116 protein-coding genes and 1 riboswitch (2 of these 117 cut by a window edge) are annotated in these 115,343 nt (G+C 42.6%); of the genes, 69 read left to right on the top strand and 47 right to left on the bottom strand.

Going from position 1 to position 115,343, the window contains the following annotated elements; all coding sequences use genetic code 11:
* From E0H82_RS08785 to dnaJ, 3 genes are all read left to right on the top strand, one after another.
* A protein-coding gene (locus tag E0H82_RS08785; protein WP_131264281.1) for an efflux RND transporter permease subunit crosses the window boundary here: on the top strand, positions 1 to 575 show its end. It extends 2,548 nt beyond the left edge of the window; only the last 575 of its 3,123 coding nucleotides appear in the window; the start codon falls outside the window, past its left edge; the stop codon is at positions 573 to 575.
* A 141-nt stretch (positions 576 to 716) separates the two neighbouring features.
* Entirely contained in the window at positions 717 to 1,091 is a 375-nt protein-coding gene (locus E0H82_RS08780; RefSeq protein WP_131264280.1) for a hypothetical protein, read from the top strand.
* Positions 1,092 to 1,197: 106 nt separating this feature from the next.
* A complete protein-coding gene (dnaJ, locus tag E0H82_RS08775; RefSeq protein ID WP_131264279.1) occupies positions 1,198 to 2,313 on the top strand; it encodes a molecular chaperone DnaJ in 1,116 nt (371 codons plus the stop codon).
* Between the two features lie 54 nt (positions 2,314 to 2,367).
* Here the strand turns inward: dnaJ and E0H82_RS08770 are convergent, their stop codons facing one another.
* The gene (locus E0H82_RS08770; protein ID WP_131264278.1) at positions 2,368 to 2,622 is read right to left on the bottom strand and encodes a hypothetical protein; all 255 of its coding nucleotides are present in this window, start codon (positions 2,620 to 2,622) and stop codon (positions 2,368 to 2,370) included.
* A 296-nt stretch (positions 2,623 to 2,918) separates the two neighbouring features.
* On the opposite strand from E0H82_RS08770, the gene dapB reads away from it, so the two are divergent.
* Both dapB and E0H82_RS08760 read left to right on the top strand, forming a co-directional pair.
* Positions 2,919 to 3,740 carry a 4-hydroxy-tetrahydrodipicolinate reductase gene (gene dapB, locus E0H82_RS08765; RefSeq protein WP_116762210.1) on the top strand — a complete coding sequence of 274 codons (822 nt, stop codon included), beginning with the start codon at positions 2,919 to 2,921 and terminating at the stop codon, positions 3,738 to 3,740.
* Between the two features lie 58 nt (positions 3,741 to 3,798).
* Positions 3,799 to 4,443 (top strand): START domain-containing protein, encoded by a 645-nt coding sequence (locus tag E0H82_RS08760; protein ID WP_131264277.1) that lies wholly within the window; start codon positions 3,799 to 3,801, stop codon positions 4,441 to 4,443.
* Between the two features lie 28 nt (positions 4,444 to 4,471).
* Here the strand turns inward: E0H82_RS08760 and E0H82_RS08755 are convergent, their stop codons facing one another.
* Both E0H82_RS08755 and dkgB read right to left on the bottom strand, forming a co-directional pair.
* Positions 4,472 to 5,671, bottom strand: a complete 1,200-nt coding sequence (locus E0H82_RS08755) for an MFS transporter (RefSeq protein ID WP_131264276.1) — start codon at positions 5,669 to 5,671, stop codon at positions 4,472 to 4,474.
* Positions 5,672 to 5,680: 9 nt separating this feature from the next.
* Positions 5,681 to 6,484: a 2,5-didehydrogluconate reductase DkgB gene (dkgB, locus tag E0H82_RS08750; RefSeq protein WP_131264275.1), complete on the bottom strand. Its 804-nt coding sequence runs from the start codon at positions 6,482 to 6,484 to the stop codon at positions 5,681 to 5,683.
* Between the two features lie 111 nt (positions 6,485 to 6,595).
* Between dkgB and E0H82_RS08745 the strand changes: the two genes are divergently transcribed.
* Complete coding sequence (locus E0H82_RS08745) at positions 6,596 to 7,486, top strand: LysR family transcriptional regulator (RefSeq protein ID WP_131264274.1); 891 nt, start codon at positions 6,596 to 6,598, stop codon at positions 7,484 to 7,486.
* Here the strand turns inward: E0H82_RS08745 and E0H82_RS08740 are convergent.
* Entirely contained in the window at positions 7,446 to 7,847 is a 402-nt protein-coding gene (locus E0H82_RS08740) for a hypothetical protein (RefSeq protein ID WP_131264273.1), read from the bottom strand. The two genes, E0H82_RS08745 and E0H82_RS08740, sit on opposite strands and share 41 nt — an antisense overlap.
* 97 nt (positions 7,848 to 7,944) lie before the next feature.
* Here E0H82_RS08740 and E0H82_RS08735 point away from each other — a divergent pair, with 97 nt between their 5' ends.
* Positions 7,945 to 9,387 (top strand): PLP-dependent aminotransferase family protein, encoded by a 1,443-nt coding sequence (locus E0H82_RS08735; RefSeq protein ID WP_131264272.1) that lies wholly within the window; start codon positions 7,945 to 7,947, stop codon positions 9,385 to 9,387.
* On the opposite strand, the gene ahr is transcribed toward E0H82_RS08735, so the two are convergent.
* The 8 genes from ahr to E0H82_RS08695 form a co-directional block, all read right to left on the bottom strand.
* Positions 9,357 to 10,394 (bottom strand): NADPH-dependent aldehyde reductase Ahr, encoded by a 1,038-nt coding sequence (gene ahr / locus E0H82_RS08730; protein ID WP_131264271.1) that lies wholly within the window; start codon positions 10,392 to 10,394, stop codon positions 9,357 to 9,359. The genes E0H82_RS08735 and ahr overlap by 31 nt on opposite strands.
* 26 nt (positions 10,395 to 10,420) lie before the next feature.
* Positions 10,421 to 10,984, bottom strand: a complete 564-nt coding sequence (locus E0H82_RS08725; protein ID WP_131264270.1) for a DNA-3-methyladenine glycosylase I — start codon at positions 10,982 to 10,984, stop codon at positions 10,421 to 10,423.
* A 25-nt stretch (positions 10,985 to 11,009) separates the two neighbouring features.
* Positions 11,010 to 11,255: a hypothetical protein gene (locus tag E0H82_RS08720; RefSeq protein WP_131264269.1), complete on the bottom strand. Its 246-nt coding sequence runs from the start codon at positions 11,253 to 11,255 to the stop codon at positions 11,010 to 11,012.
* A 17-nt stretch (positions 11,256 to 11,272) separates the two neighbouring features.
* Positions 11,273 to 11,812 (bottom strand): M23 family metallopeptidase, encoded by a 540-nt coding sequence (locus tag E0H82_RS08715; protein WP_131264268.1) that lies wholly within the window; start codon positions 11,810 to 11,812, stop codon positions 11,273 to 11,275.
* A gap of 65 nt (positions 11,813 to 11,877) precedes the next feature.
* Positions 11,878 to 12,906 carry an A/G-specific adenine glycosylase gene (gene mutY, locus E0H82_RS08710; RefSeq protein WP_131264267.1) on the bottom strand — a complete coding sequence of 343 codons (1,029 nt, stop codon included), beginning with the start codon at positions 12,904 to 12,906 and terminating at the stop codon, positions 11,878 to 11,880.
* Between the two features lie 123 nt (positions 12,907 to 13,029).
* Positions 13,030 to 13,395: an HIT family protein gene (locus E0H82_RS08705; protein ID WP_116762188.1), complete on the bottom strand. Its 366-nt coding sequence runs from the start codon at positions 13,393 to 13,395 to the stop codon at positions 13,030 to 13,032.
* A 75-nt stretch (positions 13,396 to 13,470) separates the two neighbouring features.
* Positions 13,471 to 14,211 (bottom strand): dienelactone hydrolase family protein, encoded by a 741-nt coding sequence (locus E0H82_RS08700; RefSeq protein WP_131264266.1) that lies wholly within the window; start codon positions 14,209 to 14,211, stop codon positions 13,471 to 13,473.
* A 291-nt stretch (positions 14,212 to 14,502) separates the two neighbouring features.
* Positions 14,503 to 14,661 carry a DUF1328 domain-containing protein gene (locus E0H82_RS08695; protein WP_016168908.1) on the bottom strand — a complete coding sequence of 53 codons (159 nt, stop codon included), beginning with the start codon at positions 14,659 to 14,661 and terminating at the stop codon, positions 14,503 to 14,505.
* Positions 14,662 to 14,849: 188 nt separating this feature from the next.
* Between E0H82_RS08695 and E0H82_RS08690 the strand changes: the two genes are divergently transcribed.
* The 3 genes from E0H82_RS08690 to E0H82_RS08680 all read left to right on the top strand — a co-directional run bounded on the left by E0H82_RS08690 (position 14,850) and on the right by E0H82_RS08680 (position 17,648).
* Complete coding sequence (locus E0H82_RS08690) at positions 14,850 to 15,302, top strand: YcgN family cysteine cluster protein (RefSeq protein ID WP_131264265.1); 453 nt, start codon at positions 14,850 to 14,852, stop codon at positions 15,300 to 15,302.
* Between the two features lie 89 nt (positions 15,303 to 15,391).
* Positions 15,392 to 16,291: an alpha/beta hydrolase gene (locus E0H82_RS08685; RefSeq protein ID WP_131264264.1), complete on the top strand. Its 900-nt coding sequence runs from the start codon at positions 15,392 to 15,394 to the stop codon at positions 16,289 to 16,291.
* 82 nt (positions 16,292 to 16,373) lie between these two features.
* Complete coding sequence (locus tag E0H82_RS08680; RefSeq protein ID WP_131264263.1) at positions 16,374 to 17,648, top strand: replication-associated recombination protein A; 1,275 nt, start codon at positions 16,374 to 16,376, stop codon at positions 17,646 to 17,648.
* A 224-nt stretch (positions 17,649 to 17,872) separates the two neighbouring features.
* Here E0H82_RS08680 and E0H82_RS08675 read toward each other — a convergent pair whose 3' ends face one another.
* The 7 genes from E0H82_RS08675 to dapA form a co-directional block, all read right to left on the bottom strand.
* Positions 17,873 to 18,649 (bottom strand): ABC transporter ATP-binding protein, encoded by a 777-nt coding sequence (locus tag E0H82_RS08675; RefSeq protein ID WP_131264262.1) that lies wholly within the window; start codon positions 18,647 to 18,649, stop codon positions 17,873 to 17,875.
* 11 nt (positions 18,650 to 18,660) lie between these two features.
* Entirely contained in the window at positions 18,661 to 19,374 is a 714-nt protein-coding gene (locus E0H82_RS08670; protein WP_131264261.1) for an ABC transporter permease, read from the bottom strand.
* Positions 19,371 to 20,060: an ABC transporter permease gene (locus tag E0H82_RS08665; protein ID WP_131264328.1), complete on the bottom strand. Its 690-nt coding sequence runs from the start codon at positions 20,058 to 20,060 to the stop codon at positions 19,371 to 19,373. The genes E0H82_RS08670 and E0H82_RS08665 overlap by 4 nt, the downstream gene beginning before the upstream one ends.
* A gap of 92 nt (positions 20,061 to 20,152) precedes the next feature.
* Positions 20,153 to 20,938 (bottom strand): ABC transporter substrate-binding protein, encoded by a 786-nt coding sequence (locus E0H82_RS08660; protein ID WP_131264260.1) that lies wholly within the window; start codon positions 20,936 to 20,938, stop codon positions 20,153 to 20,155.
* A gap of 865 nt (positions 20,939 to 21,803) precedes the next feature.
* Positions 21,804 to 22,523, bottom strand: a complete 720-nt coding sequence (purC, locus tag E0H82_RS08655; RefSeq protein WP_131264259.1) for a phosphoribosylaminoimidazolesuccinocarboxamide synthase — start codon at positions 22,521 to 22,523, stop codon at positions 21,804 to 21,806.
* Between the two features lie 37 nt (positions 22,524 to 22,560).
* Entirely contained in the window at positions 22,561 to 23,166 is a 606-nt protein-coding gene (locus tag E0H82_RS08650) for a lipoprotein-34 precursor (NlpB) (RefSeq protein ID WP_131264258.1), read from the bottom strand.
* 13 nt (positions 23,167 to 23,179) lie between these two features.
* The gene (gene dapA / locus E0H82_RS08645; protein ID WP_131264257.1) at positions 23,180 to 24,079 is read right to left on the bottom strand and encodes a 4-hydroxy-tetrahydrodipicolinate synthase; all 900 of its coding nucleotides are present in this window, start codon (positions 24,077 to 24,079) and stop codon (positions 23,180 to 23,182) included.
* 638 nt (positions 24,080 to 24,717) lie between these two features.
* On the opposite strand from dapA, the gene mhpT reads away from it, so the two are divergent.
* The 5 genes from mhpT (at position 24,718) to ppk1 (ending at position 30,014) form a co-directional block, all read left to right on the top strand.
* Complete coding sequence (gene mhpT, locus E0H82_RS08640) at positions 24,718 to 25,932, top strand: 3-(3-hydroxy-phenyl)propionate transporter MhpT (RefSeq protein ID WP_131264256.1); 1,215 nt, start codon at positions 24,718 to 24,720, stop codon at positions 25,930 to 25,932.
* 14 nt (positions 25,933 to 25,946) lie between these two features.
* Positions 25,947 to 26,087: a hypothetical protein gene (locus E0H82_RS16540; protein ID WP_165492937.1), complete on the top strand. Its 141-nt coding sequence runs from the start codon at positions 25,947 to 25,949 to the stop codon at positions 26,085 to 26,087.
* A gap of 29 nt (positions 26,088 to 26,116) precedes the next feature.
* Positions 26,117 to 26,752 carry a bifunctional nicotinamidase/pyrazinamidase gene (gene pncA, locus E0H82_RS08635; protein WP_131264327.1) on the top strand — a complete coding sequence of 212 codons (636 nt, stop codon included), beginning with the start codon at positions 26,117 to 26,119 and terminating at the stop codon, positions 26,750 to 26,752.
* Between the two features lie 54 nt (positions 26,753 to 26,806).
* A complete protein-coding gene (locus E0H82_RS08630; protein ID WP_131264255.1) occupies positions 26,807 to 27,781 on the top strand; it encodes a bile acid:sodium symporter family protein in 975 nt (324 codons plus the stop codon).
* 169 nt (positions 27,782 to 27,950) lie between these two features.
* Positions 27,951 to 30,014, top strand: coding sequence for a polyphosphate kinase 1 (gene ppk1, locus E0H82_RS08625; RefSeq protein WP_131264254.1), 2,064 nt, complete (start codon positions 27,951 to 27,953; stop codon positions 30,012 to 30,014).
* A gap of 59 nt (positions 30,015 to 30,073) precedes the next feature.
* On the opposite strand, the gene E0H82_RS08620 is transcribed toward ppk1, so the two are convergent.
* A complete protein-coding gene (locus tag E0H82_RS08620; RefSeq protein ID WP_131264253.1) occupies positions 30,074 to 31,327 on the bottom strand; it encodes a hypothetical protein in 1,254 nt (417 codons plus the stop codon).
* Between the two features lie 77 nt (positions 31,328 to 31,404).
* Here E0H82_RS08620 and serB point away from each other — a divergent pair, with 77 nt between their 5' ends.
* The 3 genes from serB to E0H82_RS08605 all read left to right on the top strand — a co-directional run bounded on the left by serB (position 31,405) and on the right by E0H82_RS08605 (position 34,221).
* Entirely contained in the window at positions 31,405 to 32,625 is a 1,221-nt protein-coding gene (gene serB, locus E0H82_RS08615; RefSeq protein WP_131264252.1) for a phosphoserine phosphatase SerB, read from the top strand.
* A gap of 411 nt (positions 32,626 to 33,036) precedes the next feature.
* The gene (aciT, locus tag E0H82_RS08610) at positions 33,037 to 33,369 is read left to right on the top strand and encodes a ciprofloxacin tolerance protein AciT (protein WP_116762157.1); all 333 of its coding nucleotides are present in this window, start codon (positions 33,037 to 33,039) and stop codon (positions 33,367 to 33,369) included.
* Between the two features lie 372 nt (positions 33,370 to 33,741).
* Complete coding sequence (locus E0H82_RS08605; protein ID WP_116762155.1) at positions 33,742 to 34,221, top strand: SCP-2 sterol transfer family protein; 480 nt, start codon at positions 33,742 to 33,744, stop codon at positions 34,219 to 34,221.
* Between the two features lie 69 nt (positions 34,222 to 34,290).
* On the opposite strand, the gene dtd is transcribed toward E0H82_RS08605, so the two are convergent.
* Entirely contained in the window at positions 34,291 to 34,731 is a 441-nt protein-coding gene (gene dtd / locus E0H82_RS08600) for a D-aminoacyl-tRNA deacylase (RefSeq protein WP_131264251.1), read from the bottom strand.
* Positions 34,732 to 34,984: 253 nt separating this feature from the next.
* Here dtd and E0H82_RS08595 point away from each other — a divergent pair, with 253 nt between their 5' ends.
* Positions 34,985 to 35,179: a CopG family transcriptional regulator gene (locus E0H82_RS08595; RefSeq protein WP_131264250.1), complete on the top strand. Its 195-nt coding sequence runs from the start codon at positions 34,985 to 34,987 to the stop codon at positions 35,177 to 35,179.
* Between the two features lie 52 nt (positions 35,180 to 35,231).
* Here E0H82_RS08595 and E0H82_RS08590 read toward each other — a convergent pair whose 3' ends face one another.
* On the bottom strand, positions 35,232 to 35,588 hold the full coding sequence (locus tag E0H82_RS08590) for a hypothetical protein (protein WP_044738844.1): 357 nt from the start codon (positions 35,586 to 35,588) through the stop codon (positions 35,232 to 35,234).
* A gap of 326 nt (positions 35,589 to 35,914) precedes the next feature.
* Here E0H82_RS08590 and pncB point away from each other — a divergent pair, with 326 nt between their 5' ends.
* The 3 genes from pncB to asd all read left to right on the top strand — a co-directional run bounded on the left by pncB (position 35,915) and on the right by asd (position 38,926).
* Positions 35,915 to 37,120, top strand: coding sequence for a nicotinate phosphoribosyltransferase (pncB, locus tag E0H82_RS08585; protein ID WP_131264249.1), 1,206 nt, complete (start codon positions 35,915 to 35,917; stop codon positions 37,118 to 37,120).
* A 109-nt stretch (positions 37,121 to 37,229) separates the two neighbouring features.
* On the top strand, positions 37,230 to 38,078 hold the full coding sequence (locus E0H82_RS08580; RefSeq protein ID WP_131264326.1) for a sulfurtransferase: 849 nt from the start codon (positions 37,230 to 37,232) through the stop codon (positions 38,076 to 38,078).
* Positions 38,075 to 38,926 (top strand): archaetidylserine decarboxylase, encoded by an 852-nt coding sequence (asd, locus tag E0H82_RS08575; RefSeq protein WP_131264248.1) that lies wholly within the window; start codon positions 38,075 to 38,077, stop codon positions 38,924 to 38,926. The genes E0H82_RS08580 and asd overlap by 4 nt, the downstream gene beginning before the upstream one ends.
* A 73-nt stretch (positions 38,927 to 38,999) precedes the next feature.
* On the opposite strand, the gene phoR is transcribed toward asd, so the two are convergent.
* From phoR to E0H82_RS08560, 3 genes are all read right to left on the bottom strand, one after another.
* Complete coding sequence (phoR, locus tag E0H82_RS08570; RefSeq protein ID WP_131264247.1) at positions 39,000 to 40,358, bottom strand: phosphate regulon sensor histidine kinase PhoR; 1,359 nt, start codon at positions 40,356 to 40,358, stop codon at positions 39,000 to 39,002.
* A 10-nt stretch (positions 40,359 to 40,368) separates the two neighbouring features.
* Positions 40,369 to 41,079 (bottom strand): phosphate regulon transcriptional regulator PhoB, encoded by a 711-nt coding sequence (phoB, locus tag E0H82_RS08565; RefSeq protein WP_116762143.1) that lies wholly within the window; start codon positions 41,077 to 41,079, stop codon positions 40,369 to 40,371.
* A 220-nt stretch (positions 41,080 to 41,299) separates the two neighbouring features.
* A complete protein-coding gene (locus E0H82_RS08560; RefSeq protein WP_131264246.1) occupies positions 41,300 to 41,986 on the bottom strand; it encodes a TetR/AcrR family transcriptional regulator in 687 nt (228 codons plus the stop codon).
* Between the two features lie 210 nt (positions 41,987 to 42,196).
* On the opposite strand from E0H82_RS08560, the gene E0H82_RS08555 reads away from it, so the two are divergent.
* On the top strand, positions 42,197 to 43,036 hold the full coding sequence (locus tag E0H82_RS08555) for an SDR family NAD(P)-dependent oxidoreductase (RefSeq protein ID WP_131264245.1): 840 nt from the start codon (positions 42,197 to 42,199) through the stop codon (positions 43,034 to 43,036).
* Positions 43,037 to 43,089: 53 nt separating this feature from the next.
* Here the strand turns inward: E0H82_RS08555 and E0H82_RS08550 are convergent, their stop codons facing one another.
* The 5 genes from E0H82_RS08550 to E0H82_RS08530 form a co-directional block, all read right to left on the bottom strand.
* On the bottom strand, positions 43,090 to 44,457 hold the full coding sequence (locus tag E0H82_RS08550) for an MATE family efflux transporter (RefSeq protein WP_131264244.1): 1,368 nt from the start codon (positions 44,455 to 44,457) through the stop codon (positions 43,090 to 43,092).
* A 130-nt stretch (positions 44,458 to 44,587) separates the two neighbouring features.
* The gene (locus E0H82_RS08545) at positions 44,588 to 45,742 is read right to left on the bottom strand and encodes a methionine aminotransferase (protein ID WP_131264243.1); all 1,155 of its coding nucleotides are present in this window, start codon (positions 45,740 to 45,742) and stop codon (positions 44,588 to 44,590) included.
* A 101-nt stretch (positions 45,743 to 45,843) separates the two neighbouring features.
* A complete protein-coding gene (locus tag E0H82_RS08540) occupies positions 45,844 to 47,148 on the bottom strand; it encodes a DUF445 domain-containing protein (protein WP_131264242.1) in 1,305 nt (434 codons plus the stop codon).
* Positions 47,149 to 47,163: 15 nt separating this feature from the next.
* Complete coding sequence (locus E0H82_RS08535) at positions 47,164 to 47,742, bottom strand: CC0125/CC1285 family lipoprotein (protein WP_131264241.1); 579 nt, start codon at positions 47,740 to 47,742, stop codon at positions 47,164 to 47,166.
* A gap of 60 nt (positions 47,743 to 47,802) precedes the next feature.
* Positions 47,803 to 48,342 (bottom strand): DUF924 family protein, encoded by a 540-nt coding sequence (locus E0H82_RS08530; protein WP_131264240.1) that lies wholly within the window; start codon positions 48,340 to 48,342, stop codon positions 47,803 to 47,805.
* A 316-nt stretch (positions 48,343 to 48,658) separates the two neighbouring features.
* On the opposite strand from E0H82_RS08530, the gene gshA reads away from it, so the two are divergent.
* Both gshA and E0H82_RS08520 read left to right on the top strand, forming a co-directional pair.
* Positions 48,659 to 50,236, top strand: a complete 1,578-nt coding sequence (gene gshA / locus E0H82_RS08525) for a glutamate--cysteine ligase (protein WP_131264239.1) — start codon at positions 48,659 to 48,661, stop codon at positions 50,234 to 50,236.
* An 18-nt stretch (positions 50,237 to 50,254) separates the two neighbouring features.
* Positions 50,255 to 50,770 carry a disulfide bond formation protein B gene (locus E0H82_RS08520; RefSeq protein WP_131264238.1) on the top strand — a complete coding sequence of 172 codons (516 nt, stop codon included), beginning with the start codon at positions 50,255 to 50,257 and terminating at the stop codon, positions 50,768 to 50,770.
* Positions 50,771 to 50,831: 61 nt separating this feature from the next.
* Here E0H82_RS08520 and E0H82_RS08515 read toward each other — a convergent pair whose 3' ends face one another.
* Entirely contained in the window at positions 50,832 to 52,163 is a 1,332-nt protein-coding gene (locus tag E0H82_RS08515; protein ID WP_131264237.1) for a hypothetical protein, read from the bottom strand.
* A 243-nt stretch (positions 52,164 to 52,406) separates the two neighbouring features.
* Here E0H82_RS08515 and E0H82_RS08510 point away from each other — a divergent pair, with 243 nt between their 5' ends.
* The 8 genes from E0H82_RS08510 to urtE all read left to right on the top strand — a co-directional run bounded on the left by E0H82_RS08510 (position 52,407) and on the right by urtE (position 61,288).
* Positions 52,407 to 52,991 carry a YqiA/YcfP family alpha/beta fold hydrolase gene (locus E0H82_RS08510; protein ID WP_131264236.1) on the top strand — a complete coding sequence of 195 codons (585 nt, stop codon included), beginning with the start codon at positions 52,407 to 52,409 and terminating at the stop codon, positions 52,989 to 52,991.
* Positions 52,992 to 53,005: 14 nt separating this feature from the next.
* The gene (gene parE / locus E0H82_RS08505; RefSeq protein WP_131264235.1) at positions 53,006 to 54,886 is read left to right on the top strand and encodes a DNA topoisomerase IV subunit B; all 1,881 of its coding nucleotides are present in this window, start codon (positions 53,006 to 53,008) and stop codon (positions 54,884 to 54,886) included.
* Positions 54,886 to 55,443 (top strand): DUF6714 family protein, encoded by a 558-nt coding sequence (locus E0H82_RS08500; protein ID WP_131264234.1) that lies wholly within the window; start codon positions 54,886 to 54,888, stop codon positions 55,441 to 55,443. The genes parE and E0H82_RS08500 overlap by 1 nt, the downstream gene beginning before the upstream one ends.
* Positions 55,444 to 55,686: 243 nt before the next feature.
* Positions 55,687 to 56,970: an urea ABC transporter substrate-binding protein gene (urtA, locus tag E0H82_RS08495; RefSeq protein WP_131264233.1), complete on the top strand. Its 1,284-nt coding sequence runs from the start codon at positions 55,687 to 55,689 to the stop codon at positions 56,968 to 56,970.
* A gap of 89 nt (positions 56,971 to 57,059) precedes the next feature.
* Positions 57,060 to 58,685 (top strand): urea ABC transporter permease subunit UrtB, encoded by a 1,626-nt coding sequence (gene urtB / locus E0H82_RS08490; protein ID WP_131264232.1) that lies wholly within the window; start codon positions 57,060 to 57,062, stop codon positions 58,683 to 58,685.
* Between the two features lie 5 nt (positions 58,686 to 58,690).
* On the top strand, positions 58,691 to 59,764 hold the full coding sequence (gene urtC / locus E0H82_RS08485) for an urea ABC transporter permease subunit UrtC (protein ID WP_131264231.1): 1,074 nt from the start codon (positions 58,691 to 58,693) through the stop codon (positions 59,762 to 59,764).
* Positions 59,761 to 60,579, top strand: coding sequence for an urea ABC transporter ATP-binding protein UrtD (gene urtD / locus E0H82_RS08480; protein WP_131264230.1), 819 nt, complete (start codon positions 59,761 to 59,763; stop codon positions 60,577 to 60,579). The genes urtC and urtD overlap by 4 nt, the downstream gene beginning before the upstream one ends.
* Positions 60,580 to 60,589: 10 nt before the next feature.
* On the top strand, positions 60,590 to 61,288 hold the full coding sequence (gene urtE, locus E0H82_RS08475; RefSeq protein WP_131264229.1) for an urea ABC transporter ATP-binding subunit UrtE: 699 nt from the start codon (positions 60,590 to 60,592) through the stop codon (positions 61,286 to 61,288).
* A gap of 49 nt (positions 61,289 to 61,337) precedes the next feature.
* On the opposite strand, the gene E0H82_RS08470 is transcribed toward urtE, so the two are convergent.
* Both E0H82_RS08470 and E0H82_RS08465 read right to left on the bottom strand, forming a co-directional pair.
* Positions 61,338 to 62,039, bottom strand: a complete 702-nt coding sequence (locus E0H82_RS08470) for a phospholipase D family protein (protein ID WP_131264228.1) — start codon at positions 62,037 to 62,039, stop codon at positions 61,338 to 61,340.
* 40 nt (positions 62,040 to 62,079) lie between these two features.
* The gene (locus E0H82_RS08465) at positions 62,080 to 62,823 is read right to left on the bottom strand and encodes a hypothetical protein (RefSeq protein WP_416224496.1); all 744 of its coding nucleotides are present in this window, start codon (positions 62,821 to 62,823) and stop codon (positions 62,080 to 62,082) included.
* Between the two features lie 247 nt (positions 62,824 to 63,070).
* Between E0H82_RS08465 and E0H82_RS08460 the strand changes: the two genes are divergently transcribed.
* Positions 63,071 to 63,571 carry a DUF1877 family protein gene (locus E0H82_RS08460; RefSeq protein ID WP_131264226.1) on the top strand — a complete coding sequence of 167 codons (501 nt, stop codon included), beginning with the start codon at positions 63,071 to 63,073 and terminating at the stop codon, positions 63,569 to 63,571.
* Positions 63,572 to 63,642: 71 nt separating this feature from the next.
* Here E0H82_RS08460 and E0H82_RS08455 read toward each other — a convergent pair whose 3' ends face one another.
* A complete protein-coding gene (locus E0H82_RS08455) occupies positions 63,643 to 64,383 on the bottom strand; it encodes an outer membrane protein OmpK (RefSeq protein ID WP_131264225.1) in 741 nt (246 codons plus the stop codon).
* A 508-nt stretch (positions 64,384 to 64,891) separates the two neighbouring features.
* Positions 64,892 to 65,860 (bottom strand): allantoinase PuuE, encoded by a 969-nt coding sequence (gene puuE / locus E0H82_RS08450; protein ID WP_131264224.1) that lies wholly within the window; start codon positions 65,858 to 65,860, stop codon positions 64,892 to 64,894.
* 241 nt (positions 65,861 to 66,101) lie between these two features.
* Between puuE and E0H82_RS08445 the strand changes: the two genes are divergently transcribed.
* From E0H82_RS08445 to E0H82_RS08425, 5 genes are all read left to right on the top strand, one after another.
* A complete protein-coding gene (locus E0H82_RS08445; protein ID WP_131264223.1) occupies positions 66,102 to 66,485 on the top strand; it encodes an HPF/RaiA family ribosome-associated protein in 384 nt (127 codons plus the stop codon).
* A 133-nt stretch (positions 66,486 to 66,618) separates the two neighbouring features.
* Complete coding sequence (locus E0H82_RS08440) at positions 66,619 to 67,161, top strand: ankyrin repeat domain-containing protein (protein ID WP_131264222.1); 543 nt, start codon at positions 66,619 to 66,621, stop codon at positions 67,159 to 67,161.
* 15 nt (positions 67,162 to 67,176) lie between these two features.
* The gene (locus E0H82_RS08435) at positions 67,177 to 67,947 is read left to right on the top strand and encodes a transporter (RefSeq protein WP_131264221.1); all 771 of its coding nucleotides are present in this window, start codon (positions 67,177 to 67,179) and stop codon (positions 67,945 to 67,947) included.
* A 17-nt stretch (positions 67,948 to 67,964) separates the two neighbouring features.
* Positions 67,965 to 69,785, top strand: coding sequence for a protein-disulfide reductase DsbD (gene dsbD / locus E0H82_RS08430; RefSeq protein ID WP_131264220.1), 1,821 nt, complete (start codon positions 67,965 to 67,967; stop codon positions 69,783 to 69,785).
* Positions 69,786 to 69,787: 2 nt separating this feature from the next.
* Positions 69,788 to 70,468: a glutathione S-transferase family protein gene (locus tag E0H82_RS08425; protein WP_131264219.1), complete on the top strand. Its 681-nt coding sequence runs from the start codon at positions 69,788 to 69,790 to the stop codon at positions 70,466 to 70,468.
* Between the two features lie 16 nt (positions 70,469 to 70,484).
* On the opposite strand, the gene E0H82_RS08420 is transcribed toward E0H82_RS08425, so the two are convergent.
* A complete protein-coding gene (locus tag E0H82_RS08420; protein WP_416224493.1) occupies positions 70,485 to 71,603 on the bottom strand; it encodes a GGDEF domain-containing protein in 1,119 nt (372 codons plus the stop codon).
* Between the two features lie 315 nt (positions 71,604 to 71,918).
* Between E0H82_RS08420 and E0H82_RS08415 the strand changes: the two genes are divergently transcribed.
* Positions 71,919 to 72,485, top strand: a complete 567-nt coding sequence (locus E0H82_RS08415; RefSeq protein ID WP_131264218.1) for an FMN-dependent NADH-azoreductase — start codon at positions 71,919 to 71,921, stop codon at positions 72,483 to 72,485.
* Positions 72,486 to 72,540: 55 nt separating this feature from the next.
* Here the strand turns inward: E0H82_RS08415 and E0H82_RS08410 are convergent, their stop codons facing one another.
* A complete protein-coding gene (locus tag E0H82_RS08410) occupies positions 72,541 to 73,452 on the bottom strand; it encodes an alpha/beta hydrolase (RefSeq protein ID WP_131264217.1) in 912 nt (303 codons plus the stop codon).
* A 159-nt stretch (positions 73,453 to 73,611) separates the two neighbouring features.
* On the opposite strand from E0H82_RS08410, the gene E0H82_RS08405 reads away from it, so the two are divergent.
* A complete protein-coding gene (locus E0H82_RS08405; protein ID WP_116759144.1) occupies positions 73,612 to 74,049 on the top strand; it encodes a DUF2147 domain-containing protein in 438 nt (145 codons plus the stop codon).
* 66 nt (positions 74,050 to 74,115) lie between these two features.
* On the opposite strand, the gene E0H82_RS08400 is transcribed toward E0H82_RS08405, so the two are convergent.
* Positions 74,116 to 74,466, bottom strand: coding sequence for an arsenate reductase (locus tag E0H82_RS08400; protein WP_131264216.1), 351 nt, complete (start codon positions 74,464 to 74,466; stop codon positions 74,116 to 74,118).
* A gap of 476 nt (positions 74,467 to 74,942) precedes the next feature.
* Positions 74,943 to 75,761, bottom strand: a complete 819-nt coding sequence (locus E0H82_RS08395; RefSeq protein WP_131264215.1) for an exodeoxyribonuclease III — start codon at positions 75,759 to 75,761, stop codon at positions 74,943 to 74,945.
* Positions 75,762 to 75,801: 40 nt separating this feature from the next.
* Here E0H82_RS08395 and pyrE point away from each other — a divergent pair, with 40 nt between their 5' ends.
* Both pyrE and E0H82_RS08385 read left to right on the top strand, forming a co-directional pair.
* Positions 75,802 to 76,452, top strand: coding sequence for an orotate phosphoribosyltransferase (gene pyrE / locus E0H82_RS08390; protein WP_131264214.1), 651 nt, complete (start codon positions 75,802 to 75,804; stop codon positions 76,450 to 76,452).
* A 187-nt stretch (positions 76,453 to 76,639) separates the two neighbouring features.
* Positions 76,640 to 77,308: a DUF6585 family protein gene (locus tag E0H82_RS08385; RefSeq protein WP_131264213.1), complete on the top strand. Its 669-nt coding sequence runs from the start codon at positions 76,640 to 76,642 to the stop codon at positions 77,306 to 77,308.
* Position 77,309: 1 nt separating this feature from the next.
* On the opposite strand, the gene E0H82_RS08380 is transcribed toward E0H82_RS08385, so the two are convergent.
* Entirely contained in the window at positions 77,310 to 77,510 is a 201-nt protein-coding gene (locus E0H82_RS08380) for a DUF3565 domain-containing protein (protein WP_131264212.1), read from the bottom strand.
* A gap of 122 nt (positions 77,511 to 77,632) precedes the next feature.
* Between E0H82_RS08380 and gshB the strand changes: the two genes are divergently transcribed.
* From gshB to lpxC, 8 genes are all read left to right on the top strand, one after another.
* Positions 77,633 to 78,580, top strand: a complete 948-nt coding sequence (gene gshB / locus E0H82_RS08375) for a glutathione synthase (RefSeq protein WP_131264211.1) — start codon at positions 77,633 to 77,635, stop codon at positions 78,578 to 78,580.
* Between the two features lie 309 nt (positions 78,581 to 78,889).
* On the top strand, positions 78,890 to 79,987 hold the full coding sequence (murG, locus tag E0H82_RS08370) for an undecaprenyldiphospho-muramoylpentapeptide beta-N-acetylglucosaminyltransferase (protein WP_131264210.1): 1,098 nt from the start codon (positions 78,890 to 78,892) through the stop codon (positions 79,985 to 79,987).
* A gap of 12 nt (positions 79,988 to 79,999) precedes the next feature.
* Positions 80,000 to 81,448, top strand: a complete 1,449-nt coding sequence (gene murC / locus E0H82_RS08365) for a UDP-N-acetylmuramate--L-alanine ligase (protein WP_116759135.1) — start codon at positions 80,000 to 80,002, stop codon at positions 81,446 to 81,448.
* Between the two features lie 51 nt (positions 81,449 to 81,499).
* Positions 81,500 to 82,429: a D-alanine--D-alanine ligase gene (locus tag E0H82_RS08360; protein WP_131264209.1), complete on the top strand. Its 930-nt coding sequence runs from the start codon at positions 81,500 to 81,502 to the stop codon at positions 82,427 to 82,429.
* Positions 82,430 to 82,432: 3 nt separating this feature from the next.
* Positions 82,433 to 83,287, top strand: a complete 855-nt coding sequence (locus tag E0H82_RS08355) for a cell division protein FtsQ/DivIB (RefSeq protein WP_131264208.1) — start codon at positions 82,433 to 82,435, stop codon at positions 83,285 to 83,287.
* Between the two features lie 64 nt (positions 83,288 to 83,351).
* Positions 83,352 to 84,614, top strand: a complete 1,263-nt coding sequence (ftsA, locus tag E0H82_RS08350) for a cell division protein FtsA (RefSeq protein WP_131264207.1) — start codon at positions 83,352 to 83,354, stop codon at positions 84,612 to 84,614.
* A 161-nt stretch (positions 84,615 to 84,775) separates the two neighbouring features.
* Positions 84,776 to 85,963 (top strand): cell division protein FtsZ, encoded by a 1,188-nt coding sequence (gene ftsZ / locus E0H82_RS08345; RefSeq protein WP_131264206.1) that lies wholly within the window; start codon positions 84,776 to 84,778, stop codon positions 85,961 to 85,963.
* A gap of 124 nt (positions 85,964 to 86,087) precedes the next feature.
* A complete protein-coding gene (gene lpxC / locus E0H82_RS08340) occupies positions 86,088 to 86,990 on the top strand; it encodes a UDP-3-O-acyl-N-acetylglucosamine deacetylase (RefSeq protein WP_131264205.1) in 903 nt (300 codons plus the stop codon).
* A 96-nt stretch (positions 86,991 to 87,086) separates the two neighbouring features.
* Here lpxC and E0H82_RS08335 read toward each other — a convergent pair whose 3' ends face one another.
* Positions 87,087 to 87,527 carry a DUF721 domain-containing protein gene (locus E0H82_RS08335; protein WP_116759130.1) on the bottom strand — a complete coding sequence of 147 codons (441 nt, stop codon included), beginning with the start codon at positions 87,525 to 87,527 and terminating at the stop codon, positions 87,087 to 87,089.
* Positions 87,528 to 87,635: 108 nt separating this feature from the next.
* Here E0H82_RS08335 and E0H82_RS08330 point away from each other — a divergent pair, with 108 nt between their 5' ends.
* From E0H82_RS08330 to recJ, 10 genes are all read left to right on the top strand, one after another.
* A complete protein-coding gene (locus E0H82_RS08330) occupies positions 87,636 to 88,325 on the top strand; it encodes a M23 family metallopeptidase (protein ID WP_131264204.1) in 690 nt (229 codons plus the stop codon).
* A gap of 328 nt (positions 88,326 to 88,653) precedes the next feature.
* Positions 88,654 to 91,368: a pyruvate dehydrogenase (acetyl-transferring), homodimeric type gene (aceE, locus tag E0H82_RS08325; RefSeq protein WP_131264203.1), complete on the top strand. Its 2,715-nt coding sequence runs from the start codon at positions 88,654 to 88,656 to the stop codon at positions 91,366 to 91,368.
* Between the two features lie 2 nt (positions 91,369 to 91,370).
* Positions 91,371 to 93,341 (top strand): 2-oxo acid dehydrogenase subunit E2, encoded by a 1,971-nt coding sequence (locus E0H82_RS08320; protein WP_131264202.1) that lies wholly within the window; start codon positions 91,371 to 91,373, stop codon positions 93,339 to 93,341.
* 159 nt (positions 93,342 to 93,500) lie between these two features.
* Entirely contained in the window at positions 93,501 to 93,794 is a 294-nt protein-coding gene (locus tag E0H82_RS08315; protein ID WP_131264324.1) for a hypothetical protein, read from the top strand.
* 77 nt (positions 93,795 to 93,871) lie between these two features.
* Positions 93,872 to 94,013: riboswitch (yybP-ykoY riboswitch) on the top strand.
* Positions 94,014 to 94,098: 85 nt separating this feature from the next.
* On the top strand, positions 94,099 to 94,674 hold the full coding sequence (locus E0H82_RS08310; protein WP_131264201.1) for a TMEM165/GDT1 family protein: 576 nt from the start codon (positions 94,099 to 94,101) through the stop codon (positions 94,672 to 94,674).
* 181 nt (positions 94,675 to 94,855) lie between these two features.
* Positions 94,856 to 95,653, top strand: a complete 798-nt coding sequence (locus E0H82_RS08305) for an MBL fold metallo-hydrolase (RefSeq protein WP_131264200.1) — start codon at positions 94,856 to 94,858, stop codon at positions 95,651 to 95,653.
* 182 nt (positions 95,654 to 95,835) lie between these two features.
* Positions 95,836 to 97,302 carry an IMP dehydrogenase gene (guaB, locus tag E0H82_RS08300; RefSeq protein ID WP_116759123.1) on the top strand — a complete coding sequence of 489 codons (1,467 nt, stop codon included), beginning with the start codon at positions 95,836 to 95,838 and terminating at the stop codon, positions 97,300 to 97,302.
* 123 nt (positions 97,303 to 97,425) lie between these two features.
* Positions 97,426 to 98,757: a phosphoglucosamine mutase gene (glmM, locus tag E0H82_RS08295; protein WP_131264199.1), complete on the top strand. Its 1,332-nt coding sequence runs from the start codon at positions 97,426 to 97,428 to the stop codon at positions 98,755 to 98,757.
* Positions 98,758 to 98,768: 11 nt separating this feature from the next.
* A complete protein-coding gene (gene pdxH, locus E0H82_RS08290; protein WP_131264198.1) occupies positions 98,769 to 99,425 on the top strand; it encodes a pyridoxamine 5'-phosphate oxidase in 657 nt (218 codons plus the stop codon).
* Positions 99,426 to 101,126 carry a single-stranded-DNA-specific exonuclease RecJ gene (recJ, locus tag E0H82_RS08285; protein WP_131264197.1) on the top strand — a complete coding sequence of 567 codons (1,701 nt, stop codon included), beginning with the start codon at positions 99,426 to 99,428 and terminating at the stop codon, positions 101,124 to 101,126.
* Between the two features lie 65 nt (positions 101,127 to 101,191).
* On the opposite strand, the gene E0H82_RS08280 is transcribed toward recJ, so the two are convergent.
* A complete protein-coding gene (locus tag E0H82_RS08280; RefSeq protein WP_131264196.1) occupies positions 101,192 to 101,974 on the bottom strand; it encodes a putative porin in 783 nt (260 codons plus the stop codon).
* Positions 101,975 to 102,283: 309 nt separating this feature from the next.
* Complete coding sequence (locus tag E0H82_RS08275) at positions 102,284 to 103,123, bottom strand: putative porin (RefSeq protein WP_131264195.1); 840 nt, start codon at positions 103,121 to 103,123, stop codon at positions 102,284 to 102,286.
* Between the two features lie 182 nt (positions 103,124 to 103,305).
* On the opposite strand from E0H82_RS08275, the gene prfB reads away from it, so the two are divergent.
* The 5 genes from prfB (at position 103,306) to E0H82_RS08250 (ending at position 108,256) form a co-directional block, all read left to right on the top strand.
* Positions 103,306 to 104,401, top strand: a protein-coding gene (gene prfB, locus E0H82_RS08270; RefSeq protein ID WP_131264194.1) for a peptide chain release factor 2 whose coding sequence is annotated in 2 segments (ribosomal slippage) — positions 103,306 to 103,377 and positions 103,379 to 104,401 — 1,095 coding nt in all. Because the reading frame shifts where the segments join, the coding sequence is not laid out codon by codon here.
* A 141-nt stretch (positions 104,402 to 104,542) separates the two neighbouring features.
* Entirely contained in the window at positions 104,543 to 104,842 is a 300-nt protein-coding gene (locus E0H82_RS08265) for an ArsR/SmtB family transcription factor (protein WP_016168823.1), read from the top strand.
* Between the two features lie 26 nt (positions 104,843 to 104,868).
* On the top strand, positions 104,869 to 105,948 hold the full coding sequence (locus tag E0H82_RS08260) for an alkene reductase (RefSeq protein ID WP_131264193.1): 1,080 nt from the start codon (positions 104,869 to 104,871) through the stop codon (positions 105,946 to 105,948).
* Between the two features lie 98 nt (positions 105,949 to 106,046).
* The gene (locus E0H82_RS08255; RefSeq protein ID WP_131264192.1) at positions 106,047 to 107,327 is read left to right on the top strand and encodes a 3-deoxy-D-manno-octulosonic acid transferase; all 1,281 of its coding nucleotides are present in this window, start codon (positions 106,047 to 106,049) and stop codon (positions 107,325 to 107,327) included.
* A gap of 221 nt (positions 107,328 to 107,548) precedes the next feature.
* Positions 107,549 to 108,256: a 16S rRNA (uracil(1498)-N(3))-methyltransferase gene (locus tag E0H82_RS08250; protein WP_131264191.1), complete on the top strand. Its 708-nt coding sequence runs from the start codon at positions 107,549 to 107,551 to the stop codon at positions 108,254 to 108,256.
* Here E0H82_RS08250 and E0H82_RS08245 read toward each other — a convergent pair.
* Entirely contained in the window at positions 108,236 to 109,171 is a 936-nt protein-coding gene (locus tag E0H82_RS08245) for a mechanosensitive ion channel family protein (RefSeq protein WP_416224495.1), read from the bottom strand. The two genes, E0H82_RS08250 and E0H82_RS08245, sit on opposite strands and share 21 nt — an antisense overlap.
* A 156-nt stretch (positions 109,172 to 109,327) precedes the next feature.
* Entirely contained in the window at positions 109,328 to 109,909 is a 582-nt protein-coding gene (locus tag E0H82_RS08240; protein WP_131264189.1) for a DUF805 domain-containing protein, read from the bottom strand.
* Between the two features lie 290 nt (positions 109,910 to 110,199).
* Here E0H82_RS08240 and acs point away from each other — a divergent pair, with 290 nt between their 5' ends.
* Together acs and E0H82_RS08230 are read left to right on the top strand one after the other, a co-directional pair.
* Positions 110,200 to 112,149, top strand: coding sequence for an acetate--CoA ligase (gene acs, locus E0H82_RS08235; protein ID WP_131264188.1), 1,950 nt, complete (start codon positions 110,200 to 110,202; stop codon positions 112,147 to 112,149).
* Between the two features lie 213 nt (positions 112,150 to 112,362).
* A complete protein-coding gene (locus tag E0H82_RS08230) occupies positions 112,363 to 112,698 on the top strand; it encodes a hypothetical protein (RefSeq protein WP_131264187.1) in 336 nt (111 codons plus the stop codon).
* A gap of 150 nt (positions 112,699 to 112,848) precedes the next feature.
* On the opposite strand, the gene sfnG is transcribed toward E0H82_RS08230, so the two are convergent.
* A complete protein-coding gene (gene sfnG, locus E0H82_RS08225; RefSeq protein WP_131264186.1) occupies positions 112,849 to 113,946 on the bottom strand; it encodes a dimethylsulfone monooxygenase SfnG in 1,098 nt (365 codons plus the stop codon).
* Positions 113,947 to 113,972: 26 nt separating this feature from the next.
* Complete coding sequence (msuE, locus tag E0H82_RS08220) at positions 113,973 to 114,707, bottom strand: FMN reductase (protein WP_131264185.1); 735 nt, start codon at positions 114,705 to 114,707, stop codon at positions 113,973 to 113,975.
* Positions 114,708 to 115,076: 369 nt separating this feature from the next.
* On the opposite strand from msuE, the gene E0H82_RS08215 reads away from it, so the two are divergent.
* Positions 115,077 to 115,343, top strand: partial view of a response regulator gene (locus E0H82_RS08215; RefSeq protein ID WP_116759105.1) — the beginning only. 384 nt of this gene lie beyond the right edge of the window; 267 of the gene's 651 nt are visible here — the first part of the coding sequence; it begins with the start codon at positions 115,077 to 115,079; the stop codon falls past the right edge of the window.

Below are 115,343 nucleotides of genomic sequence, written 5' to 3'. Positions count from 1 at the left end.
TGTCCGATGCCATGCAACAAGTCCGTGCAGAATTACCTGCTGGCTATTTGTTAGAAGTCGGGGGGACCGTCGAAGAATCTGCACGCGGACAAAAATCGGTTAATGCTGGCGTGCCACTGTTCTTGGCCGTGGTCATGACCTTACTGATGATTCAACTTAAAAGTATTTCCCGCGCCAGCATGGTCTTGCTGACGGCACCGCTCGGTTTAATTGGGGTAGTATTATTCTTGCTGTTGTTTAATAAGCCATTTGGTTTTGTAGCGATGTTGGGCACCATTGCTCTTTCGGGCATGATTATGCGAAATTCTTTGATTTTGATTGATCAAATTGAACAAGACCGCGCGGCAGGACAAACTACATGGGAGGCGATTATTGAAGCGACAGTACGCCGTTTCCGTCCAATCTTGTTAACTGCGCTGGCAGCCGTTCTGGCAATGATCCCATTATCACGCAGTATTTTCTTTGGGCCGATGGCTGTGGCCATTATGGGGGGGCTAATAGTTGCGACTTTGCTCACACTATTCTTTTTACCAGCGTTATATGCACAATGGTTTAAGGTGAAAAAGACCGTTTAGTACAAAATATTTTAGTAATATCAGGTGCGAAAGTTTGAAAATTTCAATATAGTAGCACCTTATATTTTTATTAAATTTCAGTTTAGGGATTTTGCTACATATTAAAAAAATCACAGATGTAGTAATGAGGTTTAATCGCACATGAAGCAAGACAGTTTAACCAAGTATCGCCGCTCTATTGCGATTTCTTATGTCTTCATGTTTTTGGCATTATTTACCGTCATCAGCGGTATTTTTGCTTATTGGTTTGCTCGTAAAGTTACCCAAATGGACACTGAAGTCTGGTTACAAGCCCAAGCCTTTTGGGTCATGCGAAATATCATTATTTATACCGTACTCAGTTTATTTGCCGCACTGTGGTTTATTCCTTTATGTTTTTTCACTTGGAATGGCGCGCTTTGGGTCACGGGTTGTGCCGTTGCGGGTGTGGTATTCGGACTAATTGCCTTTTTATATTTACTGAATGCTTGGATTAAAGGGCTTTCTAAGTTTATAAAAAATAAAGCAGTTTTCTAAAATTTGTAAATTTTTTAGCATTTTCCCCTTGTAAAATCACGTTTCACCCCCAATTTCAGAGCATTGTTCAGTATCAAATGAAATTCCGTGAGGAGCATCGCCAGCTATGGCTAAACGTGATTATTATGAGGTTTTAGGTGTCGCTAAAACCGCTAGTGATGATGAAATTAAAAAAGCCTACCGTAAGTTGGCGATGAAATATCATCCAGACCGTAACCCAGACAATCCTGAAGCTGAAGAAAAGTTTAAAGAAGCTTCGGAAGCGTATGAAATTCTTTCCGACAGCGAAAAGCGCAGCATGTATGACCGCATGGGTCATGGTGCATTTGAAGGCGGTTTCGGTGGCGGCGGTGGAGGTGGCTTCGGCGGTTTCAGTGCAGAAGATATTTTCAGCCAGTTTGGTGACATCTTCGGTGGTGCTTTTGGTGGGGGCGGACGTGGTCAGCAGCGTCAGCGCCGTGGTTCCGACTTACGTTATGTCATGGAACTTACCCTAGAAGAAGCCGTCAAAGGGGTAAAAAAGACCATTACTTTTACAGCGCCAGCACCATGCGAGAGCTGTGACGGTAAAGGTTCTAAAAACCCGAATGACGTCGAAACCTGTAAAACCTGTCATGGTGCAGGTCAAGTACGTATGCAGCAAGGTTTCTTCTCGGTACAGCAAACTTGTGGTACCTGTCGTGGCCAAGGCAAGATTATTAAAAACCCTTGTCAAAAATGTCATGGTTCAGGTGTCTCTGACCGTCAGCAAACTTTAGAAGTGACTATTCCTGCTGGGGTAGACAATGGCGATCGCGTGCGTTTAAGCGGTAAAGGTGAAGCCATTCGTGATGGTCAATCTGGCGACTTATATGTAGAAGTTGTGGTACGTGAACACGAAATTTTCCAACGTGATGGTGCAGATCTGTATATGGATGTGCCTGTGAGCATTGCGGATGCCGCTTTGGGTAAAGAAATCGAGATTCCAACACTGGAAGGTCGTGTCAGTTTGAAAATTCCTGAAGGTACGCAAACTGGAAAAATGTTCCGTTTACGTGGTAAAGGGGTCAAACCTGTGCGTACCAGTATGCAGGGTGATTTACTCTGCCGCATTGTGGTGGAAACACCTGTGAACTTGACGGTGCGTCAACGCGAACTGTTGAAAGAACTGCAAGTGACTTTAGATGGCGAAGAAAATAACTCTTCTCCGAAGAAGAAATCATTCTTTGGTTTGTTTGACTAATTCAAACCAACAAAAAAAGGGCGTGTAAAACATGCCCTTTTTTTATGTCTGCGATTATTGCGCGATAGGGGCATCAATCGCTTCGACACTCACCGTTTCTTCAACGGGTTGTTGCGCTGCATTCACCGATGCTTGGGTTGTATTTACTGCAACACGCTCGGCCAAACTTCCAGGTTGACCGTTGACCTTGGTCATAATTTTAACCCCTGCCAAACTGTCAATGCTGTCGCTAGATTGGGCAGCAGGTTCGGCATAAACATGAGCAGCAACAGTACACAGTAAGGCAAGTATTATTTTTTTCGAATGCATAGAAAGTCTCCTCTGACAATTTTTATCTTGATGATTCGTGACGGCTAGTCTGCGTAAGCAAGATGTAAATTGTGTGAAAAAGCAGAGGTTTCATTTTAATTTTTAAAGATTTTTTTCGATATAAATGCATGTCACGATCTAATTCTTCACTATCTCGATGCGTTCAGATTGGGCAATCTGAAGTTTAAATCGATTCAACCAAGATTTTTGCGAAAAAATTAGATTACAACTTAGTCGTGTTCCAGAGTTTTGCTATAGTAAAGGCAATTTTAAATTCGAGAGATTAGGAACGGATTATGTCTACAAGTCCACGTATTGGGGTATTGGGTGCAGGCGGTCGTATGGGGCGCATTCTGATTCAAGCCGTACAACAAGCGGGTTATCAATTGGCTGCTGCAGTTGAGCGACCAGAAAGCAGTTTAGTGGGTTCAGATGCAGGTGAGCTTGCAGGCATTGGCAACATTGGTGTGAAGATAGTAGGTAGTCTGCAAGAAATCTTACCTGTATGTGATGTAGTGATTGATTTTACCGCGCCTGTTGCCACCGAACAGCACTTGAAGCTTTGCCGTGAAGCGGGTGTCGCCATGGTCATTGGTACCACAGGCATGAATGATGAGCAGAAAGCATTTCTTGATGAAACATCAACTCATACGCCAGTCGTCTATGCAGCCAACTATTCTGTAGGCGTGAATGTATCGATTAAATTATTGGAACTGGCATCAAAAGTCTTTGGCGATACAGTCGATATTGAAATCATTGAAGCGCATCACCGCCATAAAGTTGATGCTCCATCGGGTACTGCTTTAATGATGGGTGAAGCCATTGCAGATGCATTAGGTCGCGACTTGAAACAAGATGCTGTGTATTGCCGTGAAGGCCATACTGGTCCACGTGAACGTCAAACCATTGGTTTTCAAACGATTCGTGGCGGTGACATTGTGGGTGAACACACTGCAATGTTTATTGGTGAAGGTGAGCGTGTGGAAATTACCCACAAAGCCACCAACCGCATGAATTTTGCTTCGGGTGCCGTTCGTGCCGCAGCATGGGTGGTTGGGCGTGAGGCACGTAAATATGACATGAAAGATGTACTAGGTTTTAACGATATTCAGGTGTAAAACACGGCCTGAATTTGCGAAAACATTTGCATAAAATTAAAATAAGAAGCTGAATTTAATGAAAATAAAACTGATCACTTGCTGTGCTGTAGCCTTATTTGCTACAGCACAGGCCAAGTCTATCGACAATGCCAAACTCAGTATTAACAAGCAAAATATTAAAGTTTGGACTTACCAAAATACTGAAAACCCTGTGGTGTTGTATAAAGCCGAAACTCATTTTGATGTCCCGATTGAAAAGGCCACTGCTCTGATTTTGGATGTGGAACAAGCCCCCAAATGGGTGCCTTATATGGGCAGTGTCAAAGTGTTATCTCGTGACGACAGCAAAGGCGAGTTTCTGTTGTATATGGTGCTGGATTTTCCCTTTCCTTTAAAAGACCGAGATTTGGTGGTAAAGGGGAAAATGAGTAAAGACGCCCAAGGCATGATTCATATTCAAAACAAGGCTGTGAATCAAGGCTATCCGTTAAATCCCAATTATGTACGTTTAACCCGTTATGAAGGCGACTGGACTTTTCAGAAACTGGGGAAGCAGAAAGTGAAAGTCTCGACCTATGGCTATGCCGATCCTGACGGCTCTATTCCGCTTAGCGCTGTGAATTTATTTGTCGAGCAGCAGCCCTATCAAATGTTGTTGAAGATGAAGGATGAATTGGCAAAACCGCGAAATTATGCAGCTTTGCCAGTGACATTGCGCTAGTCAATGCGATGTTAAAATTGACATGGATTTAGTGTTCAAGACATTGAGGTTCTATTTTCTGTATTTGGCTTTGTACAAGCTGTTTGTTCAGTAACATTTTTTGTAAGCCGACTAACAGCAAGGCTAGACCACTTAATAGTGCGCCGATCCAAGACACCGCCGTGTAGCTGAGTCCAAAACTGAGTACACTGGCACCCGCCAGTGCGCCCAAGGCATTGCCTAAATTAAAGGCGCCAATATTGACCGAAGAGGCAAGTCCTGAGGCTTCATGTGCAACCGACATGACGCGCATTTGTAAGGGGGGAACCACTGCAAATGCGGCGGCTCCCCAAAGGGTTAATGCGATGGCGGCGCCAAAGGCAGTTTGCGCCAACCATGGAAACAGCAACATCATGATGCTAAGTAGGCTGAGAAAACCCAATAAAGTCCGATCCAGTGAGCGATCTGCGAATTTGCCCCCCAGATGATTGCCAATCGAAAAGCCAATCCCGACCAGAACCAACATAAAGGTAATCATGCTTGGTGTAGCTTGAGTGAAGTTTTGCAAACTGGGGGCAATGTAGGTATACAGTGTGAACATTGCGCCTGAGCTCATGACTGTGGTCAATAATGCCAAAACCACAGGTAAACGACGGAGTACCTTGAGTTCCTGAGCAATATTGGGACGAGCACTGGCTTGACCTTCGGGAAGTGCTTTCCAGAGAGATAGCATGGTGATTACACCCAGTAGCGTGATTCCCAGAAAAGCAATGCGCCAACCAATATGTTGTCCCACCCAAGTGGCGAAGGGAACACCGCCAATATTGGCCAGAGTCAGTCCCATAAACATGGCTGCGACGGCACTGGCTTGTTTTTCTTTGGGCACCACACTGGCGGCGACCACGGAACCAATGCCAAAGAAAGCACCATGATTTAAGCTGGTCAAGATACGTGCCAGCATTAAGCTTGAATAACTGTGGGCAAAATAAGCCAGCAGGTTGCCTAGCGTGAAAATGACCATGAGCAGGATCAGGGCACGCCGTTTGGAATAACGGCTAAACCACAGGGTCATCAGTGGGGCGCCCAACATCACCCCAATGGCATAGGCACTGATGAGCATACCTGCTTGTGGAATAGAAATACTCAGATCACGGGCAATTTCAGGTAAAAAGCCCATGGGGGAAAATTCAGTGGTTCCAATTGCAAAGGCGCCTATTGCCAGCGCCAATAAGGGGTAATTCATTTTCATTTGATTGCCCTAGTCCCACTCGGGAGCGAGTTGTTCAGGATTTACCTCACGTGAGTTTCGGTCGAGTTCAGTAATTACCTGCATCTGCTCAGGAGCGAGCTGTAAATCTTGCGCTTTTAAATTTGCCAACAAATGCGCCCGTTGTGTAGAAGATGGAATGACGGCATAGCCTTGTTGCAGCGCCCACGCCAATGCCACTTGCGCGGGACTGGCATTGATTTGCTGGGCAATAGTCTGTAAGACAGGCTCTTGCAACACTTTGCCATAGGCCAAAGTCATGTAAGAGGTCACATCAATTTGTTGCTGTTGCAGATAACTGACCAAGCGACGATTTTGTAAATAAGGACTCAGTTCAATTTGATTGGTGGCAATATGCTCGAGTCCAATACTGTTAATTGCTTGCTCGGTCAGGGCAATATTAAAATTAGAAATCCCGATATGTTCAGTCAATCCTAATTGCTTGGCATGCAGCAAGGCTTGCATGACTTCCTCAATTTGAACGCCCAGTTGTGGGGCAGGCCAGTGGATTAAAGTCAAATTTACTGCATCTGTACCTAACTTTTTCAAGCTCTGTTTTAAGCTCAGAATCAATTGCTCTGGAGCGTAATTTTCAGTCCAAATTTTGGTGGTCAAAAATAATTCATGTTGTGGTACACCACTGTTGGCAATGGCTTGACCAATTTCAGCTTCATTGCCATAAATTTGTGCTGTATCAATGGCACGATAGCCGACCTTAAGTGCCATCTGAACAGCATCAATTACTGTTGCACCCGTCAAACGAAAGGTCCCCATTCCTATTTTTGGAACAATCATGTTTTTCTCAACCGAACTTTTTTAAAGATGGAGCTATTTTGCTGAAATAACTGTTGTGGAAAAATCTAGGAATTTGCAAAATATTGTTGACCAATAATCAATAAAATGACGATGAAATCGACCATTGAAGAGTTAAATGCTTTTGTCCAGATTGTTGAAAGTGGCTCGATTGTGAAAGCTGCGGAGCAATTAGGACAAACCACATCTGGCGTTAGTCGTGCCTTGCAGCGCTTGGAAAGCAAACTCAATGTGACCCTGCTGGAACGGACTACGCGCAAGTTGAAACTGACGCAAGAAGGGCAGTTGTTTCTGGAAAAATCACGTAAGATTTTGAATGATTTGACCGAAGCTGAAGATGCGTTATTAAAATCTGATCATGATATTTCAGGTCTCATTCGGGTCGATTCAGCGACGCCCTTTGTGCTGCATGTGATTGTGCCACTGATTCAGGAGTTTATGCAGCAATATCCGAAGATTGAAATTGAATTGAATAATCACGATCAGATTATTGATTTACTGGAACATAAAACCGATGTGGCGATTCGTTTTGGCGAGTTAAATGATTCCAGCTTACATGCCAAGCTGTTGTGTCATAGCCGCCTGTATATTGTGGCGAGTCCTGACTATTTAGCCCAACATGGCACGCCGAGCCAGCCTGAGCAGTTGTTGCAGCACCCCTTGATCGGTTTTACCCAGCCTACACATTTAAATACTTGGCCTTTAATGTTGCAGGGACAACATCTGAATATTCATCCAAAAATCAAGGCATCGAATGGGGAAACCGTACGTCAGTTGGTGCTTAACGGTACTGGGATTACCTGCTTGTCGCGTTTTTTGGTTCAAGATGATCTCCGTGCAGGACGTTTGGTGGCCCTGTTTGAAGATCAGATTGAACTGCAATATCAAAAAATCCATGCGGTGTACTATCAACAAGAACACTTACCGAAACGGGTTCGCTTGTTCATTGAGTTTTTGGCGCAGAAACTTGCAATTTATCTGTAGTTTTGGGCAAGTGAAGCTGTACAGTGAGCAAGGCTTGTCGTGGCGCTTGATTCGGATCATGTTCAGCAATCGCAAAATGCTGTGCGTCGTTCCAACAGACAAAGCGTAACTCTTTTCGTTGTGTTTCACCGATTAAGGTGGTACGGGTTGAACCAGATTGATAGCTAAACAGGCGCTGCGGGATGACGCTATCCACGACATCACTTTTCTGGTTCAATTCAAAGTTTTGTTGTCCAGATGCTTTTAAAAAGCCTTCGATTAAAGACTGACAAATAAAATCATGTTGCTGTTGCCAAACTGATGTGCTGGGTTGGCAGGCGGTAAGAAACAGGGTAAGGACGACAAGACTAAGACGATACATATTGATTTTCCCCAAATAAAAATGAACTGTACGCCTAGCATAGGCAGGGTGTATTCTTGGTTACAGATACAAAATATATTAAAAAATGAGTACAGTAATGGGCATTCAGTATCGTGATTTGGCACACCAGTTAGCACAGAAAATTTATGCAGGAGAATTGGGAGCAGGGCAGCGTTTGAGTTCATTGCGTCAGTTTGCCCAATCGCAACAGGTCAGCCTCAATACAGCCAAAAGTTGTTATGAACTATTAGAGGCACAAGGTTTAATTACGGCCAAGCCTCAAGCAGGCTACTTTGTGCAACCACAAGCTTTGGCAGTCGCTGTGCCGCAGCATGTCGATTTTGCGGTGACTGCCCGAGAAGTGTCTAATTTAGAACTACAAATAGAAATTCAAGAAGCCTCTATCCATGATCAAATGATTCATTTGGGATCTATTCAGCTTTCGCCAAATTTAGTGCCTGTAGAGGCACTCCGCCGTTCTATTCAACGTGCGCTGAAGCACAGTAAACCTGAAGATTTTTTGTATAGTGATAAACAGGGGCATCGACGTTTAAGAGAAGCATTGTCGGCGCATTGGGCAGAAGATGGCATTTACATGGCAGCTGAAGATATTTATATCAGCAATGGTTGCATGCCAGCTTTGTCGGTGGTGATTCAAACCCTGACCCAAGAAGGCGATAGCATTATTGTACCGACACCCAACTTTAACGGGCAGTTGCAATTGTTGGCGAGTCTGAATCGTAAAATTGTTGAAGTTCCAGCGCATGCCAATGGCTTTGACCTGAATCGATTTGAACAGGCGATGCGTGATTCGGGGGCGAAAGCGTGCTTACTCACTGCCAATTTTCAGAACCCTCTGGGCTTTTGTTTAAGCCCCACAGAAAAGGAAAAAATTGCTCAGTTGGCAGCTCAATATCAGTGCTATGTGATTGAGGATGATATTTATGCCGAATGCAGTTTTGATTTAAAACGTCCATTGCCGATTCAATACTGGGATCGACAGGGTTATGTCATTTACTGTGGTTCGGTTTCCAAATCCTTATCTACTGCTTATCGGGTGGGGTGGTTTTGCATGCCGTCACGTTTAAACCATTTACGTGCACAACTTCTGACTCGACATGTTGCGGTGAATACGCCCTTGCAATTGGGCTTGGCTGATCTGATTTATAGCCGCGCCTATCGAGAGCATTTAAACCGTTTAAAACCCTGTTTAATGCAGCAAGTTGAGCAATATCGGCAATTTTTGATTCAGGCTTTTTCGGGTGTCGAGATTCGCTTGAATCAGCCTAAAGGAGGCTATGCGCTGTGGTTACAGTTGCCTGAAGCCATTCATAGTTTGGATATGTATCATTATGCACAACAGCAAGGTATCAGTATTGTACCCGGCATTGTGTTTGGAGAAGAGCAGCGTTATAAGAATTGCATACGGTTAAATGCAGGTCATGAATTATCCGCCGAGATCCGCCAAGCGATTGAGTGCTTGGCAGCTTGGACTCGGCGACAATTGGATTATGTTGTGCTTGATTCGAAGTCGGCTTGAAGCACAATCCGATAACGGGCTTGACCTGAGTGCAAACGCTCTATCGCCTGATTGAGTTGTGACATCGGGAACAGTTCAATTTGTGGCGCAATGTTTTTACGCGCAGCGAACTTAAGCAGTTGACGTAATGCAGCAGGTGAACCTGTGGGTGAGCCTGTGATTGACTTTGCTCCGCCAATCAGACTGCCTGCATTAAACTTGATGGGTTCTAGTGGTAACCCTAAAAGATGTATGGTGCCATTGGGTGCAAGTGTACTGATATAAGCAGGCCAATTCAGTGTGACATTAACCGTACTGAGCAACAGATCAAATTTGCCTCGTTGAGTTTTCAGTGCATCTACATCGCGGCTATTTACGACATGGTCTGCACCCATCGCTTTAAGTTCATCAGTCTTGTCCAGACTTGAAGTAAAGGCCGTTATTTCACAGCCCCACGCTTTGAGTAACTTAATCGCGATATGCCCCAAGCCACCAATACCAATCACACCGACATGATGGGTGGCTTGAATATTATGCTTAAGCAAAGGGTCAAATACGGTAATCCCTCCACAGAGCAGAGGACCCGCACTTTCAGGATCTAAGTCTTCTGGTAGCGGAATGACCCATTGCCATGCCGCTCGGACTTTATCGGCAAAGCCACCAGCATGACCCACAATGGTCGCAGTACTGCCACTGCTACATAACACAGGCTGTCCAGCCACACATGGATCACAGTATTGGCAGCTTTCCGCAGTCCAACCCAACCCTACGCGTTGACCCATCTGTAATCCTTTGGCTTCAGAACCCATTCTTAAAATAGTGCCAATGACTTCATGCCCTGCGATTACAGGGTAAACAGCATTGCCCCATTCGTTGCCAATCACTGAAACATCAGAATGACAGAGCCCACAATATTCCACTTTAATTTCAACTTGATGTGGCAGAAGTTCGCCCGCATCAAACTGAAAGGGTACCAGTGCTTCGCCTGCATGTAGGGCAGCATAGCCATTGATCAGATTATTACTCATGACATCATCCTCTTATTTATAGGGGGCTATTTTTTTGTATTTTTGGCGGGGCAATGGTCTTCGTGATCATCGACCATACCTACGGCTTGCATAAAGGCATAACAGGTGGTTGGCCCCACAAACTTGAAGCCCTTTTTCTTTAAGGCTTTGGACATTTGTTGGCTAATTTCAGTTTGTGCAGGTGCTGTTTTATAGTTGGGCACAGCATTTAGAATAGGGTCGTGGCTGACAAAACCCCACAACCAATCCACGACATTTTCTTGTTGTTTCAGACTTTGCCAAGCCCGGGCATTCTCTCGAATGGCATGTAGTTTACCAATGTGTCGAATCAGTCCTGCATCTTGTAATTTGGCTTCAAGCTCTGCGTCGCTGAGTTCGGCAATCTGTTGAATCGGATGCTGAAAAAAATGCTGACGATAACTTTCTCGTTTTTTCAGCACCGTAATCCAAGAGAGACCGGCTTGCTGTCCTTCTAGACAAAGCATTTCAAATAAATGTTGTTCATCATGTACAGGTTGCCCCCATTCATGATCATGGTAGGCAATGTAGAGAGGATCCTCGGTACACCAGCCACAGCGTTGTTTAGTCATTGTTCCTCTCTATGTTGTTGTCGATTTATAAAGTGAAATCTATCCATTGGTCTGTTTTGTTGTTCCAATAGAATAAGGTGGCATGTTGTAGGTCGTTAAACGAAATCCAGAAATCTTTGCCTGATTTGTCTGCAAAACCCGTACTGATCAACAGGGCATCTTCGGTAATTTCCATGACCCAGCCCTGATAGCTTTGTCCTGCAACCACAATTTTTTGTTGATTGCCTGATTCTGCAAATTCAACCAGACGATTCATCAACACTTCAGACATGTGTATTTCCTAAAAAATTAACGTAAATATGGAAAAGGATTGACCGCACCGCGACCTTTACCTGCTAAATAAATGCCATAATGCAAATGGGGTGCAGTATGTCGGGCATTTCCCGTGTTGCCTACATAGCCAATCAGATCGCCTTTTTTGACATAATCTCCAACGGCCAGTCCGCGCTTATGCTCATTTAAGTGTGCATAATAATGCCAAGAGCCACTCGGCCCCAACACCCAAATTACTTTACCACCCAAATTGTTATCGCGTAAGTCAGCAATTAATCCCTCGGTGGTGCTATACACTTTTGTTCCACGTGGAGCCATAATGTCGATGCCTTCATGTCGACGCCCTTGGCTGCGTGAAGCACCCCATGTATCGCTCAATTGCTTGGTTTTAATATTTTGTACAGGAATGGGGAAGTTTGATTTGAGGGGCGTGCGTTGTAAGTCCTGCACGATAGATGGAGGCAGTCCTGAGCCTGTTTTCTTTGGTGTCGAAGTACAGGCGGTGAGTGCCAAAAGACCGATTGTTAAACTGCTAATCGCAAACTGACGAAGCACAATTTTTCCTTTTGATTATTGTGATTTTCAAGAAGCTAAACTTTCAGTTTCTGACTATGTCATATCTATAAGGACGAGATCAATTTTTTCATGGCAGTAGGCAGCCCCATTTGTGTAGCTTTTTGTGGCGTGTACCATGTGCCTGAGAGTTCAATCGCAATATGTTCTTTTTGTTCTGGTTCCACGTGGAAACAAATCGCCTCAAGTAACCAAGTAAAATGGGTAAAACTATGTGAGATTTGAGTGCGATGGCTGTTCGGTTTTAGACCCAACCTTTGCGTGGTTTGGCTCAATTCGGCACCATCGTCATAGATGGGTAGACTCCACAATCCTCCCCACAACCCAGTATTGGGGCGCTGTAACCACAGCCATTGATCTTGGCACTGCAACACCATCACTTGTGCCGATCTTACAGGAACCGCTTTCTTGGGCTTTTTATACGGTAGTTCAGTTTCTAAGCCCTGTTGATGAGCTTTGCAGTGTTGCTGCATGGGACAATACAAACACAAGGGTTTTTTCGGGGTACAGATGGTTGCCCCTAAATCCATAATGGCTTGGGTGTAGTCATGATTCCGTTGTTCTGGGCACAGTTGTTCTGCCAGTTGCCACATAGCACGTTCATGTACAGGCTTGCTGAGATCATCTTCAATGGCAAAGAAACGGGCTAAAACACGTTTTACATTACCATCCATAATCACGCCATATTGGCGTAGTCCTAGGGACATCAATGCACCCGCTGTGGAGCGGCCAATGCCAGGCAAAGCAATCCAATCTTCTAAGTTGTTCGGAAAATGACCTTGCTGCGCCACGATTGCTGCGGCTTTGTGTAGGTTACGCGCACGCGCATAGTAGCCTAAACCTGCCCAGTAAGGGGCGACATCATCCCAAGAGGCATGGCCTAAATCTTCAACTGTGGGGAAGCGTTGCACAAAGCGCTCAAAATATTGCAGTACGGTTTTGACTTGAGTCTGTTGCAACATAATCTCGGAAACCCATACTTGGTAGGGATTGTCTGCCACTTGCCAAGGCAAGTCATGTCGACCATGCAGGTCGAACCAGTCTAATAGGGCATCTGAGAAAGAAAACGAAGACATGTGAACTCTATACAATTTCAAGCGACTTAGTATAGCGGAGCCATACTGATTTTTGCTGAGTCTTGGCAAGAAATTGAGGCATAAAAAAATGATGCGATCGCATCATTTTTTTATGGTGACAGATTAAGCTTCGCTTAACATTCCCCAACGTGCATCGAGTTTTAGCGGTTGGTCATCATAACGAGGGATAATATGGATGTGCAAATGTTCAGATGCTTCACCAAATACCGAGCCATCGTTAAAGCCGACGTGAAAACCTGTAGGTTGATGACGAAGCTGTAGTTCATTGCGAGCCAGTTCTAAAAGTGACATTAAACTTTTACGTTCTTTGTCAGTGACATCAAAGAACGAGCTGACATGGCGTAGAGGGATAATGACGCAATGTCCTTTAGATAGTGCATTTGGCTCAGGTAGAATCACACCAAACTCATTTTTATCAATGATATCAAACTCATCGAAATTGCAATATGGGCAGTTGTTCTCAGTCATTATCTTATCCTCTGAAAAAAGTAGTGAAATTTAAAAATGATGCTGGATATAGCCAACATCCACTTTTCTATTTTTTTATTCAGCTAAACGACGTTGCAGTAGTTCATACATGGCTTCAAGCCCTTGTCGTTCAGCCTCAGCATTGTAGCCTAAGTCTACACCATTGGCTTGGGCTCTTTCATCTGCTTGTGGGTTACTAAAACCGTGTTTTGCATCTTCAAACACGATCACCTCATGCGGAACTTGAGCGGCATACATTTCTTCACGGAAATGTGCAACATCATCTAAGCTAACCATGCTGTCGAGTTCACCATGTAAGACCAAAATTTCAGCCTTGACTTGACCCGCTTGGGCCGGTGTTTGTGCTGACAGATTGGCGTGGAAGGTCACGACAGCTTTCAGTTCAGCACCCGAACGTGCCAAATCTAGAATGACTTTACCGCCATAACAAAAGCCAATTGCAGCCAGTTTATCTGGATTTACTTCGGTTTGTGCAGCCAAGGTGGCTAAACCTGCTGACGCACGAGTCACAATGGTGTCTGGGGCTTGGAAAGTTTGCATCATCCATTCATTGGCTTGCGCCGCAGATGTGGTCACATTTTTATTACCGTACATATCAATGGCGAAGGCTGCATAGCCATGTTCTGCCAGTTCACGGGCACGTTGTTCTGTGTATTCATTACGCCCCCACCATTCAGGTGAGACCAAAATACCTGCAACAGGTTCGGCACTGCTTGGTGCAGCAAAATATCCAATTAAGCGCGTACCATCTGCAGCAGTATATTCGATTTCACGGGTTTGAATGTTGCTGGTCATCCTTTTGTCCTTAGTATTATTGAGTACGAGAATTGAATGATTAAAGCATAAAATAATCGATGATTTTGAAAAAATGACGTCATGCTGGTGAAGAAGTGTAAAAAATATCTTTATATGCGTTTTTAAAACAATAAGTTAATGAAATTTAAATACTATTTAAGAGGAGTTTTGAACATTTGAAAATATAAAGCTTGAACAGTACTGCATATTTCGATGTTTTAAATTGCAGATTAAGGTATAAAAAAAGAAGGAAAATTCCTTCTTTTTTTGAGATCCTTTCATGACCGTATACTAAGCTTTCCCTCGAGAAATAAAGCCGATAATGGCTAAAATGACGGCAACGACCAATAAAATCACCGCAAAGTCTTTGGACAGTCCTGCAACACCACCAAAGCCGAGTAAGCTCGCGATTAATGCAATCACTGCAAAAATAATAGCCCAACGGAACATAAGTCTTCTCCATGTTGTTGTTGTCTTGTACTCAGTATAAAACCGCAATGAGCGAGGAAATGTTGAGCTTTTGTCTAAAAAATGTTCTTCTATTGAAGTAAGTCTATGATTTAACGTAAAAGAGATTGCTGCATTGTTGCTGAAAATTATTGATATAATAGTCGAGTTATTTTAAGTTTTTGCCAAATATGTCTAGTGAATTAAGACCACAGTTCTGGAAAAAATATTCGCTTGAAGCCCTGAACGCTCAAGAGTGGGAGGCTTTATGCGATGGTTGTGGCTTATGCTGTCTGGTGAAACTAGAGGACGAAGATACGCAAGAAGTTGCGTATACCAAAGTCGCGTGTAAGCTATTGGATTGTACAACCGCACGTTGTAGCAACTATCCTGAACGCTTGGATTATGTTCCAGATTGTATTCAATTGACGCCAGAGAAATTAAGACAGATTCATTGGTTGCCCGCGAGTTGTGCTTATCGACGTTTAAATGAAGGGAAAAGCTTACCTTCATGGCATTATTTAAATACAGGTTCACGACAGAGTGTCATTAAAGCCAGAAAGTCGGCAGCAGGTCGTTGTATCTCTGAAACAGAAGTCGATGAAGAACAGATCGATGAATATATTGTGCGTTGGGTGCGTTAATCAGCCAGATAAAATAAGATGCATTCAATTGATAATGATTCTTAATAAAAGTAGTATTTGATCTCTTTGTGGGTTAGAGAGGTCTGCCAATGTTTCATTTCTCATTCAAGTCTGCACTATTGCTGGTGTGTGGCTTTAACCTAATGATCCATGCAGAAGTACAGGCCAAACCGAATTTAGCTCCCTTAAAAGCCAATATTACAGAACAGGGCTCCGCCTACTATCAGTTTCAGGTCAAGTATTTCCAATCTGCCGATCAGCAACGCCGTTATAAAGTTTGGTTAGGTCTTCCTCGTCAAGTAACAGGAGTATCTCCTGCATTGTTTATGCTTGATGGTAATTCGGCAATGTCCTATTTGTCGGAAGATGTATTGCAGCAATTGGCAACGCGTGAAGCGCCAATTTTGGTTGCAATTGGCTATGACACCAACTTGCCTTTTGATACAACAGCCCGTGCTTTGGATTATACCCCAGCCGATGAAACCGGAAAAATCACAGCAGATCCCCGTCAACCTGAGCGCTTAAGTGGTGGCAGTACAGAATTCCGTAAAGTGTTATTAAGCCAAATTCAACCTTGGGTGGCAGGACAGATTAAATTAGATCCTCAACGGCAAGCTTTATGGGGGCATTCTTATGGTGGGCTATTTGTATTGGATAGTTTGATGCAGGCTCAATACTTCAGCCATTATTTTGCCGCAAGTCCCTCTTTGTCGTGGGCGGATGGGCGGATTCTGAAAAATATGCAAACTAAGACGGTGTCGCATGATCAGGCCCAAGCTTTATGGATCATGGAAGGGGATTTAGAACAACATCATCCTGCCACAAAAAGCCCCAATTTTAATCCGAATACGGTACAAGATAACCGCCATGTGATTGCACATTTTGCACAGCAAGGCGTACAGAGTAAACTGTTGCTGTACCCAAATTTAAGTCATGGGCAAATGTTTGCAGCGTCATTGTTGGATATTTTAAATTACCGTCTATTCTAATGGGATCTTCAGCATTCAGCTATTCAGTCTGCTTGGCATTCCAGTGTAGACTAGAACCACCTTTATTGGCTGAAATAACCCTATGTCAGACACCCAGATTCCGCTTCCAGAACGTCTTCGCCCTCGTGATTTGTCGGAAATTATTGGGCAAGATCACTTATTGGGAGAGCAAGCACCATTACGTCAAATGATTGATCAGGGGCACTTGCCGTCGATTATTTTCTGGGGACCGCCGGGTGTTGGTAAAACCACGATTGCCTTATTGTTGGCACAAGCCGTTGATCGTCCCTTTGTCAGTCTGTCGGCGTTAAATACGGGTGTGAAAGAATTACGGGAAATCATTGCTGAAAGTGGTGATTTACTCACCCCTGTGGTGTTTATTGACGAAATTCACCGTTTCAACAAGTCGCAGCAAGATGCCTTATTGAATGCGGTGGAAAAGGGCAAGATTACACTGATTGGTGCGACCACAGAAAATCCCTCCTTCGAAGTCAACAGTGCTTTACTGTCACGTTGTCAGGTCTATACCTTAAATACGCTTAGCAATGAGGCCATTCAGGAACTGATTCAACGTGCGATACAACAAGATCCTTTTTTAAAGCAACGTTATATTCAAATTGAAGAATTTGATGCCTTACTTCAGTTTGCCGCAGGTGATGCACGCAAGGCGCTTAATTTACTCGATTTAATTGCCAGTACTTTTGAAGCGGACGTTGAAAATGTCATTAGCAATGCCATTGTCGTACGTGTTGCTCAGCAAAATATTGCGCGATATGACAAATCGGGTGAGCAACATTATGATTTGGTATCGGCCTTTATTAAGTCAATTCGTGGCAGTGATCCAGATGCGGCTTTATATTGGATGGCGCGAATGCTGAAAGGGGGAGAAGACCCCGTATTTATTGCACGTCGTATGTTAATTGCCTCTTCGGAAGATATTGGTAATTCCAATCCGAATGCCTTGCTCTTGGCTGGGGAATGTTTTCGTTCAGTTCAAGCGGTCGGTATGCCGGAAGCACGAATTATTTTAGGACAATGTGCAGTGTATTTGGCGACCAGTGCCAAAAGCAACAGCACTTATCTGGCAATTAACAAAGCCCTCGATTTGGCAGAAAAAACGGCGAATTTACCTGTGCCGTTACATTTACGCAATGCACCAACCAAACTGATGAAACAGCAAGGCTATGGTGTGGACTATTTATATCCGCATAACTACCCTGAACATTTTGTACTGCAAGAATATTTGCCACCAGAATTGAAAGGTACCAAGTTGTACGAATCTGCGCGTAATAAACGTGAAGTGGAAGGGGAGCGTTTACAGCAACGCCGTTGGATGCAAGAACAACAGCAGCAATAATGTTGTGTAGTCCAAATAAAAAAGCCCGACATCCTGTCGGGCTTTTTCGTATGCGCTGCTTAGGTATAACTCCTGTCGTACCTCACGTCCTAGTGCTGTCACTTATCATTATTGTTTTATGTTTTGGAACATCCTGTTCTCTATGTCCCCATCATATGAAAAATATTCATGCTGATATAGAGGAGATCTTCCCGAATCTTTGTAAGCTTTGGCGTACAGAATACTTACTTAAAATTGCCTTCGAGGAACTGTTTAAGGCGTTCACTTTTGGGATTGATCAGGACTTCTTTAGGGTCACCTTGTTCTTCAATTTTGCCTTGATGCAAGAAAATCACATGGTTGGAGACATGGCGAGCAAAGCCCATTTCATGGGTCACCACAATCATAGTTCGCCCTTCTTCTGCCAGACTTTGCATGACTTTCAATACTTCTCCCACCAGTTCAGGGTCTAAAGCACTGGTCGGCTCATCAAACAACATGACTTCGGGTTCCATCGCCAATGCACGTGCAATCGCGACCCGTTGCTGTTGTCCACCCGACAAGAAGGACGGATATTTACCTTCTACACTTTCAGCCAGCCCCACTTTTCTTAAGTATTTACGGGCACGTTCTTCAGCTTCGGCACGTTTTAAACCCAGAACATGAATAGGGCCTTCAACGATGTTTTCCAGTACAGTCATATGTGACCATAAATTAAAATGCTGAAATACCATCATCAGTTGGGTACGCATTTTCTGTAATTGTTTGGGGCTGGTGGCTTTCAAGTTACCAGACTTGTCCAATACAGTATCTAGTTGCTCGCCATTCAGTTGAATGGAGCCCTGACTGGGTTGTTCTAAGAAGTTGATGCAGCGTAGGAATGTACTTTTACCTGACCCTGAAGAACCAATAATACTAATGACATCGCCTGCGTTCGCATTAAGGGATACACCTTTTAAGACTTCATTGTCCCCAAAGGTTTTATGTAAATCACGAATCACCAGTTTTGCTGAGTTTTCCATCTATGTTTCTCCTAATGATTCGATGGTTTTAAGAATGCTAACCAACGTTGTTCCAATTTACGAAAAATCCAAATCAAGATAAATGCCAAACATGCATATAAGATTGCCGCGATGCCAAAAGCATCAAACGTGGCATAGGTTGCCGCATTCACATCTCGTGCAATTTTCAAAATATCAGGCACGGTTGCGGTAAAGGCAATGGTGGTGGCATGCAGCATTAAAATGACTTCATTACCGTAAAATGGCAATGCACGGCGTAACATGGATGGAATAATAATACGGGTATAACGTTTCCACGGAGACATGCCAAAGGCTTTGGCAGCCTCGATTTCACCATAGGGAATGGAGCGAATGGCACCTGCAAAGATTTCAGTGGTATACGCCGCAGTATTTAATGCAAAAGCCAGAATGGTACAGTTGAGTCCCTCGCGAAAGAATTCATCCAGATGTTCATGAGCATGGATAAAGTCGAAACTATAAATACCCGTGTAAATAATCAGTAGTTGTACATAGAGTGGCGTGCCTCGAAATATATAGGTATAGAACCAAACAGGAAGGCGTAAAAATGGATTTTCTGATACGCGGGCAAGTGATAAAGGTACAGCCAAGACAAAGCCAATGGCAATAGAAAGCACCAATAGCCATGCGGTCATGGCAACGCCTGTCATTTGAAAACCATCGGTCCAAAGGTATGACTGCCAATATTGTTGAAGAATTTCAATCATAGTTGTCCCTTTTTCACGCCAACCGAGTAACGACGTTCTAACCACATCAAAATTAAATTTGAGACGGTGGTAATTGCGAGATAAATCACCGCGGCAATGACACTGAAATAAAACACCTGCATGGTGCTTCGCCCTGCGTCTTGAGTAATTTTCACAATATCGGTTAAACCAATGAGTGAGACCAGTGCGGTAGCTTTAATTAGGACTTGCCAGTTATTGCCAATACCGGGTAAGGCAAAACGCATCATTTGTGGAAACAAAACACGGCGAAAGACTTGAAATGAAGTCATGCCATAGGCATAGGCAGCTTCAATTTGTCCCTTGGGTACTGCTTGAAATGCACCGCGAAATGTTTCGGTGAAATACGCACCATAAATAAATGCCAAGGTAATTACGCCTGCCACAAACGGATTGATATCAATTTGTTCCATTTGCAACGATTCGGTAATCGAGTTCAGTCCCAGTTGCAGGCTATAAAATAGCAGCAGCATAATGACCAAATCGGGAACGCTTCGAATAAGCGTGGTGTAGGCAGTCGCAATATAGCGGACAAATTTAAGACTAGAGAGTTTAGAACTTGCACCAATCAATCCAATCATGATGGATAGTAATAGCGATAACAATGCAAGCTGTATGGTCATCCAAGTGCCTTCAAGCAACACGGGACCATAACCAGACAAAAACATACTCATCTACTCCGAACAGAAACTATAAATAGAATATTGATGAAATTCAGTTGTGTATAAAAAATGTCGGTTTAAAACCGACATTTTTGTCATCAATAAATACTGAAGGAGAAGTATTTTTTCTCGAGTTTTTTGTATGTTCCATCGGCAATAATGGCCGCTAAAGCTTTATCAATGTCCTTTTTCAAATCAACATCTTCTTTACGTAAGCCAATTGCAGCACCTACGCCAAGGGTTTTGGCATCTACCACGTTGCCACCTGCAAAGCCGAATGCTTTGCCTTTTGGTGATTTAAGGAAACCACCATCAACCATAATGGCATCTTGTAATGTTGCATCTAGACGACCTGACACCATGTCTTGGTAAAGCACGTCTTGGTTTGGATAAGGAACCACATTGACACCTTTAGGTGCCCAATAGGCTTTTGCATAACTTTCTTGAATGGTGCCTTGTTGCACACCTACACGCTTACCTTTTAAAGATACAGGGGTGGGTACTAATGGAGAACCTTTCTTCGCAACCATACGGGTTGGGGTGTTGTAAATTTTATTACTGAAAGCAATTTGTTTTGAGCGATCCGCAGTGACTGTCATTGAAGACAAAATGCCGTCGAACTTTTTCGCTTTGAGTGCAGGAATCATCCCGTCAAAAGAGTTTTCCACCCAGACACATTTGGCTTTTAATTTGGCGCAAATGGCATTACCTAGGTCGATGTCAAAACCCACCAACTTGTTGTCAGGAGTTTTATATTCAAAAGGAGCATAAGCAGATTCAGTACCGAAACGAATGACTTTCCATTCTTTGGCTTGCACTGTGCTGCCAAGCGCTGTCAGCATTAACGTTGTTGAAAGTAATACTTTCTTTTGCCAGCTTTTCATCGTAAATATTAGCATCCGTAAAAAATCAAATTTCAAAAAATAAGACGAAGACAAATTTACTCCACCTTTTGCTTTGAAATAAAAGCAACATATATACCAAAATATCCATTTATTGGTGATTTATTCAGCTTACACCATTTGTAATGGTGGAAATTTGGGTATTTTCTACGGTTCAGAATAATTTTGTTTTGCAGCATCCTATTCGCAATCTTTCATCATATTTAAAAGCTCATACAGCACATAGTGGAAAAACTCGGGAAGCTTTGTGCGCTATGGCGTACACAGTTGCTGCTTTTTTTTACAGTTTTTTTCATGGTTGTCCTAACCTAGAAAAATGTAGACCAAGTATGGGTGCTGTAATGTGATGAAGTAAAAACATGTGGGTAAAACTGAGATGGATAATGCAATTGCTATACGCAGATTAAAAAGCAAGGCAAATGGGAGTTGCATGAATAATTGGCGAAAATTTTTCCATGCCAACCAAATGATATATGCGGATCCTATCCGGCTGAAGATGAACTGGAATTGCTGAAAAGGTTGGAATATTTGATGAAGTCCCAGACCAATGACCTCAAAGGCAATGCCTAAAATTAAAGGCAGGGTTCTCTAAAGCCCAAAGCATGTTTATAACATTTTGACGAGGTGATTGTGACTGTACCAGAGGTTATTGAGTGTCACACCATTACGGTTGCAGATATAAAGCGATTGATTGGTCACTCGAATGAATTTTTATAATAAGTAAGTGATACCAGCATGTGAACAGGTTTTCTTGTGGGAGTTATTAAATACAGCGCCATTCAATTCCTACAAACATAAAAAACCGAGCCTATCGGCTCGGTTTTTTAGTTCAAAGCTTCAGACCAAATTAGATGTCTGAAAGGTTGATGCCAATACGTGCAGCAACTTCTTCATAAGCTTCAACCACACCACCTAAACCTTGGCGGAAACGGTCTTTATCAAGTTTTTTCTTGGTGTCTTTATCCCATAGACGGCAACCGTCTGGAGAGAATTCATCACCCAATACAATACGGTCATGGAACACACCAAACTCAAGTTTGAAGTCAACCAAAATCATGTTGCCTTTGTCGAACAATGCTTTAAGCACATCGTTCACTTGGTAAGTAAGCTCTTTCATTTTTTCGAGTTGTGCAGCATTTGCCCAACCTAAAGCAATGGCTTGAGATTCATTTACCATTGGATCGCCAAGCGCATCATCTTTGAAGAACAATTCGAAAGTTGGAGGTGTAAGTTCTTTACCCTCTTCAACGCCTAAGCGACGGCAGAGTGAACCTGCTGCATAATTACGAATGACACATTCCACAGGAATCATGTCTAATTTTTTCACCAACACTTCGGTTGGAGAAAGTAATTTTTCAAAGTGAGTTTCAATGCCAGCAGCAGCCAGTTGCTCCATGATAAAGGCGTTAAAACGGTTGTTCACCTTGCCTTTACGATCTAGTTGTTCGATTTTTTCGCCATTGAACGCAGAGGCATCATCACGAAATACTAAAATCAGGTGGTCTTGACTATCTGTTTCATACACAGATTTCGCTTTACCAGTATAGAGCAAGGTTTGTTTTAACATGGGGGAACCTTTTGCAAAAAAAAATGCCTAGTGTGATCTAGGCCGGCCAGTTTTGGTAAATCTGGGTTAACAGTTCTGCAGCTTTTTGTTGATCTGCAAAGCTATTATCGGCATTAAACACTGCCAAATTATGACTTGAACCGGCGGAAGTGAGTCGAAGTACATAGATCTGCTGATCAATTTTAAGCGTTACTTCGTAACGGTTTTTACTTTGACCCACAATGTTCTGGTTCATGCTGCTGAGTGTGGCAAGTGTATATTGCCAAATTGTATCAGAATTTCCATCAATTTTGAGTAATGGATTTTGATTTCCATCAGTTAGTAATTGAGGACGACCTATCGCAGTGCTTTGTTCAGCAGCAGTTGCTGCGCTATTTGGTGTAGCAACGTCTGGACGAGGTAAAGCAAAACGGTTGCCTTTGCTATTTTCGAGCTTGGGTGCATGTTGAATCGCTAAAGGTTCAACCGTTGGTGCTGGATACAGTGGCGTTACTGGACGAACCATTGATCCTTCAGGATATTGAAGCGGTTCGAGGGTTGCTGTCTCTTTATAGCTCAAAGATTTGTTGCTAACCGCAAGGGAACTACAACCCGCTAAACTCAATACTGAAAGTGCAAGGGTTAAACCTAAACGTAACTGCATAATGTAGTGCTCTTTATTTGATTATACCTGCCGCCACCAATGCTTCACGAAGCGGTGCGCGGTATTGTTCTGCAAGAGGTGTTAATGGTAAGCGTACGCCTGTACCAATTAAGCCCATTTCGTGTAGTGCCCATTTCACAGGAATTGGGTTCGATTCACAAAATAGAATATTGTGTAAATTTGCAACTTGAGTATTTAATTCTTGTGCACGTGCAGCATCGCCCGCAATGGCAGCCGCACATACTTCACTCATTTGCTTAGGCGCAACATTCGCAGTGACCGAAATATTACCTTTCGCACCATGTTCAATTAACTGGTAAGCGGTTGCATCATCACCTGAATAAACCACCATGTCTTTACCACGAAGACCTTCAAGTAAAGCTTGACCACGCGGAACATCACCAGTTGCATCTTTAATGCCGATAATTTGCGGAATATCAGCCAGACGAATGACAGTTTCATTTGCCATGTCTACGCCTGTACGGCCTGGTACGTTATACAGAATTTGAGGTAAATCAACAGCTTCAGCAATTGCTTTGTAATGCTGATATAAGCCTTCTTGTGTCGGTTTATTGTAATATGGTGTGACCAATAGGGCTGCATCAGCACCGAGTCGTTTTGCTTCTTTTGTAAGTTCAATTGCTTCGCGCGTTGAGTTTGCACCAGTACCAGCAATAATTGGAATACGTTTGTTGGCTACACGAACGACTTCTTTAATCACTTGTGTATGTTCAGCCATGCTTAATGTAGACGCTTCACCAGTTGTTCCAACTGCAACAATACTGTTTGTTCCCTGTTCTATGTGCCACTCAACGAGCTTCTCAAGACCTTTCCAATCTACGCTGCCATCTTCAAACATTGGGGTGACGATTGCGACTATTGAGCCTTGAATGATCTGTGCTTGCTGAGTCATTTTAAAAAAATATCCTATTTTTCCATCCAGTGAAGTGAAAAACATGAGGTTGGATGGGTGCGCATTTTGATTTATAGCAGGTTCAATTAGAGTGTGTCGAATTGAATAATGCTTACGCAAATTATGACTGAACAAACGATGAAGAACAATATGCTTTAGTCAAAGCAACTCAAAACTTTAAAAAAGTGAAAAATAATTTATCGCCAGAGGATATCTCTCGCGCTTTAGAATGCCAGAAAAGGACACAGATCAATAAATTTAATTCAGAAAAATAAATAAGATTAAGAGCTTATAGAACTTAATAAAGAGCTTATAGCTCTAGGTCATAGGCAAGAAAATTGGAGACCTCATTCTAAAAATGTGCCGTCAATTATTGATTTGAACAATAACTGATGGATTGCAGTGTAATTTGATGAACGGCTAAGTCGTTCAAGTTCAATTGAATTGTTGACTGTTTTAGTCAAATTTATTTCTGATTAATTGTTTTTAAGACTATTTATGCTCGGCAACGAAAATGTGATTTATCTCATAATTTATAAAAAAACACCAAAAATCTTCCACTTAAGGTGAGTTAATTTAAATTTCTGCTTCACGGATGATGAGCTTCATTTTGGACGCGGTTTAAACAAGGATTTGAGATGAATACATTGTCAGCACGTAGGCACTCCGTGATTACGGTCGCCATTTGTTTTTTGATTGCGGTGATTGAAGGTTTAGATATTCAGGCTGCGGGTATAGCCGCCGCAGGCATTCGAGAACATTTTGAATTAAATAGTTCCCAACTGGGCGTATTTTTCAGCGCAGGGATTTTAGGCTTATTACCTGGGGCATTGGTGGGTGGACGTTTTGCAGACCGTATCGGGCGTAAAACAGTCTTGGTTTGGTCTGTTGCTATATTTGCAGTATTCACTTTATGTACCGTCTGGGTAAATAGTTTTTACAGTTTATTGCTGGTGCGCTTTTTGGCTGGCGCGGGCTTAGGTGCTGCGATGCCATTGTTAATTACGCTAGCATCGGAAGCGGTTACTCCTGCAAAGCGTGGGCAAGCGGTAGGGTTAATGTATTGTGGTATGCCTGTTGGAGCTGCCATTCTGTCCTATATTGCCAGTTTAGATTTTGGTTCGAACTGGAAAAATATTTTTTATCTGGGCGGCTTGTTACCTATTATTGTGCTGCCGATAATGATCAAGTTCTTGCCTGAATCACGTGAATTCTTAAAAGCCCAAACACGTGTTGAAACCGCTGAGATCGAGCAGAAAGTCTCTTTTCGGGATCTGTTTAATCGCCATAACTTAATGCGTACGGGCTTAATTTGGTTCAGTTATTTCTTCACCCTGATGGTGGTTTATATCATGCTGAGCTGGTTGCCCTCGTTATTTATGGAGCTTGGTTTCTCACGTAAAGAGGGCAGTACGGCACAATTCTACTTCATGCTCAGTGCTACAGTGGGCACGGTGATTTTGGGCATGCTGACAGATCGTTGGAAAAAAACCTATGTGATTGTGTTGATGTATGGCGGAATTTTGGCGGGTTTATTTGCCTTAAATACTGCGGCTTCACTGACTCAAATGTATTTGGCATCTGCACTTGTCGGGGCTTTTGTGATTGGTTGTCAGGGCGTGCTCTATGCATTTGGGAGTATTGTCTATCCGACTGAACTGCGTGGTACGGGTGTGGGTATGGCTTCGGCTGTTGGGCGTATTGGGGCGATGTTGGGTCCCACCATTGCGGGACAGCTTTTAGCAGCAGGTTTTGGTGCGACTGGCGTGGTTTCAGCGGCAATTCCTTGTATTGTGATTTCTGCTGTATTAATGTTAATTTTGGTTCAACGTCTACAGAAAGTCACCGTTTAAACAGCGGATAGTCTATGAATAGCCCGTATTTACGGGCTATTTTTATGGGGAATAAACAATCGGCAACAGCAGGAATTGCTGTAGATCAAGCCAGTGAGACGGATGCGCTTACTACATTCTTAGACTTTTGTTATATGCTAGCGAACAATCAATAAGAACAGTGAATGAAACGGACATGCAACAGATACAAAACAAAAAAGCGTTGATTGTGGTGGATGTACAAAATGGTTTTACCCCGGGAGGAAATCTTGCAGTTGCCCATGCCGACCAAATTATTCCCAAAATAAATCAATTGGGGGATTATTTTGAGCAGATTATTCTGACCCAAGACTGGCATCCCGCACAGCATATTTCATTTGCAGACAATCATGTGGGCAAACAAGCCTTTGATCAAATTGAACTGCCTTATGGCACACAGGTGCTCTGGCCAGCACATTGTGTACAAGGCAGCTATGATGCCGATTTTCATCCTGATTTAGCCTTACCCCAAGCCCAATTGATTATTCGTAAAGGCATGCATGTAAATATCGATAGTTATTCGGCATTTATGGAGGCAGACCGAAAAACTACCACAGGTTTAGCTGGCTATTTAAATGCACGTGGCATAGACACCATCTATATTGTGGGCATTGCGACCGATTTCTGTGTGGCATGGACAGCAATAGATGCCTGTCGTTTAGGTTTTAAAACCTATGTGATTGCCGATGCAACCAAAGCGATTGATTTGAATGGTTCTTTGCAACATGCTTGGCAAGATATGCTGGCTGCTGGTGTACAACGCATCTACATCAAAGATATTGTTGCGACCATGACGGCATAATGGGTGTTATCTCCTTTTACCTTTTTTAGTTTGATTCCCCATTGAGGACTGACGATGTCTGTATTATTGCAATTGAGCCATTGGATTCAGAAAACCTTTGCTTTGTGGGTGGTTCTGTTTGCAGGGATCGCGTTGATTCTGCCTGAAGCTTTTGTCTGGTTAAAAGCCTATATCCCGTGGATGCTCGGGATTATTATGCTGGGCATGGGAATGACCATGCAGCTGGCGGACTTTAAAGCCATAGCACAAACGCCGAAAGCAGTCTGTATTGGTGTGATGGCACAATTTGTGGTGATGCCGTTGTTGGCTTATGTCCTGTGTCTGATCTTTCAATTACCTGCTGAATTGGCCGTCGGGGTGATTTTAGTCGGTTGTTGTCCCGGGGGAACCGCTTCGAATGTCATTACTTATATGGCCAAGGGCAATACAGCATTGTCTGTCGCTTGCACTGCGGTTTCGACCTTATTGGCTCCAATACTTACCCCATTTATTTTCTATCTACTTGCGAGTCAATGGATTGAAATTAATGCGTGGTCCATGCTGAGCTCTATTTTACAGGTGGTGCTGTTGCCGATTGTGGTGGGCTTAATTTTACGACGTTTATTGAAACAACAGATTCAGCAGTACATCACCGTAATGCCCCTCATTTCGGTGTTGGCTATCGTGTTGATTGTGGCGGCCATTATTGGTGGCAGTAAAGCGCAGCTACTCCATTCAGGCTTGCTTATATTTCTGGTGGTGGCATTACATAATGGCCTAGGATATCTGTTGGGATTTGGGTGCAGCCGTTTATTTCATTTAAATTATGCAGACAGTAAGGCGGTAGCGATTGAAGTTGGAATGCAAAACTCAGGTTTGGGTGTGGCCTTAGCCGCAGTACATTTTGCGACAGCACCATTAACCGCCTTACCCAGTGCAATTTTTAGTTTATGGCATAATATTTCAGGACCGATTTTGGCGACCTATTGGGCAAGTCGACAGCATGAATCGGTTGCTGAATCAGAGTTAGACGCTCGAAAATCTGAATGAAATCAGTGGATTTTTCTAATAAAAATTTGATCAAGTGTTGATAAAACAAACAGCAAGTTCATATATTTAAGTTGAGTTCAGGCTTGTAATAAAAACGTCATAAACACTGCATAACATGCAGACACAGAGGGTAAAGAGTTGGTTAAAAAATCAACCATATTGAGTCAAAATGAAAAATTTTCAGCATTCATCAGCAACATATTTTAATCGAGAATTAGCATTAATTGAATTTAATCGGCGTGTTCTGGCTCAGGCGAGAAATCCCGATTTACCCATTTTAGAGCGACTCAACTTCCTAATTATTTTTTCCCGTAATCTAGATGAGTTTTTTGAAATTCGAGTTGCAGGGTTAATGAAGCAACAGGATTTAAACGCCATTACCCGAATGCCTGATGGGATTCCAACCGATGTGGTTTTGTCAGAACTTTCGACTATTGTGCATCAGGCGGTACAAGAGCAATACGAGATTTTCAACCATTCCATTTTGCCGCAGCTGCAAGGCTTTGGAATTCATTTTATTCAATATCAAGATATTTTAGAAAAGCATAAGGCGTGGATTGCCAACTATTTTGCCAAACAAGTCCAGCCTGTGTTGACGCCAATCAGTTTAGATCCATCACATCCCTTTCCTCGCTTGGTCAATAAAAGTCTAAATTTCATTGTCAGCCTAGAAGGTAAAGATGCCTTTGGACGTGAAATCGAAATGGCGATTGTGCCTGCGCCGCGTTCTTTACCACGTTTGATTCATTTGCCCGAGAGTGTGGTAGGGAATCATCAAGAACAGATTTTCCTGACCGCCATTATTCAGCAACATATCAGTGATTTATTTCCGGGTATGAAAGCGACAGGTTGCTATGCGTTTCGTGTGACACGCAATGCTGATTTAATTTTGTCGGAAGATGTTGATGATCTGGCGGTGGCATTGAAAGATGAGTTGTCTTCGCGACGGTTCGGTCGTGCAGTACGTTTAGAAATTGAAGATGATTGCCCTCGTGAAATTACGGATTATTTGCTGAATCAATTTGATTTAGATCAAGAGCATTTATATTCGATTTCGGGGCCCATCAATTTATCGCGCTTAACCACCAGTTTTGCTCGCCCAGATTTGAAATATCCTGTATTTAACCCTGTTATTCCGAAGGTGTTTCGTAAGCAACAGTCCATCTTTGAAATTTTGAAAAAAGAAGATGTGTTACTGCATCATCCTTTTGATTCATTTCAACCAGTGATCAGCTTATTGCGTGAAGCGGCGAAAGATCCGAATGTATTGGCCATTAAGCAAACGCTCTATCGCAGTGGACCAGATTCGGAAATTGTCCAAGCCTTAGCAGAAGCTGCCCGTAATGGCAAAGAAGTTACCGCGGTCATTGAGCTGCGGGCACGTTTTGATGAAGAATCGAATATTACCGTGGCCAATGTCTTGCAAGAAGCGGGGGCGGTAGTGGTATATGGCATTGTGGGGTATAAAACCCATGCCAAAATGATCCTGATTGTGCGCCGTGAAGATCAGCAATTGGTACGTTATGCCCACTTAGGCACAGGCAATTATCATGCAGGTAATGCCAAAATGTATACTGACTATGGCTTAATGACCACGCAGCCTGATATTTGTGAAGATGTACATCGGATGTTCCAAGAGCTGACGGGCATGGGCAAGATGGCAAAATTAAAGACTTTGCTACATGCACCTTTTACTTTGCATACAGAATTGCTGAAGTTGATTGATCAGGAAACTCAATACGCGCAAGCGGGGAAAAATGCGCGCATTATCATCAAAGTCAATGCTCTGACAGAGCCACAACTGATTGCAGCTTTATATCGTGCTTCGCAGGCCGGGGTGAACATTGAACTGATTATTCGTTCAATTTGCTGTTTGGTTCCGCAACTGGAGGGGATGTCCGAAAATATTCGAGTGCGATCCATTGTGGGACGTTTCTTGGAACATACCCGTGTCTATTATTTTGAACAGGGTGGCGAAAAGAAACTGTACTGTGCCAGCGCAGACTGGATGGGACGTAATTTATTTTCACGTGTTGAAACCTGCTTTCCTATTTTAGACCCGAAAATCAAAAAGCGTATTTTACAAGATGGCTTACTCAATTATTTGTCGGATCAAAAGGGTACATGGGAGTTGCAGTCTACTGGAGAGTGGATTCCAGCATGTGTAGCTCAAGATGAAGTGCCGCATTCGGCACAAGAATTTTTAATCAGCAAAAGCCTACAGAAAATTTAATCTTTTAAGACAGCATAAAAAAGCCTGATACGAGTCAGGCTTTTTTGCTTGCAGCAAGCTTATGAGGCTTTAGATTGCTTGCCTTTGAGAATTTCTGTTCTTAAACTTTGAGCCAGTTCAGCCATGCTGCTGTCCATGCCGTTGACCATAAAGGCATGACGAGTCAATACATTGGTCGGATTCGGCAAAGACACCAAGTCATAATGCTCGCTGATGTGTTGTAACAATTCATTGTTCAAATGCACTGCGCTTTCTTTGGCAGACAGTTGATGAACCAAACGCTCAGCCGCTTGCACGGCAGACAACTGCATGGCGTCTACCGACGAAGAAATAGCACTGCGGGTTTGTAAAACGAAACGTTTTTCTTCACGGTAGCGTTTATATAAAACTTCCGACAATAATTGGAACACTGAACTAATCATCACCAGACAAGGCACGGCATCAGGCATGTCAGCCGATAGGGTAATGGTTGCCCCTTGTGCGCTGAATTGTTGCACCGTAGTAATGTCAGAACGATTCAATTTATAGTGCTGAACAGCAAGCTCAATACTTTTATTCAAGAAAATCTGGCACAAATTGAAATATGGTACAGACACTGTCTGATTGACAGAATCGAGCAGTTGCTTCGGATCATAATATTGAATGTTTAATGCGACCGAGCAATCATCCAAAATCACAGGTTTAATTTCTTTGGCTTTATTTTTATTCTGGAACTGTTGTTGCGCTTGAGCAATGGTTAACGCAGCATTATGTTTCTCTTGCTCTAGCGCTTGAGTTAAGGCCTGAATCTCGTGTTTTAAGCGGGATTCATTATTAATACGTGCTAAGTATTCTGTACGGCTTGGGCGTGCAATCGCACGGTAACCTAACCAGAGTAAGCCGTGAATAAAGAACGAGAATAAAATGGCCAGCCATTGAGTCCGTAAAATTTCACCAATGCTAGGTTTGATCAGGGTAATTTCAATGGTGCCGACTTTTTTCTCATTTTGTAAAGCATCGCGAACAAACACTTCACCATCACGCGTTTTGGACAAACCGCCTGTTGCCAAAACCTGATTCGTACCGTCTAAAATTCGAATAGAGGCGACACTTGGATTGGTGGCGTAACGATTTACCAATAAGGCCAGTGATACTGTATTGGCAGGTTCAAGTTCCGATAAACTGTCTGTGACCAACTGACTGGTCATCAACTGTCCCTGATTCGCACGGTTTTCATTTAGTTGGTGAGTGGTTGCAATCACCAATAAAAAGGTATGAAGTGCAAAACTTATTATCAGTAGGCTAGCAAATAGCCCTTGTCTAGGCGCATTCAACGTAAACTTCCAAGGCAATTCTATTCAAATTCGATTATGATTCTCACAATAGTTGTAGCTCAGACTCGAGTCAATTCATGCGAGAAATCATTCTTATATCATTTTTAGGACCCGACCAACCTAATCAATTCACTCGATTAATGCAGGTTTTGTCCACTCATTCCTTACAAATTCTAGATGTTGGACAAGCCGTCATCCATAATCAACTGACTCTAGGTATTGTTGTTTCGTCAGATGACCAGACTGCAACAGCATTAGCCATGAAGGAAATTCTGATTCTAGCACATGATATCGGCTTAACAGTGCGCTTTAAACCGATCTCTGCAACAGAATATGATCAATGGGTAAGTGAAGGTGGACGGACACGCTATATTGTCACGGCTTTGGCGCCAGAACTGACTGCTGAGCATTTACAAGCTGTTACCAATATTGTGTCGAACCAAGGTTTTAATATTGAAACAGTGATCCGTTTATCGGGTCGTCCACAGCTACAAAACCAGTCAGAAGGACCAAAACGTTCTTGTGTACAGTTTGGTTTGAGCGGGCAAATGTTAGATGCAACGGCAATGCGTGCAGCTTGTTTACGTTTGTCCTCAGAACTCAGTATTGATATTGCGGTGCAAGAAGACAATGCTTACCGTCGCAACAGTCGTTTAGTGTGTTTTGACATGGATTCGACCCTCATTGAACAAGAAGTGATTGATGAATTGGCGATTGAAGCGGGGGTGGGTGAGCAAGTTGCAGAAATTACCGAACGTGCCATGCAAGGGGAGTTGGATTTCCAACAAAGCTTCCGTGCGCGTGTGGCTTTATTAAAAGGTTTAGATGCTTCGGTATTGCCTAAAATTGCGGAACGTTTGACCATTACGGAAGGCGCAGAACGCTTAATTACAACATTAAAATCATTGGGTTATAGAACTGCGATTTTATCGGGTGGTTTCCAGTACTTTGCAGAGTATTTACAAGCCAAACTCGGGATTGATGAAGTGCATGCCAATGTACTAGATGTGCAAGATGGCTACGTCACAGGTGAAGTCAAAGGACATATTGTCGATGGTGCACGTAAGGCATTTTTATTGCGTGAACTGGCAGACAACATGGGAATTTCACCAGAGCAAACCATTGCGGTGGGGGATGGTGCCAATGATTTACCCATGTTGTCTTTGGCGGGTTTAGGGGTTGCTTTCCGTGCGAAACCTTTAGTCCGTCAGAATGCCAATCAGGCGATTTCAAGCGTGGGGCTGGATGGTGTTTTATACCTGTTGGGTGTGCATGATAAGGATCTTAACTGCGCGTAACCATTACGGTTTCATGAAAAAACGCAATCTTAGGATTGCGTTTTTTGTTTTCTTCTGCGTGACTTTTGTATTAAAAAATCATCTAAAGATTGGTCGCAATCTGCTTCATATCGGGTGTCCAAAAAATATTTTTTTCGCTGAAAAACCCCGTTGTTTTTTTGTAATGACACGCCAACTCATGGCATATCTTGCTTCCATTCAAGTCGAAATGACAAAAAATGTAATGACAAAATAATATTGCGACAAGGTATGTCGTTCAATAAAAAAGCATGCCTTTTTTTCTGTTTAAAACTGCTCATAATGCTTGCATAGAGATACAGATAAACAAATTTCACAAAATTAATATAGGTCGTGAAAATTACTGGTCGGGTCCCTGCCCAGACACGATTTCCATTGAAGACGGAGGTTTTTATGGTCACAGCGAATTTAGCAACCATAATTGGCTTGAGTTGTGTGGCTGTTGCACTGATTGCTGTTTTCTTCTCGCCTTATCGTCGTTGGCTGAGCTTTATGTTCGCAGGTATGATGTTCTGGGGCTTGCTAGAAATGATTCGACTGAGCATTCAGGTCGTGTTTGATTTGCCTATGGCGTATAGTTATTTGGCTGCGGTGAGCTTATCCATGACGATGGTGACGCTATTATTGTTTCGAGAAGATCGCCGTGCTGAACGTGCTTTATCAAAGCGCCGTTACATTGAACATACCCCTGTATATGAAGATGATCAACAGTACAGTAGCCGTTAAGCGTTTACTGCTCCTTTTCAGCCAAGATGGGAGGGAGCCAAGTTCCAAGGTGGCTTGGATAATCAGAAAATAACAATAAGTATTACCATACTAGGGTGAATGCTGATGATGCAGTTCATACATGTAGAAATAGGTAAGTTTTGATTTTTAGTCAGGACAGTTCCGATTTAGTCAATCTAAGGGTTTAAACTTTTAGGTGCTGATTTACGCATGCGACAAAAAGACTGTGATTTTGTGATCAACATAAAATTTTTGTTTGTGACTTTAGCGCTCAGATTGGGATTGTTATACAAAGCCTAGCTTCCATCAGAATTAAGTTATGGTAGGATGGAGCAGTCAATTTTTCTACAATTACAATAGGCTTTAAACGTCATGAAACTGTCTTCAATTCCAGTTGTCAAACTACCTTTGGTCGATGTGAGCACGGATCCACTTGATCTTTTAGTGGCGAGTTTAGTGTTACGCATGAAACAACTGGCTCGTACCAGCCCAAAATTTATTGAGTTGATTCATGAGCGTCAATTTCGCATCCAAATTGGGACTGACCAAGGTGTAGCTCGTCAAATTATTATCAACAATGGACAAATTGATACAGTTTCAGGTGATGCAGAGAAAGCCGATTTTATCCTGCAATTTGTAGACAGCGAGCAAGGTGTGAAAACCTTACTGAAAGGTGATCCATCGGCATTCATGACTGGGATGCAAAATGGCAGCATCAAAATGGAAGGTGACTTCAGCTTATTGGTTTGGTTTAACAAAGTTGCAAAATTGATTCCACCAAAATTACCAAAACCAGTCAAAGAGAAAATTCAATTGGCGCGTCAATTCTTAAAAGAAAAAACAGGCCGATAAGTCTTAAATTGCGAAGCCATAAAAAAGCCTACAGATCGTGTGTTGTAGGCTTTTTTGTGGCTGAAAGTATTATTCGACTTCAAGTTGAAAAGTCACAGGGCCATCATTAATTAAATGCACTTTCATGTCTGCTGCAAAAATGCCTGTTTGTACCTGTTCAAACTGAGATTTGGCATAGTCCACCAATTGTTCATACAAGACTTTGGCAGCATCGGGTGGCATTGCAGGACCAAAATCTGGGCGTAAACCCTTTTGCGTTTGTGCCATGAGGGTAAATTGTGACACCAAGAGTAAACTACCCTGTGCTTGTACCACGTTCCAGCCCATTTTGCCTTGTTCATCATCAAAAATACGGTACTTGAGGATTTTATCAATCAGCTTTTTGCCTTTTTCAAGTTGATCTTCTTTCCCCAGTCCTAAAAAGACCAGCAACCCATGTTGAATTTCACCCGTGACTTGACCGTCGACGATCACTTTGGCTTCAAGGACTCGTTGTAATAATGCACGCATATAAAAAACTGATATCAAAACAATCAAAATCAGTTTATCAAAAGCAGATAACTGATTTCATATATTATGCTGAGAAAGATTAAAATAAGTGATTATTAAAACCTTAAAAGTAATATGGTTTTATTTTACAGATTAAGTTATGCTAAATCAGTATTCAATTTAAAAAGGCATGGATGAATTTAAATCTTGCCTTACAATAATAAAATGATAATAATATTATCATTTTATGTTAATAATATGATAGAAAATGGTTATGGAAAATAAAACTGCAAGATTGACAATTTTGATTGACCCTATAAAAAAAGAAGCTTTTGAAGTGTTATGTAGTCAGCAAGATTTAAAACCCTCACAAGTGGTTCGACAGCTTATTCGTGAATATTTACATACGCATGGTGTAGATTACGCAACAAAATTGAAAAATAATGTGCAAAATTCATCAGAAAAATGATGCAAAAAAAGCCATCTATGAAAGATGGCTTTTTTTTTGCTCATCGCAAAAATTATGAGAAATCTAATTCTTTTTCAAACGCTTTTAATTCATGGCGAGCCATCGCAAGATTTGATTTGTGACGGTCTAAGACTAGATAGAGAAACAGTTCATCATTGCGGTCTAGTGGGCGTAAAATATGATATTGCTTACCTAAACTAATCAATACATCTTCAATATTATCTTTTAAATTTAAAGCACTCGCGACCTTTCGCTTTGCACGAATAACCTCTGTATTTCCCGCAGCTGCAAGTTCTAAATCTATTCCAGAACCTACCCCAGATAAAGATAAACCACTTGAACTATCAACGAGTGCAGCAGCAACAAAACCGTCGATTTCAACTAACGGTTTTAAATCTAATTTAGCCATTGTTATTCTCCATACCAGCATGATTTATTGGGTAATATTATTAATTTTGATAGTGAATAATATTACTTTTTATTTGAAATTTCATGGTAATTTAAAGCAAATAAAATTTCAATAAATGTTAATATAAATTTAATAAAAAATTATTTTATTATAATATTATGATAATCACATACACATGTGATCACGGCGATCTATTGGCCTTCCATAACTGGAATCATTATTTTTTTGTTAAAAGGATAAGAAAAAAGAATAAATGACGCTGGATGTTATGTAACAATGGATTCAGTGATTTATCGTGAATGAAGAACATTCCGAACGGATAGGCTATGCAACCAATAATTCAATCCTTGCTGGATACTGACTTATATAAGTTCACCATGTTACAAGTGGTGCTGCACCAGTTCCCACAAACACATAGTGTTTACCACTTCCGTTGCCGTAATTTGGATGAAACGGTGTATCCCTTGGTGGATATTTTGCAAGATTTGAATGAGCAGCTGGATTATTTGTGTCAGCTTCGGTTTAAAGAAGATGAATTGCAATATTTGCGTGGTTTACGTTTTATTAAAAGCGATTTTGTCGATTATCTAGAATTATTCCAGTTAAAACGCCGCTTTATTCATGCAGATGTCGATCAAGAAGGTCGATTGGACATTTGGGTAGAAGGCCCCATGGTGCAAGCCATGATGTTCGAGATTTTTGTCTTGGCGATTGTGAATGAACTGTACTTCAAACGCATTCGTACGCCAGAAGTACTCGAAGAAGGCGAACGTCGCCTCAAAGCCAAAATTGAATTTATTCAACAGTGCGAACAGCAGCAGCGTCCAGAAGATCCGCCTTTCTTGGTATCGGATTTTGGCACCCGTCGTCGCTATAGTTTGACTTGGCAAAGACAGGTCATTCAGGCATTTCACCATGCTGTACCGAATGTTTTTCGTGGCACCAGTAATGTGTTATTGGCAAAAGAATTGGGCATTTCACCGATTGGCACCATGGCGCATGAGTTTTTACAAGCTTTTCAGGCGCTAGATGTGCGTCTGCGGGATTTCCAAAAAGCCGCATTAGAGACTTGGGTGCAAGAATACCGTGGGGATCTAGGCATTGCCCTGACCGATGTAGTGGGAATGGATGCTTTCCTGCGCGATTTCGATTTGTATTTTGCCAAATTATTCGATGGTTTAAGACATGACAGTGGTGACCCTTTTGTTTGGGGTGATAAAGCCTACGCACATTACAAAACCTTGAAAATTGACAGCAGAACCAAAATGCTGACCTTCAGTGACGGTTTAAATTTACAAAAGGCTTGGGCATTACATCAATATTTCAAAGACCGTTTCAAAGTCAGTTTTGGGATTGGCACCAATTTGACCAATGATATGGGGCAGACCCCACTGAATATAGTATTGAAGTTAGTCGAATGTAATGGACAATCGGTGGCGAAAATTTCAGATAGTCCAGGCAAGACCATGACCGATAACGATACTTTCTTGGCTTACTTACGTCAGGTTTTTCAAATTACTGAGCCTGCTTAATTGATTTATATTGCTGAATTTCTGCAAAGCTCTCTAGAAAAATCGGCATTTTGTCGGCATGGGCTTATGCTAAGATCAAGCTGTTGCTAGGACAAAACGTGTAAAAATGATGACGGAATCTACGCTAAATTTGGGTTTATTAATCGAAGTGGAAGAGTTACTTCCACATTTAGGCAATGAAAAATTACGGATCGTGGATTTAAGTCGAAGTTCAGTTTATGAGCAGCTACATATTCCTCATGCCATTCCACTTAAGCCCGCACAATTGCTGCGTCAAGAAGAAAATGCCACGGGATTATTACCTGATGCTGAAGGCTTGACTGCGCTGATTCAGTATTTGAATATTAGCCCTGAACATCATGTGGTGGTTTATGATGATGAAGGTGGGGCTTGGGCAGGACGCCTCATTTGGAATTTACACTGCTTAGGTTTTTACAATACCTCATTACTGAATGGTGGTATTCATGCGTGGTTGGGACAAGGTTTACCAACCACCTCTGAGCAGGAGCAATTCGCCCCTGTAGAATCCTTAGTGCAAGTCAATTTGGCTGCACAAGAGCAAGTTCGAATTGAATATCCCGAGCTGCTGTCTTTGGTACAGCAGCAAGCGATTCAGCTTTGGGATTGTCGAACCGAAGATGAATATACCGGTTTAAGATTGGCCGCTCGCCGAGGGGGGCATATTCCAAATGCACGCCATTTTGAATGGAGTACTGCACTTAATCGTGAAAATCATTTAAAATTGCATCCTTTAGAACGCACACAACAACGCTTAGAACAACAAGGTTTCAATTTACAGGAACCTGTCGTGGTGTACTGTCAGTCACATCATCGTTCAGGTTTGGCTTATATTTTGGGTCGTGTATTGGGTTGGAATATTCGAGCTTATGATGGTGCGTGGAGTGAATGGGGCAATCGCCTCGATAGTCCAATCGTTACTGGAGAGTTACCGTCTTGAGCCTCACCTCACGTTTAACAAAACAATTCTTTATTCAGGCGCAACGTGTTGTGCCACAACATCAACTCTCGCGTGTGGTAGGTAAGATTGCTGCCAGTGAACATCCATTGATTAAAAACACGGCAATTTCTGCATTTAAAGCGCAATATGGCATTGATATGTCAATTGCAGAGCAAAAAAATGCGTTGAAATACAAGTCATTCAATGAGTTTTTTACCCGCGCTTTGCAAGATGGTGTGCGTGAGATTGATGCGGATGTGACGAGCATTGTGTCACCTGCGGATGGGGCAATTTCACAACTGGGGCATATTGAGTCTGGTGAAGTGTTTCAGGCCAAAGGTCAAAGTTTCTCTGTAGAAAAGTTGATTGCGGATCCACAGTTGGCAGAGCCATTTAAACAGGGTGAATTTGCAACAGTGTATTTATCACCGCGTGATTATCACCGCGTCCATATGCCATTTGCAGGTACGCTCACTGAAACCTTATATGTGCCAGGTGAACTGTTCTCTGTGAACCAAACCACGGCAGAAAATATTCCAGGTTTGTTCGCACGTAATGAGCGTATGGTGTGCCTGTTCGATACCGAATTGGGTCGTATGGCCGTGGTGTTAGTCGGTGCGATGATTGTGGCAGGCATTGAAACGGTTGCGACAGGCAAAGTGAAACCGACTGGGCGTTTAGAATTAAACCAGCACAATCTGTTCCTTGAAAAAGGCGCAGAGCTAGGGCGTTTTTACTTAGGTTCAACCGCGATTGTTTTATTTGAACACAATAAAATGCAGTGGGATGCACAGTTTAAAGCCAATTCGACGGTGGTGATGGGCGAGGCATTGGGTCATACCCTGTAATGATGCCTTTGAGGTGGTTGTCGTATGCAACCATCTCAATCCCGACCTTTTTTAAAATATTATAAAAATCTGTTTAGCTCATGTGATACAGGCGTTCTTTCGGAAACACCACTTTAAAGATTGAGCCTTGATTTTCTTTGGATTCAATTTCTAAATGTGCGTTGTGCTGCATCAGTACGTGTTTCACAATCGCCAGTCCTAAACCTGTTCCACCCGTTTGACGACTACGTGCGCTGTCCACACGATAAAAGCGTTCGGTTAGACGTGGCAAATGTTTCGGATCAATACCAATACCCGTATCTTGAACGGTGAAATAACCTTGTTCACCATCGTCATGCCAACCCATAGTAATGGTGCCGCCTTTAGGGGTGTATTTAATTGCATTGGTGATGAGGTTGCTAAACGCACTGGCCAATTCGGTATCGGAACCGATAAGATCACAATGGCTGTCGATATCCAAGTTTAGCGTATGTCCATAATCCACGTTATACGCCTGTGCATCATCAAACAACTGATTCATCAGGCTTGGCATTTCAATAATCTGGTTTTTGGCAATTTGCTTATTATTTTCCAAACGCGATAACAGCAAAAGGTCATTGACCAAGGCATTCATGCGTTTGGTCTGTGCCTGCATTTGCTCAAACGCACGCTTCCAGCGCGGATTTAAATCTTCTTGATCGGTAAAGGTTTCAATATAACCACTGAGCACTGTTAAAGGCGTGCGTAATTCATGTGAAATATTATCGACAAAATCTTTACGCATTTGCTCTAGGTTGTGCATGCGTGTCACGTCATACGCCACTAAAAGACGGCTTTCACCACCAAAGCGAGTCATTTTGATTTGTACGTAATGATCTTCAAACACTGAGGATTTCATTTTAATCCCATCAGGGATTTGATCGCTTTGTTTGAAATATTCAATAAAACTTGGTTGGCGCAAAATGGTCATAATGTTACGACCACGATCTAGTGACTGAATACCGAGTAGTTTTTCCGCCGCGGGATTCCACCATTCAATTTGATGCGACTCATCAATTAATACCACCGCTTCTGCCAGTGCCACCAATGAAGATTGTGCACGGTCAATCAAGCCAACCATTTCGGCTTGAACAATACGTTCTTGGCGCTGTGCACGATAGACATTAAATAATAATGCTCCCCAGATGCCATTTAAATTGGGTGGAACATCATAAGGACGGTTGGAAATCCATTCATTGACCAAGTACAAAGAACGCAGTTGGAAACCGAAAAAAATGGTAAAAGCAGTAAAAATACAAACCCAAAAATACCCGATGCCAAACCCGATTAAGCTTGCAATGAGCAGTAGAAACGCCAGTAAACGTAAGTCTTGTTTGGCAAATATCCATAAACTGCTGTAACGGAATTTTTGATGCTCACGCGCGAGTTCGGGGACAGGGTAGGGTTCATACATAAAACTAAAATTAACCTAAAGCAACATCGGCACGAGTGGAGAAGCGGTAGCCTGTTCCACGCACGGTTTGAACAAAACGGTCTGCACCATAGGGTTCTAATACTTTGCGTAAACGGCGGATATGGACATCAATAGTACGGTCTTCAATATAGACATTGCCACCCCAAACCTGATCAAGCAATTGTGCGCGGGTATAAGCACGCTCAGGATGTGTCATGAAGAAGGCCAATAAACGATATTCAGTTGGCCCCATTTCTAGAATATTATTGCTAAAACTGACGCGTTGGCTGACTGGATCAAGCAATAAACCATTGGCATCAATGGTTTTTTCGCCGCTTAGAGCATTGGCGCGACGCAGCACTGCTTTAATGCGCGATACCAATTCACGCGTCGAAAAAGGTTTGGTCATGTAGTCATCTGCACCTGCATCGAGACCTTGGACTTTATGGTCTTCTTCTCCGCGTGCAGTCAGCATAATGACTGGAATTTCAGATAAGTTTTCATCGCGTTTGAGGCGACGACAGAGATCGACGCCACTGACGCCACCTGGCATCATCCAGTCGAGCAGAATTAACGCTGGGCGTTGATCGACAATCATTTGATGCGCCTGTTTTGCATCTTCTGCCTGTAAGCATTGAAAGCCCGCCATATCCAAAGAGGTATGAATCATCTCTCGAATTGGAAGTTCGTCATCGACGATTAGTATGTAGTCATCTTTCACAACGCAATATCCTATTGATGATAACGGTAGGCCGTTTTTTATTTATGACAGGCTTATTACAAAGATTAATTATGACAGTATCATTGCAGAATAGGGCAGAATGCCGATTTTCGCAAAGTTTTGTGACAATTTTTAGTCGAATTCATGAACAATTTTAGACAGGCGTAGAGGCGGTCGTAAAATCAGAGTCAATTTTTTGTAAAAATTAAATCGCTGTAATTTAATTTTTTTTCTCAGAAAATGATTCGAGTAAAGCCACAAAAACCACTCGACAAGACGCCAATACATCGTCCAAAGACTGTTTAAAGCCACTGATGACCCAACGAATCGCAATTTGGGTGACATAACCATTTAAGCCTGTAGAAACCCATGAAATTTCACGTTCTGAATGGGGAATATTCGGCATCATCAACATGACAAAAGCATGAATCATACGGTCAAAACGCAACATGGTTTCATGAATGGTGGCTTGGTTATGTAGTTCTTGTACCAGCATGGCATCGATATAAATAATACGTGCCATCCGCGGATTGTCTTTGAGCGTGGTGAGTAGGGCGGTTAAGCCAGCATCGACCATTTTTTCATGACTGTTCGAGGCTTGCATAATCGCTTGCATAACGTTCTGTTGCAGTTCATCAATCAGTTTTAAAAAGATAGTTTGGAAGAGTTGATCACTTTTTTTAAAGGATTCATAAAAATAGCGTTCGGTCAGTTTGGCTTCATTGCAAATGTCTTTGACCGTAACGGCAAAGAAACCATAGGTGCCATAAACTTCAATCCCCGCTTCGATGAGTTTTTCACGACGTGCCTGTTGACGCTCAGTCAAAGAGAGTCCTTTAAACTGGCGTTCTTTATTTTTTAACGGTTGGTTATTTTTTCCTGCATCGTCAGTATTGGAATAAGTCATAAAGATAAAACGTAGCAAAGACCGCCTATAGTTTAGCAATAAATACGGCAAAAACCTAAATTAAACGCGGGATTTGGCCGAAAGGAGATTCATCAGACAATTGTTGACAATGAATATTGTCAAATTTATATTGAGAGTGTCATTCGCATCATGCATAAAAGAATGGGGGTAGCTTTGTCATACCGCCTGAGAAACCAATAAGGATAGAAAATGAAAACATTTAACAATAAAGTCGCCGCTGTGACAGGTGCGGGTTCTGGGATTGGTCAACAGTTGGCAGTGCTTTTAGCCCAACAAGGTTGTCACCTTTCGTTAAGCGATATTAATGAGCAAGGTTTGGCAAAAACCGTAGAATTACTCAAAGACAGTAATGTGCGAGTGACCACCAAAAAACTGGATGTGGCGGATCGTGAGGCAATGCGTACTTGGGCAGAAGAAACAGTACAAAATCATGGTTCAGTGAATATGATTTTTAACAATGCTGGGGTGGCATTAGGCTCGACAGTAGAAGGTGCGAGTTATGATGAACTAGAATGGATTGTGGGGATTAATTTCTGGGGTGTGGTATACGGCACCAAAGAGTTTTTGCCTTTGATTAAGCAAACAGGCGATGGTCATATCATCAATATTTCTAGCTTATTTGGTTTAACGGCTCAACCCACCCAATCGGCTTATAATGCCACCAAATTTGCAGTACGTGGTTTTACCGAATCATTACGTCAGGAACTGGATATTGAAAACTGTGGGGTTAGCGCGCTGTGTGTGCATCCAGGTGGTATTCGCACCAATATTGCCAATGATGCCCGTATGAATGACAGCTTGCGTAGTTTGGGAATGAATCCCGAAAAATCGGCACGCACATTTAACAAGTTATTACGTATTCCACCAGAAGAAGCTGCACGTCAAATTTTAGCTGCGGTGCAAAAAGATAAGCGTCGTGTGCTCATTGGCAACGATGCAAAATCGTTAGATCTGATTCAGCGTATTTTGCCAACAGGCTATCAAAAAGTGACAGCCATGGCGACGACGTTGAGCAAACGTTTCAAATAAAAGGTGATACGTGTTGATCTGAGGATCAGCACGTTTTTTCAGCCGATCAACCATTAAATTAAGGTTTGTATGGTTTTATTTTTCCAGACAAATTGATAATACAGACCTTGCATCATACATAAGCACACAAAGGCAAGCGCATAGGCATACCATATGCCTTGCAGTCCCCACCAGTCACTAAACAAATAAGCACAGGGGACTTCAATCGCAATAATGGCAACAATGTTGATGATCATGGGAACGGTAACTGTGCCACTGGCGCGCATAATGGACGCGAAAATTGCGCTGGCACCAAAGAATAAAATCGACCATAACACAATAAATAAAAGTTGTTGCCCAAGTTCGACCACAGCATGATCTGTGATAAAAAGCGCCATCAGATATTTCGAAAATAGATAACCTAAAACCACCAATAAACCTGTAATCACAATATTCATCCCCAATGCCGTACGCGTGACTTTGGCGAGTAATTCTGACTTTCCTGCGCCAATCGCTTGCGCTGCAAAAATCGATGCTGCAATGGCAATAGACAGTGCAGGAAACTGAATATAATTCAGAACCTGATTCACTGCCCCATAGGCAGCGGTGGCATTGGCACCATGACGATTGACCAACCCCACGATCACCAATCCTGCAACCGAAGTCGTGACCATTTGTACTCCAGTCGGAATGCCGAGGCGTAAAATAATTTGACTCAGTTGGCGGTCAAAGCGAATATGGCGCAGCATTTGCGCGTCGAGTCTGAGCGGGTGTTGTTTATAAGCCAGATAAAAATATAAAAAAATCAGAACAGAAATAAACCCTAAGGTCGATGCAATTGCAGGTGCAACAATTCCCAGTCGAGGAAAGCCCCAATAGCCTGCAATCAAGACAGGAGTCACACAAAGGCCTACTAAAATGGTCATGCCTGAGGCGATTAAAGGGGTGGTGCTATCGCCCACACCGCGTAAAATGGAGGTATAAATAATATAGATAAATAATAAGGGGCTACCCGCGAGCATCCACTGTACATAAGGCAGTGACAGATGCATGACGGCTTCATCTGTGCCCAAAGCCAATAACACATGGCGGGCAAACAGTACCCCCAGTAAGGCAATGATGCTTCCACCAATCAGGGTCATAAATAGGGTTGAGCCAACCACCGCCCGCACTTTTTCTATATTCTGCGCGCCCCATGCCTGTCCGATCAGTACGGTTGAACCTGCGGACAACCCAATTACAAATGCCATTAAAAAGAACAAAATCGGAAAAAATACTGCCACTGCTGCTATCGCTTGCACTCCCATCATCTGCCCGACAAAGACCGTATTAATTGTCCCTGATAGATTTTGCAGAATATTGGTAGCAATCAACGGCATCAGGAAAATGAAAAATGCTTTCCATAGCTTTTGATGTTGCACCAAAGGGTTTTGTGCCGACATAGATGATCCTGTGCGCTCTTTTATCGTGTTTCTTCAGCTTACCCTAGCATAGTTCGCTCAGGAAAAAATGATGTATTTCAGTAAGCAAAGGCAGCAATGATGGCTTTAGATTTTTAATCCCTCAGCGCGGTTATACCGCACTGAGAATTTGAGTCGCTTGAGTCAAGGTCTGTTCAGTTTTGGCAAAGCAGACGCGAATCAGACGTAAATCTGCGGGAGGCTGCTGATAAAACACGGAAATAGGAATCGCCACAATGCCATGCTGTTCGGCAAGGAAGTGGCACATGTCAACATCATTCAAATCGGGGCGAATCGCACGATAATCCAGATTTTGGAAATAGGTGCCTTGAGAGGGCGTCAATGTAAATCGGGAAGCTGCTAATCCTGCATTGAAGAGATCACGTTTTTGCTGATAAAAATGAGCAAGCTGCTGAATATGTTCAGGATGTTGTTGCATGTACTGTGTTAAAGCGACTTGGACTGGAGTGACCCCACAAAAATTGGCAAATTGATAGACTTGACGAAAGACCCGCATCAGCTCAGGGGCAGCCACACAATAGCCTGTTTTCCAACCGGTCACATGGAAGGTTTTTCCAAATGAACCGACCACAAAACACCGTTCACGCAGCTCTGGAAAAGACAAGGCTGAATAGTGCTGTTGTCCATCGTAAACCAAGTGTTCGTAGACTTCATCTGACAGCACCACAATATTGCGGTTTTGGATCAGTTGAATCAACTGTTGCCAATCTTGCTTGGACCAAATCGCTCCCGTTGGATTATGTGGTGTGTTGACAATGATCATGCGGGTTTTGGCATTAATTGCGTTGGCAACTTGGTTCCAGTCCACATGAAAATGCGGTGCAATTAAAGGAATATGAATCGCTTTTGCACCGACCAAGGCAATACTTGGCGCATAGCTGTCATAGCTCGGATCAAACACAATGACTTCATCACCCGCATTTACAAGGGCTTGAATGGCGCTAAATAAAGCAATGGTCGCCCCAGGTGTAATGGTGATTTCATGGACGGGATCGAGATTCAGTTGATCGCGCTGTAGAAACTGTTGTGCGACTTGTTGGCGTAGGTCCAGTAAACCATCACCTGCTGCATATTGATTAGATCCGTGTAAGGTCGCATGGCTTAAGGCTTCGAGCAAGGCTTGCGGGGGCGCAAAGTCGGGAAAGCCCTGTGATACATTCAGCGCATTCAGCCGTTGTGCCATGGCCGTCATCTGGCTAAAAATCGTGACCCCTTGGGCAGGAAGTTTGGAATGAATTTCAAGCATGACCGCAGACTCAAGGAAGAATAAACCGATTTAATTTAGCATGTTGCAGGGCTTGTACAAGTTTAAATCCATTTATTTCTCGATCTGAACTTTGCCGTAAATTAAAGCAGAAAATCCACCACAGCACGAATAATCCCCAGTGCGAGACCAATAAAGGCACCCACCACCACGCCATTCACGCGAATCATATGCAGGTCGCCACCCACTTCATTTTCAATTTTGCCAATCATTTCACGGGAGTCCCATTCGTGAATGCGTTCGCTAATAAAACGAATCACTTTTTCACTGTATTGATCACTCAAATTGACCGCCAAACCGCTCATGCGATCATTTAATAACTGGCGGACGGCCTGATTGGCAATAATGTTTTCCCCGACCTGTTGAATCGCCACGCGTAGATTTGCTGCAATGCCAGAATCAGGCTGCATTAAATCGGCTTTGATGGCATCACATAAAATCACCACCGCACCGCGAATAAAATTCAATACTTGAGGGCTATCCAGTAAGGCATCTTTACCCTGATTCAGGCGTTGGCTTGCTGCGCTGTTCCGATCGGTTAATTGCAGCATCAGTTCTTGGGCAGTTTCTTCAATCTGTTGTCGCCAAGGATGTTCTGGATTGGCGAGCATGGATTCGACCCGTTCAATCAGTGAGTCAATGGTGCGTTGTTGCACATCAATGCCAATCCAACTGGCGCCTTTGGCCAATTTAGAGACCCCAAGTTCTTTAAACAGCTTTTGTGTGAGTTCACGGGTTTGCTCTGGATGGTGGATCATCCAGTCATGTACGACATCTAAGCCACGTTGCAATACATCTTGATGGAAATCATTTTCAATCACTGCACGCAGCATTTCACTGGCCAGCATGTTGATATTGGTGTTGCGAACCCATTGCACGCTATTGTTTTGAATAAAGCGACCAATCTGCTCTTGCCCAACAAAGTCAAAGATTTTCGGGACGGTTTGCTGAATCACTTGCGTGACTTGCGTGTTGTTATGCGGATTGGCTAACCATTGACCGATGGCCAGACTCAAGTCGATATTTTGAAGACTGCGTTCAACCACGTGGGGAGAGAGAAAATTTTCTTGTACAAAACGCCCCATAGACTCGGCAATGCGAGCCTTATTACGTGGAATAATCTCGGTATGGTCACGTAAAAACTTGGGAATTGGCAGTTTCCCAAAAGGATTGCGAAACAGCACCGTAATGGCATACCAGTCTGCCAATCCACCGACCATACCTGCTTCTGCGGACAACATGAGAATATGAATCAGCCAAGCGTACTCAGGCATGAATTTGGCAAGTACCATAAGGACAATCCATGTCATGACCGCCAGCAATAAAGCGATATTTGCGAAGCGTTTACTTCGTTGCAAGCTTTCAGAACTGGTGGTCGCTACAGGCATAGAATGGTCCTAATTTTATTTTTGAGTTGGAGCGGATACTTCGGGTTGGGGTTGAATCACTTCACCTGTCGGCGTAAGTCCATATTTTTTTCCCAAAGACTGTAAGATGAGTGTGGCATCAAAAGCATCGCTCGGTACTTTACCTTTTTCTTTAAAACACTCAATGGTATAGGACACTTGTACAGGGTCAATATTCACCACTTGCGGCGTGTCATAAAATGGGTCTGGCCAATAGCCTGGATAGCGGCGGTAATAGCCACGTGGATAGTAACCATAAGGGTAGAAAGACGGTGAGCGATACACGACAGCCTGACGGGGTGGTTTATTGGTCAGATTGCTGGGGTCATCTAGGACTTTAAAATAGCGAAAGCCATTTTGAAGCGCGGTTTGTGCTGCTTTGACCAAGGTAATTTCTTCCGCGACGCCATAGTTCATATTCGGGTCAGCTTCAAAACTAATCCGATAGGTCTGCATGTTCATGGGGTAGGTATTAAACCGCCCCAATTGATCGAAGGTTCGAGGTTTGGAAGGCGTAGAGGCGCAGCCCGCAAGCGCGAGTGTGAGAAGAGTCAGGGCAATAAGCTTAGTTTTCATGTTTATACTCCGCAAACTGCTGATGAAATAGGGGAGAGAAAGACGACACACCACTCAGGGTCAAAAATGGCTATTCGGTTCTGTCAAAAATTCTAATTCTTCAGCACTAGACGCTCGTCCTAGAATGTGATTTCGGTGTGGATAGCGTCCAAATCGGTCAATAATAGCTTTATGTTGTCGTTCAAATTCTAAGGCAATTGGATGCCCTAATTGTTCAAATAATTTTAACCCAAATTCGTGTACACGTTGCGACTCACTGTGCATAAAGGGCATGTATAAGAAATAACAATGTTCAGGGCTAAGCTGTAAGTGATGTTGCCCCAAAATGGCTTCTTGTGCCAAGCAGAGCGCAAGTCCATCTTGTGCAAAAGCCTGTGCTTGATCACGAAATAAATTACGCGAAAACTGATCCAGAATAATCACTTCGGCAAGACGTCCTTCAGGCTGCTGGCGCCATTCCCACAGTTCAGCTAAAGCGGCTTGTTGATGTATCTGAGCAAACTTTTCTGCTAACATTTGATCAAATTCGCTACTTTTGGCAAACCAGTTTGGTTGAGTTTCAGGGGCAAACCAAAAGCTTAAAATATCCTGATAATTCATTTTTATTACAGATCCTTAGCACTTATTCTTCCATAAAATCATATTTTTTGGGTGTCTTATAGAGTAACTTTGTGATAAAAAATTGCCGCATAGCGCATACTTTTTAATAATTTTTCATGTCGTGCTGTTGAACATGGCCGATGTAACCCATATTAAGGCTACTTATCTGATTTACTGAACCTTTTCGGCAGCAACAACAAATGTTGTGAATCTGTTGGAAAAATAGACAGCGGGTCATATGGCGGCATCAAATCACAGTATACTGATATAAACTGATGATTTTATTTTAGTAGTTCTTCCAAAAAGCGAGATGATAATGAGTCAACCCGAATCGACCTCTCAAGCTGTACTTCCGACTTGGGTGGATTCTTCGCTGTTACACGGGATGTTACGTGGTATAGAACGTGAAAGTTTGCGGATGCAAAGCAATGGTTTTTTATCGCAAGCCGATCATCCTAAAGCTTTGGGATCGGCATTGACCCATCCGCATATTACTACTGATTATTCAGAAGCTTTGATGGAGTTTATTACCCCTCCACTAGAGAGTATTGCCAAAACCTTGTCTTATCTGACCGATATTCACGCTGTGGTGCATCGCCATTTAGAGCATGAAGAAAAACTTTGGCCTTTGTCGATGCCCTGTATGTTGGACAATCAAGAAGACAATATTCGTTTGGCACAATACGGCAGTTCCAATATTGGTCGTTTTAAGACGCTATACCGTCATGGTTTAGGTATCCGTTACGGTCGCCGTATGCAGACTATTTCTGGGATACATTATAATTTATCTTTCCCAGACCGCTTATTCAGCACATTACAACAACAAGAAACCGATCCTGATTTACGTCAACTGTCTGCACAAGATTATCGTAGCCATCGCTATTTTGGCCTCATTCGCAATTTCATTCGTCTAACGCCGTTGGTGATGTTTTTGTTGGGTGCGAGTCCATCGGTGTGTAAGTGTTTTATGACGGGGCGTGAGCATCATTTGCTGCCGTTGTTAAAAGGGACGTTATATTTACCTTATGCCACTGCTTTGCGTATGGGACGTTTTGGTTATCAGAATTCAGCGCAGAAGCAGCTGGGCATTCACTATAATGACATTCAGGGCTATTTAGACGGATTACAAAAAGCGGTCAAAACTCCGTATGCAGACTTTAGCCGTTTAGGGTTAAATGATGCGCAAGGTGAGCCAACCCAAATTAATGACCATGTCCTGCAAATTGAAAATGAGTACTACAGTCTAGTGCGACCAAAGCAGGTGCCTCAGGCGGGTGAAACACCTTCAGACGCTTTAGCGAATCGTGGTGTGGGTTATGTCGAGCTGCGTGCGGTGGATGTGAATCCGTATAGCCCGATTGGAATTGATGAAAGCAGCGCTGGTTTTCTGGAAGTCTTGGCATTGTATTGTTTATTACAAGACAGTCCTGCGCTGTTAGATGCTGAGCAAGAGCAGATTGAACAGAATCAGGCTGAAGTGGTCAATCGGGGGCGTGCACCGAATGCACACATTGTGGAAGATGGACAGGATTACCAGATTGAAGCTTGGTGTCAAAAACATCTGGATGCGATGCAGCCCTTCGCAGAATTGCTGGATCAAGCCAATACCACGCAGTTGTATGTTCAAGCTTTACAGCTGATGCAACAACGTATTGATGAGGTAGATCATACGCTTTCAGCACAAGTGATTGCGGATACCCTCACACATGGTGGGACATGGAATTTTGGTAGCATGATGGCTCAACAACATACGGCAGTGTATGAACAGCATCAATTAAACCCTGAAACACAGGCTTATTTTGATGAATTGGCACAGACATCGCTACAACAGCAACAACAACTTGAACAAGATACCGACATCAGTTTTGACGAATATCTTGCACATTATCGATAAAAATTAAGAGGTTTGACCATGCAATGGAGTTTTCGCTTCGTGAGCGGGTTTTTAGTGATTGCCAGTATTGTGGGTATGGCGTTTGCGCTGTATCTTGAACATGTCCAAGGCTTATCTCCATGTCCGCTGTGCGTCTTTCAGCGTGTAGGTTTAATGGGATTGGGCTTTATTTCCCTGATTGCATTGATTCATAACCCAAAGTCTACGGCAGGAAAACGCATTTATGCCTTACTGGGTAGCCTGTCTATTTTATGGTCGGCAGGTGTTGCAGCACGTCATGTCTGGTTACAGAACTTACCACCCGATCAGGTGCCGAGCTGTGGTCCGGGTTTAAACTATCTGATAGATGCTTTGCCACTGAAAAACGTGTTGGCACAAGTGCTCACAGGTTCAGGCGAGTGTGCTGTGATTGACTGGACATTCTTGGGACAGTCTTTGCCTGTATGGTCATTGTTATTTTTCGTGGTCTTGGCCGTGGTGAGTCTATGGCAATTGGTGCGCCGTTATCCAACCGCAGCGAAAGCTAAAAAATAATAGCGACTATTGTTCAATAGATATAAAAAAGCCAACAGTTGTTGGCTTTTTTTATGTGGTATTAGGTCAGGGCAATGCCTTCAAAATCATCTAAACCAATCATATGTTCATGTGCATGTAATTGGTGATGCTGCGCTTTTTCAGGATAGAACCAATGCACAATTTGTTCTGCCACGCTGGAGTGATATTGAATTTCTAAATGATTCAGACCGTAAAAAATGGCTTTATGTGATTCGGGCAATTTCAATTGAAAACGCGGATTAGGGTGTTCACCCAAAGCACTTTTTACACTGACCAAATAATCGCCAATCACTTTTAAGGTTTTGTTTTTACGGTGTTCCAATTCGAGTGTGCCCGCGACCAAATAGGTATTGATATGCGAAGGTAGCGGCGCAGGTTTACGGTTATCGTCAAAGAAGCCAATCCGCGCTTCGTTATGCTCCCAATCATCATCACGGACACTGCCATAACGTAAATCTAAAATACCATTACTACGAATATTGACCAGATGCCCGACCAGTTTCACAATTGGAAAGCGCCCCAGTTTTTCTTGAACGGCAAAGCCAAAACGTTCCAGTACCGCGCCATGATGCGGTGAACCTAGACAGACCAAGTTTTCGACCATGTGCAGCCATTGATGCATATTTTGCTTACCATAGAATAAGGCACTGCGGGCAACCAGTCCGCCCATACTATGCCCAATAATATCAAGACTGGTAATGCGCGGGTTACGCTGAATCAGGTCTTCTAAGGTATTGGCCAAGCTGCGGCCATTGGCTGAAATACGACGTCCTGTGTTGTAGTTCAAGTACAACATGGTGTTATGGTCTCGTTGCGCCAACAGTTTTTCGCCAAAACCGCCATTATTACGGTTGGTCCAGTCGAGATGATTCATACACAGACCATGCACAAAAATCACCACACGTCCCGATAAATCCCCGCGTTGGATTTCACCGTAGTGATCATAGAGCACCATTGGTAGTGCCATTGGATTATGATATTTCAGTAAATAGTCACCCAATACCCCATTCACCGCACCCACTAAGAAATGCAGAGTCGGAGTAAGCGGTTTTTCATGCAGTTTTGGATATTTTTCAATAATTTGGCGTAAGCCTGGTGCTAAAAGATAATGTCCATAATTTTCTAATATGCTCATGCTTAAGCGGTTAAATTGAACAATCTGCGGTCGGTTTTGCAAATTTCTGAATTCTTGCTCATCGAGACCAAAAATACTTGAGAAGATTTCCCGCTGAATGGTACGCATAAAATCTTGCACCACATTGTTTAAGGGCGTACTCAGTAACTGAGCCAGACCTTCCAGCAAATCAGCTTGGCTGGGTGGCGTCCGATCCCATTTACAATAAGTTTCATGCAGCGGTGTTAAACTCGGCATTTGTTGTTATCCTTTATGCTTTGTTTGTCTCATCTCAACGCTTTCATTTTGATTAAGATAGAGGTATAACTTTTTTCAGTTTTCATCATATCGAGTACAGCTCGAATAATTTTAAAATACCGATGAATATCCTGAAATAGGGCTTATTTTGTCTAACAATTCGAGCCTTTCGACGAATTTAGAATAATCCTGCGTCAGAATGATGAAAAATGGATGAAGGGATAACCTACGTAACCAGAAAATATGAATATTATTTATATCCACGGCTTTCAAAGTGGTCCAAAATCAATCAAAGCACAGCAGTTACAACAGTATTGTGTGCAAGATGACACTTTGACTGTCCATGTGCCCGACTTAAATATGCCACCTGAGCAAGCCCTGCAAGTGTTACAAGATTTGGTACTTGCCCATCAGGATGTCGCTTTGGTCGGCAGTAGTCTGGGAGGCTTTTATGCGACACAATTGGTCGCAAGGTATGCGCTGCCTGCTGTTTTGATTAATCCTGCTATGCGACCATGGCAATTGTTCCGTGATTTATTTGGGCAACAGCAACTTCCCTATCAGGTTCATCCTGAATGGATCTTAGATGAGGCACAATTAGACTATTTAGAGCAAATTGCCGTGCCAAATGTTCAGCAAGCAGACAAAGTGCTGGTGTTATTACAACAAGGCGACGATGTTTTAGATTATCGTGAAGCGGAACGTTATTATGCGTCGCAGCAACCGCGTGCTTTGGTTATGACCGAAGCGCATGGCAACCATGCTATGGATGATTTTGCTGCTAAAATCCCCATGATTTTACAATTTTTTTCGTCTTCCAGATTATAAGGAAATCGTACAACGTGTCTCAATATACGGCTCAATCGCTTGAAGTTTTATCTGGTTTGGACCCTGTCCGTCGTCGTCCGGGGATGTATACCGATACGTCTCGTCCGAACCATTTGGCTCAGGAAGTCATTGATAATGCGGTGGACGAAGCGCTGGCGGGGCATGCCAATAAAATTACGGTGACGGTATATAAAGATGGCTCCTTGGCTGTTGCGGACAATGGCCGCGGTATGCCCGTGGATATTCATCCTGAATATGGGCAAAGCGGGATTGAAATTATTTTAACCAAACTGCATGCAGGTGGAAAATTCAGTACCGATAACTACCAGTTTTCGGGGGGATTACATGGTGTAGGCATTTCTGTCGTGAACGCTTTATCAACCCGTGTAGAAGTGGAAGTTCAGCGTCAGGGTAACCTCTACCAAATGGCATTCGAGCAGGGTGAACCTGTTGCACCTTTGACAGTTTTAGAGGGCAAAGCCCCGAAACGGGCCACAGGAACCTTGGTACACTTTTGGCCAGAAACGAAATATTTTGATTCTCCTAAATTTGCCCTAAAAGCGCTGAAACATAATTTAAAAGCCAAAGCGGTCTTAGCGGCAGGGCTACAAATTATTTATGTCGATGAAATCAACGACGAAAAAATTGAGTGGCAATTTGAAAATGGTCTGGTCGATTATTTAATGGACGAACTGGAAGACCGTGAAATTGTGCCTGCACCTGCATTTGTGGCTACAGGGGATGCCGAACGTGCCAGTGCAGAATTTGCCATTTGCTGGAATGCAGAAGGTGGCGAGCAAATTCAGGAAAGCTATGTCAACCTGATTCCAACGGCGCAAGGCGGAACGCATGTCAACGGTCTTCGTTCAGGGGTCACGGATGCTTTACGTGAGTTTTGTGAGCTGCGTAATTTATTACCGCGCAACTTAAAACTCTCTGCAGAAGATGTTTGGGATGGTGTGAACTATATTTTGTCACTGAAATTCCAAGAACCGCAATTTTCAGGGCAAACCAAAGAGCGCCTTTCTAGCCGTGAAGCTGCGGGTATTGTACAGAACATTGCCAAAGATGCTTTTGCACTGTGGTTGAACCAGCATTCTGAAATTGCTATGCAACTGGCAGAAATGGCGATTTCCAAAGCTGGTCGTCGTTTAAAAGCTGCGAAAAAAGTGGAACGTAAGAGAATCGTATCGGGACCTGCTTTGCCGGGTAAATTGGCGGATTGCGTCGGGCAAACCCGAGAAGATTCTGAACTGTTTATTGTAGAAGGAGATTCTGCGGGCGGTTCGGCCAAACAGGCACGCGATAAAAATTTCCAAGCCATCATGCCAATTCGCGGCAAGATTTTAAATACTTGGGAAGTCTCTTCCGATGAGGTGCTTGCTTCCCAAGAAGTGCATGATATTGCGATTGCGATCGGAGTTGATCCGGGCAGTGATGATTTATCCGAATTGCGTTACGGCAAGATTTGTATCCTAGCGGATGCTGATTCAGATGGTCTGCACATTGCCACACTGTTGTGTGCGCTGTTTGTGAAACATTTCCTGACCTTGGTAGAAGAAGGACATTTATATGTGGCGATGCCACCTTTGTTCCGTATTGATGACGGCAAAGACGTGCATTATGCCTTGGATGAAGAAGAGCTTGAATCAATTCTCAAGAAAGCCAAAACCAAAAATCCGCAAATTACTCGCTTTAAAGGCTTGGGTGAGATGAATGCCAGCCAATTGCGTGAAACCACAATGGACCCGAACACCCGTCGTCTGGTGCAATTGGACTTAGATGATAGTCATTTAACCACAACTTTATTGGACAAATTATTGGCCAAGAAGCGTTCAAGCGACCGTAAGCAGTGGTTAGAACAAAAGGGAAATTTGGCAGATATTGCAGTCTGATGAAAAAGTATCCTTCACCCGATGATATTCAGGCAATGCGTAACAAGGGCTATGATCTGGTCACGATTGTAGAAGCTGAAGAACTCTTGCCACGCTGGCAAGAGTTAGACCAAGTGAAACAAAAGATTAGTAGTGCTTTTGCTGAAGTCACCTTACAAGAGGGTATTGGCTTGTATGAGGCGCAAGCGATAGATGATTATGTTAGCCAAGCAGAACGCTTGGCTTATCGTACCAAAGACGAAAAATTAAATTGGCAAAAGATCTCGGTTGATGATTTGAATCGCTGTAACAGCAGCCTATCTTTTTTTGATGCTCAGGGCATGTTATTTCATTTGCCTGCCTTTTTATTGGCAAGTTTAAATGATGAGTATCGATTTGACTTAATTTTTAAGCTAACACGACTAGATCCTCATACGGACAGAAAATTCAGCTTATTCAATGCTGAACAACGCTCTGCTGTCAGATCTTATCTTTTGTTCTTACTGGATGAACCAGATGAGGTTTATCACTATCCAGATATCTTGGACGCTTTAGAACAATATTGGCAAGAAGAGTAAACCTATTTTTAAAAATCATAATCATTTCTTTATCAACCAATCCTATGATGGAAAGATGAACAAATTTGCGTCATTTTAGGTCGGTAAGCATTTTTTTGTATGCAATGATGTATACAAGATCAATGAAATAAATCGAATTTTAATATTTAATATAATAAAAACAACATCTTATTCAGTTGGCATGGAAATTGAATACTCTGGGCAGACATAACCAAAAATCACAAAATGCGTGGAGAACTGAAGATGTTCCAACAAAAATTATTGAGCAAAACCCTTTTGGCGGCAGCAATAGCAGGGAGCATGGCATTAACAGGTTGTTCAAAACCGGCAGAAAAAACCGAAACTGCGGCATCAGAAGCCAAAGCACCTGCAGCCAGTGGCGACACCATTAAAGTGGGTATTTTACATTCTCTGTCAGGCACTATGGCCATTTCCGAAACTTCGCTGAAAGATACGGCACTGATGGCGATTAATGAAATTAATGCCAATGGCGGGGTATTGGGTAAAAAATTAGAACCTGTGGTGGTTGACCCTGCTTCGGACTGGCCGTTGTTTGCAGAGAAAGCCCGTCAGTTGATTACCCAAGATAAAGTGGCAGTGATTTTTGGCTGTTGGACATCGGTATCACGTAAATCGGTGTTGCCTGTGGTTGAAGAGTTGAATGGTCTGTTGTTCTACCCTGTACAGTATGAAGGGCAAGAGCAGTCGAAGAATATTTTCTATACGGGTGCAGCCCCAAATCAACAAGCGATTCCAGCCGTGGAATACCTAATGAGTGAAGAAGGGGGGAAAGCTGAACGTTTTGTATTGTTAGGCACCGATTATGTTTACCCACGCACCACCAATAAAATTTTACGGGCTTTCCTAAAGTCGAAAGGCATTGCCGATGCGGACATTATGGAAGAGTACACGCCATTTGGTCATAGCAACTATCAAACCATTGTCGGTAATGTGAAGAAATTTGCAGCAGGCAAGAAAACCGCGGTCATTTCCACCATTAATGGCGACTCAAATGTGCCGTTCTACCGTGAGTTAGGTAATCAGGGTATTAAAGCCTCGGATATTCCAGTCATGGCGTTCTCGGTCGGTGAAGAAGAATTACGGGGGATTGATACCAAACCCTTGGTAGGTCATTTGGCGGCATGGAACTACTTCATGTCGGTGAAAAATCCGAAAAATACTGAGTTCGTGAACAAAATGAAGCAGTATGCGGTGGAATACAAACTACCAAATGCAAATAAATTGGTGACCAATGATCCCATGGAAGCGACCTATGTCGGGATTAACATGTGGAAGCAGGCAGTAGAAAAAGCGGGTACAACCGACGTTGATAAAGTTCGGGATGCCATGGCAGGTCAAACTTTCGCTGCACCGTCAGGCTATACCCTAAAAATGGATGAAAGCAATCACCACTTACACAAGCCAGTCATGATTGGTGAGATTCGTGGCGATGGTCAGTTTGATGTGGTGTATAAAACCGCCAATACCATTAAAGCGGAGCCTTGGAGCCCGTACATTCCAAAATAACTCCCCTCAACCTGCTGTTACGGCAGCAGGTCTTTTCGTTTTATTCATTCCGATAACAGACCATGTGCCTTGTGAGGGGGAGTCTTTTCATGTCGATTAAAAGCTATTGTGTAGCGCTGCTGTGCGCCTGCCTGCAATTATTCTTCCATCCTGTGTGGGCCGAAACATCATTGTCCAATGCGCCGCTTCAAGTGCAACAGGCTGATCCGATTCAGCGCTTTGTTAAGGCTGATTTTGCTGAACGCCGTGCCATGTTAAACCAATGGCCTGCCAGTATTGAAAGCCTCGATCAATTGGTGGCGTATATTGATCAAAATGAACTGTATCGAGATGGCGCAGGTCAAACCTATCTCTTAAAAAATGATGAGAAGTTATATCAATATCCTGCCATGCAAGCACTAAGTACGTGGCCTGCCGATTTATCTCAAGTCACTTTGGTGAATACGTTGCGTAAAGCACTCAGTTTTGGGCAAGCTAAAGTAAAATTGAAATCGGATGAAACGACGCAACGTTTAGAAGCGATTGATATTCTAGAAAATAATTTAGATGAACTCGATCCAGTTTGGATTCGCCAACTCTATCTGCAAGAACAGAACAACAAAGTCAAAGCGCGTTTAGCACAGTTAAAAGCGCGGATGGATTTAAACAGTCCCGATGCTTTGGTCAAGCTACAGGCCGTGCAGACTTTGTCCACATCGGATCGTCCTGATGTCTTAGCCGTGATGGAGCAAGAGCTCACCCAAGCGAACCTAAATCCTGAGCTTGAAGCGGCTTTGCAGGCTGCAAAAAGCAGTATTAAAACTCGCTTACAAGCCAGTGAATGGGCAGGACACATTTTTTCAGGCTTCAGTACCGCTAGTATTTTGCTGTTGGCGGCTTTGGGTTTAGCGATTACCTATGGTCTATTGGGCGTGATTAATATGGCACATGGTGAGCTGATTATGATCGGTGCCTACACCACGTATGTGGTGCAAAGCCTATTTAAAACCCATTTAGGACAATATCTAGACTGGTACTTAGTGATCGCTATTCCAGCCGCATTTTTGGTGAGTGCCTTGATTGGTATGTTGATTGAACGCACTGTGATTCGTCCCTTATACGGCAGACAACTGGAAACTTTGCTGGCAACCTTTGGCGTTAGCCTCATCCTGATGCAATTGGTGCGGATGATTTTTGGTGCACAAAATGTTGAAGTCTCTAATATTTCATGGCTTTCAGGCGGTATTTCTTTAACGCCAAGTTTAATGCTGCCATATAACCGCATTGCCATCATTGTCTTTACCGTCGCAGTGCTCTTGCTGTTGGTCTATCTCCTCAATAAAACCCGCTTTGGTTTATTTGTTCGAGCGGTGACACAAAACCGTCAGATGGCTCGTGCGGTGGGCATTCGCTCGGCACGCATTGATATGTTGGCATTTGGTTTGGGTTCGGGATTAGCTGGTTTGGCAGGCTGCGCCTTGGCGCAAGTGGGGAATGTCGGTCCAGACTTGGGGCAAAACTACATTATTGATGCCTTCTTGGTGGTTGTGGTTGGCGGTGTTGGACAAGTCTGGGGTGCCGTACTGGCCGCCTTGGGTCTGGGCATCAGTGGGACGGTGTTGGAAATTGGTTTAGGTGCAGTACTGGCCAAAATTATTCTGTTGGTGCTTGTGATTCTGTTTATTCAGAAACGTCCACAAGGTTTGTTTGCCATTAAAGGGCGCTTCGTGGAGTAAACCAGATGAAAATAACAACTTTATTTGCCGATAAATCTTATAGCGCCTTTGCGATCGCGGCATGTTTTGCTGTGATGCTGATTCTACCGTGGTTGCATCTATTACCCGCCGAATCAGCTTTGCATCTCTCTGCTTATTGGGTCACGTTAATTGGCAAAATTATGTGCTTGGCGCTTGTGGCATTGGCTTTGGATTTGGTCTGGGGCTATGCAGGCATTTTAAGCTTGGGGCATGGACTGTATTTTGCCTTAGGCGGTTATGCGTTTGGCATGTATTTGATGCGTGAATCGGCGGGGTCAGCGCTTCCGGACTTCATGCGTTTTTTAAGTTGGACCGAATTACCGTGGTATTGGGTCGGCACGGAACATTTCCTGTGGGCTTTGGTGTTGGTGGTGATGGTTCCAGGTCTGATCGCATTCATTTTTGGCTTCTTTGCGTTCCGTTCTAAAATTAAAGGTGTGTATTTCTCCATCATCACCCAAGCCATGACTTTTGCTGCTGCATTACTATTTTTCCGTAATGAAACAGGCTTTGGCGGCAACAATGGTTTCACGGGGTTTAAAACCATTTTGGGCATGGATATTACTTCGGCTCCTATGCGGGCGACGCTCTGTTTTTTAACGGCATTGGTATTGCTGCTGTGTTATCTGGGCTTACGTTATTTAATGCATCAGCCTTATGGTCGGGTATTGGGTGCAATTCGTGACAGCGAGAACCGCCTGCAATATTTAGGTTACCGAACCTTATGGTACAAGCTGTCGGCATGGGTCTTATCTGCCGTGATTGCAGGCATTGCAGGGGCACTCTATGTACCACAAGCAGGAATTATTAATCCAAGTGAAATGAACCCTGTGAACTCGATTGAAATGGCAGTTTGGGTCGCAGCGGGTGGACGTGGCACTTTAATTGGTCCAATTCTGGGAGCCGGTTTAATTAATGCGGTGAAGACTTACTTTACCGTGGCATATCCAGAAGCGTGGTTGTTGATTCTGGGTGGTTTATTTGTTGTGGTGACTTTATTCCTGCCGAAAGGGGTGATTGGTTTATTTGATCGTTTTAAAAAGGAGCATGATGCATGAGTGAAATTATTCAGCCCCACGGTGGACATGCTTCAGAAGGTTATGGGCGGCCCAAAGAACAAGGTGCCGATTTTAGCCACGGGATAGCGCTGTATTTGGAAAAAGTCAGTGTCTGGTTTGACTCTTTTCGGGCCCTCAACGATCTGTCGCTGTATATCGAACAAGGCGAATTGCGCTGCATTATTGGTCCCAACGGGGCAGGTAAAACCACGTTGATGGATGTGATTACAGGTAAAACCCGTCCTACAGAAGGTTCAGCCTTTTTTGGTCAAACTTATGATTTGGCCAAGATGAGTACCGAACAAATTGCTGAAGCGGGCATTGGGCGTAAATTCCAGAAACCCACCGTATTTGAAAATTTTACTGTACTGGAAAATTTATTGTTGGCTGCACCCAAAGATAAGCGAGTGAAAAAAAGCTTTTTCAGTAAATTAGATGCAGAGGTGCAGATGGCACTGGATCAAACCCTTGAACAGATTCGTTTAAAAGAATTGGTTAAGAAACCTGCGGGTTTGTTGTCGCATGGTCAAAAACAATGGTTAGAAATAGGCATGTTATTGATGCAACGTCCGAAACTGATTTTACTGGATGAACCCGTGGCGGGTATGACCGATGCAGAAACTGAGCGTACTGCGGAACTGTGTCTGGAACTAAAAAAAGAGCATACCTTGGTGGTGGTTGAACATGACATGAGCTTTATTGACACCATCAGTGAAAAAGTCACGGTGTTGGCGCAGGGTGCAATTCTGGCAGAAGGCACGCTGGCAGAAGTCCAAGCCAATGAAGACGTGATTGAAAAATACTTGGGACGTTAAGGAGCAGCACATGTTAGAAGTGAATGCAGTAAACCAATATTATGGCGGCAGCCACATTTTACGTGATGTATCGTTTCAGGCACCCATAGGAGAATGTTCGGTGGTTTTGGGGCGCAATGGTGTCGGTAAAACCACCTTGCTGAAATGTCTGATGGGGATTTTACCGATTAAGTCGGGACAGATTGTATTGGATGGCAAAGACATTTCTAAATTGAGTCCTGAACAGCGAGTACGGGCGGGTTTAGCTTATGTCCCACAAGGACGTGATATTTTTTCGACTTTAACTGTAGAAGAAAATATTTTAATTGGCATGGCGAAGTTCTCTGGTGCCAAAACCAAAAAAGTACCTGAATATCTGTATGACATTTTTCCTATACTTCATGAAATGAAGCATCGCCGTGGAGGGGATTTATCGGGAGGACAGCAACAGCAATTGGCAATTGCCCGTGCACTGGCTTCTGAACCCAAAGTCTTGATTTTGGATGAACCGACAGAGGGTATTCAGCCGTCCATTATTAAAGATATTGGTCGGGTGATTCGTAAGCTGGCCGATGGTGGCGATATGGCCATCATCTTGGTGGAACAGTTTTATGACTTTGCTGAAGAACTGGCAGATGGCTATACCGTGATGGCACGTGGTCAAGTGATTGCTCAGGGAAGGGGCACAGAAATGCCTGAAAAAGGCATTAAAGATTTAGTGGCGATTTAAAAAATAACCTCTTAAGCTATTTGGGTAGTTTAAGAGGTTTTAATTCTAATTAAATACTCATATTTTCCGACCATAAAAAATAACCGCCATATTGGCTTGGTCTGAATTCTCCACCGACAGCTTTACCTTGTTCAGTTAAATAATGTTTACCGGTTTCATTTAATTGCAGTAGCCCTTTCTCGACAAAAATTTCTAAAAGCTCACCTGTCTTAATTTTATGCTTTGCGGCTAATTTTGAAGAGGTAAGTTTAGTCGAGTGATCTGAATCTTCTTGAGTCATCTCAGCTTTGGCTTGTTCGGATTTTACTTCATCTAAAGAAATTCGAACTTCATCGCTAATTCGAATAATTCTTTGTGCTTCTTCATAAGCATCTTTAAAGACTTGGGCATCCTCATCCTTAGAAATTAAAATGCCCATTTCATTATTATTGACTTGGCTAAACTCATAAAGGTTTAAGCTTGAAACAATACAGGTCTCTTCACTGAGATAGCATTTAGCATGTAAATTTTTACAAAAACTAATTCGAACATAATCCAGTTGTTGCATCCATTTAATTTCATCAGGATGCAAATCACTTTTGCCATAAATAATACGAATATCAATTTTTAAGCGGTTCTTATCTTCGAGTAATTCTTTAATACGATCATTGAGCCTCAAATAGGGACTAATCAGAATCAAACGTTCTCTGGCATTTTTTATTAATTCTTCTAGAAAAAAATTAGTTGCACTGGTATTTAAGAATTTCGCCATTTTATTACCCTCAAAAAAATTATAAAGAAAAAGATGTAGGTTATTTAGCTTCTACCTTCAAATACGTACCACTGGCTGAAACATTGTGCCCAAAGCCACAGCCCGATGTATTTTGCTGTTCTTCCACCACAATTTGCTGTCCCTGCTGTGGGTGTGAGGCAAAGGTTAAATCAATCTGACAGTCTTCATAATGGTACACAGCATGTTTCTGATTTAACGGCATTTCTACCTCAAAGCTGCCGAGATTGGGACCATAAATCAGACCGCGTAAACCGAAGTAATAACCTTCAAATTCAATTTGATAAGCATTTTTAAGTTTCTTTACGGTGATGGTGTCCCATTGTCCGAACCCATTTTTTGCCACATAAGTTCCTGCCAATGATGTCGATTGTTGCATTTTGGGTAATTGGGATAAATTAAACTGGCTCATTTTAGAATCGGGGTTACGTAGAAACCATGCACGTGCCCAAAGGGGTTTGCTCAGTTTGGCATAGGTCAGCCCGACATTGTTGTTGGCAATTTCGATCTCACGATCTGTAACATTAACACCACTCTCTTCGGCATTGATTTGGCAAAAGTGAGACCAAGCCGCCTGATCTTCAAATTGGGTTAGGGCTTTGGCATATTGTTTTTGGTCGTAATATTGCTTACCCAATCGGGCGTATTGTTTCAGCTTGCCACAGCCTTGTTGTAATTCTTGTTCATAGTTCCATTCCGCAGCCTGAGTGCTGGAAAATGATAGAAAGACACTGATTGTGCAGCCAAGTGCTAAAATTTTAAAAATATTCATTGTTATTCAAATAGAAGAATAGAGTCAGGATTATTCTACGGCAAACCGTAGGAATTGAAATCTCCAAATGGTTGTAGCGACATGGCCTGTGTCGACACAGCGAGTATTGAATAAGACCACCAGAAATAAAATCGTTGGCTTCTTGGGTTACAAACTACTGTTGAATTGACACATTTTAGCGAGTGTTTTGCCGTGCAAATCGAGCTAAGCTAATTTCAATAAATATAAGAAGGTGCTCATCATGGACGCGTTTCTTTTTAGCATTGCCCCGAATGATTTAGAAAATTTGATGCTTGATGCCTACAGCATGAAGGATATAGAACATGCACCAAACTTACAGCAACAAATCGATTTGGGGAAACTGTGGCCGGTGTTGGATCAGATCTTGAGCCAACATAGTTCAGCAAGTTTGAGTTTGCATGATTTAATTTATGCGGAATATCCAATTTCAGAACATCCAAAATTAAAACCTGTTGCACGTTATAACCCTGCGGTTCATGTCATGGAATTAACGCAGGCACTCGAACAAATCAGCACAGAAGATTTGCAAAAATATTGTCTGCAACACCGTCCTACTTCCGATGTTGCTCAGTTATTGGGGAATAATACCGCTCAATTGGATCAAGCTGAATTGACCTTATTGTTGACTCAATTAAAAAGCTTTTATCGAAATGCCATGCAACAAAATCATGCGGTGATCAGTCTCATTGCAGAGAATTTACGTCCAAAACGCTTAATTTAAACGATGGAACTTTTCATTTAGCCATAAAAAAGCAAGACCGATGTCTTGCTTTTTTAACGCCTATTAAACCCTTAGAAATGGTATTTAATTAAAGCACTGACGTTATTTTCGTCTTTACCCGAAATACCGTATTTGTTGTTCCATACTGACCATTCAGTACCGAGGTATAAACGTGTGTTTGGAGAAATGTGTTTACCCACATTCCATTTCCACTGCGTGGTCCAGTTCATTTCACTCGCGTGATCACCTTTTTCAGCAGTTGACCAGTCTAAGAAGCCATCAACCAAGAAGTCTTCTGAACCCACTTTAAATGGCACACCGTAAACCAAAGTCATTTGGTAGTCATCTTTTTGCAAATCATTGTCGGCTTTGTAAAGGTTAACTTGTGCATATTGGAAATATGGAATCGCTAAATCTACACCAATACCATATAAGTAGTTATTGAAGCCTTTACCATCTGCTCCACCTGTGCCACCTTCCCAAGTCGTTGCAACCAATACATCTTTAATTGGGCCTAACTCAAGTTTTTGACCAGAGACTGCACCAAGGCTCAAACGCGGAGAAGCTTCAAAATAGGTTTGATTACCATCAACATCATTGTTGGTGCGGTCAGCAAAAGCGAAAAAATCACCGTATTGCAATTTTGCGGCGTATTCAAAAGTTACCGTTGTTTGCTCATCTTCACGTGCAATCAGTTGATAATCTTCACCATATAAACCTGTGATACTAAAATCTTGCCAGATTGGCGCAGCTTGAGTAAAAGTTGCTGCAGTAGCCAATGCACATGTCGCCGCAATTTGAGTCAGTTTCATTAAAAATATCTCCCCCGAGAAAGCGTATAAAGGATACAGATTCTTTAGCAAAAATAAAGCCAAATTTGACCAATAATTTAAAAAATTAGCCATTGAAAAATAGCTTGTAAAAAGATAGTTAATGTTATTGAAAACATTGATCATTTTACCAAGTGGTTTATGTTTTATTGGTTTTTTTAGGCAGTGAAAATATGATTTAAATTTACTGGCTATTTATTCATCAATATAAAAATGATATGCAACAAATATTTGAACCGATTTTGTGATAAATAATTAACCGAGTGGTCAATTATGGGGAGCTTTGAGTCGAGTCAGAGCATATATAAGAAGGGAGGTCGGGCCGTATTCTATTGTTTATTGAGATGAACAATCTTTAAGGCACGATTACGCCATAAAACTGATGAATACAGAGTAGTTGACGTAAATGCCCTATACCCCAATGAATTTATGCTCAGTTCATATGCTTTGGTGTAGGGCATGTTCAACATTACCAATAGGCTTGCTGTATTTATGTCGTCGGTGGATGTTGTTGATACCAATGTTGTGCAATGTCGCCACGACGGCAGATCCAGACTTGTTCATGTGATTGAATATAATCTAAAAATTTTTGTAAGGCTTTAAAGCGCCCCGGACGACCAAGCAAGCGACAATGCATACCAATCGAGAGCATTTTAGGGCGATGTTCCCCTTCAGCATATAAAACATCAAAAGAATCTTTTAAATACTGGAAAAATTGCTCACTGGTACTAAATCCATTGGCAGCACTGAATTTCATATCATTGCTATCCAGCGTATACGGAATAATAAGGTGCGGGCGACGTTCACCTGCAGTATTGGTCAATGTGGTCCAGAAAGGTAAATCATCACCATAGTAATCACTGTCGTACTGAATTTGTGGAAACTCAGCCAGTAATTGTCGTGTTTTAGGACTATCTCGCCCGGTATACCAACCGAGAGGAGCGTAGCCAAATAAGGCTTCTAAAACACTGATGGCTTGATCCATGTGCTGACGTTCAGTGGCCGCATCCATATGTTGATAATGTAACCAGCGTTGCCCATGCGAGACCACATCGTACTGCGCCGCTTGAATGGCTTCGACGATATAAGGATTGCGAATGAATGCCATGCCCACACCAAAAATGCTCATGGGAAGCTGACGACGCTGGAATTCTTCATGAATACGCCAGAACCCTGCCCGAGAACCATATTCATACATCGAGTCCATCGACATATGTTTATCGGGGAAGCTGGCAGCGCCAAAAATTTCGGATAAAAACTGTTCCGAACCTGCATCTCCATGCTCAATGTGGTTTTCTCCACCTTCTTCATAATTCAGTACGAACTGCACTGCAATACGGGCCTGATTTGGCCATTCAGCATCAGGAATTTGACCATGATAGCCAATTAAATCACGGGAATAAGGGGTGCTACGTATCGAGTTGATGAGTTCTTGACCACGCAAGTAAGGAGTTGTCACAATTGGTTATCCTTTTGATAATTTTTTTAAAATAGCACTTGCATATTTTTGAGTTAAGCCCGATATTCAAAGGACAAGGACACGATTCTGCAGACTCAAAAGTGTTCATCATTTCAATGAGGAGGTTGGTTCCAAAATTGATTAAAGATGTTCGAATGCTGTGTAAACAGCAAGCTACAAGCGTGCCAAGATAGAAAAGTTTTGCACAAAAAAGATTCAGATAAATAAAGAGGATGAGATTATGAACATTGAAATCCGTACAGATAAAAACATTCAAAATAATGATCGTTTAATTAGTTATGTGCGTGCAGAACTGAATCAAGAATTTCAACGTCATAGTGAACGTATTACCCATTTTTCAGTGCATTTAAGTGATGAAAATGGCGTAAAAGGCGGCGATGATGACATTAAATGTATGATTGAAGCACGTCCAGCAGGATTAAAACCTGTGGTTGTGAATCATAAAGCTCATAACGTGGATACCGCCTTTCATGGCGCTATGGATCGTTTGAAACGCAGTCTTGAGCATGTGTTTGAAAAAAGAGAAAATCCCCGAGGTGGGCCATTAGAATATGCTGATGGAGACAAAGATGTGATTGATGATGAAGAAGATGAAGTGCTCTGATTGAGCCAATCATGGAAAAAAAGCCCTGCGGGGCTTTTTTTATATGAATTAAAAACTTTAGATATACATTTACATAAAACAAAACACCGAGAATTCGGCATAATATTCTAAAACTGATGAAAGAGTATGTTCCATGTTAACAGCACAACAACAAGTCTTTGTGCAGGCGATAGAAGAATTAGACCTGCCACAAGTACAACATCTTTTGGCTGGTGGTTTAGATCCAAACTTTATTGATGCTGAAAAAGGACCTGCAGTTTCAGTGTGGTCAGATGGTTTATTTCAATGGTGGGAACATGTCAGCGAAGCCTATGAAGCAGGTCAAGGGCTCAGCGAAGAACAAAAACAGCAAGAATTAGCTGTTCATTTAGATATTTTGGAAGCCTTAATTCAAGCCAAAGCCAATTTTCATTTATGGGACAGCGAAGAGTTGTATGGTCCACTTTGGGATGCAGCAAGTTCAGCGTGTGTACCTGCTGTGCAACGGTTGTTGGCAATTAAGGTTGACCCAAATACCCGTGATGAGCAAGGTCAGACGATTTTATCTTCAATTAGTGATTTATTTTTTGATTGCGACTTTGATGAAATTAATTGGGGTGAAGCTTTGCCTGAAGAACGTCAAACCTTAGAGCTATTGCGTAGTCAGGGTGCAAAAATGTCGAAAGAATTGACTTAATCACCGAGGCAAATTATGAAAAATTTACAACAATATGGTGTCTTAGCACTGACGCTTGCTATGGCATCGCCAGTTTTTGCCACGGAATTTTCATTTGAACGTCCAGGTTCAGGCATTGGAACAGGTATTACTCCTGTTGGACAACTGGCTTGGGAACAAGGTTTACCGAGCGCGAACTATGAAGAAAGTACGGTCAATGGTGTGCAGCAAAAAACAACCACGCTGAATGCCGACATGCTACTTCGTACGGGGATCGCACATAACTTAGAATTACAACTGGGTTGGCAAGGTCCTTCATGGAGTCAGGTTAAGCAAGCGGGTAAAACGGTTGATGAAGATGGTTTAGGTGATGTCAGCATTGGTTTAAAAAGTGCAATTGATCTGAATGATGACAACTTGGCTATGGCTGTGCTTTTGGAAGCAGTGTTAGCAACTGGTAATGATGGCTTTACCGCGCATGATGATATTTATGCCTTGGCGACAGCCGTTTCTTATAAGCAAAATGACTTAGTCGACACGTCCATTACCATGCGCTATGAAGTCCAAAATGGCGATTGGGCTGTGACGGCAATCCCCACCATTGGCTATAAGCTGTCTGATAAATGGTCTGGTTTTTCTGAATTTGTATACCGTAAGGCGGAAAGCCAAGATTATGAGTACTCACTGGGCTCGGGGGTCATTTATGCATTAAATGACCGTACCCAGTTGGATGCCAGTGTTGGTGTGGTACTCAGTGGTGCAGATAAAAGTTATCAATCAGGTTTAGGCGTTTCGTACTTATTCTAAGGGTGTCAGTCTTGTTTATGGAAAAGTCTCTGCTGCTTTCAAAATCTTATGGGCGCAGTGTGCTCTGGCTGTGTACTGTTTTGTTGGCATTCTGTTCAACCTTCCTGCATGCGCAGCAAGCCTTATTATCTGCCGAAGAGGCTTTTCCTGTTCAAGTCGAATCGGTTTCTGCACAAGAAGTGCAGTTACATTGGGATATTCCCGAACATTATTATTTGTATCAGCACAAATTTGAGGTGCGGCAAGGGCAACATATTTTGCCCTTAAAACTGCCAAAGGCAGAGAACCTGCATGATGACAACTATGGTCAAACTCAAGTTTATTATCAGCAGGTACAATTTAATGTGCCAACGCAGGCTTCACAAACGTATCAAGTGACTTGGCAAGGTTGTGCCAAAGACCGTATTTGTTATCCACCACAAACCATTGAATTTAAAACCGATGCAGATGGTTTAGTGGCTTTGCAAAATCAATTTACTGCACCGAAGCGGTTGTTAGATTTAACCGCGAATAATAATGGTGCTGCCGCAGAAAATACAGATGTTTTAGACCAGGCTAACGCAACATCTGCATCACAAACGGCGCAGGATCAACATTGGTCTACACAATTGGCACAGCGCTCCCCCATTTATGGCTTATTGCTGTTTTTAGGCTTGGGTATTTTGTTGGCATTTACCCCTTGTTCTTTACCCATGATCCCGATTCTTAGCTCATTGATTGTACGTGATCGGCGCGGAGTTAAAGCATGGATGATTGCTTTGGTGTTTGTGTGCAGTATGGCCATGGTCTATGCCGTGTTGGGCTTAGTCGCCTCTTCGGCAGGTTTGAACTTTCAGCGTTGGTTACAACAGCCCTCAACCTTAATAGCATTTAGCTTATTGTTTGTGGTGTTTGCGCTCAATTTATTTGGACTGTTTGAATTACGTTTACCCCAAGCAATGGTGCATCGTCTAGACCATTGGCAGTCGATGCAAAAAGGCGGTAGTCTGATTGGTGCGGCTGTTATGGGTATGATTTCAGCTTTGCTGGTCGGTCCTTGTATGACAGCGCCACTGGCAGGTGCTTTATTATTTATTTCTCAAACTCAGAATCAGTGGCAAGGTGCTTTACTGTTGTTCACGCTGGGTTTTGGTATGGGCTTACCTTTGTTGTTGGCCAGTATTCTTGGTGCAAAAGCCTTGCCGAAAGCGGGCTTGTGGATGAACCAGATTAAAATGCTATTTGCTTTTCTAATGTTGGCCTTAGCACTTTATTTTATTCGCCCATTGTTATCAGAAGGATGGATGCAGGGTTTAAGTCTGCTGCTGAGTCTTAGTTTTGTAGGTTATGTGCTGTATCGTGCGCTATGGCAACAATCGCCCTTACGTCCGTTGTATCTCGTGATTTTACTTTTGGCTGTGCCTTATATGCTATATAGCCAGTATCAGCAAAGTCAGCGTTTCTTTGTGAAACAGGGGCAGCAACAGATGCAGTGGCATGTGGCACAAACCGCCGCAGAGTTCCAGAAAATTCTGACACAAGCCCCAAAAGATCGGGCCATTGTGATTGATGTTTATGCAGACTGGTGCGTGGCATGTCAGCCGATTGAGCATCGCATTTTAAAGTCAGCCCAAGTCCAGCAAGCACTCAGTCCATACACGCTAATTAAGCTGGATTTAAGTCATTATGATGCCAGTCATCAACAATTATTGAATCAATGGGATATTTTAGGTCCGCCAACCTATTTATTTTTAAATGCTCAACAACAGGAAGTTCGTGGGCTCCGTTTAACAGGGGCATTTAGCGAAGCTGAGCTATTGCAACAATTAAAACAATTCCAACAAGATCTAGGACCTTAATCATGTTAGAACTTTATATTGCCAATAAAAATTATTCCAGCTGGTCGATGCGTCCTTGGTTGGTGTTAAAAGCCTTTGAAATTCCCTTTCAAGAACACATGATTTATTTTGATCGGGAACGCTCGATTGGAGCATTTAAGCAAAAGTTATTGGCCATTTCAGCCAATGCCAAAGTCCCGATTTTGTATGATCAAGAGTTAAAAATTTGGGATTCTTTGGCCATTTGTGAATATCTAGCAGAACAATCTCCTGAGTATGCTCTTTGGCCCAAGGATAAAGCACAACGTGCCAGAGCCAGAAGTATCAGTGCAGAAATGCACAGTGGCTTTACCCAATTAAGAACCTTGTGTGGCATGAATATTCGGGCACAATTGGCAGACGTGGGTCAACGGCTTTGGGCTGAAGATAGCGAGTTGAGACAGGATGTAGCACGCATTGAGCAAATTTGGGCAGAGCGTCCCGATCTCGATGCTTTCTTATGTGGAGCATTCAGTATCGCCGATGCATTTTATGCGCCTGTGGTGATGCGATTTAAAACTTATGCTTTGCCCGTGTCTGCATCGAGTCAGCGTTATATGCAAAATATGTTACAACATCCTGCGGTACAAGCTTGGGTTGAAGCAGCCATGTTGGAAGGGCGTTGGGTCAATTATTTGGAAGCCTATCAAACCGAAGCTGAGTAAGTGAAAACAAAGAAAGCTAGCTGATAGGCATCGCATTTTCCGTTTGCGCTTGGAAAATATGCACCTGATTACGTCCAGATGCCTTGGCTGAGTACAGGGCTTTGTCGGCTTGGGTCAGTAACTGAAAGGGCGTTAAAGGGGATTGTGCGGTTGAAATTCCAAAACTGGCAGTCAGTGCAATACGGCTGCCATCATCATCCCACAATTCTAAATGTTCAATTGCGGCGCGACAACGTTCTGCAGTGTGATACGCCTGTTCGAATGTGGTGTGATACAGCAGCAATAAAAATTCTTCTCCCCCAAATCGTCCCACGACATCACTCTCTCGTAAATGCTGTTTGAGCAGTTGTCCGACCAGAATCAATGCTTCATCGCCTTTATGGTGCCCATGGCAATCATTAATAGACTTAAAATGGTCCAGATCAAGCAAGACCAAGGCGTAATTTTGATTTTTCTTACGCTGTATCTGCTCTAAATATTGATTCAGACTGCGTCGATTATAAGTATTGGTCAGCGGATCAATTTTGCTGAGTTGTTGGATGAGCTGTTCGCGATTGCGCCATTGGCTAAGTAAAATTTCAAATAAGATCAGACAGATCATGACCACAGGGGTAATGAAATACAGCATGCTCCCAACCCAAAATGAATTGGCATAGGCATCATTGGGTAAATTAAAAATAGGGGCATAAGGCAAGATGCCATGTAAACTCAAATAACTACAGACAAATAAATATAAGGTTGAAGGGATTAATGCGCTATAGACAATTGAGCGCGGTAACAATACCAAACCTACTGTGAGTAAACTGACAAAGGAGCTTAAGGTTGCAGGGCTGAGTGTACCAATCAAATAGGCATCTCGGCATAAAGAGGTAATAAAACACCACACTGCAATATAGGGAACAAAGCGCTTGACCCAAGCTTTGTGTTGCCAGTAAACGCAAGGATAAATCAGGCCACTGAGCACTGCAATAAACACCAGATTTAATATGATCTGCTGTTTAATTAGGACTAAATTGGTCATGCTCCATAGGTTAGGGTTCAACAAAATAAAGATTTTCCAGAGCATCCAAATCAGGTGGGTCACACAGCCTAAAATTAACATCAGAATACATTTATTCAAGGTATTCCAATTCATGATCATCCCATATTCAAGCAAAATTTTCTTGAGTCTATGTTTAGGCGATGCAGTAGATGGGGAAGATGATTTTGTCGTCATTGATTTTTATTCCCTCGACATCAACAGTTCCTTTGTTGTTTTAAAGCGAGAATTGTTTTTGCTAACCATAGCATAAATTTTAAACAATCTATCGATTGCTTTACATTTCCTTTTTCTGTGAGTTAAATTTGTTCTAAAAATAGAACATAGTGTATTAACTGAGATAATTATTCTATTTTTATAGATAGCCTAAACTTAGCCCTATTCCAAGAGAGCAAAAATTAGGGTGGCATCATGAAAGTTTTACATATCGACTCAAGCATTTTAGGTACAGCATCGGTTTCTCGCCAATTAAGCCAAGCGATTGTTGAGCAATTACAAGCGAAGCACGACAATTTGCAGGTTGAGTATTTGGATTTGGCCGCACAACCGATTCCGCATTTAACAGCGGAAATTTTAATGGGTCAGAATGCTGAGCAAGCAGCATTGGGTGAACAGATTATCCAGCAGTATTTAGCCGCAGATGTGGTCGTTGTCGGTGCAGCCATGTACAACTTTGGTTTGGCTTCAACCTTAAAAGCATGGATTGATCGTATTAGCGTTGCAGGTAAAACCTTTAAATACACTGAAAATGGCCCTGTAGGTTTGGCTGGCAATAAACAGGTCTATATTGCTAGCAGTCGTGGCGGTGTCTATGGCGACAATAGTCCTGCAGATTTCCAAGAAGGCTTTTTGAAAACTGTGTTTAACTTTACAGGTGTCGAGCAGGTAGATGTCGTGCGTGCTGAAGGTGTCAACATGGGTGAAGAACTGAAAAATAAAGCCATTGAAGCCGCTTTGGCACAGGTTAAACTCATCTAAGCTTGAAGATTTAGAAACGAAAAGGTCAGCATGTGCTGACCTTTTTTATGGCAATTTAATTTTTATCTAGGCGGTGCGCGAATGCGGCTAAATCGGCTAAAGCTTGCTGTGCTTCTGCAAACCAAGCGCTGAACATTTGGAAATTGTGCCACATCCCCGTATAAATTTTAAATTCAACTTGAACGCCTGCAGCCTCGGCTTGTTGCTGAAAGCGTTGTCCATCATCCATTAAAATTTCTTTAGAGCCGACCTGAATCAGTGTAGGCGGTAAACCCGTCAAATCATCGAATAAAGGCGAGACGCGTGGATCACCACGATCAATGCCCGCAGGTAAATAGTAATCAATGCCTGCTTCTAAGGCTTCTATAGAGAGCAAAGCATCATGTTTTTGGTTAAAGCGCAGCGATTCACTGGTCAGGGTCAAATCTAAAAATGGCGAAAGTAAAATTAAGCCGCTGACTTGTTCGAGTTGTGCTTGGCGGATTTTAATGGCCAAAGCAACTGCAAGGTTTGCTCCGCAAGAATCACCCGATAAAATAATATCTTTGGCTAGAACACCTTGATCCAGCAAATTTAAATACATCTCAAATAAAGCATCAATTGCTTCTGGGAAAGGGTGTTCTGGTGAGAGTGGATAATCGACATGCAAAACTTGCATTTGTGTTCGTGCTGCAATCTGGCTTAAAAATGCACGATGCGTTTTAAGTGAGCCCAGAAAAAAAACGCCACCATGAATATGAAAAATGAGCTGGGTTGATTCCTTTTGCGGTTTGAGCTCTTCAGCATGAAATTGCCCTAAACGTAAGGGGCGAACTTGGACATCTGCCTGAGTCGGAAAAAGTTTACAGAGTTGTTCTAAGCCCTGTCGCAGCATATTCGGGGGAAGATTATATTGGCTAGGCGTACGGATGGTCGTTTTTAAAAGGCTTTCTGTAATGAATTGTTTCCACGGTGCTGAAATCTTCATGGTTGTTCCATTTTGTTATAAATTATGCCTAAATAGTGATCTATTTACCCCCAATAATTACAAGGGTACACTAAACAGTCACATTCAAGAATTGCAAATTTGTTGTGGCTTTACAATACTGAAAGGCGTCTACAGAACAGACTAGGGAAATCAACAAAAATGAAAAAGATTGCACTTGCATTAGGATTGCTCGGATTCACCGTACTTGCCAATGCGGCTGATCCGTTAAATGGTACAGTTTGGAAAACAATTGATGATAAAACCAAACAACCGCGTGCGGTTGTGAAATTTACTGAGCAAAAAAATGGTGTTTTGACTGCCAGTATTCAAAGCATTTTAACGCCGGGCGAAGAAAATGCCTGCAGTAAATGTGAAGGTCCATATCACAACAAATCACTAAAAGGCCTCACCATTGTTCGTGGTCTAAAAAATGCTGGTGGTACGAAATATGATGAAGGTACGATTTTAGACCCCAAAAATGGCAAAACCTATAGCTTGAAAGGTGAATTAACTTCTGGCGGCAAAAAGCTTGAGCTTCGTGGTTATTTGGGTGTAGCTGTATTAGGACGTAACCAAACTTGGGTTCGCGTCAACTAAAGCGGTAAAGAGATGTGAAAAAGCCTGATAGATAATCAGGCTTTTTTTATGATCAAAATTGGTGCTTTAAGCCGAAATTGCTCGATAGGCGGCTTCATCAAAACCGACAATATATCCTTGTGCGGTTTGTAAAACGGGGCGTTTGATTAAACTGGGCTGTGCAATCAATGCTTCAATTAATTGGTCTTGGGAAGTAAGAGCGTGTTGTTGTTCTGCTTCGCTGAGTTTACGCCAAGTAGTGCCTTTCTTATTTAAGATGAGCGCTTGCCCGACTTGTTCTAGCCAAATTTTGAGTGTTTCGGCATCAATCCCTTGCTTTTTATAATCATGAAATTCATACGCCAAGCCCAATTCGGTCAATAGATCAAAGGCTTTTTTCATAGAGCTACAGTTTTTAATGCCATAAATTTTAAGCATGCAGAATAAATTCCCGAAGATAATGATTGAGCATAGGGTAAACAAAAAAATCCGCTTTCTCTAGCAGTGCAGGAAAATTAGGCGAAAGATGTTAGTGCCATGGGAATTGTCATCGAATTGCAATCTAAACTTGGCATGCTATGTTCATGAAGAACAAGAATGTTAAAACAATCAGAACATCAGCGCTTAAATAAAAATAAGCAATAAAAAAAGAGAAAACCCGCATTTAATCATCCTGATTATGCGGGTCTCATTACAACGTCCATTGTCACATCCTTGAAAACAAACTCAAAATGAGTTGTGTTTTATTCCATCCTACGGCTTCCTATCCCTTTGCTGTCATCCTGACATGTCCCTGTGCCGTGCCGCTATGATGCCGTTTCTGCCTAAGGATAAAAAGACCACAAATACGTCATGTGCTGTGAGCAAAAAGATAATATTGAGTGAACATTTGTTCACTCAAATAAACCAATTCATTAAATTTGATAGTCAATAATGACGGGTGCATGGTCACTAAACCATTCATCTTTATAGACCCAAGCATTGACTGTGCGTGACTTCCAGTCGGGTGAACAGGCTTGGTAATCAATACGCCAACCCACGTTCTTGGCACGGGCCTGTCCACGATTCGACCACCAAGAATAAAGTTCAGCTTCTTTGCGTACTTCGCGGAAGGTATCGACATAACCGAGTTCATCATAAATATGATCGAGCCAAGCACGTTCATGTGGTAAACAACCGGAAGATTTTTGATTGCCTGACCAATTTTTAATATCAATGCGTTTATGCACAATGTTGTAGTCGCCACACACAATGATCGATTTATTTTCAGCACGCCATTGTTTGAGAATCTGTTGATAATTTTCCAAAAAATGATCTTTGCGTGCTTGCGCTTCGTCACCTGACGAACCCGAAGGTAAATACAAAGAGCAAATATGTACGGGTTGATCTAAACCTAAATCAAATTCTGCACTGATAAAACGCCCTTGAGAGTCAGCCAGTTCAAAACCTAAACCATCTTGGACTGACACAAAGGGTAAACGGCTATAAATGGCCGTACCGGCATAACCTGCACGTTCCGCAGGGAATAAATGTGTGTGCCAGCCTTCAGGTTTAAATTTATCCGTCCATTGTGCATGCGTGATACGGCTTTCTTGCATACACACCACATCGGCATCGGACTGTTCTAACCATTCCAATAAGCCTTTGGTTACGGATGAACGTAAGCCATTTACGTTAATTGAAACCACTCGTAAAATTTTTTGATCACTTGGGTAGCTACTCTTTGGTATCATGCGCAGTCATAACCTCAATGTATGAATTTCGGAGCACCTCATGTCAACGCCAGCTCAATTTAACCCACAAGCATTTATCGAACTCGCTTTATCACGTGGTGTGCTTAAATTTGGTGAGTTTACTTTAAAATCAGGCCGAGTGAGTCCTTATTTTTTTAATGCAGGTTTATTGAATGATGGTGAGGCTCTATCGCTGTTGGCTTCTGGTTATGCAGATAAATTAACCCAGTGTGATCATGTTGAAGTGGTGTTTGGTCCTGCATATAAAGGGATTCCTTTTGTCGCAGCAACGGCTGTGGCTTTATCGCAAAATCATGGTGTGAGTGTGCCATGGGGCTTTAACCGTAAAGAAGCCAAAGACCACGGTGAAGGTGGTGTATTGGTCGGCGCAGCGGTTGCAGGCAAAAAAGTCTGGATCATTGATGATGTGATTACCGCAGGAACGGCCATTCGTGAAGTGGTGACCATTCTGAAAAATGCGGGTGCACAAATTGCAGGTGTATTGGTGGCTTTAGACCGTCAGGAAAAAGGTCAGGGTGAATTATCTGCGATTCAAGAAGTACAAAAAGAATTGGAAATTCCTGTACATGCTTTAATCACCATGAAAGATTTAATGAATTATTTAGATGCGAAAGGTGAGCAAGAGGCTTTAGCAAAAATGGAAGCTTACCGTGTGAAATACGGCATCTAAGTCTATATGGACTTGAAAAAGGAAGCGATGGCTTCCTTTTTTATTAAATTAATTTAAGTGTTTAATTATAATAATTAGATTATTTTATGCCTATTAACTTTAAATTGTATAACTTAATCTTACTAATTATGATCTATAAGATTATAAGTTAATTTTATCATTAAAAAAATATTTTACGAGAGAACAGATGAGTAGAAGAATAATTGCACAATACCGACAGACCTTTATTCTAAGAGCTATGGCAACAGCAGTATTACTGTTTATTGCATTCTTATGTAGTGAACAGAGAGCTATTGTTGGATTATGTTTTTGTTTACTTATGCTTGTATGGATTTGGGGATTTAAGGAAAAAATAATTTTGTATCCAAATCAATTACAAAAACAAAGTCTTTTTGGCACACAGGTAGTAAATTTAAACGCAAAAACTGAGTATTTTTATAAGTTTACTCAGATTCGGGTGCAAGGTGTAAATGCGGGTCAGCATACTTATATTACGGTTAAAAATGGTAATCAGTCTATTAAGGCAAATAGTAATATTAAAAATATAGAAGATTTATATACAAAATTAATTCAGATTGAAGTTCAAAATTTGGAGCCACAAATTCAAAAAGCCTTACAAGAAAGAAGTAGTTTAAGTTTTGGCGTAATGAAAGTGTCGGCTACAGGTCTTGCTTATAAAAACAAAATGCTGACTTATGCTGAAATAACTGATTTTGGTATTGAAAATGGATCTTTTTTTGTTAAGAAGCAAGGTGTGAATGGAAATTTCTTTAAAATTCCCATTGCAGCTATTCCTAATATGACCACTTTTTTTATGATTTTAGACCACTATATTCAAGAAAAGTTAGCTGCTTAGTTTAATGATCAGTATCAGGCACCTCACATTTCTTACACTCTAGCATCACGCCTAATTTCTCTTTCCGCCCTTGTTCGGTTATGACCCATGGGCGATTTTGCCAAGGGGGCGTGTGGCGGACATGTTGAGTGTGTCCACAGGCTAAATCGGCTACCCAATGTTGTTCATCATCTAAATGGAAACCAATAATGGCTTGCTGCATAGCAGAATCCTCAACAAGTTATACAAAATTATCCATAAGCGAAAATAGAAATTCAGAAATAGAACTGAATAATCTCCGTTATACTCCCTGTAGATTATACTTTTTAAAAAAGAGCTTTGATTATGCGTGTACTTGTTGTGATGGATCCCATCGAAAGTGTCAATTTGAAAAAAGACTCAACTATGGCCATGTTGTGGGCGGCAAGTCGTCGCGGGCATGAACTGGGTTATGCATTACAACAAGATTTATATATCGAGCAGGGTAAAGCGTTTGGTTTAATTGCGCCGTTACAAGTATTTGAAGATTACAATCACTATTATGAGCTGGGTGAAAAAAAGAAAGAATCCATTGCAGCTTATGACGTGGTGTTGATGCGTAAAGATCCGCCATTCGATATGAACTTTGTCTATACCACCTACATTTTAGAGCAGGCAGAGCGCGAAGGGGCGTGGATTATTAACAAACCACAAAGCCTGCGCGATTGTAATGAAAAACTGTTTGCAACCCAGTTTCCAGAACTGCAAGTGCCGACTTTGGTCACTTCACAGCAAGGTTTGATTCGTGAATTTATTAAAGAACAAGGCGATGTGATTGTCAAACCGTTGGATGGTATGGGCGGCATGGGGATTTTCCGTCTTTATCAAGATGGTGTGAATATTGGCTCAACCATTGAAATCTTAACCAATCATGGTGCTCAGCCGATTATGGCACAGCGTTATATTCCTGAAATTGTCGAAGGCGATAAGCGTATTTTGATGATCAATGGTGAGCCTGTACCGTATTGCTTGGCGCGAATTCCACAAAATGGTGAAGTTCGAGGTAACTTGGCTGCGGGTGGCTTGGGTGAAGCCCGTCCATTGACCGAAAATGACCGTAGCATTGCAGAAAAAGTGGGTCCTTTCTTACGTGAGAAAGGTCTGATTTTTGTCGGTCTAGATGTCATTGGCAATTATGTGACGGAAATTAATGTGACTAGCCCAACCTGTATTCGTGAAATTGATAACCAATTTGGAACCCAAATTGCGGACGATTTATTTGCCGTATTAGAAGCGGGTCGCCCAACCGTTTAAGCCAAGGTTGAATCCAATGAATACCTCAACCACATGTGTGTGGTTGAGGTGTGTGCAGAACTTTTTAGGGTCAAGATCTTGGTGCAAGATGTGCTTGAAAATGCAAGGTGGTTGCTGTTTTTAACAAAGATAGAGGTTTTTTGTACTAGATTAATAATAAAACTTGTTTAAACTTACAAAACTGAAGAAAAAAACAATGAAACGCTGGGGGAAACAAAGTAAATAAACTTTCGCGCCTTCTCGTTTGTGATTACAATTGTTAACTTAAATGAATTTTTTGCCTATTTTTTTGAATTGAAGAATTAAACCGTGACTGATGTACAGCAAATAAAGCCCAAACGCGTGATGATGATGGCCGCTGGTACTGGTGGACATGTTTTTCCAGCACTTGCCGTTGCAAAACAATTGCAGCAACAAGGAACACAAGTGTCTTGGTTGGCAACACCTACAGGCATGGAAAATCGGTTATTAAAAAATCAAAATATTCCAATTTACCAAATTGATATTCAAGGCGTACGTGGCAATGGTGTGGTACGCAAATTATTGGCACCTTTTAAAATTCTAAAAGCAACCCTAAGCGCCATGCGCTATATGAAACAGCTGAATATTGACGCTGTTGCTGGTTTTGGTGGTTATGTGGCGGGGCCGGGTGGCTTGGCAGCACGGGTTTTAGGTATTCCTGTGCTCATTCATGAGCAAAATGCCATAGCCGGGTTTACCAATACGCAATTATCGCGTGTCGCGACCACAGTGTGTCAGGCTTTTCCGCAGACATTTTCCGAACAAGCCAAAATTGTGACTACAGGTAATCCTGTACGCAAAGAAATTACCGAAATTTTAAATCCGTCTTGGCGTTATCAAGAACGTGAAAAAAGCCATCAAGCCTTACGTATCTTGATTGTGGGCGGTTCTTTGGGTGCGAAAGCGCTGAATGAATGTGTACCCGAAGCCTTAAAACTATTAAATGTGCCACTTCGTGTCTATCATCAATGTGGTCAGAACCATACAGAAGCAACACAGGCACGTTATGCCAATGCACCTGCGAATTTGGACGTTGAAGTGCATCCGTTTATTGAAGATATGGCTCAAGCGTATTCAAATGCCGACCTCATTATCTGTCGTGCGGGTGCTTTGACTGTGACAGAAATTGCCACAGCAGGTGTTGCGGCTATATTTGTACCGTTACCCAGTGCTGTGGATGACCACCAAACTGCCAATGCCAAGTTCTTAGCGAATATTGGGGCTGCGAAAATTTGTCCGCAAGCCAATATGAGCCCTGAAAGTTTAAAAGAATTGTTAGTGCCGTTAATGAACCGTTCACTATTGTCCGAAATGGCAGTCAAAGCGCGTCAACAGGCTCAACCCGATGCAACTCAACATGTCGTTGAGTTAATTCAAGAATTGTGATTAGAGTAAGCTATGTCTCCATCTACACCTGCTGATCAAGCAAAGAAATTAATTAAAATCCCTGAAATGCGTCGTATTAAGCACATCCATTTCGTGGGTATTGGTGGTGCTGGGATGTGCGGCATTGCGGAAGTATTGAAAAACCAAGGCTATAAAGTGTCTGGTTCAGATATCAAGGCATCGAAAACCACGCTACAGCTCGAAGAAAACGGGATTAAAGTTTATATCGGGCATGCAGCAGAAAATATCCAAGGCGCCAATGTTTTGGTGGTTTCAACAGCCATTGATCCAGAAAATCCTGAAATTAAGGCGGCAATTGAACATCGCACACCTGTGGTTCGCCGTGCAGAAATGCTGGGTGAGTTGATGCGTTACCGTCATGGTATTGCTGTCGCTGGAACACACGGTAAAACCACAACCACCAGTCTTGTGACTTGTATGTTGGCTGAAGAAAACCTAGATCCAACTTATGTGATTGGTGGTTTGTTAAATCGTACGGGCGTTAATGCAGCGCTGGGTGCAAGTCGTTTTATTGTGGCTGAAGCAGACGAGTCAGATGCATCTTTCCTGTATTTACAGCCAATGGCAACCATTGTGACCAACATTGATGCTGATCATATGGACACCTATGGTGGCAGCTTTGATGTGCTGAAAGACACTTTTATTCAGTTTTTACAAAAAATGCCATTTTACGGTTTGGCTGTGGTGTGTGGTGATGATGCCAACATCCGTGAAATTATGCCGCGAATTGGTCGTCCATTGGTGACTTACGGATTTAACGAAGACAATGACATTCGTGCAGTAGACATTGCACAAGAAGGCATGCAGTCACACTTTACCGTATTACGTAAAGACCGTGAGCCTTTACGCCTGACTATTAACCTGCCTGGTTTGCATAATATTTTAAATGCCCTTGCTGCAATTGGTATTGCCACCGATGAAGGGGTATCTGATGCTGCGATTGCACGTGCACTAGAAGGTTTTAGTGGTGTTGGTCGTCGTTTCCAAGTTCAGGGTGAGTTTGAGTTGGGCGAAGGCAATGTGAAATTGGTGGATGACTATGGACATCACCCGAAAGAAGTAGAAGCGACCATTAAAGCAGCACGTGCCAGCCATCCAGACCGTCGTTTGGTGATGTTGTTCCAGCCGCACCGTTTTAGTCGTACCCGTGATTGTTTTGATGATTTTGTTGATGTGTTGTCACAAGTTGATCAATTGTTGTTATTAGAAGTTTATCCTGCTGGGGAAAAACCAATTGTGGGCGCAGACAGCCGTGCATTGGCGCGTAGTATTCGTTTACGTGGTGAAGTTGAGCCCATCTTGGTCGATCCAGTAGAAGGGAACTTGCCGAATGTAATGCGTAAAGTGTTACAAGCGAATGACTTGTTATTAACACAAGGCGCAGGTAATGTGGGAGCTATCTCAGTTGAGCTGGCGCAGCATCAATTATATGTAGATTAATTGCCGTCTTCGGTTTCAATTAAAAAGTTATAACAGTTTAAGGATAAAAACGTGTCAAATGCTTCAAAGTTCGGCAAAGTTGCCGTGTTGCTTGGTGGTAAATCAGCTGAGCGTGAGGTTTCTCTCGATAGTGGTCAGGCTGTACTTGAAGCATTGATTCGTTCTGGGGTAAATGCTGAGGCATTTGATCCTCAGAATCGTAGCGTGACAGAATTGGTCAATTATGATCGTGCTTTTATTGTATTGCATGGTCGTGGCGGTGAAGACGGCCAGATCCAAGGTGTATTGGAGTGGTTAAACATTCCTTATACAGGAACTGGTGTTCAAGGTTCAGCCATTGGTATGGACAAAGTTAAAACCAAACAAATCTGGCAAGGCTCAGACTTACCAACTGCGCCGTACCGCATTATTGATAAAGACAGTGATTTAGCAGAAGTGGTTGAAAGCTTAGGTTTACCACTCATTATTAAGCCTGTACATGAAGGTTCTAGTGTAGGCATGAGTAAGGTTGAAAAAGCTGAAGATTTGGCTGCTGCAATTGTGAAAGCAACCCAGCACGACGCTGTAGTGATGGCGGAAAAATGGATTACAGGGCGTGAATTCACCATTTCATTTTTAAATGGTCAACCTTTACCTGTGATTCGTTTGCAACCTCCTGCGGATGTGGCTTTTTATGATTATGAAGCGAAATATCAACGTAATGATGTGCAATATGGTATTCCGTGTGGTTTAACGGAAGCAGAAGAACAACGTCTACAAGCATTGTGTTTACGCGCATTCCAAGCGGTTGGGGCCAGTGGTTGGGGACGTATTGATGCCATGCAAGATGAACAAGGCAACTTCTGGTTACTTGAAGTCAATACAGTACCCGGCATGACCAGTCACTCCTTAGTGCCCAAAGCAGCCAATGCGGTCGGCTATAGTTTCGATGCGTTATGTGTTGCAATTTTAGAACAAACACTTACAGGTGCAGCACACTAAGTTATGGCTCAACTTCCAGCATCGATGCGGCGCAAACGCGCTGCAATTACCTCGATTCACGACAAACCACCCACGCGAAAAGAACAGCTGACTAACGTGGGTGGTTGGTTGCTCTTGGTCATTGCTTTTGTGGTTTTGGCTGCTGGAATATTTGGCTTATACAAAGTGATGACCGATGCCCGTGTAGCGGATCTGGATGTGGTCGGAACACGTTCCGATGCTGAGCATCGTCAAGTGATGGTGCACGTGGCACCAACTTTACAAAATAATTATTTTACTTCTGATTTAGAACAAATCCGTGACCGTGCTTTAGAGCTGTCATGGGTAGATCGAGTCGTGGTTTCTCGAGCATGGCCGAATGCGATTCGCGTCCGAGTCATGCCTCGCCATGCGATTGCCCGTTGGGGAACTGGGCGTTTGCTGAGCGATAGTGGCGATATTTTTGCTGAAGTGACACCCAAAAATTATCAACAATTGCCGTTGCTTCATGGGCCGATCAGCCAATCCAAAACCATGATGCGTCGCTATAATGAAATTAATCAGTTATTCCTTCCAGTCAACCTTCGGCTAAAAGAATTATATTTAACGGAGCGTATGACTTGGTTTATGCAGTTTGATTCTGGATTACGTGTTATTGTTGATCAGGATCAAACCATGAGTAAGCTACAACGCTTAAGTCATCTCGCACAAAGTGATTTGAAACCTGTGTGGTCACAAATCTCAGCAATCGATTTACGTTATAGGAACGGCCTAGCGATTCAATGGAAAAGCGCAGCCCCACCCAAAATTGTAAATGGTCACTTTGTTGTAACGATTAATGACACAGGCATTGCGGATGGGATAAGTGCAAAGCCATAATGGTTGGCTTTATAAATAGAGGCGTAAAGCCATAAATTAAACAAACATGTAATGGTAGTAAATAATGAGTGAAGCTGTTCCCTCAGTTGTTGCGATTGACATTGGGACACATAAAGTTTCAGTTTTGATTGGTAAGGTGCACGCCCCAGACAAGATTCAAGTCATTGGGATGGCGACTGCACGTAACCGCGGTATGAACAAAGGCAAAATCGTGAGCTTGGATAAAGTCATCACGGCGATAAAAAATGCGGTTCAGGAAGCGGAAGATATGGCTGAGTGCCGTGTGCATTCGGCTTGGGTTTCTATTCCAAGTGCAGAATTAAAAAGTTTTTATGCTTCGGGGCGTACCCCAATTGAAAACGCTGAACATAGTATTAGCACCAATGAAGTGGTCAGAGCATTAGAGTTGGCTAAAGCCAGCCATGTCACTTCAGACCATTATTTGGTGAGTGCAGTCCCGCTTGGTTTTGAATTGGATGATTCCCCAGAATGGGTACAGAATCCGATACGAATGTCTGCACACAGTATGAAAGGGCATTATCAGTTGATGATGTTACCCATCAGTACCATGCAAAATCTGGATCGTGCCATGAAAGGCGCGAACATCACCGTAGAAAAAATGGTGGTGTCCTGCTTGGCAACGGCAGAAGCCAGTTTGCTGAAAGACGAAAAAGAATATGGGGTTTGTTTGCTCGACATGGGCGCTGGAACCACCAATCTTGCGGTCTATTTAGATGGGCGTCTGGCGATGGCGGAAACCTTGCAGCGTGGCGGTGAACATGTGACACGCGATATTGCTGCAGTCTTACAAACCACAACTGAAGAAGCAGAACGAATCAAGTTGCTCTATGGTTGTGTCGACTTAAAAGTGGTGAAACCAGATCATATGATTCAAATTCAAGGCATTGATGGTCCGCAAACCATCAGCCGAATTGAATTATCCGACATTATGATTGCACGCTATGAAGAAATTCTGACCCAAGTTCGAGAAGCACTTGAGCGTAGCGGTGCAATTCATGGTTTATACCATGGCGTGGTCTTGACAGGTGATGCTTGTCAGATTGAAGGGATGGTCAGTTTAGTGCGCCGGATGTTGGGTATTTCAGCGCATTTAGGCAATCCACCTGTACAAGTTTATGCTGATGAACCTTATTTGGCATCCCTACGTCGTTCCCAATACGCAACGGCGGCAGGTTTGTTGATGTTCAGTCAAGGAGATCCCCAAGAGACCTTGGTAGAAACCGTAGATCCTGAAACACTTTCGTTTTGGAAACGTGCTGGACGAGCATGGTCAGGATTAAATGATAAGTTGAAGTCTATTTTTTAGTGGTATTTTTAAGGAATATTGTTTGGAAGTTGTACGTTAAGCGGTCAAGACTTGACAAGCTAAACATTGAACAGCATTCTAAAATCAATTTTATTTATGCAGATCAAGGCAGTATACGGGCTTAAGTGACTGCCAATTACGAATTAGGAAATTTAAAGGTCATGGCCTCATTTGAATTTTTAGAAGATGATCAGAACGATAGCAACGGTCAAGCCCGTTTCACTGTATTTGGTGTAGGTGGTGCAGGCGGTAACGCTGTTCAACACATGTTGGAATCAGATATTCAAGGTGTAAAATTTGTTTGTGCCAATACGGACAAACAAGCTTTGGACCGTATGAATGCACAATTTAAAATCCAGTTAGGTGAACAGAGCACCCGTGGCTTGGGTGCAGGTGCAAATCCTCAAGTGGGTCAAACGGCGGCCGAAGAAAGCCGTGAGTTGATCCGCCAGCATTTAGAAGGCACCGACATGGTGTTTGTTACTGCAGGTATGGGTGGTGGTACAGGTACAGGTGCTGCTCCAGTCGTTGCAGAAATTGCCAAAGAAATGGGGATTTTAACGGTGGGTGTAGTGACAACACCGTTTAATTTCGAAGGTAAGCGTCGTCAACAGTCTGCTGAAAAAGGCATTGAGGCTTTAGAAGCGCATGTCGACTCGCTCATTATTATTCCAAACCAGCGCCTGTTAAAAGTATTCCGCGATATCTCGATGAAGGATGCTTATAAAAAGGCGGATGACGTATTACTCAATGCAGTACGTAGTATCTTCGATCTAGTGGTTCGCCCTGGTCACATTAACCTTGACTTTGCGGACTTGAAAACTGCAATGAGTACCCGTGGTTATGCCATGATGGGTGCAGGCTCAGGTCGTGGTGAACATCGTGCGCGTCAAGCTGCAGAACAAGCGATTCGTAGTCCGTTATTAGATAACGTGACCATTATGAATGCGAAAGGTATTTTGATTAACGTGACAGGTGGTGATGATGTCACCTTTGGTGAAATTGAAGAAATCACCGATGTTGTGAACCAAATTGTAGACTTGGATGAAGGTCAAGTTTTCTACGGCACGGTATTTGATCCAGATGCGCGTGATGAAATTAGTGTGACTGTGATTGCAACTGGTTTAACTCGCAATTCGGCAGATGCGATTGAACCTGTGAAGCGTGCAGCTACGCAGGTTTCACGTTCTGCAACAACTACACATGCTGTGGTTGAAGAAGATGACGTTCCTGCAATTCAGCGTCAGCAGGCGGATGCTCCCGCAATAAATGCTGCTTCATCTGCTGGTGCATCACGTCCAACACCAATGAGTATTCAAGATTATTTGAAAAATCAGCAACGTAAGTAATTATTTTTCAATAACTTGCTTTTAAAACACTATAAAAGGTAGCGTTATCGCTACCTTTTTGTTTTTTATCAATGGCTAAATATGCTAACGTATAGCGGATTTATGGGCAGATGATAGAAAAAGCATGTTGAAACAGCGTACCCTGCAACGTGTCGTGAAAGCGAGCGGTATTGGTCTTCATAGTGGGCAAAAGGTGTTAATGAACTTTGTGCCGCACCATGTGGATGGGGGTATTGTGTTCCGTCGTATCGATTTAGATCCGCCCGTGAACATTCAAGCCGATGCGATGCTAATTCAAGAAGCCTTTATGTGCTCTAATTTAGTTCAGGAAGATGCCAAAGTAGGTACTATTGAGCACGTGATGAGTGCAATCGCAGGTTTGGGTATTGATAATTTAATTATCGAAGTCTCTGCTTCAGAAGTGCCAATTATGGATGGCAGTGCTGGTCCATTTATCTACCTGTTAATGCAAGGTGGGTTGATTGAGCAAAATGCACCCAAAAAATTTATCCGAATCTTAAAGCCTGTAGAAGCATTAATTGATGATAAGCGTGCAATTTTTACGCCGCATTCAGGTTTTCAGCTGAATTTCACCATTGATTTTGACCATCCCGCATTTAAAAAAGAATATCAGTCTGCCACCATTGATTTTTCAACTGAAACTTTTGTGTACGAAGTCAGTGGGGCACGTACATTTGGCTTTATGAAGGACTTGGATTACTTAAAAGCCAACAATTTGGCTTTAGGGGCAAGTTTAGACAATGCCATTGGTGTGGATGATACTGGTGTGGTTAATGAAGAAGGTTTGCGCTTCTCAGATGAATTTGTTCGTCACAAAATATTAGATGCTGTAGGCGATTTATATTTATTAGGACATCAAATTATTGCGAAATTTGATGGATATAAGTCAGGTCATGCCCTGAATAACCAATTATTACGCAATGTTCAAAGTGATCCAACCAGCTATGAAATTGTAACATTTGATGACATAGATCAATGTCCAATCCCTTATGTAAGTGTGACATAAGTCATTGTCTTATATAGGCTACGTTATAATATAACAAATAAAAATGAGAATTAAGTCACTTTTTTAATCAAAGCATTTTCCAGCCCTAGCTTTAGCTTACTTTTTATTGCTTGCCAAACGTAGCATCGCTTGGCTAAGCTTAGGGTCGCTCACAAAGTCGGCAGCCCCCTTTAATAAATCTTGGGTTTCTGGGCTAAGAGATCGTGAAGATGGTTCAGGAGCAGGTGTGGTTGTTGAGGAAACTCTTAAACGAACCTGTATTTTTTGTAAATCTTTGAGTTCTTCTAGTTGAGCCAATTGCACAATATATTGCTTTTGTAAGTAACCAAGTTGACTCACCATCGCTTGATTTTCACCCGTTACGGTCAAAACACCATATTGATAACAAGCAACCTGCCATTGCTCTGGTTGAGGCAATAACGGTTGAATGAGTTTGCTAAGTTTCTGCCATGCAGCAACTTGCGTTGAGAGAAACGATAAGTTTCCTGTTTTTATGCGTTTTCTTGTTTGTTGAAAGAGATTCTCTGGTTCAGACATACATATTACCTTCATATTTGTGTCTTAAGCTTATGCGCTCCTTTCAGTAGATATCAAGGAAGAGGTCACGCAAGGAACTTTTGTAAGAACAGTTTAAAGAGGTTTTTTATGCACACAAGACGTATTTTATTGGCGTTTTCTTTAGCCGCTTCGACCGCATCGGTCGCTTTCGCGGATTTAGTTCAATTAAATTCTAATACCACGGCTTCGCCAGATCGTATCGAACAACTGACTCAAACTTTAGCGCAAGGTTCGTATGCTGAACTTGAAGACATTGATCTTCCTGCAAGTACGCAAATGTCCGTCAAATTGCGTGAAAAAACTGTTGAACTAAACAACGAATCAATTGCTAAAAAATACGGCACTAAAACTTCGTATTCTGCATCTTCAAATAGTCCTTATTCATGGTTAGTGACTCACCCATTGCCAGACATGAAACGCATCAGTTCAAGTTTTGGTGGACGTACCATGGGTGGCCGTGCTGAACATCATTCAGGTTTAGATTTGTCAGCGCCAAGTGGCACACCAATCTATGCAACGGGTTCTGGTGTTGTGACCAAGTCGGGCTGGGGTTCGGGTTATGGTCAATATGTTGAAATTAACCACGGCGATGGTTACATCACGCGTTATGCACATGCTTCACGTTTAATTGCACGTGTCGGTGACCGTGTAGATGCGGGTGAACATATTGCGAATGTTGGCTGTACAGGTCGTTGTACTGGTCCACATTTACATTATGAAGTTGTGAAAGATGGTCAGCGTAAAAATCCATCGACTTATTTAGCTATGTTGCCGTAATCGCACCTGACTATTTAAGCTAAGAATTCTTCAAAAGGCAGTTTATTGGGTTTCACCTCTTTCCCATGGGCTGCCTTTTTGTTTCCGATATTTGCACCAAAATAGGGATGTTCCCTGTATCTTTTTTTCATACTATCAGGCAAAAGAACTTTGTTTGTATAAAAAAACAACATTATTGGCGATTTTTTGTTAATTTGAGTGTTAAATCGTCAGCAATTATTTATTTTATAAATAGTGGTACCTTTCCGTATTCAGCTGTAGCGATAACTTCTAATACCAAAGTATGGTACATATACATAATAGATTAAGCTCAAGGAATAGGTGGATTATGGCGTTTTATGGCGATACAGATGCGCAAGAAACCCAAGAATGGCAAGATGCTTTTGATTCGGTTTTAAAACACATGGGAACAGAACGTGCTGCATTTTTATTAGAAAAATTATATCAACGTGCAATCGCGAAACATGTTCCTATTCAGCGCTTAAATACTCCTTATTTAAATACGGTTTCTGTTGAAGAAACCCCAGCCATGCCAGGTGATCAGGATATGGAGCGCCGTATTCGTGCGCTGATCCGTTGGAATGCCTTGGCAATGGTATTACGTGCGAATAAAACAGGTGATGACCTAGGTGGTCACTTGGCAAGTTTTGCCTCTTCTGCAACTTTATATGATGTAGGCTTTAACCATTTCTTCCGCGCGAATAGCGATAGCTTTGGCGGCGATATGATTTATTATCAAGGGCACTGTGCTCCTGGTATTTATGCACGTTCATTCCTTGAAGGACGTTTAACTGAAGAACAGTTAAGTAATTTCCGCCGTGAAGTGGGCGGTAACGGTTTACCAAGTTATCCGCATCCATATTTGATGCCTGACTATTGGCAGTTCCCAACGGTATCAATGGGTCTGGGTCCAATCATGTCAATTTATCAAGCGCACATTCAGAAATATTTAATGAATCGTGGTTTGATTAAAGAAGAAAATCGTAAAGTCTGGGCTTATCTGGGCGATGGTGAGATGGATGAGCCAGAAAGTACGGGTGCAATTTCACTTGCTGGTCGTGAAAAACTGGATAACCTGATTTGGGTGGTGAACTGTAACTTACAGCGTCTAGATGGCCCAGTACGTGGTAACGGTAAAATCATTCAAGAATTAGAATCTTTATTCCGTGGTGCGGGCTGGCGTGTCATTAAAGTTGTATGGGGCCGTCATTGGGATCCACTACTTGCAAAAGACAGCACAGGCGCTTTAAAAGCGGTCATGGAAGAAACAGTTGATGGTGAGTACCAACGCTATCAAGTGAAAGGTGGTGCATATACACGTGAGAAATTCTTTGGCAAGTATCCAGAAGCTGCGGAACTTGTAAAAGATTTAAGCGATGAAGACATCGATAATCTGAACCGTGGTGGTCATGACCCGTACAAAGTTTTTGCTGCCTATGCAGAAGCAATGACAGCCAAAGGTCAACCAACCGTTATTCTTGCGAAAACTGTTAAAGGTTACGGTTTGTCTGAAGAAATTGAAGCGGTGAATAAGACTCACCAAATCAAAAAAATGCAGGTCGATTCTTTAAAGTATGTACGTGACCGCTTCAACCTGCCATTTACAGATGAGCAACTAGCAGAGCTTCCATTCTATCGCCCAAGTGAAAACTCGCCAGAAATGAAGTATATGAAGGCGCGTCGTGAAGCGTTAGGTGGCTATTTACCTGCACGTCGTAAAGAGAGTGAGCAATTAGCCATTCCTGAATTGTCGGTATTTGATGCAGTGTTAAAAGGTTCTGCAGGCAAAGAACAATCCACCACCATGGTCATGGTTCGTTTAATTGCTTCTTTACTTAAAGAAAAAGCCATTAAAGACCGCGTAGTACCAATCGTTCCAGATGAAGCGCGTACTTTTGGCTTAGAGGGTATGTTCCGTCAGTTGGGTATTTATGCCGCACATGGTCAGAAATACACGCCTGAAGACCAAGAACAATTGATGCATTACCGTGAAGCTAAAGACGGTCACATGCTACAAGAAGGGATCAACGAAGCAGGTGCGATGAGCGCATGGGCAGCGTTGGCAACCAGTTATTCAACCAATAACTTGCCAATGATTCCAATGTACATGTACTACTCAATGTTTGGTTTCCAACGTATTGGCGACATTGCATGGGCAGCAGGTGACGCACAAGCACAAGGTTTCTTATTGGGTGCAACCGCAGGCCGTACCACACTGAACGGTGAAGGTTTACAACACCAAGATGGTCACTCACATATTCTTGCGAACACCATTCCGAACTGTATCTCTTATGATCCATGTTTCGGTTATGAATTGGCAGTGATTGTGCATGATGGTTTACAACGTATGTATGTGAACCAAGAACGTGTGTTCTATTACTTAACCGTGATGAATGAAAACTACGAGCATCCTGAAATGCCTGAAGGTGTTGAAGAAGGCATTAAACGTGGTATGTACTTGTTGCAAGAAGATGAAAAAGCAACGGTTCAGCTCATGGGTTCAGGCGTGATTCTGCGTGAAGTGATTAAAGCTGCGAAAATTTTACGTGACGAATACCAAATTCACTCAAACGTGTGGAGTGTGACCAGCTTTAATGAGTTGGCGCGTGATGGTATGGCGTGTGAAGAATACAATCGCTTACATCCTTTGGCTGAACAAGCGAAAGAAGCATGGGTTTCTCAGTTACTTCGTCCAACTGATGGTATCGTGGTGTCTGCGACCGATCATATGCGAGCGTATAGCGAACAGGTTCGTGCTTACTTGCCTGACAACCGTCCGTTCGTTGCTTTGGGTACAGATGGTTATGGCCGTTCAGATACGCGTGCCAACTTACGTAGCTATTTCGGTGTAGATGCTGCACACATTGTAGTTGCGACCTTGAAAAAATTAGCAGATGAAGGTGAAGTCGATGCGCGCTTAGTCAAAGATGCGATTTCTTCATTTGAGTTAGAGACAGACCGTCCAGTGGCATGGGCCCCTCAGGCACATCCTGAAGTTCATGCAGTTGCAGACTACAAAGAACAATCAGGTGAGGAGAACTAAGCATGCAAATCACAACACCTGATATTGGCGTAGATAAAGCCACGGTTGCAGAAATTTTAGTAAAAGTCGGCGACCAGATTGCTGTCGATGACAGTTTGGTCTTACTTGAGTCCGACAAAGCCTCTGTTGAAGTGCCTAGCACTTCAGCAGGTGTGGTCAAAAGCATCAGCGTTACAGTCGGCGATGAAGTCTCTGAAGGCGCTGTGCTGATTGAGCTTGAATCAGATGTTGCTGCAACTCCTGTCGCAGCAAAAGCAGAAGAAAAAGTGGCTGAACCTGCTCCAGTGGTTGCCACGCCAGAAGTAGCAACTCCTGTTGCAGCGACTCAATCAGCGACAAGTGCTGTAGTTGATGTACAAGTTCCAGACATTGGTGTTGAAAAAGCAGTTGTCGGTGAAATCCTGGTCAAAGCTGGCGATACACTTGAAGTTGATCAAAGTATCGTGGTAGTTGAATCAGACAAAGCGACAGTTGAAGTACCGAGTACGGTTGCGGGCACAGTTGAAAGTGTTGAAATTCAAGCTGGCGACACCGTGAAAGAAGGTGTAGTGCTGTTAAAAGTGAAAGTGGCAGCTGCGGCTGCGCCAACTGCTGTAGCGACAAACGCACCTGCGTCAGCTCCTGTAGCAGCTGCTGAACCTGTGCAGGCAGTTGTTGCTACGGCAGCTCCAGTTGCAACAGGTGCGGTAGAAATTACAGTACCCGACTTAGGTGTCGACAAAGCCACTGTCGCTGAGATTTTGGTGAGCGTGGGCGATCGTGTCGAGAACGATCAAAGCATTATTGTGGTGGAGTCAGATAAAGCGACGGTAGAAGTACCAAGTACGACTGCGGGTGTGATTAAAGCCATTCATGTTTCTGCTGGACAAAGTGTCGCGCAAGGTATGCCTTTGGTGACAATTGAAGGCGAATCGGCAGCGCCAGCTGTACAAGCTCCTGTTGCAGCACCAAAAGCTCAGCCACAAGTGTCTACGACTCCTGTTGTGTCTTCTGCCAAAGTTGAAGCTGCGCCAGTGCAAACAACTGGGGTAGATAAGCTGACCAAAGAACAAAGTGCAGAAAATGCAAAAGTATATGCAGGCCCTGCGGTACGTAAATTGGCGCGTGAATTAGGTGTTGTACTTGCACAAGTACAAAACTCAGGGCCACATGGTCGCTTAATGAAAGAAGATGTGTTTGCTTATGTGAAAGCACGTTTGACAGCACCGCAAGCGGCACCAGTCGCTGCGGCAGCACCTGCTGTTTCAGGTTTGCCAAAGCTTCCTGACTTCACTGCTTTTGGTGGCGTGGAAGAAAAAGTGCTGACGCGTTTGCAGCAAGTATCCATTCCGCAATTGTCATTGAACAACTTTATTCCTCAAGTTACGCAGTTTGATTTGGCTGATATTACTGAACTTGAAGCTTGGCGTAATGATCTTAAAGGTAACTTTAAGAAAGATGGCATTAGCCTGACCATTATGGCATTCATTATCAAAGCTGTGGCGCACTTACTCAAAGAAGAGCGTGATTTTGCGGGTCATTTGGCTGATGATGGTAAGTCTGTATTATTGCGTAATGAAATCCATATGGGTATTGCTGTAGCGACCCCAGATGGCTTAACCGTTCCAGTGTTACGTAATCCAGACCAAAAAACCATTAAGCAAATTGCGGTTGAATTAGGCGTATTGGGTCAAAAAGCACGTGATAAGAAACTTTCACCGAAAGACTTACAAGGTGCGAATTTCACCATTTCAAGCCTTGGGGCGATTGGTGGTACAGCATTTACACCATTGGTGAACTGGCCACAAGTGGCGATTCTCGGTATTTCGCCAGCGACCATGCAGCCAGTATGGAACGGGCAAGGTTTTGATCCGAAACTTATGCTTCCACTGTCATTGTCTTACGATCACCGTGTGATTAATGGGGCAGATGCAGCACGTTTCACCAATAAGTTAACTAAGTTGTTGGCAGATATCCGTAGTTTACTGATCTAGTCAGTGTTTCAATTAGTGTTTCAAACCTCGCCTCGGCGGGGTTTTTTATTGTGATGGAATTGGAAAAATCGTAAAAATCTGTTGTGAAGTTTAGAGAACTGGATTGATTTGGTTAAAATGAGAGGAAAAGTAGAAGTGAATGCAGGGAGTCGCATGCAAATGTTTGCATTTTTCAAGTTTATGCTGCCGCTGTTGTTGCTGGTCTTGGTGTTAATGGGACTTTGGCTGAGTGTGTTGCATTTTCCATGGCAATGGATTACCTATTTGGTCATGGGGGTGGAGATTTTTACCGCAACTATCGTGTTCTCGATGGAATATCAAGCGCAGCATATCGGCGGTGCTAGTGGTTGGGGAAGTTTTGGTTGGCTTGGTTTTAATGTCGGCTTGGCTATGCTGTTGGGGTTGTGTCGAATCGCCATTTGGTTATACCAACGCTTAGAATTCCAGTTTTAACCCCAAAGAGAACAAATCTGCCTGATGATAAAAACAAAATGAAAGATTGGAAAAATTGAGTAAATTTTATATAATGAACTCGATTCATTGGGGAGTAGCCGCTTTTTACGTTATGTAAAAAGGTGATGATCAACATAATTGTTCCACAGAACATGGTCATCATAGCAAAGAACCAAATAAGCTCATTAAGCAGCTTTTTTTGTTGGCAAGACCTTTGATTTACCACTCTGCATCAATCAATTTGATTTTGGCTAGCAGGAGGGGTAAGTCATAGGCAAATTTTGCTAGCCAGAGAAAAGATGTTATGCATGAGTTCCTAATTTCGACAGCAATTGTCGCACTCGCCGAAATGGGTGATAAAACCCAACTTCTTGCCTTATTATTGGCTGCACGTTTCCGTAAACCTGTCCCTATTCTGATTGCAATTTTAGCTGCAACGCTGATTAACCATGGCTTATCTGCGGTATTGGGTCAATGGATCACCACTGTTTTAAGTCCTGAAGTATTGATCTGGGTGTTGTCACTTGGCTTTATTGGTATGGCGGCTTGGATGCTTATTCCAGATGAGTTGGACGATGAAACTGATAGCATCAATAAGTGGCAGAGATTTGGTGTGTTCGGCGCAACTTTTGTCTTATTCTTTTTGGCAGAAATTGGTGATAAAACCCAAATTGCAACTGTGGCCTTGGCTGCGCGTTATGACAGTATCTTTTGGGTGATGGCTGGAACCACAGTGGGTATGATGTTGGCAAACGCACCTGCAGTATTTGTCGGGAATAAATTGGCAGACAAGTTACCAATTTCATTAATTCATAAAATTGGCGCAGTTATCTTCTTAATTATTGGTGTCTCTACCTTAGTGCAGCATTATTTCTGGTAAGCAAGCATTTTTTCAGAAAACCCAGCAAAACAGTTGGGTTTTTTATTAGATAAATCAGACAAATAAGTGCCAAAAAGTGAAAACTAGCTCTGTATATTTATTGTAAGTTCAACTATTTCCATTTATGTTATAGGGAATTAAAAATTGTACTTATATAGAATAGAATTATTGGGGTTTTGCTATGGCTTTTGATCGCACCACATCACAAGTGTTATTTGATAATGGCACACATAAGTGCATCAGTTTTACCAGTTTGGTTAAAGGTGAAGGCGTACAGGCAAACCAGTTTCTGATTTTAGATCATGAGCGTGCTGCGGTATTAGATCCGGGGGGTGATTTGACTTATGTCCCCTTAACGATGGAGCTGAATAAATACACCCGTTTAACTAATCTGGATTATGTGATGGCTTCACACCAAGATCCTGACATTATTACCTCAATGCCACGCTGGTTAGTGTATAGCGATGCCAAAGTGGTTGCTTCAAAACTTTGGGCACGCTTTTTACCCCATTTAAACTCTGCCTTTATGAGTGACCGCATGAAAGGTGGGTGGTTGGAACGCTTGATCGAATTGCCAGACCACGGTGGAATCATTCCTTTGGGTGAATCAAGTATTGTAGTTGTTCCTGCCCATTTTCTGCATTCAGTTGGGAATTTTCAATTTTACGATCCAATTGCAAAAATTTTATTTTCAGGTGATATGGGCGCTTCGATGGTGGATGATGCCAATAAACCCTTGGAAAGTTTTTCTTCCCATATTCCGAAAATGAAAGGGTTTCATCAACGCTATATGTGTTCCAATAAAGTCATTCGCCTATGGGTGAAGATGGTGCGTAGCATGGATATTGAAATGATTGTGCCACAACATGGTACGCCATTTATTGGCAAAGAGATGATCAACCAGTTCTTGGATTGGATTGAAACCTTGGAATGCGGCATTGACTTAATGGATGAAAGTGTTTTTACCTGCCCAACGTAATTTCTTACTCAATTGAAAATGAGATTGGCTTATAAATTAAAGTCAGTCTCTAACGTTGAAATTGGGGCTGAACATGCTTTTCCGTGTGCCTATATTTTTTAAATGATATTTTTTTAATAAAAAATGAAATTTAAAGCTAAATTTGTTTATAATAGCGCACGGAAATTACCAGTGAGACTGTTATGTTGACCATCGTTCAAGAAGCGTTAACCTTCGATGATGTCTTATTACTCCCTGCCTATTCTACTGTCCTCCCAAAAGATGTCTCTCTAAAGACACGCCTGACTCGTGGCATTAACTTAAATATCCCTCTCGTTTCAGCAGCAATGGATACCGTGACTGAATCACGTATGGCAATTGCGATGTCACAAAACGGTGGTATTGGTATTTTGCATAAAAACATGGATATTGCTGCCCAAGCGGCAGAAGTACGCCGTGTGAAAAAATTTGAAGCAGGTATGGTCAAAGACCCAATTACAGTAACACCAGAAACTACGGTGCGTGAGTTGATTGCGATTACGCAAGCCAACAACATCAGTGGTGTGCCTGTAGTGAAAGATGGGAAAGTGGTTGGCATAGTGACAGGACGTGATACACGTTTTGAAACCAATCTTGAGCAACCTGTAAGCAGCATTATGACGGGGCAAGACCGTTTAGTGACTGTACGCGAAGGTGAATCTAAAGAACAGATTCAAGCGCTATTACAGAGACACCGTATTGAAAAAGTATTGGTGGTTGGCGAGAACAACGAATTAAAAGGTCTCATTACGGTCACTGATTTCCGTAAAGCAGAACTTTATCCAAACAGCTGTAAAGATGACTTAGGTCGTTTACGCGTAGGTGCTGCAGTTGGTACAGGCGTAGAAACACCAAGCCGTGTAGAAGCATTGGTTGATGCAGGTGTAGACGTGATTGTGGTAGATACCGCACACGGTCACTCTGCGGGTGTAATCGAACGTGTACGTTGGGTTAAACAAAACTACCCACAAGTCCAAGTGATTGGCGGCAACATTGCAACAGGTGATGCTGCATTAGCACTCCTTGATGCTGGTGCAGATGCGGTAAAAGTTGGTATCGGTCCTGGTTCAATTTGTACCACACGTATTGTTGCGGGTATTGGTATGCCACAAATCTCTGCAATTGATAGCGTTGCCAATGCATTAAAAGACCAAATTCCTTTAATTGCTGACGGTGGTATTCGTTTCTCTGGCGATATGGCGAAAGCGATTGGTGCTGGTGCAAGTACGATTATGGTGGGTTCACTGCTTGCAGGTACTGAAGAAGCACCGGGTGAAGTAGAATTCTTCCAAGGTCGTTACTATAAAGCATACCGTGGTATGGGTTCATTGGGTGCAATGGCGGGTGCGACAGGTTCGGCTGACCGTTATTTCCAAGATTCTAAAGCGGGCGCTGAAAAGTTGGTTCCAGAAGGAATTGAAGGTCGTGTACCGTACAAAGGACCAATGGGCAATATCGTACATCAAATGATGGGCGGCTTACGTTCTTCAATGGGCTATACGGGTTCTTCAACCATTGAAGATCTACGTCAAAATGCAAAATTTGTGAAGATTACGGCCGCTGGTATGTCGGAATCTCACGTACATGATGTCACCATTACCAAAGAAGCACCTAACTATCGTGTTGGTTGATTTTTAGTAATTTAGACCCAAAGAGACCGTCAACACTATGACGGTCTTTTTTGTTTTGGTGTAAAGTATTTCACTATGACAAAAGGTGGATAACAGCACCTAGCTATAAGAAGTGAGTAAAACATGAGTTATTTTGGCACAGATGGTATTCGTGGAAAATTTGGAGAATTACCAATTACGCCTGAATTTGCACTAAAACTAGGATTTGCAGCTGGAAAAGTTTTAAAAAAAATTTCGCAGAAAGACAAACCAATTGTTGTGTTAGGTAAAGATACGCGATTATCAGGTTATATTTTAGAAGCAGCTTTACAGGCAGGATTGAATGCTGCGGGTGTCTATGTGCATTTATTGGGCCCACTGCCTACACCTGCAATTGCCCATTTAACACGTGCCCTACATGCCAGTTTGGGTATTGTGATTTCTGCATCACATAACCCTTATTTTGATAACGGTATTAAATTCTTTTCTGGTGAAGGTAAAAAACTACCGGATGCCTTACAAGAAGCGATTAACCAAGAATTAGAAAATGATTTGTTGATTGAAGACACGGCCAACTTAGGTAAAAGTGTCCGTGTAAAAGATGCCAATGGCCGTTATATCGAATTTTGTAAATCAACGTTCCCGTATCATTATGATTTATCGAGTTTAAAAATAGTAGTGGACTGTGCCAATGGTGCGGCTTATAACGTGGGACCTGCCGTATTTAAAGAGCTCGGTGCCAAAGTAATTGCACTCTATAATGAACCCGATGGTCTCAATATTAATAAAGATTGTGGCTCAACCCATCCTGAAAACTTACAAAAAGCAGTTGTTGAACACAAAGCTGATGTAGGGATCGCTTTCGATGGCGATGCGGATCGCGTGATTATGGTCGACCGTAATGGTGAACAAATTACAGGCGACCATATTCTGTATATTTTGGCGACACAAGCCAGCAAAAAACCAGCAGGTATTGCTGGTACAGTCATGAGTAACATGGCGTTAGAATTGGCATTAGATCAAGCTCAAGTGCCATTTGTACGCGCTAAAGTGGGCGACCGTTATGTGTTGCAAGCTCTTGAAGAAAATCAGTGGGTAATAGGTGGTGAACCATCAGGCCATATCTTAACGCTAGATAAGAGCACGACAGGGGATGCAATTATTGCGGCATTACAAGTACTGACAGTAATGGTTGAACAGAATAAGCCATTGCATGAACTGGTTGCAGACTTCAAGCTGTTCCCGCAAGTGTTGGTCAATGTGCGTTTAGAGCACATGATAGACCCATATGCAAACCCAGCAATGGTGGCTGAATTTGAAAAAGCTGAGACACAGCTCGCGGGTCGTGGCCGTCTATTGATTCGTAAATCAGGTACAGAACCTGTGATTCGGGTCATGGTAGAAGGTGATCAACTGGAAGAAGTCACTGCTTTGGCAAATCATCTTGCTGATGTGGTTCGTACCCAAGCCGCTTAAGGAATAATGTAATGAGCGATTTAATTAAAGATTTAAGTGAATTGCGGTTGAGTTATCAAAAAGGGGAATTGCTTGAGTCGGAGGTTGAACAGCATCCGCATGAGCAATTTCTCAATTGGTTTAATATTGCCCTAGAGGCGCGTTTACACGAACCTTATGCGATGTATTTGGCGACAGCAAATCGCCAAGGACGTCCACATGTGCGGACTGTGTTATTACGCGGTGCAACGGAAGCAGGTTATGACTTTTATACCAACTATGACAGCCAAAAAGGCTTAGATTTGGTTGAGAATCCTTATGCTGAGCTGTTGTTTTACTGGCCAGAATTGGAGCGCCAAATTCGTGTCAGTGGTCGAGTCGAAAAAATTACCGAAGATGAAGCAACCGCATATTATCGTAAGCGCCCACGTGATAGCCAGATTGCTGCACATATCAGTACCCCGCAAAGTGGTGTGATTGCCAGTCGGGATGAGCTTCAGCAACGTTTCCAGAATTTGCAGGATCAGGTGGTAGATCAGTCTGAATTGGATAAGCCTACTTTTTGGGGCGGCTATCGTTTGCAGCCAGATTATTATGAGTTTTGGCAAGGACGACCAAATCGTTTACATGACCGTCTGAGTTATGAAAGAATCGATGGTATATGGAAATTACAACGACTGATGCCTTAAATGACACAGATACAAATTAAGCAACGACCTTATTTAACACGCCCTGAAAATATTCAGGGCGTGTCGCCTTTTATTGCACAAATTTTGGCGCGCCGTGGGGTGCAATCGCAACAAGAACTTGAATTAAAGTTAAAGCATCTCTTAGCCCCGAGTTTAAAAGGGTTGCCTCAGGCAATTGAACTGCTCGATCAAGCGATTGATCAGCACCAGAAAATAGTTATTGTGGGCGATTATGATGCAGATGGTGCCACCAGTACGGCATTAATGGTTTTGGCATTGCGAGAAATGGGCGCACAAGTGAATTATCTGGTGCCCGACCGTTTTAAATATGGTTATGGCTTAACTCCTGCGATTGCAGATTTGGCTTTTGCCAAGTTTCAGCCTGATGTTCTGGTCACGGTGGACAATGGGATTTCTAGCCATGCGGGTGTCGCTCAGGCACAAGCACACGGCATGCAGGTGGTGATTACCGATCATCATCTCACCACCAAAGAGATTCCTGCTGCTGAGGCCGTAGTGAATCCAAATCAATTGGATTGTGAATTTCCAAGCAAAGCCTTGGCAGGAGTCGGGGTTGCATTCTATCTGTTGGCAAATTTAAGTAGTAGTCGTGCTCAGCAAGGTAAATCCAGTGCCAAGATTGCACAATATCTGGATTTGGTGGCTTTGGGGACTTATGCGGATGTTGCTGCATTAGACTATAACAACCGTATTTTAGTAGATGCAGGTATTAAACGGATTCAGCAACAACATTGTCGCATTGGGATTTCGGTTTTATTGGAACTTGCGGGGCGCGATGTTGCACAACTCAAAGCACAGGATCTAGGCTTTGTCTTGGGGCCACGGATTAATGCTGCGGGACGCATGGAAACCATGGACATTGGCATTGAATGTTTGTTGGCAGAGGATTACAGCACCGCATATCCTTTGGCTCAGCAACTGAATCAACTGAATGTGGAACGACGTCAGGTCGAAACCCAAATGAAGCAGGATGCTTTAACTGCTTTGGCACAATTCAAACTTGAGCTGAGCGAAACGCCTGCCGCGTTGATTCTGTTCGAACCGCATTGGCATCAAGGGGTGATTGGGATTGTGGCGGGGCGCTTAAAAGAACAGTTCCACCGCCCCGCGATTGTGTTTGCTGCCGATGAAGATGGTGAGCATATTAAAGGTTCCGCCCGCTCAATTGAAGGTATTCATATCCGTGATGCGATAGAAACTGTGGCAGAGCAGTTTCCATATTTGGTCAGCCATTTTGGTGGGCATGCTGCAGCCGCAGGATTAACCATCAAGAAACAGCATTTCGATGAATTTAAACAGCATTTTGTTCAACTCATCCAAACTATGGATGAGGCACTTTTTCAAGCCACTTTATGGACGGATGGTGTATTACCGACCGAGGCATTGAATTTAGAGACGGTTCATCTGCTGCAACATTTGACCCCTTGGGGACAAAAATTTCCGGCCCCCATCTTTGAAGGGCAGTTTCAGGTGTTGGATTATCGTTGGTTAAAGGAAATTCACCTGAAATTACGTTTGGCTTTGGATAATGGGCAAGTGGTGGATGCAATTGCGTTTAATGCGGCAGATAAGTTTAGCTTTGATCCAATGCAATCTTCGGTGCATTTGGTGTATGAGTTAGAACAGAATAGTTTTAATGGGCAAGTCAGTTTGCAATTGCGAGTTTTGCATTTGCAATAATAAAAAAACCGCTGAATTCAGCGGTTTTTTTTGATGCTCATCTAAAACGATGATGACTTTGGCAATTAGAAGCGGTATTTCGCTGCTACACCAAATTTGTTGTAGTCATTGTTGCCGACTTCACCAAAACCTACACGACCTTCAAGGCTCACTTGTGGCGTAAAGAATTTACGTGCATTGATACCAAATTCGTTAGTATCAGCATAATCACGGTCTTTACTGTAGTAATCTACGCCAAGGCTTAAGGTTTTATCGATGAAATAGTCTGCAGCTAGGTTGTATTCATCTAGATCACCAAAACCTGCGCCTGCTTCTAAGTTAATGTCTTTGCCATTGCTTAGTGAGGTGACATATTTAGCGCGAAGAGTAGGATCTACGCCGTCGTCATAATCGTTGTCATAGCCTTTTAGACCCGCAGCAATTAATAAACCTGGTGCTGGTAAATAACCGACTTCAGCGCCATAAACGGTCTCATCAAAATCGCCACCACGGTCAAATTTCATATCGTCGCGACCTACATTACCACTCACGTAGAAATCTGAGTTAGGAACGTAAACTTCAGCACCTACTCCATAACGATGACGTTCATCATTACCAACTTCGTCATATTGATATTTTGCGCTAACGTTACTTGCGCGGTCTAGGAATGCAGCTTCGGCTAAAGGTGCATTACGAGTTTGAACTGGATTGAAGTAATACGTGCCATCTACACCAAAAGAACCGCTTGAGCTGCCGTTATCAGGATCGATTAGTCCAGCAGAAGCACCGACTTCGGCTTGGTATGCATGAGCTGTCCCAGTCATGGCAATGACAGAGAACAGCGCTGAGGCAATTGCTAATTTTTTCATGGAAAGGACCCCTCTGAAATTTGGTTAAAAATGAATTAATTTTTTGTTACACTTTTAGTCTAGGGCAAAACTGAATTGCGTCAACAGCACGAAGGTTACGGAATTGTTTCGAGCGTAATATTATGTAATTACTTTTTTTTAAATGTTTGATATATATTAAATTTAATAATTGTAGTGATTTATTAAAATTGTGGATTTTCTATGAATAGCACACAAAGCGGTGAAATAAGCGACGAAATTGTAAGCGGAAAATACTAAAAAACACGCCATTCGGCGTGTTTTTTTGAGAACTTAAAACGAGAGAAAATCTTAAAAACGTAGTGTGGCATTTACATTAAAGCCTTGTACATCATCACCAAAACCCACTGCACCACCGACAGCAAAGTTTGGATTGAGGAAATACTTAGAGCGCACCGAGAAGAAGTCGGTATTGTCATCACCATCATCTTCAATGTGATAAGCCAGTCCAAAGCTAAAAGCAGGATCAAAGTAATAATCGGCCGCTAAGTTGATATTGTCGATATCTCCCCAAGCAGCATCGGCTTCAAGATTTATAAACTGCCCTTGGCCCACAGGCGCAACATATTTGGCTGCTAATGCAAAACGGTTATCGTCATTGTCTTCATCTCCTTGATAGCCATCAATCCCTGTAGCAAGGAGTAAGTTGGAGATTGGCATATAACCGACTAGGGCGCGGTAGGTCGTAGCATCATAATCGTCTTTATATTTAGCGCTACCAAGCACCGATTGAATGTTAGTTTCATCTTTTGCTTGCCCAAAACCCACTTGACCATTCAAATAAAATTGCTCGACAAAATATTCTATGCCAGCACCAATATGATGGGCTTTACTTTCTAGAGAAACATTGTTCCCTAAACCATCGGATAGCGTTTTACTGTCCCAGTAATTATAAGTATAGCTTAAAGAGGCATTGCTATTGTGGCCCAAGAATGCAGCTTCGTTGAGCGGTGCATTTTTTGCCATAACAGGGTTAAAGTAGACGGTTCCTGTAAGGTCAAATTGCCCCTCGGCATCAGTGATATCATCATCGCGGTCAAAATAGCTAAAGCCTGTATCAATTTGAGCATCATAGGCAAAACTTGAGGATGCCATGAGTGCCAAAGCTAAGCTGGCAAGAACTTGTTTCATTCAATAAACCCCTAAAGTGGTTGTCGTTATAAAAGTGTTATGTTTTTTTAAAGTGGGGCTATTGTTGATAAATCCATCAGTGCCGTCAATTCCTAATTGCAAGGAGTGGCTAAAAATCTCTAAATGCTCTGTGCTATAATTGAGGGCTATTTAAGCTAATTATTGATTTGAGAGTAGCTCCCGTGGAAATTAATCCGTATTTAAACCAATTAAAAGATTTAAACGACCGTGGTCAAACATTACGGGGGTATCTTTGACTACGATCTAAAGAAAGAGCGTTTAGAAGAAGTTCTGCGTGAATTAGAAGATCCTACAATTTGGAATGACCAAAGCCGTGCACAGGCGATGGCCAAAGAAAAAGGCGAACTTGAAAACGTTTTAAATGTGTTGGATGGTTTGACTACACAACTTGAAGATGCACAAGCCATGCTGGATTTGGCGGTAGAGGCCGATGATGAAAGTTTGTTGGCAGATGTACAAGCTGAATTATCTTCTGCTGAAGAAGAACTGGCAAAACTTGAATTCCGTCGTATGTTCAGTAACCCAATGGACCCGAATCCATGCTATGTGGAAATTCAGGCAGGTTCAGGCGGTACAGAGGCACAAGATTGGGCTTCAATGCTATTGCGTATGTATATGCGCTGGATTGAACGTCATGGTTTCAAAGCTGAATTGATGGAAGAGTCAGGCGGTGATGTGGCTGGGATTAAGTCAGCAACGATTCGTGTCGAAGGTGAGTATGCTTATGGTTGGTTACGTACCGAATCGGGTGTGCATCGCTTAGTGCGTAAATCGCCATTTGACTCAGGTAACCGCCGTCATACCTCGTTCTCAGCGGTGTTTGTCTCGCCAGAAGTGGATGACAATATTGAAATTGACATCAATCCTGCTGATGTACGTACTGATACCTACCGTGCTTCGGGTGCGGGTGGTCAGCACATTAACAAAACTGACTCTGCGGTACGTTTAACCCACGCGCCAACAGGCATTGTGGTGGCGTGTCAGAACCAGCGTTCACAACATGCCAACCGTGACCATGCATGGAAACAGTTACGTGCCAAGTTGTATGAGTTGGAAATGAGCAAACGTAACGAAGCAGCGCAAGCATTGGAAGACTCGAAGTCGGATATTGGTTGGGGCAGTCAGATTCGTTCATACGTTTTGGATGATTCACGCATTAAAGATTTACGTACCGGTGTTGAAAACTCGAATACGGGTGCAGTATTGGATGGTGACTTAGATAAATTTATCGAAGCAAGCTTAAAACAAGGCTTATAAGTCAAGTATCATCAATAACTTAGACAAGTTTGATGCAGTTTTTTACAATATATCTAAAATATTCGATATAAAAATCGAAAAAATACGATATATTAAAGAAAAGCTGAATCAAGCTTGCACATGATTGAACCTGTCTGAACTATGGATATTGATTTAATTTTTAAAGCATTGGCGAATCCGACCCGCCGACAAATTTTGGAATGGTTAAAACATCCTGAACAGTTTTTGTCGAGTGACGAATGTGGTGACTTTAGACGAGGCGTATGTGCGGGGCACATTGAACGTTTAGGTAAAGTCTCGCAATCGACCATGTCCAATCACCTATCGGTGCTCCAGCAAGCAGGTTTAATTCAAGTCGAAAAATACGGGCAATGGTCTTATTTTTCCCGTAACGAAGCCTTGATTCAGCAATATATCGAACATTTGCAACGTTCACTTTAATTGAAAAAGTGGCGATCGAGGCGACTATGGCTGAACTGAATACTCCTTTAACTTTGGGTGATCTACACTTAAAAAACCGCGTGATTATGGCACCGTTAACCCGTAGTCGTGCTACAGCAGACCGCGTACCAACTGCCATGATGGCGGAATATTATGCACAGCGTGCGAGTGCAGGTTTGATTATTTCTGAAGCGACGGTCATTTCTGAAGAAGCCAATGGTTATTTGAATACGCCGGGGCTGTTTAATGAAGCGCAAGTTGAAGGCTGGAAACAGGTCACTCAGGCGGTACATGCCAAAGATGGCTTAATTGTGGCGCAGTTGTGGCATGTCGGTCGTGTATCGCATCCTGATTTGTTGAATGGTGAAACGCCTGTTTCGGCAAGTAACGTACAACAAAAAGGTTATGTCAGTTTATTGCGTCCAAAACGTGAATATGTGGTGCCACGTGCTTTAGAAATTGCGGAAATTCAGAGCATTGTTGAACAATACAAACAAGCAGCAGTTTATGCCAAAGCGGCAGGTTTTGATGGTGTGGAACTGCATGCTGCCAATGGTTATTTGATTGACCAGTTCTTGCAAAGTTCAACCAATTTACGTGAAGACCAATATGGTGGCAGCGTAGAAAACCGCGCACGTTTGTTGCTTGAAGTGGTCGATGTAATGATTGAAGTCTGGGGTGCAGGTCGTGTTGGAGTTCATTTAGCTCCGCGTTGCGATGAGCATGACATGGGCGATAATGATCCACGTGAAACCTTTGGTTATGCGCTAGAGCAACTGGGTCAGCGTCAGATTGCATTCTTCTTCACGCGTGAATATTTGGCAGATGACAGTATTAGCACGTACTTGAAACAACGTTCAGGTGGTGTACCATTGATTGCCAATATGCGTTTAAGCCGTGAAGATGCGATTGATCTGTTAGCAACAGGGCAGGCTGATGCAGTGTCTTGGGGTAAAGATTATATTGCCAATCCAGACTTGTATGAGCGTTTGGTTGCTGATGCACCGTTGAATGAACTCAAATTGGAAAACATGATTGGGACGGATGTGGCAACAGGATATATTGATTATCCAACTTTAGCTGAAACGGAAACTGCGGCGGTTTAATTGCTTTTCGGCTAAATTCACGACAAGATAACAGCGCAATTTATTCTATGTGATAAATTGCGCTGTTTTATTTGCAATCGTTTTTTTGGAGCACATATTTGGCTACTCCTTTTTGGTATAACGCAGCACTCGCAATGATTAAACCGCTATATCAATGGCGAATCAAAAAACGGGCGCAAGATCAAGGCGCTTACCATCAGGAATGTGTCGAACGGTTTGGTCCATTTCAAACCCCTAAAAACCTCAAGGCAATTTGGTTTCATGCGGTTTCTGTGGGTGAAACTAATGCGGCACAGCCTTTAATTGAACATTATTTAAAACAAGGTCATTCCGTCTTGGTGACCAATACCACCAAAACGGGTCAGGCACGCGCCAAGTCGCTATTTAATAAAGCACCCTATGATGCTTTGTTTCAAGCGGTGTATTTACCTGCCGATCAAAAGGGTTTGGTACAGGCTTTTTTTCAAAAATATCAACCGAAGATTTTAATTCTAGTTGAAACTGAATTATGGCCAAACTTATTGGATCAGGCACAGATCTTTAAGGTTCCTTCGATTCTGGTCAATGCACGTCTCTCGGAAAAATCAGCACAAGGCTATGCCAAAGTGTCGGGTTTAACTCGCGCGATGTTACACGGGCTAGATCAGCTCTTGGCACAAGACAGAGCAACGGCGGAGCGCTTTATCCAGTTAGGTGCAGCTCAGTCGGTAACACAGGTGGTGGGCAGTATTAAGTTTGATATTCATGCACCTGAATCGTTTGTCAAACGGGCGGCTCAGTTGAAACAAGAATGGTCACTTGCTGGGCGTAAGATTGTGGTCCTTGCCAGTACCCATGCACCTGAAGAACAAAAATTGTTAAGTGCTTTAAAGCCATATTTAGATGCACAGCCTGAATTGTTGTGCATTGTGGTACCACGGCACCCTGAACGCTTCGATGAGGTTTTTGCAGTTGCACAAAGTTTAAATTTAAACACCACGCGTCGAAGTTTAGGGCAAGAAATAGCGGCGGATAGCCAAGTCTACTTAGCTGACTCAATGGGTGAACTGTGGTTGTGGTATGCCTTATCGGATGCATGTTTTGTTGGTGGTTCGTTGAATGAACCGGGTGGTGGGCATAATATTTTAGAGCCGATTGCCTTAGATATCCCGACCGTATTGGGGAAAAACTATTTTAATTTCCAAACCATTGTGGATGAATTTTTACATGCCGATGCAGTGAAAGTGGTTGAAACTGCGGAGCAAGCCGCTGTTGTACTGATGCAGTTATTAGCAGATGCTGAACAAGCCCAACAGTTGAATCGAGCTGCACAACAGATTATGCAGTTGAATAAAGGCTCTTTGCACAAGCATATTCAAGCAATTGATGGCTATTTATAAGCTCTCGTAATTTGAAAAGTGGAGGTGGCATGGATGCCACCGTTAGGCTGTGGTATAGGGACATACCATTAGCCTAACAGAGAGTTTTGCCTACTTTTGCTCTTTCAAAAGTAGGGTAATGCCTACACAATGGCTCTAAATTTATAGAGTGATTTTTGCGGCTATGAATGAAGTTTTTGAATATTACGAGTTATTTCAATTTAAATTAGCTGTATCATCTTATGAATATCGTTCTGTTAGACCCACGCCAAACCGAATCTGAAGTCTGGTCTATTACGTCCACTCGCCAGTTAGAGCACTTACGTACCCATTTGAATGTACAGGTGGGCGATCGTTTAAAAGTTGGGATACGTGAAGGTCAACGTTATTTAACCGAAGTTCTGATGATCAGTGATGGGGTCATTCAAGTGAAACCCATTCAGACAGAACCTGTACCTGCTAAATTGCCTGTCACTTTAATTGTGGCGATGCCACGTCCGAAAGTATTGCGACGTTTAATCATGGATAGCGTAACGATAGGGGTAGAAAAAATAGTATTGCTACATAGTTATCGGGTGGATAAAAGCTATTGGCAAACGCCATTTTTACAGCAGATTGATCAATACGTGACTTTGGGATTAGAGCAAGCGGGCGATACTGTTGCACCAAAAATTGAAATTTATAAGCGTTTTAAACCTTTTGTGGAAGATGTATTACCCACATGGATTACGCCTGAAAAACCTGCTTATGTGGCGCACCCATATGCGGGCATGACTATGCCAAATGCGATTACACATGCGTGTACTTTGTTGATTGGTCCAGAAGGCGGCTTTATTCCTTATGAGATTGAGTTGCTCGAAAAAAACGGCTGCCAAGCGGTGAGCTTAGGCAACCGTATTTTAAGAACGGAAACCGCAATTTCCTATATTTTAGGTCGTTTGTTTGCCTGAAGTTTCGGACTTTATGTAAGGCAGGTTCTGGTCACGGTGGACTTTCACCTCCTGTACAGGGTAAGGAATATTAATGTCGTGTTCATTAAAGGCACGTTTGACTTCAGCCTGAATTTCACTGATTGATGCTGCAATATTGGTTTCTGTGGTATCAATCCACCAACGTACGGTCAGATTCACCGAAAAATCAGCCAATGCAGTGACATTCACGGTAAATCCAGGCTGACTGAGGACATTACGATTTTTATCTAAAATGGCAGTAATAATGTTTTTGGCTTTTTGTTCATCATCTTCATAACCAATACCCACCATAAACTCGCAACGACGACGTTGGTAGGCGGTATTCACCGTAACAGGACTGGTATAGACGGTTGCATTTGGAATCACAATACGGCGTCCATCATTTGAGCGTAAGAAGGTCGCGCGAATCTGAATATCTTCGACTGTACCTTCCATATTATTGACAATAATATCATCGCCTATACGGAACGGTTCACCGAGTAAAATCAGAATACCTGATAGCATATTTTGAAAAATATCTTTGAAAGCAAAACCGATCGCTACCGAACCAATTCCCAAGGCACTCATGAGTTGTCCCGGTGTAAAGCCCGGAATAGCAATGACCATGGCAATCAGGAAACCAAAGAAAATAATGATACTGGTTCCGACGCGATTCAATACCAGCACCAGATTTTGACGTGTGTACGAGCGGTTTTCTAAAGTTTTACGGACAAAGAACTTAAAGACTTTAGAGAGCAACCAGAAAATAATTACAACAACCAGTGCGATACAAAAATAAGGTACGCGTTCCCAAAAACTGGCCATGATTTTATCAATGGTGGTATAGGCATCATTATATTTTGCAGTATGTGCAATCACGGTTTCAGCCGTTTTTGCACCTGCTTCTTGTATCATTTGAGAGGTTCCCTGAGCAACGTCGCTCAGGTTGTGTTGTTGTTCTGCCACAGGAGATCCGAAACAATTTAAATTTGTCGCTATTTTGCCTGAAAAGTGCCAGAAAGATAACTGAATGCAACTGAAGTTATACAGCTTTAGCGAGTTGGGCAGCCGTTAAAAATATTCAGTGCCTTTTTGAATCACTTCTTGCGGGGTTTCCAGTTCACCTGCCCCCATCATATAAGAAATAAAACTTCCAGAAGCCATAAAACTGAGCATAAATAAAATGATCATCAGCCACGCTAGAATTTTTTCCCAAACAGGTGTCGTGCGCGGGGCGCCGTATTGATTTAAACCTGCTGTACCCGAAGCCAATAACACATAAAGTGCCATAAAAAAATTAATGAGCGGAATGAAGAACAACAACAGCATCCAGCCTGATTTGTTTAGATCGTGTAGACGACGGATCATAATCACCAAACTGAAATAAAAATACAGGATGAAAATGACCCAAAAACCGAGCCCAGCCACACTTAAAAAGGTTTGTAACAGATTGCTTTCTAAAGAATAGGTGCTGAAGTTAAAAATTCCGAGGAACAGGCTTAATGCCAGTGTGGCAAAAAAAGTGATCAGATTGAGAAAACCGCTCCATGCAATCAGGCTTAGCCGACCAAAGCGCCCTTGCGTAGATAAGGGATTTTCATTTTGAGGTGTGACATTGCGTGAGAAAAAAGGGGATGTTTGCGGAGTGCTCATAGGCTTTCCCAGTGTAGATTCGGTAATGAAATGTTGCGTTTTGCAAAAGCAGATACGTGGCATTTCAGGAAAATTATAAGATGATTTTAAGCGCCAGACACTGATTCATCGAAAGTTTTTCTAGAGATCGGATTTCATATTGTGAATTTAAGCTGTATAAATAATAAACGACCAAAGCATGATTGTAGTGTCTAAAAAATAGCCTGAATACTGCCCGGATGTGGCAATAAAAAATCTATAACGTGGCATACATCTCGTGATGAGATGAAAAAGATCAAGGAAGTATGAATATGAAAGAAGTCTATCCTGTTCCAGAAGAATTTAAAAAAACTGCACGTACCAATGAAGCCGAATATTTTGAACGTTATCAGCAATCCATTGAGCATCCTGAAGATTTTTGGGCAGAGCAAGCACAAAAATTAGATTGGATCACCCCATTTACCCAAGTCAAAAATACCAATTTTGATAAAGAGAACTTTAAAATTGAATGGTTTGCCGATGGTGAATTGAATGTCTGTGCCAACTGCCTAGATCGACACTTAAAAGAACATCCGTATAAACCTGCCATTATTTGGGAGGGAGACCATCCTTCACGGCATAAAATAATTTCGTATCTGGAATTGCACAATGAAGTGTGTCGATTTGCCAATGTGTTGAAGAAAAATGGGGTTAAAAAAGGTGATCGGGTGGTGCTGTATATGCCCATGGTGTCGGAAGCTGCCATTTCGATGTTGGCTTGCGCGCGTATTGGTGCCGTGCACTGCGTGGTTTTTGGTGGATTTTCTCCCGATTCTTTGGCCAGTCGAATTGAAGACAGTCAGGCGAAAATCGTGATTACGGCTGACTCAGGCATGCGAGGTGGCAAACCGATTTTCCTGAAAGAGAATGTCGATGCTGCTTTAAGTTTGGCGGGTACAGAGTCGGTGCAAAATGTAATCGTGGTACACCGTACGGGCAATCCGATTGAGATGAAAGTCCCGCGTGATTTGTGGTATCACATGGAAATTATGTCGGTAAATGACATTTGCCCACCTGAACCCATGAAGGCGGAAGATCCCTTATTTATTTTATATACCTCGGGTTCTACAGGTAAGCCGAAAGGGGTGCTGCATACCACAGGCGGCTACTTGACCTATGTGAACAGCACTTTCCGTGAAGTATTCGATTTAAAACAAGATGATATTTTTTGGTGTACCGCAGATGTGGGCTGGATTACAGGACATTCCTATGTGATTTATGGCCCACTTTCGAATGGTGCAACCACGGTCATGTTTGAAGGTGTGCCGCAATATCCAAGTTGGGCGCGTACGGGGCATATTGTCGATAAGCACAATGTCAGCATTTTATATACTGCACCTACGGCTATTCGTTCCATGATGCGTGAAGGCGATGCTTTTGTGCGAGAGAGTGATCGGAGCAGTTTACGTTTATTGGGTTCGGTGGGTGAACCAATTAATCCTGAAGCATGGAACTGGTATTACACCGTTGTCGGCGAAAGCCGCTGCCCGATTGTGGATACATGGTGGCAAACAGAGACGGGTGGTATTTTAATTTCCCCATTACCTGGTGCAACGGATTTAAAACCAGGCTCTGCTACACGTCCCATGTTTGGGATTCAACCCGCTTTGGTCGATGCAGAAGGTAAAGAACTGGAAGGTGAGGCCGAAGGCAATCTGATTATTAAGGATTCTTGGCCGGGACAAATGCGAACCATTTGGGGTGATCCAGCCCGCTTTATTGAAGCCTATTTCTCGACTTATCCGGGCAGCTATTTCACTGGCGATGGCGCAAGACGCGATAAAGATGGTTATTACTGGATTACCGGCCGTGTCGATGATGTTTTGAATGTTGCAGGGCATCGTTTAGGTACGGCTGAAATTGAAAGTGCCTTGGTGGCACATGAAGCGGTGGCCGAAGCCGCCGTGGTGGGGATGCCGCATGAGATTAAAGGACAGGGCATTTGTACATTTGTGACCTTACAAGCCGATGTTGCTGAGTCGGAAGAACTGAGAGCCGAACTGGTGGCGTGGGTGCGCAAAGTGCTCGGTCCTGTTGCCACACCCGATGCTTTACATTGGGCACCTGCTTTACCCAAAACACGTTCGGGTAAAATCATGCGTCGAATTTTAAGGAAAATTGCCGCGAATGAATTGGATAGTTTAGGGGATACTTCAACCTTAGCCGACCCACAGGTGGTGGAGGTTCTGATCGCCAATGTTTATCCAAAAACATCGCCTTAAAACAGCGTTGATTGGGTTTTAAATGGAGAGGCGATTTAAGGTAAGAAGCAGAGTAAAGTGCTGCTTCTTACGAATATCGATATGAAAATAATTTAACATTTGGTTAAATTTAATCCTTTTTAAGATCTTGAAAAAATGATGTAAATTAAAATTTTTTAAGTTGACGAGTCAGATTTAATTCTGTAGATTTTCTTTTTGTGAGGATCTTTTCAAATGATTTTTCAATCTATTTTGACGCAATTCCAAACGCTCTCTTCTGGCACAGATGCCTTCAAAAAACTCAAACAGCTCTGTGAGCAAAATATTCCGCTTGCTACAGATTCATCTGAACAAACGGCTTTATTTTTAATTTATGGCTTTGCTAAAAATTACGTATTACTCTACGAAGATCAAGCTGTTACCTCTGAGTTTGCCCAAGCTGCCAAACAGCAGTTATTGAATTATATGTTGCAATTGGACGGTGCAATTCAGACAGGTCAAAAAGACCATATTTTGGACAGTTTGAATCAGGTAACCGCAGATTATATGCAAAGTTCTAGAGTGTTTTAAGACCGCGTATACAAACGGTTACTTAGATGATTTAAATTTGCTTTACCCAAAAAAAATCCCTTAAGCCGAGTCTTAAGGGAAATTTGGCGTTGCCATGTTATTGTGGTTATGGGTTCATGAAATCAGTCTGCTTAAATTGTAATGCAACAGTTAAGCAGACTTTGCTTGTACACGCTGTTGTGCTTCAAGTTCACGAACCAAGGGCAACACCTTTGCGCCGAAGTATTCGACTTCTTCAATAAAATGTAAGAAGCCAGATAAAATTAGATCTACCCCCACTTGTTTTAACTCAATAATTCGCTGGGCAATCTGTTCAGGCGTACCAATCAGATTGGTTTTAAATCCATCGTTATATTGCACTAAATCTTCAAAAATCGATTTTGCCCAGTTGCCTTCGCCTTCTATTGTTGCGGCCCCTGCTTCACGCGTGGCATCACCAAAGGCATTAACGGCTGAAATATTGGCTTTGGCAATAATTTCCTGTAATACCGCTTGAGCCTCTTCTTCTGTATCACGGGCAATAATGAAGGCATTTACCCCAATTTTGACCTGATGACCATTTAGTTTGGCTTTCTCGCGAATATCATCAATTTGTTTTTTTAGTTCTTCAGCGGTATTGCCATTGGTGAAATACCAGTCCGAAACGCGGGCAGCCATATCACGTGCGGCACGAGAGCTTCCCCCCTGAAAGATTTCAATATGAGGTTGCTGCACAGGCTTTGGTTTTAAAGTGTAGTCATTAAATTGGTAATAACGGCCTTGAAAACTAAAATGATCCTGTGTCCAAATTCCTTTTAGGCTTCGAATGAATTCTTCTGAACGGGCATAACGCTGATCATGCTCAGGCCATTCCTCACCAATGGCATCAAACTCGCCTTTAAACCAACCACTGACCACATTAATTGCAATACGTCCTTGCGATAAGTGATCAATGGTGGCCAATTGTTTTGCAGCCAAAGCTGGCTTCCAAGGGCCGGGCAAAATCGCAGCGATCACTTTGAGCTTTTCTGTTTTCGCCAATAGACCCTGACTAAAACTGACCGATTCATGTTGATTTTCTGCACCATAACCAGCGGTAAAGCGAATTTGAGTCAGTGCATACGCAAAGCCATTTTGCTCAGCCGTTTGCGCCAAACGAACATTGTAGTCATAACTCCAGTCAGTACGCTGTTCAATGTCACTAACGACCAAGCCACCACTGACATTGGGCACCCAATAGGCAAAAAGAACGTCATTATGTTGTGTCATGCGGAGACCCCCAAAAGGTTTAATTTTTATGCAACATGGCTTTGTAGCGGCTTTTTTGCATGCAGCCGAGACTCAGCAGCATCTAAACTTGGCACTGCGGCAGAAGGTAAAACTTCGGCCTGTTCAATTTGCGTATTAATGCCCAAAGTTTGATTGGCATGTTGTGATTTTTCTTTGATGACATCGGCACGTTGTCCTTTGGCTGGCGCCCATTCCAAAATAGGTAAGGCACGTGCAACAGCCAGAGTAATACGGTCACGTAGCAGTTCACTGTGAATGGTATATTCTGGGGTGAAATCGCGGTCTGTGGCATACACACCAATCGGGAGTGTTTGCGCTTGGAAAAAGCTAAATAGTGGACGCAGTTGATGTTCCAGCACCAAGGCATGACGGTCACTTCCTCCAGACGCAGCCAGTAGTACAGGAACATCAACCAATGCAGTTTGTTCAACAAAGTCAAAGAAATGTTTGAAAAGTCCAGTAAATGAAGCGCGATAAACGGGTGTACCCACAATTAAGGCATCGGCTGCTTCTACTGCGGCTAAATCATCTTGAATACGTTGTGGTAATTGATGGCGATAAATGGCCCCTCCCAATAAATGCCCAATTTCGCTGAATTTAATAAAATGAACATTGATTGGAGTGGCAGCACTCAATTCATTTAGAATTTCTTGAACCAAGGCTTCGGTTTTAGACGGTGTATTTAAACCACCCGACACCGCGACAATATTGAGAGGTTTGGTTTGAAGAGAAAATGACATAGCAAATAACCTAAAAGCAGTTTTGGAATATTTGCTATTTATCAACAGGCGCAAAGCAGCTGTAAAATAAGGAAAAACAGATTCATTATCTGATTTTAAGATATATCTAAAAATGCTGATGTTTGTAGCGAAAATTTGAATTAATTGGTTGAATTATCAATTTATATTGCAAATGAATAAGGATTTTTAATTTAAGAATTAGATTTATAGTAAATTCAGATTTGTTTTTCGACTTTTTTGAAAACCCGCATACCGACGATTTCCCTATTTTTTGTAGTTATTTAAAAAATAGTTAATATTTGCATATCCTTAAGGGCACATGTATGGTTAGAATAAGAATTACTGTGCACTAGATCTCTTACGCTGCTTATGAATATTTTAATCGTTGATGATCATCCGTTGTTTCGTCATGCTTTGATTCAAGCCGTTCGCTATAGCTTACCGCAAGCCCAAATTAATGAGACAGCCGCAGTAAATGAATTTTATGAACGTTTAGAAAAAGGTCCTGAACCCGATTTGGTCTTGTTGGACCTGAATTTGCCTGGTGCATCAGGTTTTTCTGCATTGGTTCATGTCCGTGCACAACATCCTTCACTGCCGATTATTGTGGTTTCTGCACATGAAGAAGTGTCTATT

The organism is Acinetobacter sp. ANC 4910 (assembly GCF_004331035.1).
Taxonomy (GTDB): Bacteria; Pseudomonadota; Gammaproteobacteria; order Pseudomonadales; family Moraxellaceae; genus Acinetobacter.
Note: the sequence above shows the minus strand (reverse complement) of the source record. Positions and strands in the feature narration are given on the sequence as shown.

Bases quoted from the DNA above. Each gene is read 5' to 3' on its own strand.
- E0H82_RS08780 (WP_131264280.1), top strand. From the start codon at position 717: ATGAAGCAAGACAGTTTAACCAAGTATCGCCGCTCTATTGCGATTTCT.
- dnaJ (WP_131264279.1), top strand. From the start codon at position 1,198: ATGGCTAAACGTGATTATTATGAGGTTTTAGGTGTCGCTAAAACCGCT.
- E0H82_RS08770 (WP_131264278.1), bottom strand. From the start codon at position 2,622: ATGCATTCGAAAAAAATAATACTTGCCTTACTGTGTACTGTTGCTGCT.
- dapB (WP_116762210.1), top strand. From the start codon at position 2,919: ATGTCTACAAGTCCACGTATTGGGGTATTGGGTGCAGGCGGTCGTATG.
- E0H82_RS08760 (WP_131264277.1), top strand. From the start codon at position 3,799: ATGAAAATAAAACTGATCACTTGCTGTGCTGTAGCCTTATTTGCTACA.
- E0H82_RS08755 (WP_131264276.1), bottom strand. From the start codon at position 5,671: ATGAAAATGAATTACCCCTTATTGGCGCTGGCAATAGGCGCCTTTGCA.
- dkgB (WP_131264275.1), bottom strand. From the start codon at position 6,484: ATGATTGTTCCAAAAATAGGAATGGGGACCTTTCGTTTGACGGGTGCA.
- E0H82_RS08745 (WP_131264274.1), top strand. From the start codon at position 6,596: ATGAAATCGACCATTGAAGAGTTAAATGCTTTTGTCCAGATTGTTGAA.
- E0H82_RS08740 (WP_131264273.1), bottom strand. From the start codon at position 7,847: ATGTATCGTCTTAGTCTTGTCGTCCTTACCCTGTTTCTTACCGCCTGC.
- E0H82_RS08735 (WP_131264272.1), top strand. From the start codon at position 7,945: ATGGGCATTCAGTATCGTGATTTGGCACACCAGTTAGCACAGAAAATT.
- ahr (WP_131264271.1), bottom strand. From the start codon at position 10,394: ATGAGTAATAATCTGATCAATGGCTATGCTGCCCTACATGCAGGCGAA.
- E0H82_RS08725 (WP_131264270.1), bottom strand. From the start codon at position 10,984: ATGACTAAACAACGCTGTGGCTGGTGTACCGAGGATCCTCTCTACATT.
- E0H82_RS08720 (WP_131264269.1), bottom strand. From the start codon at position 11,255: ATGTCTGAAGTGTTGATGAATCGTCTGGTTGAATTTGCAGAATCAGGC.
- mutY (WP_131264267.1), bottom strand. From the start codon at position 12,906: ATGTCTTCGTTTTCTTTCTCAGATGCCCTATTAGACTGGTTCGACCTG.
- E0H82_RS08705 (WP_116762188.1), bottom strand. From the start codon at position 13,395: ATGACTGAGAACAACTGCCCATATTGCAATTTCGATGAGTTTGATATC.
- E0H82_RS08700 (WP_131264266.1), bottom strand. From the start codon at position 14,211: ATGACCAGCAACATTCAAACCCGTGAAATCGAATATACTGCTGCAGAT.
- E0H82_RS08695 (WP_016168908.1), bottom strand. From the start codon at position 14,661: ATGTTCCGTTGGGCTATTATTTTTGCAGTGATTGCATTAATCGCGAGC.
- E0H82_RS08690 (WP_131264265.1), top strand. From the start codon at position 14,850: ATGTCTAGTGAATTAAGACCACAGTTCTGGAAAAAATATTCGCTTGAA.
- E0H82_RS08685 (WP_131264264.1), top strand. From the start codon at position 15,392: ATGTTTCATTTCTCATTCAAGTCTGCACTATTGCTGGTGTGTGGCTTT.
- E0H82_RS08680 (WP_131264263.1), top strand. From the start codon at position 16,374: ATGTCAGACACCCAGATTCCGCTTCCAGAACGTCTTCGCCCTCGTGAT.
- E0H82_RS08675 (WP_131264262.1), bottom strand. From the start codon at position 18,649: ATGGAAAACTCAGCAAAACTGGTGATTCGTGATTTACATAAAACCTTT.
- E0H82_RS08670 (WP_131264261.1), bottom strand. From the start codon at position 19,374: ATGATTGAAATTCTTCAACAATATTGGCAGTCATACCTTTGGACCGAT.
- E0H82_RS08665 (WP_131264328.1), bottom strand. From the start codon at position 20,060: ATGTTTTTGTCTGGTTATGGTCCCGTGTTGCTTGAAGGCACTTGGATG.
- E0H82_RS08660 (WP_131264260.1), bottom strand. From the start codon at position 20,938: ATGAAAAGCTGGCAAAAGAAAGTATTACTTTCAACAACGTTAATGCTG.
- purC (WP_131264259.1), bottom strand. From the start codon at position 22,523: ATGTTAAAACAAACCTTGCTCTATACTGGTAAAGCGAAATCTGTGTAT.
- E0H82_RS08650 (WP_131264258.1), bottom strand. From the start codon at position 23,166: ATGCAGTTACGTTTAGGTTTAACCCTTGCACTTTCAGTATTGAGTTTA.
- dapA (WP_131264257.1), bottom strand. From the start codon at position 24,079: ATGACTCAGCAAGCACAGATCATTCAAGGCTCAATAGTCGCAATCGTC.
- mhpT (WP_131264256.1), top strand. From the start codon at position 24,718: ATGAATACATTGTCAGCACGTAGGCACTCCGTGATTACGGTCGCCATT.
- E0H82_RS16540 (WP_165492937.1), top strand. From the start codon at position 25,947: ATGAATAGCCCGTATTTACGGGCTATTTTTATGGGGAATAAACAATCG.
- E0H82_RS08630 (WP_131264255.1), top strand. From the start codon at position 26,807: ATGTCTGTATTATTGCAATTGAGCCATTGGATTCAGAAAACCTTTGCT.
- ppk1 (WP_131264254.1), top strand. From the start codon at position 27,951: ATGAAAAATTTTCAGCATTCATCAGCAACATATTTTAATCGAGAATTA.
- serB (WP_131264252.1), top strand. From the start codon at position 31,405: ATGCGAGAAATCATTCTTATATCATTTTTAGGACCCGACCAACCTAAT.
- aciT (WP_116762157.1), top strand. From the start codon at position 33,037: ATGGTCACAGCGAATTTAGCAACCATAATTGGCTTGAGTTGTGTGGCT.
- E0H82_RS08605 (WP_116762155.1), top strand. From the start codon at position 33,742: ATGAAACTGTCTTCAATTCCAGTTGTCAAACTACCTTTGGTCGATGTG.
- dtd (WP_131264251.1), bottom strand. From the start codon at position 34,731: ATGCGTGCATTATTACAACGAGTCCTTGAAGCCAAAGTGATCGTCGAC.
- E0H82_RS08595 (WP_131264250.1), top strand. From the start codon at position 34,985: ATGGAAAATAAAACTGCAAGATTGACAATTTTGATTGACCCTATAAAA.
- E0H82_RS08590 (WP_044738844.1), bottom strand. From the start codon at position 35,588: ATGGCTAAATTAGATTTAAAACCGTTAGTTGAAATCGACGGTTTTGTT.
- pncB (WP_131264249.1), top strand. From the start codon at position 35,915: ATGCAACCAATAATTCAATCCTTGCTGGATACTGACTTATATAAGTTC.
- E0H82_RS08580 (WP_131264326.1), top strand. From the start codon at position 37,230: ATGACGGAATCTACGCTAAATTTGGGTTTATTAATCGAAGTGGAAGAG.
- phoR (WP_131264247.1), bottom strand. From the start codon at position 40,358: ATGTATGAACCCTACCCTGTCCCCGAACTCGCGCGTGAGCATCAAAAA.
- E0H82_RS08560 (WP_131264246.1), bottom strand. From the start codon at position 41,986: ATGACTTATTCCAATACTGACGATGCAGGAAAAAATAACCAACCGTTA.
- E0H82_RS08555 (WP_131264245.1), top strand. From the start codon at position 42,197: ATGAAAACATTTAACAATAAAGTCGCCGCTGTGACAGGTGCGGGTTCT.
- E0H82_RS08550 (WP_131264244.1), bottom strand. From the start codon at position 44,457: ATGTCGGCACAAAACCCTTTGGTGCAACATCAAAAGCTATGGAAAGCA.
- E0H82_RS08545 (WP_131264243.1), bottom strand. From the start codon at position 45,742: ATGCTTGAAATTCATTCCAAACTTCCTGCCCAAGGGGTCACGATTTTT.
- E0H82_RS08540 (WP_131264242.1), bottom strand. From the start codon at position 47,148: ATGCCTGTAGCGACCACCAGTTCTGAAAGCTTGCAACGAAGTAAACGC.
- E0H82_RS08535 (WP_131264241.1), bottom strand. From the start codon at position 47,742: ATGAAAACTAAGCTTATTGCCCTGACTCTTCTCACACTCGCGCTTGCG.
- E0H82_RS08530 (WP_131264240.1), bottom strand. From the start codon at position 48,342: ATGAATTATCAGGATATTTTAAGCTTTTGGTTTGCCCCTGAAACTCAA.
- gshA (WP_131264239.1), top strand. From the start codon at position 48,659: ATGAGTCAACCCGAATCGACCTCTCAAGCTGTACTTCCGACTTGGGTG.
- E0H82_RS08520 (WP_131264238.1), top strand. From the start codon at position 50,255: ATGCAATGGAGTTTTCGCTTCGTGAGCGGGTTTTTAGTGATTGCCAGT.
- E0H82_RS08515 (WP_131264237.1), bottom strand. From the start codon at position 52,163: ATGCCGAGTTTAACACCGCTGCATGAAACTTATTGTAAATGGGATCGG.
- E0H82_RS08510 (WP_131264236.1), top strand. From the start codon at position 52,407: ATGAATATTATTTATATCCACGGCTTTCAAAGTGGTCCAAAATCAATC.
- E0H82_RS08500 (WP_131264234.1), top strand. From the start codon at position 54,886: ATGAAAAAGTATCCTTCACCCGATGATATTCAGGCAATGCGTAACAAG.
- urtA (WP_131264233.1), top strand. From the start codon at position 55,687: ATGTTCCAACAAAAATTATTGAGCAAAACCCTTTTGGCGGCAGCAATA.
- urtB (WP_131264232.1), top strand. From the start codon at position 57,060: ATGTCGATTAAAAGCTATTGTGTAGCGCTGCTGTGCGCCTGCCTGCAA.
- urtC (WP_131264231.1), top strand. From the start codon at position 58,691: ATGAAAATAACAACTTTATTTGCCGATAAATCTTATAGCGCCTTTGCG.
- urtD (WP_131264230.1), top strand. From the start codon at position 59,761: ATGAGTGAAATTATTCAGCCCCACGGTGGACATGCTTCAGAAGGTTAT.
- urtE (WP_131264229.1), top strand. From the start codon at position 60,590: ATGTTAGAAGTGAATGCAGTAAACCAATATTATGGCGGCAGCCACATT.
- E0H82_RS08470 (WP_131264228.1), bottom strand. From the start codon at position 62,039: ATGGCGAAATTCTTAAATACCAGTGCAACTAATTTTTTTCTAGAAGAA.
- E0H82_RS08460 (WP_131264226.1), top strand. From the start codon at position 63,071: ATGGACGCGTTTCTTTTTAGCATTGCCCCGAATGATTTAGAAAATTTG.
- E0H82_RS08455 (WP_131264225.1), bottom strand. From the start codon at position 64,383: ATGAAACTGACTCAAATTGCGGCGACATGTGCATTGGCTACTGCAGCA.
- E0H82_RS08445 (WP_131264223.1), top strand. From the start codon at position 66,102: ATGAACATTGAAATCCGTACAGATAAAAACATTCAAAATAATGATCGT.
- E0H82_RS08440 (WP_131264222.1), top strand. From the start codon at position 66,619: ATGTTAACAGCACAACAACAAGTCTTTGTGCAGGCGATAGAAGAATTA.
- E0H82_RS08435 (WP_131264221.1), top strand. From the start codon at position 67,177: ATGAAAAATTTACAACAATATGGTGTCTTAGCACTGACGCTTGCTATG.
- dsbD (WP_131264220.1), top strand. From the start codon at position 67,965: ATGGAAAAGTCTCTGCTGCTTTCAAAATCTTATGGGCGCAGTGTGCTC.
- E0H82_RS08425 (WP_131264219.1), top strand. From the start codon at position 69,788: ATGTTAGAACTTTATATTGCCAATAAAAATTATTCCAGCTGGTCGATG.
- E0H82_RS08420 (WP_416224493.1), bottom strand. From the start codon at position 71,603: ATGAATTGGAATACCTTGAATAAATGTATTCTGATGTTAATTTTAGGC.
- E0H82_RS08415 (WP_131264218.1), top strand. From the start codon at position 71,919: ATGAAAGTTTTACATATCGACTCAAGCATTTTAGGTACAGCATCGGTT.
- E0H82_RS08410 (WP_131264217.1), bottom strand. From the start codon at position 73,452: ATGAAGATTTCAGCACCGTGGAAACAATTCATTACAGAAAGCCTTTTA.
- E0H82_RS08405 (WP_116759144.1), top strand. From the start codon at position 73,612: ATGAAAAAGATTGCACTTGCATTAGGATTGCTCGGATTCACCGTACTT.
- E0H82_RS08400 (WP_131264216.1), bottom strand. From the start codon at position 74,466: ATGCTTAAAATTTATGGCATTAAAAACTGTAGCTCTATGAAAAAAGCC.
- E0H82_RS08395 (WP_131264215.1), bottom strand. From the start codon at position 75,761: ATGATACCAAAGAGTAGCTACCCAAGTGATCAAAAAATTTTACGAGTG.
- pyrE (WP_131264214.1), top strand. From the start codon at position 75,802: ATGTCAACGCCAGCTCAATTTAACCCACAAGCATTTATCGAACTCGCT.
- E0H82_RS08385 (WP_131264213.1), top strand. From the start codon at position 76,640: ATGAGTAGAAGAATAATTGCACAATACCGACAGACCTTTATTCTAAGA.
- E0H82_RS08380 (WP_131264212.1), bottom strand. From the start codon at position 77,510: ATGCAGCAAGCCATTATTGGTTTCCATTTAGATGATGAACAACATTGG.
- gshB (WP_131264211.1), top strand. From the start codon at position 77,633: ATGCGTGTACTTGTTGTGATGGATCCCATCGAAAGTGTCAATTTGAAA.
- murC (WP_116759135.1), top strand. From the start codon at position 80,000: ATGTCTCCATCTACACCTGCTGATCAAGCAAAGAAATTAATTAAAATC.
- E0H82_RS08355 (WP_131264208.1), top strand. From the start codon at position 82,433: ATGGCTCAACTTCCAGCATCGATGCGGCGCAAACGCGCTGCAATTACC.
- ftsA (WP_131264207.1), top strand. From the start codon at position 83,352: ATGAGTGAAGCTGTTCCCTCAGTTGTTGCGATTGACATTGGGACACAT.
- ftsZ (WP_131264206.1), top strand. From the start codon at position 84,776: ATGGCCTCATTTGAATTTTTAGAAGATGATCAGAACGATAGCAACGGT.
- lpxC (WP_131264205.1), top strand. From the start codon at position 86,088: ATGTTGAAACAGCGTACCCTGCAACGTGTCGTGAAAGCGAGCGGTATT.
- E0H82_RS08335 (WP_116759130.1), bottom strand. From the start codon at position 87,527: ATGTCTGAACCAGAGAATCTCTTTCAACAAACAAGAAAACGCATAAAA.
- E0H82_RS08330 (WP_131264204.1), top strand. From the start codon at position 87,636: ATGCACACAAGACGTATTTTATTGGCGTTTTCTTTAGCCGCTTCGACC.
- aceE (WP_131264203.1), top strand. From the start codon at position 88,654: ATGGCGTTTTATGGCGATACAGATGCGCAAGAAACCCAAGAATGGCAA.
- E0H82_RS08320 (WP_131264202.1), top strand. From the start codon at position 91,371: ATGCAAATCACAACACCTGATATTGGCGTAGATAAAGCCACGGTTGCA.
- E0H82_RS08315 (WP_131264324.1), top strand. From the start codon at position 93,501: ATGTTTGCATTTTTCAAGTTTATGCTGCCGCTGTTGTTGCTGGTCTTG.
- E0H82_RS08310 (WP_131264201.1), top strand. From the start codon at position 94,099: ATGCATGAGTTCCTAATTTCGACAGCAATTGTCGCACTCGCCGAAATG.
- E0H82_RS08305 (WP_131264200.1), top strand. From the start codon at position 94,856: ATGGCTTTTGATCGCACCACATCACAAGTGTTATTTGATAATGGCACA.
- guaB (WP_116759123.1), top strand. From the start codon at position 95,836: ATGTTGACCATCGTTCAAGAAGCGTTAACCTTCGATGATGTCTTATTA.
- glmM (WP_131264199.1), top strand. From the start codon at position 97,426: ATGAGTTATTTTGGCACAGATGGTATTCGTGGAAAATTTGGAGAATTA.
- pdxH (WP_131264198.1), top strand. From the start codon at position 98,769: ATGAGCGATTTAATTAAAGATTTAAGTGAATTGCGGTTGAGTTATCAA.
- recJ (WP_131264197.1), top strand. From the start codon at position 99,426: ATGACACAGATACAAATTAAGCAACGACCTTATTTAACACGCCCTGAA.
- E0H82_RS08280 (WP_131264196.1), bottom strand. From the start codon at position 101,974: ATGAAAAAATTAGCAATTGCCTCAGCGCTGTTCTCTGTCATTGCCATG.
- E0H82_RS08275 (WP_131264195.1), bottom strand. From the start codon at position 103,123: ATGAAACAAGTTCTTGCCAGCTTAGCTTTGGCACTCATGGCATCCTCA.
- E0H82_RS08265 (WP_016168823.1), top strand. From the start codon at position 104,543: ATGGATATTGATTTAATTTTTAAAGCATTGGCGAATCCGACCCGCCGA.
- E0H82_RS08260 (WP_131264193.1), top strand. From the start codon at position 104,869: ATGGCTGAACTGAATACTCCTTTAACTTTGGGTGATCTACACTTAAAA.
- E0H82_RS08250 (WP_131264191.1), top strand. From the start codon at position 107,549: ATGAATATCGTTCTGTTAGACCCACGCCAAACCGAATCTGAAGTCTGG.
- E0H82_RS08245 (WP_416224495.1), bottom strand. From the start codon at position 109,171: ATGATACAAGAAGCAGGTGCAAAAACGGCTGAAACCGTGATTGCACAT.
- E0H82_RS08240 (WP_131264189.1), bottom strand. From the start codon at position 109,909: ATGAGCACTCCGCAAACATCCCCTTTTTTCTCACGCAATGTCACACCT.
- acs (WP_131264188.1), top strand. From the start codon at position 110,200: ATGAAAGAAGTCTATCCTGTTCCAGAAGAATTTAAAAAAACTGCACGT.
- E0H82_RS08230 (WP_131264187.1), top strand. From the start codon at position 112,363: ATGATTTTTCAATCTATTTTGACGCAATTCCAAACGCTCTCTTCTGGC.
- sfnG (WP_131264186.1), bottom strand. From the start codon at position 113,946: ATGACACAACATAATGACGTTCTTTTTGCCTATTGGGTGCCCAATGTC.
- msuE (WP_131264185.1), bottom strand. From the start codon at position 114,707: ATGTCATTTTCTCTTCAAACCAAACCTCTCAATATTGTCGCGGTGTCG.